Source organism: Winogradskyella alexanderae, from assembly GCF_020166335.1.
Classification (GTDB): domain Bacteria; phylum Bacteroidota; class Bacteroidia; order Flavobacteriales; family Flavobacteriaceae; genus Winogradskyella; species Winogradskyella alexanderae.
This window is the reverse complement of record NZ_JAIUJR010000002.1, coordinates 115,343-230,685: the sequence shown is the minus strand read 5'-3', so window position 1 is coordinate 230,685 and position 115,343 is coordinate 115,343. Positions and strand designations below refer to the sequence as shown.

The following is a 115,343-nucleotide window of genomic DNA, read 5'->3' as shown; positions in this document are numbered from 1 at the left end:
GTGTCTTAATGCGCTATGGTTTTGATGGTATGCGAAAGGGCCATTGGAAGGCAAAAGAATTAGAAGCAGAATTGACCAAAGCATTTCAAATTAAGCATGTCCAACTTGTATCTTCAGGAACAGCTGCTGTTTCGGTTGCATTAGCATCAGCAGGAGTAGGTGCGGGTGATGAGGTAATTATGCCAACCTTCACATTTGTAGCAAGTTTTGAAGCTATAATGATGTTGGGTGCAATACCAGTCTTGGTAGATATAGATGATACACTAACCTTGGACCCTCAAGCAGTCGAAAATGCAATCACCTCCAAGACTAAAGCGGTAATGGTTGTTCAGATGTGCGGTAGTATGGGTGATATGGATAGTTTAAAAGCTATTTGTGACAAACATGATTTAATATTTGTTGAAGATGCCTGCCAAGCTATTGGAGGAAAGTACAAGGGTAAACCACTTGGAAGTATTGCAGATGTTGGATGTTTTTCATTTGACTTTGTAAAGACAATTACCTGTGGCGAAGGTGGAGCAGTGGTTACAAATAATTCTGAGTATTACAAACATGCAGATCATTACAGTGATCATGGTCATGATCATTCTGGAAACGATAGAGGCGCGGAGACACACCCTTTTCTTGGCTATAATTTTCGAATTTCAGAATTAAATGCAGCCGTAGGACTGGCTCAAGTAAGACGTTTACAAGAGTTTATTGCTATCCAAAAAAAGAATTACACCATAATAAGAAATGAACTGGCAAAGTTACCTAACATTACCTTTAGAAGAGTACCAGAGGGTGGCGAAGAAAGTTATGCATTTTTAAATTTTTATTTGCCAAATCTTGAAGATGCTAGAAAGGTTTCAGAGGCATTTAAGCAAAATGGTATAGACGCCTGTTTTCACTATTTTGATAATAATTGGCACTATATAAGAAAGTGGGACCATTTGAAGGAGTTAAAATCATTGTTTCCTATCTCAAAAGAAGTTAGAGAAGGGCTTAAATATCTTGAATCAAAAGTATTTGAACAATCAGATGCATATATAGCACGAAATATATCTTGCTTGATTAAGCTATCTTGGTCTGAAAAGGAGGTAATTGAAAGAGCAAATAAAATGGGAGCTATCATTAAATCAGTATTTGCGTAGACTCCTCGTAAAGTATAGTTTATCAAATCAACTTTGCGTTTTGTTTTTAATAAATTAGACCAAAATTAGACTATGAATTACATTTTAAGAATTGCAGTATCTTTTTTTGGTTTTTTTATGTTCTCTTATGGGCAACAAACGCCAATTAATTTTTCCGACAGCCAAGATGCCTTTACAACATTTGCTGGTAGCAGTTTTGCTTTTAATGTAGATCCTACAAATGCTAATAATGATGTTGGTCAGTTTAATAATGACGGGAGCGATCCCTGGCAAGGCTTTTTTATAGATTTATCCCAACCTATTAATTTAAGCGAAAACCAACTGCTTACACTATCATTTTATCAATACGATACCAATTCACATAATATCTTAATGAAATTAGAAAATGGTACAGGTCCTGATGTTGAGGTCTGGCAATCTTCTGCTGGTTCAGGTTGGGACTACGATATTGAGTTTGATTTTTCTAATGCCACTGTTAGTGGTGTTGGTACACCAGTTAATGCTGTTGGGACTTATTCTAGATTAGTTATTTTTATTGATGGAAGTGCAAATATTTCTGGTACTTATTTAATAGATGATGTAAACAATGGAGCTGAAGAGTCAAATCCACATGAGCTTGATGTTATATACAGTGATTTGGTATGGTCTGATGAATTCGATAGCACTTCACTAGAAGCAATAGATAATACAAAATGGTATCACCAAACCGTAGGACCAAATGGTGGTCGTTGGTTTAACGACGAGGAGCAACATTATACGGATAGATTAGATAATTCCTTTATTGAAGACGGGCATTTAAACATTGTTGCTAAAGCAGAGAGCTATAACCAAGATGGCATAACACTTAATTATACGTCGGCACGGCTAAATTCTAAATTTGCTTTTACTTACGGTAGAGTAGATGTAAGGGCTAAATTACCTGAAGGTGATGGTACTTGGCCAGCCATATGGACACTTGGCAAGAACATTAATGAGTCTGGCGCTTATTGGCAAACCCAAGGTTTTGGAACTACATCATGGCCAGCTTGTGGCGAATTAGATATTATGGAGCATGGCTTAGGTGAAACTAATCATGTAAGTAGTGCTATACACACACCCTCAAGTTTTGGAGCTACCGAGAATTTTCAATCTTATATATTGAATGATGTTGCCAACAATTTTCATGTGTATTCTATGAATTGGTCACCGGATCAAATTACTTTTTTGATTGATGGTGTCGGGTTTTACACTTATAATCCTTCGGTTAAAGATGCCAATACTTGGCCTTTTGACGAGGACCAGTATTTAATCTTAAATATTGCTATGGGTGGAGCATCAGGTGGGATAGCATCAAATTTTGTTGAAAGTAGTATGGTTATTGATTACGTAAGAGTTTATCAAAATATAGGATTAAGTATAGATGAGAATTTTGCCAGTAAGTTTAGTGTTTATCCTAATCCGGCTTCAAATTACATAAGTATAGTATCTGTAGAAAATGTGGATAGTGTATTTCTATATAATACTTTAGGTCAATTGGTCTTAGAGGGCTCTAATGATGTGCGAGGGTTTAGCATAAAATCATTGAATTCCGGAATTTATATTCTTAAACTAAATTCTGGAAACAGAACAGTAACAAAAAAGTTGCTTATTCATTAGTAATTGACGTAATCCACAATTTCTAATCCATAACCGATCATACCTACACGTTTGGTTTGTAAGCTATTTGAGATAAGCTTAAGCTTACTAATTTTTAAGTCGTGTAGAATTTGAGCTCCTATACCAAAGTCTTTGCTGTCCATACCAATACTCGGAGCTTTCACTAATTTACCTTCAATTTGACTTTCTTTTAGAATTGAAAGTCGCGTTAATAGATTCATAGATTCAGCTTGCTGATTTATGAAGATTATTGCTCCCTTGCCTTCATTGTTTATAACATTAAACATGTCGTCTAATTTCTTATCGGCATTATTCGTGAGGGTTCCTAAAATGTCATTATTAACTAAGGTTGCATTAACACGCGTTAATACCGGCTCATTAGATTTCCAATTACCTTTTGTTAGAGCAATATGTATTTGGTTGTTCGTGGTTTGCAGATATGCGCGTAATCTGAATTTTCCGAATCGAGTTTCAATATCAAAATCTTCTCTTTTTTCAATCAAAGAATCGTATTCCATACGGTAAGCGACTAAATCTTCGATTGAAACGATTTTTAAATCAAATTTCTGAGCAACTTCCATGAGTTGAGGAAGACGCGCCATAGAACCATCTTCATTCATTATTTCTACAATGACACCTGCAGGCGAGAAACCGGCCAATCTAGCAAAATCTATAGCAGCTTCTGTATGTCCTGTTCGTCTTAAAACGCCACCTTCTTTTGCTACCAACGGAAAAATATGTCCAGGCCTTGCTAATTCAAAGGATTTTGTCTCTTTATTTACTAATGCTTTTATTGTTTTAGCTCTGTCGTTGGCAGAAATACCAGTACTTACACCATTACCACGCAGATCTACTGAAACTGTAAATGCAGTTTCCATAGGGTCTGTATTGTTTCTAACCATCATATTTAGCTGTAATTCCTCACATCTATGTTCTGTTAATGGTGCACATATTAGACCTCTACCATGCATCGCCATGAAATTTATCATCTCTGGCGTAACCATATCTGCTGCGGCCAAAAAATCCCCTTCATTCTCACGATTTTCGTCATCTACAACTATTATTATTTTACCTTGACGAATATCTTCAATAGCCTCCTCAATAGTATTGAGCTTAGTTTTAGTGTTGGCGATGTTGGTACTCATGACAATTTTTTTTCCCTGCAAAGATACGCTTATTTTATGTTTCGCATGCAGCTGAGATAGAAGTGTTGTTCAATTCTGTTTTTTAAGAAGATGTACTTTAATGGATAGACTGGAAGGGTAACAAAAAACCAAATAGGATTTATCCGTTTTTTTTCCTCACTAATGGTTTTGTAAAATTTTGAATAGATAACTGCTGAGACGACCGAATAAATCAATAAGAAAACAAATGCTATTATGCTTAGGCTTATTGAAGCTTCAGCTAGTTCAGGTAATTTATTATTTTTAAACACAAAATGTAAGATCAATAAAATGCCACCTATAGAATATCCAACAATACTCGTTTTTGAGTAGTCTTTAAAATCTTTTAGTATAGATTTGGCAGTTATTAAAGCGTCTGATATTTCAAGTTGGTAAGATCTTAAATCTTCCAGAGAAATTTTTCTGTTCAATAGATTGTGAAGTGCAATTTCTTTCGGCTTTTTATCTAGATCAAATTCACCTTGTTTTTTAATAACAGCTACCAGTTCCTGAACCGAATACTTTTTGAAATAATTGTATTGTTTTGTTTCGCTTTCAGATAATTGAATTGGGCTTTTTGATGTAAACATGCGCTTAATAGGAACAATTACAGCATCAAACTGGAATACTCCTTTATCGTTGGTGGCTCTACTTGTCAAGTAAATACTCAATGGTAACATAACTGCTGTAGATAGCCAAGAGCCAAGAACTGGATTTAAGCTTCCTTTTTCTGCACTATTAATAGAAAAAATTCCAAAAAAGTGATAGGTCAAAAATAGAACGATTGCAATAACCATCGGTAATCCCAATCCTCCTTTTCTGATTAATGCACCTAGTGGTGCTCCCACAAAAAACAAAATCACACAGGCAACAGCTAATACAAACTTATCATGAAGTGCCGTGATATGCTTGTTATACCAAATTTTATTGGTTGCAAAACTACGTTCGTTAGACTCAATGATTTGGGTTGTGCTATTTGCAGAATTCGTAGCCAAATTAATAATTTGTAGCTGATTACGTATATCGAAAAGGTCTAATATGTCACCAACATAAAGCGAGTCTTTTTTGCCCTCTGCCAAATTTAGATTTAGTGCGGAATAGGTGGTCCTATTGTACAGGGTGTTTGATAGCGCTTTTAAGTCATTTTTACGTTGTTGATCTAAGGTATCAATTTGTCTGGTGAGTTGGCTTATGTCTAACATTGTAGCACGGTCACTTTGGCTTTTTTCATCGAGATCCTCAGTATTTAAAATTTCTAGGTCAACATTAAATAGATAGTTTTCAAAGTAACTTCTGGCATGAGGTTTATTTACATTTTTACGACTGTCTTTATTCACTATTTCTTCATAATAGTTGCCATTAATTAACTCTAACTGCAATATGTTTGAATCTGGACTACTTTTTAATTCTCCTTTTTCAGAAACAATAACCTTGTAATTGCCCTGTCTTGTAGTGCTTTTTTCGTGAATAATAACCCCTTCTAAATATTGCCCACGTTCACCTGTTTTTTTATCAACCTTAATATTAATATTACCTATTTCATTGAATTGGCCTTCGGCTATAGCAAGGGCAGGTTTAACTTTTGCAATGTTCTTTCTAAGATTATAGAAGTGATACTCGCCCCATGGAATAACATTATTCGCAAAAAAGAAACATGCAACGCCTAAAATGACAATAAAAACACTTAGACTACGCATGGCACGTTGGAGTGAAATCCCGGTAGATTTCATCGCGGCAAACTCGTAGTTCTCTGCAAAATTTCCAAATACCATTATAGAAGTAAGAAGTACTGTAAGCGGTACAACCAATGGTATAAGTTTAGGCATGTAGTAAATAATAAACTTTGCCGTTACGGTAATATCCAAGTCTTTTCCTGCTAACTCTGATATATACAACCAGACACCTTGTAGAACAAAGATGAACATAAATATGACAAAGACACTAAAAAATGTCTTAAGAAAAGTGATAAGTATGTACCTATCTAATATTTTCACAAATTAATTTTTAACCTTAATCTATTTTGTTGATGAAGTAATCACTGTATTTACTCTCATCAAATGTAAATAAGGTTTTTGAGATAGGCTCGTCCGTTTTAAAAGAATTAACGGTTAGGGTAGTTTTTGTACCGTTTTTCCCGTTCTCAATTAAGTTGTAAATGTGTTTAGTGGTGGCATCAATTCCTAAAAGAATGTGTTTTATTTCAGAATTCGTGTCTATTGGACTAAGTTTTACATATTGTATTTTTCTTCCCTTTACATTTTGAATGATATCCATTTTGAAAATATAACCTTCTTCGTAAAAGGAAAGCATTTTGCTAGGCGTTACGGTGCCCTCTTCTTCAGTATTCTCGGATGAAATGGTTACCTCCTCATCTTCAGGGCTAATTGTATATAAGGTCTCACCATCATAAATACGGGTAATACCTAAAATATTCAATTTGTATTTGTCACCTTCTATAACAACATCACCACGTGTTTCTTGATTAATATTTTCACTTAGGTTATTAAGCTCATATTTAAAATCTAAACTTATGTTTTTATAAGTTTTTATTTTGTTGCTAACTTCGTTAAGTAATGCCTCTGCTTTGGCGTCATTCTGCGCTAATCCGGCAAATCCAATTACTAAACTAACTACAAAAACTAACTTTCTCATTTTTTTATTTATGTCTACGTTTTTATTGATTTTCATTTTCTAATAGTTGGTCTAAAGCTACTAAATCTGGCACTAAAACTTGCCTTGCCTTGCTTCCTTCAAAAGGTCCTACAATTCCCGCAGCTTCTAACTGATCAATGATTCTTCCAGCCCTGTTATAACCCAGTTTTAATTTACGTTGAAGCAATGAAGCCGATCCTTGTTGTGCTGTAACAATAACTTCTGCTGCCTCTCGAAAAAGCTTATCTCTATCTTCAATATCTATATCAAGATTTGTGCCACCTTCTTCACCGACATATTCAGGTAAAAGATGCGCATCAGGATATGCTTTTTGTGAACCAATAAATTCTGTTATCCGTTCAACTTCGGGAGTGTCAACAAAGGCACATTGCAATCTAATTAAATCATTTCCTTGCGTATAAAGCATATCCCCTCTGCCTATTAATTGATCCGCACCAGAACCGTCTAATATAGTTCTGGAATCAATTTTACTAGTGACTCTAAAGGCAATACGAGCAGGAAAATTAGCCTTAATAATACCTGTAATAACATTTACGGATGGTCTTTGTGTGGCTATTATTAAATGAATACCAATAGCTCTTGCAAGTTGTGCAAGTCGCGCAATCGGTGTTTCAACTTCTTTACCAGCAGTCATTATCAAATCTGCAAACTCATCTACAACCAAAACGATATAAGGTAAAAATTGGTGCCCATCATTTGGATTCAATTTTCTGGCTTTGAATTTAGCATTGTATTCTGCAATGTTTCTACAAAATGCATTTTTAAGCAATTCGTAGCGGTTATCCATTTCTATACAAAGTGAGTTAAGCGTATTAATTACTTTGGTATTATCGGTAATTATTGCTTCTTCACTATCTGGAAGTTTTGCTAGGTAATGACGTTCAATTTTATTAAAAAGCGTTAATTCAACTTTTTTAGGATCGACCAATACAAATTTTACTTCTGCGGGATGTTTTTTATAAAGCAATGAGGTTAGTACAGCATTTAGACCTACAGATTTACCTTGACCTGTGGCACCTGCCATCAATAGGTGAGGCATTTTAGCTAAATCTACCACAAAAGTCTCATTACTTATAGTTTTACCAAAAGCGATAGGTAACTGCATTTTTGATTGTTGAAACTTTTGTGAGGCTATTACGCTTCGCATTGATACGATAGTAGCCTTTTTGTTGGGTACTTCAATTCCGATGGTTCCTTTACCTGGAATTGGGGCAATAATCCTTATTCCAAGGGCCGATAGAGAAAGTGCAATATCATCTTCCAAATTCTTGATTTTAGAAATTCTGATTCCTGCATCCGGTACAATTTCGTACAAGGTAACGGTTGGCCCAATTGTAGCCTTTATGCTACTAATACCTATTTTGTAGTTATTTAAGGTTTCTACAATTCTATTTTTATTTTCCTCTAATTCCTCTTGATCTATAGAGATACCTTCATTATCGTATTTCTTTAAAAGATCTAAGGGTGGAAATTGATACTTACCCAATTCTAAAGTCGGGTCAAACAGCCCAAAATCTTCAACCAGTTTATCCGAAAGATTATCAGTTTCTGACTTTTCCTCGGCAATGTGCTCTACCTCCACTTTAAGTTCGGAGGTCTCTGCTTCTTTTTCTTTTGTTGATTCGACTTCAATTTTAACTTCTTCAGAACTGGATTTAGGACTGGAATGTTTAGAAATTGTTGGTTCTGATTGCTCCAAATTGATTTCAAAGGCAGATTTTATGGACTCAGCTTCTTCAGTTAGACTGTTATCTACCGCTACAGTAACTGTTTCATTATCTAGGGTAAGGTCTTCATTAATATTTCGTTTTGCACTTCTAAATAGGCTAACAATAGACTCGCCCGTAACTTTGAAACGTATGGCTAAGTAGGATATAAGGCCAAACAGCAATAATAGAATTGTTCCAATTTTACCAATATAATCTTGAAGAAATTGATTGATCTCAAAACCAATTGTACCGCCTAGAAAATCATATTTATGTGTAAAAAAGCCGAATAAGATTGAAAGCCAAATTGCAATTAATGTTCCCCAAATCCAATGTTTCGTTAAGCGACTTTTTTTAAGATTGAGGGTAACATATACACCAGACAAAAAAACCAATCCAGAAAAGATAAATGAAGGAATACCGAATCCCCTTGAAATAAAAAGTTCACTAACCCATGCACCCAGTTGGCTTGCCCAATTCTTATATGCTTCAGTTCGTTCAGGGAAATTAGATAAGACACTCTGGTCCTCCTTGCCTGTGAAAATGAAAGACAAAAAAGAGATAAAAAGCAAAACACCTATTATTATAAGCAAGCTACCATAAACAAGCTTTTGCTGATTTGAAAGTTTCAAAGATGGTTTTTTTAGGGTTACCTTTGATTTTGTTTTTGAAGTATTTTTTTTAGATATTTTTTTAGCCATATAGTTTCCGAACGGTTCAAAGCCTTATTCACTTTTATAACCCTTTACTTTTTTTGATAAACCATTTACATAGTTATGTATCATCTTCATTTCTGACGCCAGTGTATCTCCTTTAAATCCTCTAATATCTGAGTATTCAATATTTTTATTGTAAAAATCTAAATATTTACTTGCTAAAGGCAGGAAGGACCAATGCCATTTTTCTAGATTATAGCCTGTTCTGCCTATTGATTTTTCAGTATAAACTTGATAAAATCCAAAATTATTTGCATTAGCCTTTAACCACTCATACTCACTTTTGCCTTTTCCGCCGTTAAAATACGAATTATTAAGACTATTTAAATCCAAATCTGTTCCCCAATGGTGCCTAGAGGTGGATGGCATAGAACTGTATTCCAATATCTTTTCTGCTCGTTCTTTTGGCTCAAGATAGGTGTATTTTACCCATTTGCGTTCCCATATTGCTTTTTGTTCACTAAAATTTCGAGTACCTGAAATAATTTTAAGACTAATACCGTCTTTCTCAGCATGGTCATACATTTCAATGAAGGCTTCATATACTTCCATGTTAAGATAAATCTCTTTAGATGAGTATTTTGGATCTACTTTGATAAAATTAGTATCGGTCTTGTAATTAAATTTCCCTAAAACAAATGCTTTATCAATCTGAATTAATGCTTCATTTAAAGAGTGATCCTTTTTTTCAGGACTTAAAGTTGAAAAAACAAAGAATAACCATATTATAAAATGTTTGATTTGCAAGGCAATAACTATGTTGAAATAAGGGTAAATCAAAAATACAAATAAGTAACGCTTATCCTAGCGGTTTTGGTATCAAAGAAATTTAGGAAGATATATAAAACCACCTACAATCACTGCAATTATAGATGCAATGAAAACGGCACCAGCAGCAATATCCTTAATTAAACCAATTTTTTCATGATGTTGCGGATGTACAAAATCGGCCAAGTATTCAATTGCGGTATTGATGCCTTCGATACTCATTACGAGACCGATCATGCCAATTTGTATCATCCATTCTGTTTTAGAAATTCCAAAAACAAAACCTGCAACCGTAACAATTATTGCAATAAAAACCTGGATTTTAATACTAGACTCGGTTTTAATAAGTATGAGCATGCCCTTAAAGGCATAGCCTACACTTTTTAGTCTGTTAACAATAAAGGATTCTTTGTTTTGCATTATTTAGCGGCAGAACTAGCTTAATGCATTTAAGGCTGCCTCATAATTTGGTTCGTCTGCAATTTCGCCAACCTGCTCTGTATGTAATATAGTACCATCTGTGTCGATAACTACGATACACCTAGAAAGTAAAGTTTCCAAAGCACTATTAGCAATAGTTAGGCCATATGACTTTCCAAAATCACCTGTTTTGTAATCAGATAAGTTTGTAACATTATCAAGACCTTCAGCACCGCAAAAACGGGCCATTGCAAAAGGTAAATCTTTTGAGATGCACAAAACTTTGGTATTCTCTAATGCACTTGCTTTTTCGTTAAATGTTCTAACTGATTGTGCGCAAGTGCCGGTGTCTATGCTTGGAAAAATATTTAAAACCAATCTTGACCCTTCAAAATCAGATAAACTTTTATCCGATAAATCTGTAGCTGTTAATTTAAAATCTGGAGCTTTTGTTCCCGCTTGAGGTAAATTACCTACTGTTTGAATTGGATTTCCACCTAATGTAATATTTGCCATTTCTTTGAATATTAGTTAAAGTGTAAATTTAACAAATATTCAGGTGGCAATTATTAAATAAAAATTAATGTTTAAAGCATTCAAAAAAAACAACGCTCATGACTAAAGCCAGTTTCAGGAATTGTTATCTTAATGTTTCCATCTACCTTAATTCTGCACCTAATTTAGTCTCAAAATTAGATTGAAGCTTCGACATTATTTTATCAATCTGCTTATCAGTGAGTGTTTTGTTTTCATCCTGAAGGATAAAGCTAACCGCATAACTCTTTTTACCTTTTGGTAAATTTTTACCTTCGTAAACATCAAAAAGGGTTATATTCTTTAGCAACTGTTTTTCGGTTTGTTTTGCTAGAGTATAAATGTCTTCAAAGGAAACATTACTGTCTAATAATAACGCAAAATCTCTTCTAACTTCTGGATACTTTGGTATAGCTTTAAAAGTGATACTGCCGTGTTTAGCCATTTCTAAAACGTTATCCCAATTAAAGTCTGCAAAAAGAATATGTTGCGTAATACCAAAGCTCTTCAATACTGATTTTTTAACCACTCCAAATTCCACCATTTTTTTCTTACCAAAAGAGAATGATAAACCTTCGCTTAAAAGATCAGATTTAGCAGGGGAAGATTTTAGGCGCGTTAATCCAAGACGTTCCAAAATAGCTTCAACAATACCTTTTAAATAGAAAAAATCACTTGGATTTGATGCAGAATTCCAGAGTTCTATCACTTTATTACCTGTTACATAAAGTGATAGGTGTTTGTATTCTTCTCTATCTTCTGAATACTGATGATACGTTTTACCAAATTCAAATAATTTAAGGTCACCTCGTTTTCTGTTTATATTGTGCGCTACAGCCTCAAGTCCTGAAAACAATAGAGATTGACGCATTACTCCTAGGTCGTTGCTTAGTGGATTGAGTATTTCTACATTGTGCTCTTTTTTTAGGGACTCACTAAAATTCACATATTTTGGTGTAGTGAGTGAGTTGGTCATAATTTCAAAGAAACCTCGAGATACCAGTTGATTGCCAATTATATTCTGGAGTTTGTAATCTTCAAAACGTGTTGAATTAGAAATTGAAGCATTTAGTTTTTCTGTAGTACCAACATTATTATAACCGTATACTCTTAGAATTTCCTCTATAACATCGGCTTCACGTTGCACATCGTTGCGGTAAGCAGGTACAGTCAATCCCAAACCTGTTTCGGTGACATTGTTTACTTTTATATCCAACGATGTTAAAATACTTTTAATGGTTTCCCTCGGAATTTCTTCACCTATTAACTTCCTGGCATTATCGAAACTTAACCTTACCTCAAAATCTTTGATTTTTACTGGATACGAATCCGATATGTCACTAGAAATTTCTCCTCCAGCTATATCTGTTATTAATAAAGCAGCCCGTTTAAGAGCGTATTCTGTAATATTAGGATCTATACCACGTTCAAAGCGAAATGAGGCATCAGTATTTAATCCGTGACGCTTTGCGGTTTTACGAATGCTAACAGGATTGAAATAAGCACTTTCCAAAAAGATATCCTTTGTGTTTTCTGTTACTCCTGAATCTATACCACCAAATACACCAGCAATACACATTGGTTTTTCAGCATCGCAAATCATTAAATCTTCTTCATGTAATTCCCTAACATTTTCGTCTAATGTGGTAAATTTTGTGCCCGCTTTACAGGTTTTAACTTCAACTTTGTTACCTGCAATTTTTTGTGCGTCAAAGGCATGCAAAGGTTGACCTAGTTCATGTAGCACATAATTAGTTATATCAACAATGTTGTTGATTGGAGAGAGGCCTATGGATTTTAATTTATGCTGTAGCCAACTTGGAGAAGGTTCTACTTTCACACCAGAAATAGTGACACCACAATAACGGGGACATTTCTCTTTATCTTTTACTTCGACATCAATTTTAAGCGAACGCGCATCAACATGATATGAACTAACTGATGGTGTAATCAATTCTAAAGTAACCTCTTTTTGTAGCAATCCAGCTTTTAAATCTCTTGCTACACCGTAATGGCTCATTGCATCAGCTCGGTTAGGTGTTAGGCCAATTTCAAAAACCTGGTCGTTTTCTACTTTGAAAACTTCTGATGCTTTTGTGCCAACCTTTAAAAGTTTGTCTAAAACCATGATACCATCATGGGATTCACCCAATCCTAATTCATCTTCAGCACAAATCATTCCGTGACTTTCCTCACCACGGATTTTGCCCTTTTTTATTTTCCAAGCTTCCCCTTCAGCAGTATAAAGAGTAGTGCCAATAGTAGCAACTGGAACTTTTTGTCCTTTTGCAACGTTTGGTGCACCACATACAATTTGCAAAGGTGTTTCACCACCGATATCTACAGTTGTGATTTTTAGACGATCGGCATTAGGATGTTGCTTGCAAGTTAACACCTCTCCAACAACAATTCCTTCTAGGCCTCCCTTAATAGACTCGTATGTTTCTATACCTTCAATTTCTAATCCAAGGTCAGTGAGAAGCTCACCTGTTTTTTCGGCATGCCAATCTATCTTTATAAACTGTTTTAACCAGTTGTATGATATCTTCATGTGGTTTAATTAATCAAGCCACAAAGATAAAAATAGTTGCATGGTATTAAAAGTTAGAGGCCGAAATTTAAAACAGCTCGACTTATCCTTTTTTATGTTAGGTAATTGTTGTTATTTCGAACTTTCTAAAAAAGATTTTTAAATGCAAAAAGTATTAGGTTTATTCATGGCCTTACTTATAGTGTCATGTCAGAGCGAAACAAAGTACCAAAGATTACAGACGGGCATATATCGAGCAGTGATAGAAGTTCAGGATAATGAGGCGTTACCGTTTATTTTCGAGGTTACTTCGGATAGTACGTTAACAATAAGTAATGCTGAAGAGCGCATAGAGGTAGATGAAATCACCTATGTTAACGACTCAATATATATTAAAACTCCTGTATTTAATAGTTATATCGCTGCTGTATTTGACGGTGCTAATTTAAGAGGTCAATTAATAAATAAAACACGTAAACGTGTTGCGCCTTTTAAGGCAGAGTTTAATAATGATACCCGTTTTAATACCATTAATAAGCCTAGTGAAGATGTCACCGGTATATGGGAAACAGTCTTTAGCAAGGGGACAAAAGGGGAATATATTGCCAAGGGTAGTTTTAAACAGCAGGGGAATAAGGTACAAGGAACATTTAGAACCACCACTGGTGACTACAGATATTTAGAGGGCATAGTAGATGGTGATAGTCTTAGGTTATCAACTTTTGATGGTGCACACGCCTTTTTATTTATAGCAAAAGTTACCGACTCTACTTTAAATGGTCAGTTTTATTCTGGTAAACACTGGAAAGAACCTTTTGTTGCAAAACGAAATGCTATGTACGAGTTGCCAAAGGTTGAAGACCTCACTTTTTTAAATGACGGTTACGATCAATTAGAGTTTTCATTTCCTGATGAAAATCAAAATATAGTATCTCTAGAGGATGAACGTTTTAAAAATAAAGTAGTCTTAGTGCAAATAATGGGGACTTGGTGTCCTAATTGTTTAGATAGCAGTAAGTATTACACCGAGTTTCATAAGGCCAATAAAGATAGAGGTTTTGAGGTTGTAGCTTTGGCTGTGGAATTTGTTAAAACACCAGAAAAAGCCTTTGCCAACATCGCCCGTTTGCGTGAACGTATTGGAATGGAATACCCAATTATTTTAGCACAATACGGCACAGGTAGTAAAGCAAAGTTACAAGAGAAATTGCCAATGCTAAATCATGTGATGTCCTATCCAACATCAATTTTTGTTGATAAGAAAGGGAAGGTACGCAAAATACAAACTGGTTTTAATGGGCCAGGTACTGGTGATAAGTATATTGAGTTTAAAAAAGATTTTGAAAATTTCATAGCAGAACTTCTAGCTGAATAAGTTCATAAAATACCCTGTTTATTTATTCAAATACCACCTATACCCAATATTAAACAAAGCGCGTGATTCAAAGAAAATAAATGAATCACTGCCCACAGGATTATATTCTACCGACATAATCCAATAGCCCTTATTTCCGCTCATGAGACTGGCTTGAAAGTATAGGTTAAATGGATATGGCCTTAAACCCACTATAACATGGGTATTGTCGAATTTTTTGCCTATACCAACTTTACCAGTTATAATAGTAGGAAGGGCAAAACCCGCCTCGTATTCAACAATAAAGTTATTTTCATCAACTACTGTTTTACCCCAGAGATAGGAGACGCCAGGAAAAACATCATACTCAGAAGTTAATTGGGCAATACCAACATTCAGTTCCGAGAAAGACGTGATTGTTTTTCCATTAGAATTTTCTTGTGCGTTTAAATAAACGAACATGAAAATTGAAAGTACCGAAACTATAATTAACCTTTTCATTGCCAAGAAATTTTGAACCATTTCCTTAAACTTGTTGGAATGTAAAAAACGCAAGTGACAAAGTAAATGATGTCTGTCAGTTATACGAACTTAATTAAGATATGGAGATTGGGCCTCTGGTGCAATTTTACAACGGCATGTAGGTTACCAATAAGGATTGAATAATGAATAAAATTAAAAATGGAATAAATAAGTACCCTACAACATCGCGCGCTTGTATTTTAATGCCTTTACCCATAACGGGAAATACCATAAGCAAAAAGAAGGGTTGTAATAAATTGCTAAGGCTCTCGCCATATGCAACGGACATTGAGGCTCTGGCTACCATGGCATTTACCTCAGTTTGTGCAAATCCAACGCCAAGATCTTTGACCATATTGATAATACTGGGTCCAATCACCGCAAATTCTCCACCAGCGGATGGTATGGCAAAATTTACAACACCTCCTGTGAGATAAGAGATAAAGGCATAAGAATTCGGTGTAGCAATTGAGGCCAATACATCACTAATTTTAGTACCTAATCCTGAAGCCATCATAATTCCCATAATCCCTGCATAAAAGGGATACTGAAATAAAATTCCTGAAATATTGCTACTTGCTCGCTTCATGGCAATACTATAGCGCATTGGTGTAATATGAAGAAACAAACCTAACACCAAAAATATAAAAATCATGATGTTGAAATTGAGGTCAAATCCTTTAGTCGAAAAATGATAAACAATATAGATTAAACCCAGTAGTGCCACACTGAGCTGTAACCATCCTGCATTGTTAAGCGCGTCTGAGACTGCCTTGAAAGGTAATTTATAAGATAATGCTTCATCTTTAACAGACGAGGTTTCATCAATAGATTCTGTTTTTAAGTCAGACAGTTCTTTACCTATTGAATCTTTAGGTATTAAAAGCCAAATAATTAAGGGTGCAATTACAACAAATAAAAAAATCATGAATAAATTAAGTTTCGAGCCAAGGCTAAAAGTTGTTGATATGGTTGTGTCTAATATTCCATCCTTGATTAAAAAGTTATTTTCAGTATTAAGCAATAAGGCAATTGAACTTGACAGACCACAAACCCAACCGTTAAATGAAAAGTAAACACAAGCTATTAAAAAAGGGTAGTGGATGCCTTTAATGCGTAGTGCCAGTTCACGTCCTAAAATGGCGGTGACAACGACCATTCCAAAACTTATCAAGGAAAGTAATGCTCCTAAGGCTATGACAATAAAATAAACTTGTGTTGGAGTTTTAACCAAAGTGGCCAGTTTGTCTATAGAATTCTTTACAGGAGAGGATTCAGCAATGCAGTATGCTGTAATTATGATTAATACAATCTGCATACCGAAGGACAAGAGTTTCCAGAAGCCTTCGTACCAACCTTCTAAAACGACTATAGGCTTACTTTCTGTAAATGTTAGTGCTAGTAGACCGGTTAAAAGTGTAAGTATTAATGCAAACACATATGCACTAGGCATATATTTGGTAAAGGTATCAGTGAATTTCTGACCTAATCTAGTGAGCATTTTTGTTGGTTAACTTAGGCTAAGTTAATTATTTTAAAATTCTGTTGCCTCATATTTGTGAAGGATTAGGTTAAGAGATGTAACGATTTAACAATACCTCTAAATAATTAACATGTCACTAACACTATTGAATTAGTTATCAAAGTAAATTAGGATCTCGTTAAAAAACTAATATAGAATGAGTTAAAAACTCACAATTCTCTTAGATAGTATTGCAACAATTAATACTAATTTTCTATTTGCTTGTGGGAACTTCAAAAATATTCATCAACAAAACACGATTATTTATGTTTTGGGAGGCCTGGTTTTAGTTGGTGCTAGGCCTTTTTTTATCAATTATCTTAAACTTATTTTTTTTGGTGGGGATTTTAGCCAATCCTAATTTAGCTTATGTAATTCCAAATATTTCTATACTTTGCCATCTGACGATAGGTATTGAGAATGGCTCTATTTTCTGGTAATGCTAAGCTTAGATCTATTTTTAGGGTGTTTTTTGCCATAAACCTTGCCTGGTCTAGAATAGCCTTATCTTTTACAAGATCTGCAATTCTGAGATTTAAAATACCGCTTTGCTGGGTGCCCATAATATCTCCAGGTCCTCGAAGTTTCAAGTCAACCTCAGCAATTTCAAACCCGTCATTCGATCTAACCATGGTTTCGAGCCTTGTTTTACTGTCATTACTAAGTTTATGACTTGTCATAAGAATACAATAACTCTGCTCTCCGCCACGACCAACACGACCACGAAGCTGATGCAGTTGTGATAATCCAAAACGTTCTGCACTTTCAATAACCATTACTGAAGCATTGGGTACGTTAACGCCAACCTCTATAACCGTAGTTGCGACCATTATATTGGTTTCGCCTTTTGCAAAGCGTTGCATTTCGTAATCCTTGTCACTAGCTTTCATTTTTCCATGCACTATGGAAATTTGATACTGAGGAAGGGGAAATTCGCGCGAAATACTTTCGTAGCCATCCATTAAGTCTTTGTAATCCATTTTTTCGCTCTCCTGAATTAAAGGATAAACCACATAAACTTGTCTTCCTTTTGCAATTTCATCCTTCATGAACTTAAATACGTTCAGTCTGTTTTTATCATATCGATGGACTGTTTTAATCGGTTTTCGTCCTGCTGGTAATTCATCAATTACAGAAATATCTAAATCACCATAAACAGACATAGCCAAGGTTCTCGGAATTGGAGTTGCTGTCATCACCATAATATGCGGAGGCGAGTCATTTTTCTTCCATAGTTTGCTTCTTTGAGCTACTCCAAAACGATGTTGTTCGTCTATAATTGCTAGCCCTAAATTTTTAAATTTTACCTTTTCCTCTAATAGGGCATGAGTCCCAACAAGAATCTGTAAACTACCATTTTCAAGATTTTCGTGAATTAGTTTTCTATCTGAAGTTTTACTTGATCCTGTTAATAATGAAATACTGATATTCAATTTGTTACATAATTCACTTAATCCACTATAGTGTTGGACTGACAAAATTTCAGTCGGCGCCATTAAACAACATTGAAAACCGTTGTCAAGCCCTATGAGCATTGACATAAAAGCTACTATGGTCTTCCCTGAACCTACATCACCCTGTAAAAGTCGGTTCATTTGGGCATTGCTGCCAAAATCTGCTCTAATTTCTTTTAATACACGTTTCTGTGCATTGGTTAATTCAAAGGGTAAATGGTCTGTGTAGAAGGTGTTAAAATAGTGCCCTACTTTTTCAAATTTGAAGCCTTTAATTTTTGATTTGTGAATCAAATTTTTTAAAATTAATTGCAACTGGATGTAAAACAGTTCCTCAAATTTCAATCTAAATTGTGCTCTCGTTAGGTGCGTTTGTGATTTTGGAAAATGAATATTAAATAGCGCATCAGATTTTGAAACGAGTTTTAATTCACCTAAAATAGAGCTAGACAATGTTTCAGAAAATTTGCCATTTGTTTCAAGGAAAAGTTGTTGCATTATTTTGGTGATGACGCGATTTGTTATACCCTTGTTTGTGAGCTTTTCCGTTGATGGGTAGATGGCTTGCATAGCAGAACGAAGATTCTTTTCATGTTCAGATTGCAATTCCAGTTCTGGATGTGGCATACTAAATTTACCATTGTACCAATTTACTCTTCCAAAGGCTACATAAGGTTTGCCCGTCTTTAGGCTTTCACGGATCCATTTTTGCCCTCTAAACCAAACAAGTTCCATTGTACCAGTATCATCCTTAAAATCTGCAACTAACCGTTTCCCTCGCTTCTGTGCGACTTCTCTGAAGCCAATAATCGTTCCAACAATCTGTACCTCAGCACTGTTATGCTGAAGTTCATTGATTTTATAATATTTGGTTCTGTCAATGTATCGATTAGGGAAGAGGTTGATTAAATCCTGGTAGGTGTGTATTCCTAATTCTGAACGTAATAAATCCGCTCTATTAGGGCCAACGCCCTTAAGGTAATCTATTGGTGTTTGCAGATTGACACTCATAACACGAAATTACTCAATTTGACAATAAAAAGGAATCTCAATTTTGAAGGAAAATGACTAAAATTCGTACTTTGGCGTTATCCTTGTTTAAATACAAATCATGAAGCACACAATCAAATACTTTATTTTGGTTTTTTATGTTGCATGCTTTGCACAACAATCTAAATATGTCGATTTTACAACAGGTTCTGCTATATTGAAAGTTGTGCCCGACTCTAGTGAAATTGCTGGCGCAATATCCTACAAATTTGATGTGGTTAAGCCGGTTGATTCTGTTTTTATTGATGCGAAACATCTAAAGGTCGATTCCGTTTTGTTAAACAAGAAACCTGTTTTGTATAGTTATAATAACAAAATTTTAGTAGTCCGTCAGGATTTTAAACCATCTCAGGGCAACAAAATTAGTATCTCTTATTCGGCTAGACCTAAAAAAGCATTGTATTTCTTAACGCGAAATGAAGACTGGAATATCTGGACGCAAGGGCAGGGAAAATATACCAGCAACTGGTTGCCCAGTTTTGATGACGTTAACGAGAAAGTGGTCTTTGAATTTAATTTCGAGGTACCCGAAGGATATCAGGTTATTTCTAATGGCAGTCTTTTAGGAAGTCCGTCGTTTAGCAATGGATCTGCGAATTGGAAATTTAGCATGAACAAACCCATGTCAAGCTATCTTGTAGCGCTTGCAATAGGTAAGTACCGCAAAAAAAAAGAAACTGCAGAAAGTGGAATACCATTAGAGTTATATTATTATCCTGAGGATTCTCTAAAAGTAGGGTCAACATATCGCTATAGTAAGCGCATGTTTGACTTTCTGGAAAAAGAAATTGGTTACCCTTATCCTTGGCTGAACTACAAGCAGGTACCTGTTCACGATTTTCTGTATGCTGGCATGGAAAATACTGGTGCTACGATTTTTTCTGATGCATTTGTAGTTGATGAAATCGGTTTTAATGATAAGAACTACATAAATGCAAATGCTCACGAATTGGCGCATCAATGGTTTGGTAACTTGGTTACGGCTACATCTGGCGAACATCATTGGTTGCAGGAAGGTTTCGCAACTTATTATGCTTTACTTGCTGAGCGGGAAATTTTTGGAGATGATTATTATCATTTTAAGTTGTATGAGTCTGCAGTAGATTTGGGTCGACAAGATATCGCTGGGCAAGGAACGTCGTTATTAAACCCAAAAGCTAGTAGTCTGACGTTTTATCAGCGCGGTGCTTGGGTTTTAGTTGCTTTGCGTTCTATAATCGGTGATCAGATATTTAAAAAAGCAGTGCAAAATTACCTTAACAATTATGCGTTTGGTAGTGTTAAATCATCAGATTTTATTACTGAAGTAGAAACATTATATGACAAGAATTTGGATTCATTTGTAAATACTTGGATTACAAATGAAAAATTCCCTGCTTATAGCGCTATTGACCTACTAAAAGAGCGCTCTACATTTATTCAAGAGTACCTTATGGTAGATTGTGAAGTTAAATCCTCAAAGTGCGAGGAATATCTTAAATATGGTGTTTCGGATGAAGCTAAAATCAAAGTAATTTCCCAAGCACCTGAATTGGTGACTAAAGACACATTTAAAAGTAGTTTAAAGGTGAGGCAAGCCATCGCGCAGTACCTGACTAAAATACCTGTGGATTTGAAGGATGAATACGAATCCTTATTAGATGATGCTTCCTATTTAACAGTAGAAAGTGCACTTTATAATTTATGGAATAATTTTCCTTTAGATCGAGCAAAATATTTATCCAAAACGCGTAATATCCACGGTTTTAATGATAAGAATATAAGACTGCTGTGGATTGTTTTGAATTTGAATACACCTTATTACAATGCTGAAAGCAACCAGGAACTATACGCGGAACTTACAGAATATACCAGCGCGAAATACAATGCAGATTTGCGTATAAATGCGTTTCAGTATTTGAAATTAATAGGCGGTTGCAATGAATTGTGTAAGCAAAATCTTGATAATGCAAAATCACATCATAATTGGCGAATGATTAAGTTTGCCAAGGATTTTGATCTTAAACTAGAAGAAAAAAAGAACTAATGCGAGCACTAGTTATATCAGGAGGAGGGAGTAAAGGCGCATTCGCTGGCGGTGTAGCACAATACCTTATGCAAGAAGAAGGGCGCAACTATGATATGTTTTTGGGGACTTCAACAGGGAGTCTTCTGGTACCTCACCTTGCGGTCGGCAAAATAGATAAGCTCTATTCTATTTTTACCAACGTTCAACAACAAGACATTTTTAGCATTAGTCCTTTTGTGCAAAGGAAAAAGGGTGATAGGGAATACGTTTCTATTGATTTCATTAATTCGCTATGGCAATTTATAAGGTTGAAACGAACCTTTGGTGAAAGTAAGGCCCTAAAACGAAATATTCGAAAAAACTTTACCGAAGCAGAGTACAATCATATAAAGAGCATTCGGCATGAGGTTGTAGTTACCGTTTCAAATTTGTCTATGAATAGGGTGGAGTATAAGTCAATTAACGACTGCTCTTACGAAGAGTTTTGTAATTGGATATGGATTTCCTGTAATTATATTCCGTTTATGTCTTTGGCCGTTGTTAATGGCCATGAGTATGCAGATGGTGGTCTCGGAAGTGTTATTCCTATTAGGGAAGCTATATTGAGAGGTGCAACAGAGGTTGATGCCATCGTTTTAGAGGCTGAATCTTTAAATAGGCAAAAGGTGCTTGGGAAAAATCCCTTCTCACTAATGATTAGCCTTTTTGGGCATCTATTAAATCAAGTAGAAAGAAACGATATTGTTATAGGTAAATTGGCAGCAAAGAACAGAGGTGTAAAGCTCAATTTATATTATACGCCAACAACCTTAACAGAAAACTCCCTGATATTTAGTAAGCGACTTATGGAAAATTGGTGGAAACAAGGATTCGATTATGCAGCCCAGAAACACTCTAGTTTATCAAATGTTGAGTAATGCAGTTACCACATCTCACCAACCTCTTCTTTAATAAACGCTAATGCGGTACTACTTGGAGCTTGTTTGTCCATAAGATCGGTTAAAGCTATTTCTCGTAGCTTATTTGCAGTATCTGTTTTTTCGTTCATTGTGGCTTTTCTGATAAGTTGAATTGTAGCATTTTTAGCGCCTCTAATCACATTCCAACATTCGTCACTAACATAGATTTGTTGCGATAAATTATGCTCAAATTCTTGTTCAATAGTAGCTATAAGTAAAGCTTCATAATCTCCTTTATTTGAGCTATTTGGATGTACTCTAGTAAGTAATTTTGAAGGTGAGATACGCTCAAGAAAAAGTGCCATGCGTTCATAAGCTTGTAGCCTCAGTGGGAACGCCTCTCTCTGCATACTTTTTTGAAGCATATAGCGTCTTCTGTTATTTTCATTTTCAATATGTTTCTTAAAAAAATAATAGGCAATAGCACCAACGAGTATTGCCGGAAGAAGATTGAGGGTAATTTCAGTTATTGTATCTATATCCATTTAAAAAAATGTTTTTAGTTGTTGAATTAATTAATAGTAAGACACTGACATTCTTTTACATTTTTCATTTCTCTGAAATTTTTAAAAACGCTTTTTTTAATTGTTATTTAAATAGTCTAAAGTAATTTGAGTAAACGCCTTTACGCCAAGAAGCAAACCACTGTCGTCGATTTTAAAATCGGGCGTGTGATGTGGAAATGCTTCAGTTTCGCCTGGAGTCATACCACCTAAAAAGAAATAAACACCAGGTACTACTTCTTGAAAGTATGAAAAATCTTCACCTCCAGTTGTTGCCTTCATCAATTGTACATTTTCCTCACCTGCAACCTGATACAACGAGGGTAAAATTTGAGTTGTTAAACCAGGATCATTGTAGGTTACAACAGTGTTATTTTGCCAATCTATAACTGCCTCGCCACCATAAGCCGTGGCAATGTCGTGAGCCATTTCATCCATACGTTTAATAATAAGCTCACGCATGTCAGCATCTAAGGTTCTTACAGTGCCGATTAATTCAACAGATTCTGGGATAATATTAAATCGTGTGCCGGCGGTTATTTTACCAACAGTGATTACAGCAGGTGCTTTAGTCAGATTTGACTCTCTTGAAATTATGGTTTGAAAACCATCAATGATTTTCGCTGAAATTAATACAGGATCTACACCAGACCAGGGTTGGGAGCCATGGGTTTGTTTACCTTTCACATTAACTACAAAACGTTCAACTGCGGCCATTATACCACCTGTTTTATATTTTATGGTCCCAACAGGAGTTTCTGAATTTATATGTAATCCAAATATCGCATCGACCTTAGGGTTCTCAAGAACACCTTCTTTAATCATTAATTTGGCGCCACCTTCTTCGCCAGGAGGGGGCCCTTCCTCTGCCGGTTGAAATATAAACTTTATGGTGCCATTTATTTTGTCTTTATGTTTTGACAATACTTCTGCTGTGGCCATTAGTATCGCAATATGAGTATCGTGCCCACAAGCATGCATCACTCCAGTCTCCGTATTTAAAAATGTGGTTCTAACTTCAGACTTAAATGCTAAGTCATTTCGTTCGGTCACTGGTAATGCATCAATATCAGCTCTCAGTGCGACAACCTTACCAGGGTTATCACCTTTTAATATGCCTACAACACCTGTTTTTGCAATACCTGTTTGGACTTCTAGGCCAAGTGATTCTAAATGCTTTGCAATTTTTTCTGCAGTTTTAAATTCGCGATTCGACAATTCTGGATATTGATGAAAATCGTGACGCCATTCAATTAATTTTTCTTCGATTTCAGTAATGTCTAGTGCAATTGAATTTTGTGCTTGGGCAACAAAAAGAAGTGATAAAATAAAGCCGAATACAATTTTCATAGATAATAATTTTGCCTAAAGATATTGAAATTTACTTATAAAATCTTTTCAAATATTGTTTATAATTAATAGGTAAATCATGCGGAATTACTTAATACAATATGTATTTTCACAAATCGAAAAAATCGGCATTTGGAAAAGTATTTAGACCAATTAAATGAAGCTCAATTAGCGCCTACTTTGCAAAAGGAAGGACCTATGATTGTTATTGCTGGAGCTGGTTCTGGGAAAACAAGGGTATTGACCTACCGGATTGCTTATTTAATGAGTCAAGGTGTTGACGCATTCAATATTTTGGCGCTTACTTTTACAAATAAGGCCGCAAGAGAAATGAAAGGTAGAATTGCCGAGATTGTCGGTGAAAGTGAGGCTAAGAATCTCTGGATGGGAACATTCCATTCTGTATTTGCCAAGATATTAAGATTTGAAGGACACCATTTAGGGTTTCCAAGTAATTTTACCATTTACGATACACAAGATTCGCAAAAACTTTTGGCGTCGATCATAAAGGAAATGGGTCTTGATAAGGATATCTATAAAACCAAACAGGTTTACAGTAGAATTTCGTCTTATAAAAATAGTCTTATCACTGTTAAAGCTTACTTCAATAATCCTGAGCTTATGGAGGCCGATGCAATGGCACGCAGGCCGAGGATGGGTGATATTTATGCAGCGTATGTAGACCGTTGCTTTAAAGCAGGGGCCATGGATTTTGATGATTTGCTCTTACGTACTAATGAGCTTTTAACACGATTTCCTAATGTCTTGGCACAGTATCAGAATAAATTCCGGTATATTTTGGTAGATGAGTATCAAGACACCAATCATTCACAATACCTTATCGTAAGAGCTCTTTCAGATCGTTTCCAGAATATCTGTGTAGTAGGAGACGATGCTCAGAGTATCTATGCTTTCCGAGGTGCTAACATTAATAACATCCTTAATTTTCAGAAGGACTATGATGATGTCTGTGTTTACAGATTAGAGCAAAATTACCGTTCTACTAAAATGATAGTTGGAGCTGCAAACTCGGTAATAGAGCACAACAAGACCAAATTGGATAAGGTAGTCTGGACGGCAAATGAACAAGGAGACAAGGTTATTGTGCATAGATCCATGACTGACGGAGATGAAGGACGCTATGTTGCTAGTACCATCTGGGAAACCAAAATGAATCAGCAATTACCAAATAGTGATTTTGCGGTGCTTTACAGAACAAATGCGCAGTCGCGTGCAATTGAGGATGCATTACGAAAACGCGATATTCCTTATCGTATTTACGGAGGATTGTCTTTCTATCAACGAAAAGAAATAAAGGATGTTATAGCTTATTTAAGGCTTATACTAAACGATGCTGATGAGGAAGCGCTTAAACGAATTATTAATTATCCTTCGAGGGGAATTGGCCAAACTACATTAGATCGGTTGGTTGTTGCTGCCAATGCTAGTGGTAAGACGATTTATGATATCATGAAGGATATCGACAATGTATCAATCAATTTAAATAGGGGTACTAAGAATAAACTCAAGGATTTTGTAATACTTATTGAAAGTTACAAGGTGATGAACCAAAGTGCAAATGCCTTTGATCTTGCCGAACATGTTGCAAAAACAAGCGGATTAATCAAAGAACTTAATAAGGACGGTACGCCGGAAGGCGTTACCCGAATGGAGAACGTACAAGAATTGTTGAATGGTATTCGTGATTTTGTTGAGGGTCAGGTTGAATTGGCCGATGCTGGTGATTCCTTAGCTGAATTTTTAGAAGATGTTGCCTTGGCTACCGATTTAGATGGCGATAAAGGCGATCCCAACCACGTAGCCTTAATGACAATTCATTTGGCCAAGGGGCTTGAGTTTCCTCATGTTTTTATTGTTGGCATGGAAGAAGATTTGTTTCCAAGTGCTATGAGTATGAATACACGTAGCGAACTTGAAGAAGAAAGACGCTTGTTTTATGTAGCCTTAACACGGGCAGAAAAACAGGCCTATTTAACGTATACACTATCACGATACCGTTGGGGAAAATTAATTGATGCAGAACCAAGTCGTTTTATTGAAGAAATAGATGACAAGTTTATCAATATTACCACACCGCTCAAAGAACAGCGCTTTAACCCAATGCTTGATGCTTCAATATTTGGAGATATTGAACCTAACAAGGTTCGTTTTGCAAAACCGAAATCACCAAAATTTCAGAAGCGTGAACAAAAGAAAAAACCTGAGCGGTTTGAGATTAGCACACCAAAAAAATTAAAGCCATTGAGCAAATCAAATGGTGCCAGTAATCTTTTTGACACAAAACTTACTGTTGGTAATATCGTAAATCATCAACGTTTTGGTAAGGGAGAGGTTATTAAAATAGAAGGAGCTGGGGGAGATATCAAGGCCGAAATTAAATTTGAAAATGGCGGTTCTAAAAAGTTACTATTACGTTTTGCTAAGCTTGAAATTATAGGATAATCCTTATCTTTATTAGATGTTATTTGCTTAATTATGAAAACGCTCATTTATATTGTTCTATTTTTTCAATTTGCATTAATTAATGCACAGCGCCCTGGTAATATGAGACGCGCTAATTTTGGTCAAGACCAAAACACAGGTATGCGCGAAATCCCAAAGTTTGAATCACTCAAGTTAGCAGGAATATTTGAATATGACACCAAGAAAGCGCTCAAGAAACTGAAACTTAAAAAATCGGATACCGTATCACTTAGTGTTATTTCGAAAATCGAAAATTATAACCAAAAGATCAATCAGATAAACTCAGACAACAAAGATTTATTTGAGGGGTTGGATATTGTTGTGAATCAAAATATGGAAACGGCTAGGGCAAGCCAAAATAGAGAACTAATAAGAGAGACAATGACCATGGTTAGGGACAAGTTAAGTCCTGTTATAGAGCAGGTTAGGGGCCATGAGCAAAATCTTAATAATCAGATAAAGAAACTGCTAAGCGAAGAGCAGAATGAGCGATGGATTAAATATCAAAAAGCTGAAAAGGAAAAGATTATGCCTAGAAGACGTGGTAGCAATGATGCTCGGAATAGACCAGATAATTACAATCAAAATAGACAACGAAGAGGTTAGTTCTTAAGTTTATGGCCCAATTCATAAAAATATATCCCGATAATCCGAATCCTAAAGCAATCCAAAAGGTAGTTGATGTGCTCAAAAAAGGCGGATTGGTCATTTACCCTACCGACACGGTTTATGGATTAGGGTGTGATATTACCAACATTAAAGCCCTTGAGCGTATTGCCCAAATTAAAGGCATAAAGCTAGAGAAGTCTAACCTGTCATTTATTTGTGAAGATTTAAGCAACCTCAGTGATTATGTTAAGCAAATAGATAATACCACCTTCAAAATTTTAAAGCGCGCACTCCCAGGACCATATACTTTTATTCTACCTGGATCAAAAAACTTACCAAACCCCTTTAAAAAGCGAAAAACAGTTGGAATAAGGGTGCCTGATAATTCAATAACTCAAGCTATAGTTAATGGATTGGGAAACCCGTTAGTGTCTACTTCAATAAGGGATGATGATGATATTGTAGAATATACAACTGATCCTGAATTGATTTTAGAAAAATGGGATAAACGTGTAGATTTAGTAATTGATGCAGGCTATGGTGGCAATGAAGCTTCAACTATAATTGATCTTTCAGAGGATCCTCCCCTTATTATTAGAGAAGGTAAAGGAAGTCTTGAGATTTTCTAGCTAGCCTTTAGCAATTTTGAAACCCAATTACTATTGGCATAAAATATCAGAAGCGAAATTGTACCACAGACCAGAAAACCTACAAAAAGGGGTTGGACAGAATCTTTTACGTAACTTCCAATATGATTAGCAATTGGCACTGCCATTACTGTTGAAATAAACCCGTTCAAAGCAGAGCCAATCCCTGCGATATGCCCCATGGGTTCCATTGCAAGTGCTCTGAGATTACCAAATAAGAATCCTATTGTAAAGAATTGTATAGCAAAGAATCCAATCAACACTTCTATTCTGGGATTATTGTCACCTGAGAACATAAGTAAAAAAACAAGGGATGTTAGTACAAAGCTAACCATAGCAATGTGTACAATTGTTCTCATACCATACCTTACAACGACCTGACTGTTCATAAACGTCGCTAGTCCAACCGAAATTGCAAGGCTGGCAAATATTAGCGGAAACTCCTCGGCGAGATTATATTGTTTTTCGAAGATCTGTTGTGATGTGCTCAGGTAGACCATAAACGATCCCGTAATAAAACCTGAAAGTAAAGTGTAAACAACTGCAGATTTAATACTAAAAAACTGTGCTGTACCAGTAGTAAAAATGGTTAATCTATAAGGAATTCGATATTTTTCCTTTAGGGTTTCAGGCTGTCGCAACCAAAACCATAGCATTACCAGTGCACCAAATAATAGCGTGAAAGTAAAAATAAATTGCCAGCTAAAACGATTCATCAAAAACTGGCCAAGTGTAGGTGCTATTACCGGAACTAAAATAAATACCATTACAACTATAGATAATATTTTGGCCATATAATCACCTTCATACGAGTCTCGTACCATAGCAATACACATGGTTCGTGGTGATGCCAAACCGACACCCTGTAATACACGACCAAAAAGCATCATTTCAAAGTTCTTGGTAGTAATACAGACTATTGATGCCACCAAAAACAAAATGAAACCTGCATAAACAATCGGTTTTCTTCCAAAACTATCAGATAGAGGCCCAAAGATTAATTGACCAATGCCTAGGCCTAAAAATATTGATGTTATTAGTTTAGGATTGTCAAGAGGACTTGTAGCATTTAGATACTCTCCAATTAGAGGAAGAGCCGGTAATACTGCATCAATAGACAGTGCAACTATTGACATTAAAGCAGCCATAAGTACTACAAATTCAAATTGTGAGCGTTGTTGGTTTTGCATTGTGCAAAAGTAAGCTAATTATGAGGTGTAGGTCACAGGTTTATAATAATCATAACAAAAAAGGCCTTTTAGACTTTCGTATCTAAAAAGGCCTTAAATAATAGTTGTTAATTAATTAGAGCGGGATATTTCCGTGCTTACGTTTAGGCTTGTTAACCTCTTTGTTTTCTAGCATACTAAAAGCTTTGATTAGCTTGCGTCTTGTATTTTTAGGTAATATAACCTCATCAATATAGCCACGTTCTGCAGCACTGTATGGATTTGCAAAAAGCTCAGCATATTCGGCTTCTTTTTCTTTCCACTTTGTCTCAGGATCTTCAGCACTTGTAATTTCACGTTTGAAAATAATTTCGGCAGCACCTTTTGCACCCATTACGGCAATTTCAGCGTTTGGCCATGCAAAGTTCATATCTGCCCCAATATGCTTAGAATTCATCACGTCATATGCACCACCATACGCCTTTCTTGTAATTACAGTAACCCTTGGTACGGTGGCTTCACTGAATGCATAGAGTAGTTTAGCACCATTCACGATAATACCATTCCATTCTTGATCTGTTCCTGGTAAGAAACCAGGTACATCTTCTAAAACTAATAAAGGAATATTGAAACAATCACAGAATCGTACAAATCGCGCACCTTTTTTAGAACTATCAACACCAAGAACTCCTGCCAAAAACATGGGTTGATTTGCTACAATACCAATAGATTTACCACCTAATCTTGCAAATCCTACAATAATATTTTCTGCATAGTCCTTATGTATTTCGTAGAAAGAGTCTTTATCAATTATGCCTTCTATGACCTGATGCATATCATAAGGTTTATTTGGGTTGTCCGGAACAATATCAGATAGAACTTCTCTAACTTCTTCTTTTATGTCGTAGTTTAAATCTTGCGGTTTTTCGCGATTGCTTTGAGGTAAATAGCTCAATAATTTTTTTACATCCTCTAAACATTCTACATCATTTGATGAGGTCTTATGTGCTACACCGGATTTTGTAGAATGCACGCTTGCACCACCTAATTCCTCGCTTGTAACTTCTTCATTTGTTACGGTTTTAACAACATTTGGTCCGGTTACAAACATGTAACTGGTATCTTGTACCATAATAGTAAAATCCGTCATAGCTGGTGAATATACCGCACCGCCTGCGCAAGGTCCCATAATAGCAGAAATCTGTGGGATAACACCTGAGGCTTGTACATTTCTGTAAAAAATATCTGCATAGCCACCGAGTGAACGTACGCCTTCTTGAATACGTGCACCACCGGAGTCGTTTAAACCAATAATAGGAGCTCCAACATTAACGGCCATATCCATTATTTTACAGATTTTCTCTGCATGTGTTTCAGAAAGTGACCCACCAAAAACCGTAAAATCCTGCGCAAAGACATAAACCAATCTGCTATTAACTGTGCCATACCCAGTTACTACACCATCGCCATAAAATTTTTGGTCTTCCATACCAAAATCTTTTGTTCTGTGTGTTACCAATGCGCCAATTTCTTCAAAGGAACCTTCATCTAAGAGATAAGAAATACGCTCTCTAGCGGTTAATTTTTTCTTTTGGTGTTGCTTGTCTATTCTACTCTGACCGCCACCTAATTTAGATAGGGCAATTTTCTCGTTTAACGTTTTTATTTTAGAATCCATAGTAGCTTAGTTAGGTAGTCTTAATAATTTTTGATCTTTTAAATATTGCTTCAATGCAAGTTTTGCTGCTATTTCGGCTTCTATTTTGGCCGACTCTTCTACAATACTAGGTGAGTAATAATTCTTAACGAAATGCGTATCAAAATTACCACTTCTAAAGGCTTCATGTTTACAAACAAATCTACCAAATGGTAGGGTAGTTTGTACACCTTTTACTTTATAGTTATCGATTGCATAAATCATCCATTCAATAGCCTCGCTTCTTGTTTTGCCATAAGTGATTAATTTTGACAACATAGGATCATAGTAAATTGGGATATTCATCCCTTCTTCAAAACCGTTATCAACACGGACATTATCACCTTCAGGTAATTTATATTCTTCTAGTTTTCCGACGCTTGGTAAAAAGTCGTTCATAGGATCTTCTGCATATACACGAAGCTCTAAGGCATGACCATTTATTTTGAGGTTTTTTTGTTTGATGGTTAACTCTTCACCGCGAGCCACCTTTATTTGTAATTCTACTAAATCAACTCCTGAAATCCACTCCGTGACAGGATGTTCTACTTGCAGACGTGTGTTCATTTCGAGAAAATAGAAGTTATGGTCTGCATCCATGAGGAACTCTACAGTACCAGCGCCTACATAGTCGCAAGATCGTGCAACATTTATGGCTGCCTGTCCCATTTTATCTCTTAGTTGCGGTGTTAAAATAGCGGAAGGTGCCTCTTCCACAACTTTCTGGTGTCGCCTTTGTATCGAACATTCTCGCTCAAAAAAATGCAAGTAATTACCATGCATATCTGCCATGATCTGAATTTCGATGTGTCGTGGAGAAGTCACATATTTTTCTACAAAGACAGAACCATCCCCAAAAGCCGATTTAGCTTCACTAATAGCTCTTTTCATTTGGCTTTCTACATCTTTTTCTTTCTCAACTATACGCATTCCTTTTCCACCACCACCTGCAGCGGCCTTAATAAGAATAGGGAAACCAATATGCTTTGCAACTTCAACGGCTTCTTTTGGATCTTCTATCGCATGATCTACGCCAGGAACCATAGGTATGTTATAGTCTTTAACTGCTTCTTTGGCAGCTAATTTATCACCCATCATTTTTATGGCTTTAGAACGTGGTCCTATAAATGTGATACCATTAGCCTCGCACAATTCTGCAAAATCTGCATTTTCACTTAAGAATCCATAACCTGGATGTATTCCATCGACATTTAATGCTTTGGCAACTTCAATAATTTTGTCACCTCGCAAGTAAGACTGACTTGATGGGGCAGGACCTATGCATACGGCCTCACCTGCATACTTTACATGTGGTGCATGTCTATCTACTTCAGAATATACAGCAACTGTTTTTATACCCATTTGTTTTGCAGTGCGCATCACACGAATGGCAATTTCGCCACGATTGGCTACTAGAATTTTTTTCATGTTATTCGAATTCGATTAAAAGTGAATCTTTATCCACGGTTTCCCCTTGTTTAACTTTTATGGATTTTATGATGCCCTCGCGTGGTGAGTTGATGACATTTTCCATTTTCATGGCTTCTAAGATCAATAAAGGATCATCTTCTTTAACTTCATTACCTTCTGATACACTGATTTCTAAAATTAAACCAGGCATTGGTGCTTTTATATTGTTGACTTTTTTTGATGTACCAATAGCAAATCCCAAAGCGTCAATTTGCTGGTCTAAGACATCCTTGATGGCAACATCATATGTATTGTTATTTATTTTAATCAGATACTTTTTATTGTTGAAGTTGCTATCTAAAATTTTCGCTTTTATGGACGCATTATCATGAAGGATGTGATATTGATTTGTTGAAGTTTCAACAGCATCAAGTTGTTCTGCTGCCTCCTCGTTCACATCGAAATCGTAGGACGCATTAACCTTTGCTTTGTACATAATTATGTTTTTAGAGGTGCTAAATTATTCATTAAAGGTTGACCAAAACATGAAATAAATCATATTTTGAAAGGCACATATTTTAGGCTTTAAATTTAGAATTATCCTGATGTTTCTCAATGGCTTTTTTTGATAGTATAATTGCTATGATTAGTGATATAAAAGCACCAATTGAGATTCCTGGAATAAAATTAATAAATAGAAAAAAATCATACAAACCATGAAACAATACCGCCAAAAATAATCCCGTAATATTGAGACGCACACGATTTTTAGAAAACTTGGCTTTACCGATATAATAACCCATCAATATTCCAAATGTTGCATGTGCTGGGACCGCTGTAAACGCTCTTAAAATAGCTGTAAGATAACCACCTTCTAAAACATACAAGACATTCTCGGTGCAGGCAAATCCCATTGAAACCATAACGGTATAAATAATGCCATCAAATGGTTCGTTAAATGCCTTACGAGGTTGGGCAAAATACTTTACAATAACATATTTGCTAAACTCTTCAGAAAGTGCCACCACTAAAAAGGCCTGGATAAACTGTTCCCAAATGCTATATTTATCTGTAATAGGAATAAAATGCCCTGTAAAAAGGTAAATCACCGTAACAATAATAATGCTAACAACAGCACCTAATAGAAAGTTTAATAACAGTAATCTAATAGGTTCTTTTTCATACTTGTCTTGATAATAAATGAATGTGAGGATTATAAAAACAGGCGCAACAGCGAACATTATTAAATTCATAAACTCAATGTTGCTTTGATGGCATTAATAACAAATTTATAATAGGGTTTGTTCGTTGATACGAAATGGCTGTTTTCCTCACTTCTAGAGAGCAATTCCTCAAATTCATTAAAGTTTACCAATTTAAGCGCCTCAACTTCATCCTCTTGAGGCTTTAACTCTTCGATATCCGTGGTTAGTTGCGCAATATATACCTGGTGAAATTCGTAATCCAATACCTCACCATTATTGTAAGATGATTTATGCAATTTTACGCCAATTTTATTTAGGTGACTTGGAATTAATTCTAAACCGATTTCTTCTTTTGCTTCCCTAATTGCAGCTTCAATAAAGGATTCTCCGGCATCAATATGACCAGCGACAGAAACATCCCAAAGCAAGGGGTAAATTAGCTTTTTATGAGAACGTTGTTGCAACAGAATTTGACCATTTAGCGTATAAAGCCAAAGGTGAATCGTATTATGGTACCAGCCATTTTTGTGGGCTTCGGATTTTAAAGCTACTTTTCCGGTTGGATCTCCTGTTTTTGAAACAATATCTATAAATTCATCCATAAAAAAATAGTCTCATATACATGAGGCCTATCGTTTATTCAAAATAACTAAATGTTTCTCCAGTTTTTATTTTTATGAGGGTCTCATAGATGAGTCTAATAACGTTTTCGACGTCTTCTTTATGTACCATCTCTACTGTAGTATGCATATATCTTAACGGTAATGATATCAAAGCAGAAGCTACACCACCATTACTATAAGCAAATGCGTCGGTATCTGTTCCGGTTGCCCTCGATAAAGCTGCTCTTTGAAATGGAATCTTCTTTTCTTCTGCAATATCTGTGATAAGATCTCTAAGTTTTTGCTGTACAGCAGGAGCATAAGCTATAACTGGGCCTTTTCCTATTTCTGCATAACCCTGCTTTTTCTGGTCGATCATTGGTGTTGTAGTATCGTGGGTTACATCTGTCACAATGGCTACATTTGGCTTAATTGTTTGAGTAATCATTTCAGCACCACGTAATCCTATTTCTTCTTGAACGGAATTGGTAATATATAATCCAAACGGTAATTTCTTTTTATTCTGATGAAGTAAACGTGCTACTTCAGCAATCATAAAACCGCCCATTCTATTATCTAATGCACGACATACAAATTTGTCTCCGTTAAGAATGTGGAATTCGTCCGGGTAGGTAATCACGCAACCAACGTGGACACCCATTTTTTCAACTTCAGCTTTGTCTTTGGCGCCAATGTCTATACAGATATTATCTGGTTTTGGCGGTTCCTCTTTTGCTCTATTTCTAGTGTGTATGGCAGGCCAACCGAAAACACCCTTTACAATGCCTTTTTTGGTATGAATATTAACAATTTTACTTGGGGCAATCTGGTGGTCGCTTCCTCCATTTCTTATTACATATAAAAGTCCGTTGTCTGAAATATAGTTTACATACCAAGAAATTTCATCCGCATGACCTTCTATGACTACTTTGTATTTGGCCTTTGGATTTATGACCGCAACAGCTGTTCCGTAAGTATCTGTAATAAAGTCATCGACGTATGGTTTTAGGTAATCCATCCATATTTTTTGCCCATCCCATTCGTAACCTGTAGGAGATGCATTATTGAGATACTTTTCCAAAAAATCCATAGATTTTTTTGTCAATAATTGCTTTTTTGCCATGTGTAAAAAATTTTCCCTAAAAATAATAATATTAATACGAAATTAGGGTTTATGGTAGTATTAATTCTTAATTTTGAAGGCACCCAAATATGTCATTCAAAATGGTCGTGGCAGGCGTTTTTTTATGAAATATATCTTATCCATTTTTTTATTTTCATCTTTTATTTTGCAGTCGCAAGTAGATCCCGTAAAACAGGACACAACCGTTGTAGAGTATATAATTATCGAAGGCGATTCAATTCCAAGAACAGCAATTGACTTGGATGAGGTTTTGGTGTTGCCAGAATTAAATTTTAAAAATAGAGATGAACGCATTAGATATTTAGTCTTAAGACGAAAAACATTAAAAGTATATCCTTATGCTAAACTGGCTTCGGACCGTTTGGAATCTTTGCAGGACCGTCTTTCTAAATTGAAGCGAAAGCGTGATAAAAAACGCTATGCTAAGGTAATCCAGAGGTATATAGAAGATGAGTTTTCTGAAGAACTTAAAAAACTTACAAAAACAGAAGGGCAGATATTAATTAAACTGATTCATCGTCAAACAGGTACGACTGCATTTGATTTGATTAAAGAATTACGGAGTGGTTGGCGTGCCTTTTGGTTTAATAACACAGCCAAAATCTTTGATATATCATTGAAGAAAGAATTTAATCCACTAAAGGAAAAAGAAGATTATCTAATTGAAGATATTTTACAACGCGCTTTTCAAAACCAGCAACTGGATCGCCAACGACCAGCTTTTGAAATTGACTTTTATGCTTGCGTAAATAAATGGGGAAAGCCGAAATCCGAGAAATAAATGCGTGCTCAAACTAAATTTGAAGAATTGCTCAATGCCTGGTCTCATGCAATTGGTGCAGCCTTTGGAGTTATTGGACTATTGCTTTTAATATGGGATGTCGATAAAGAGAAACCATTCCACCTGTTTAGTGTTGTTGTTTATGGTCTATCCATAGTTATACTTTTTTTAGCCTCAACACTTTATCACGCAGTCAGGGGAGAGAAACGAAAACATTATTTTAGAATTGTAGATCACATAAGTATTTATCTTCTCATTGCAGGTACATACACTCCTGTTTTGCTCATTTTATTAACTAGCTCATTGGGTTGGACTTTATTTTGGATAGTATGGGGTATTGCACTTTTTGGTGTTGTTTTAAAATTATTTTTTACCGGAAAGTTCGAAGTGTTTTCAACCTCACTTTACCTTGTTATGGGATGGCTAATTGTTTTTGATTTTACTAATTTATCAGATGCTTTAGGTCCAAACGGATTATTGTGGTTGTTCTCTGGCGGTCTATTTTACACAGTAGGTATTGTATTCTACGCACTTGAGAGGTTACCATTTAATCATGTTATTTGGCACTTTTTTGTTTTGGCAGGTGCTATATGCCATTTTCTCATGGTATATTTCCATGTTATTTAGCTCAAACTAGCCTTTCACAAAAATCATACAGTGTTGCCAAGGTAAATTATCTAGATTCTTTTCTAATTTAAACCCTGAAGCTTTTAGTTCTTTTACTGCTTGTTTTTCCGTCATTTTGTGAAGTCTTTTAATAGGAACAGTGTTGTCTTCGCCTCGATATTCAATTAAAAATAATTTACCATTTGGTTTAAGTGCCTTTTTTATTGATAACAGCATCTCATATGGAAAGCTGAATTCATGATATACATCAACCATAAGTACTTTATCCAAAGTATTTTCTGGCAGATTAACAGATTTTTCAGAACCTAAAACAGTTTCTACATTGCCTTGTTCGGTGTAATTTCTGTTTGCCTTAATTGCATTTATCATTTCCTGTTGTATATCAACTGCATACACTTTACCGTTTTTAGCTAATGGTGCCATTTTAAAAACATGATATCCAGAACCAGCCCCAATATCAGCAATAACATCGCTTGGCTGGATGTTCATGTTTTTGAGCAATTTTGATGTTTCTTCTTCTTTTTCGCGTTCAGGTCGTTCTAACCAGCCTATACCTTGATAACCCATGACATAAGCAATTTCTCTACCCATATACCATTTGCCAATACCATTATAATCTCCTTTTTTAAAAGTATACTGATTTGTTGGACTATCTACTTGAGCCAATAGAGTAGTACAACAAACAATTAAGAATAAAAAAACTAAAAGTGTACTTTTTTGTACCATATATTATTTTTTCTTTGAATTGTTTATAGGAGAAATCATGATATGAGCTCTATGCGTTCCTGGATTCATAATCCAAGGATGATTGGATGCTATAGGAGCTTCTGGCAGACCGGTTGACTCTGAAGTGGCAAACGGTAGATAAACCACATAACGATAAATTGCATTTTCAACCTGTGTGGTTTTTGGGTCGTAACGTTCACTATCACCATAGTAAATGTGTAGTGTTGCACCAGGTTCTCCCATACTTAGCTTTCCAGATTTAACTTCTTCCTCTCTTATGTCAAAAATTTCAGCTCCTGATTTTCCTTCTGATTTGAGTTCACGTCCTCTCGCCATAAAAGGTTCAAGACTTTTATGATAACATGCTGCATTGAATCCGGACTTCTTGGGATCATCGGTTAAAACAATAAATTCATTTGTCCCCTCTCTGTAGGTAACAAATTCTCCAGCCATATTGTAACCTATAACTTTGCAATTTGCTCTATTAGCTTCGGGAGCAGCCAATAATGCTGTAGCCATTAGTGCCTCGTCATTGTCAATAGAAACGTAATTCTGCTCAGAAGTGTTATTAATAGTTTCTTCATTAGTATTCGTCAATTTTGATTCGGATTCGACATTATTCTCTTCATTTGTATTGCATGACGCAAAAATTGCCATAATTAAAATAGCGGACCATAGATTATTCATGAGTTTAATTTTTTATTTGATATTAAAAAGTGGATTGAATGTGCCTTATAAAAATACTGATTTTTACTGGCATCGAAGTTTTGTTTAGACATTTTTAGGTATGCCTATCCTTTAATGATATCCCTGTATTCTTCAAAAAATGCTTCAAACAGAGTCATATTTTGGTTAAAAAACCCCATAACCTCATGCCAGGTATTTTTATTATGAATAGACACCTTTTTTTCCAGAGGTAAATAAATTCTAGAGATTTCTTTGCCGTTATCCAAAAAGTATTCTTCTTCATAAATAGCATCCGGCAAATAATCACTTTTTAGGATACTTTTTAAAGCAACAAGTTTTTCCCAACAGTTTATTCTGTTTTCTAAATTATCCTCTAAGTCGAGTGCAATAAGTGCTTTTTTTGTGTCAAAATGAAATTTGAAAGAAAGCCCCTTAATTTTGGTATTATACAAGATCCATTTTCTTGGAAAGGATTTACCAAAACTTGTCCAGAACTCTTGTCGTAATAATCTACTTTCTTCCTTTGTAAACATTAAATAAAATAGGCAATGAGAACACCAAGTAAGATAGCAAGGAGTTTAGATAGATTAAACTTATGACCTTCACCAGTTTCAAATAAAATAGTGGTGGAGATATGAAGGAAAATACCAATTGCAATCGCATTAATTATACTTAAATAGTCATGTGGTATTGATGATGTATTTGAAATTACTGTTCCCAACGGTGTCATTATACTGAAAATGAATAGAAAAGTTACAATTTGCAATTTACTGAACTTGGATTGCAACAAAAACGCTGTGATTAGAGCTGCTATTGGAATTTTATGGATAAACACACCATAAACCATATCGTTATGTTGGTGAATTGGAAAGCCTTCAATTAAGCTGTGTAAGCACAAACTTATAAATAGTAACCATGGAAAATTAGTTTGGTTTTTGTGAATATGAATATGGCCATGCTCAGCACCTTTAGAAAAAAATTCTAAAATAACCTGTAGCAAGATACCACACATAATGAAAAGCCCAGTTTCCTTTGCGTCCAAATGATCATAAACCTCAGGTAATAAATCAAAAAGTGTAAGCGCCAAAAGAAATGCACCACTAAAGGATAAAAGTAATTTCGTACCAGTAGTCTTTTGCTTTTTGGTCAACAAAGCAATTGCCACACCAATTATTATCGCATAAACAGGAAAGAGATACTTGTTCATAAAGGAATTTTACTTAAATATCATGATAAGGCGCTCTGATAAATCTGCACGATACTTATTTAAATTATAATCTCCAAAAACATCTAGTAAATGTACATTGGCCTCATCAAATAATTCTTGAAAATCTTCAAGCCTGAATGCCTTTACACGTTCCTGAAATTTGTAGTCCTCATTATTGTAGTTAAAGTTAATATCCTTTATTATGTAACCATCTTCTAAAAAACGTTTTTGATGAAATTCAATTCCTTCCATAGATTTTGTGTCGTGTGGCACAAGATTTTCAACTACATAATTTACATTCATGAAATCAATAACACCAAATCCGTCAGAGTTTAATTCTTGCTTAATAGATTTAATTGTATCTAGATTACAAGATTCGTCCTCAAAGTAACCAAAACTGGTAAAGAGATTAAAAACAGCGTCAAACGTGTCAAGGTATGGCTTGCTCATGTCATGAACTTTAAACCTTAGTGTTTCGTTTTCAAATTGTTTGGCATAATTTATACTTTTCTCAGAAAGGTCTATACCTGTGACATTAAATCCAATTTTATTAAGATACACCGAATGTCTTCCTTTGCCGCAGGCCAAATCAAGGATTTTTCCATTTTCAGGTATATTTAAATAACTAGTAAGATTGTCCATAAAAATCTGAGCTTCTTCATAATCTCTGTCTTTATAAAGAATGTGATAAAATGGTGTGTCAAACCACGAAGCATACCATTGTTTGGTGGAATTATTCATATCGTTTAATGTCGTACAAAAATACTGTATTTTTGCTTTCTGAAAATTCTCTTGCGAGAATAGGTTTTCATTTGTAAATAAATTATCATCAACATTACATAAAATTTAAAAAAGATAATTTGCATTATCAATTAGCCTATGGACAGCAATTTTAAAATGGTGGCTAAGACCTTGTTTGGTTTTGAAGATATTCTTGCCAAAGAACTAACCCAATTGGGAGCTATGCATGTAGAAAAGGGTGTGCGTAATGTTAGTTTTGTTGGTGACAAGGGCTTTATGTATAAGGCTAATATAGGTCTCAGAACGGCTATTAAGATCTTAAAACCTATTGAATCCTTTCGTGTTGTAAAAGAACAAGACTTGTATAATTATGTAAAGCGAATTAAATGGGAGGACTATTTAAAACCAGATGGTACGCTTGCTGTAGATGCTACTATACACCATAGTGTATTTACGCATTCAAAATATACTGCTCTTAAAACCAAAGATGCTATTGTAGATCGGTTTCGAGAAATTAGCGGAACGAGACCGAATATTGATTTGCGTTTTCCAGATTTAAAAATCAATGTGCATATCGATAGGCAACGGTGTACAATTTCTCTTGATACTTCGGGAGAATCATTGCACAGACGAGGTTATAAAACGGCCACCAACATAGCGCCAATAAATGAAGTACTTGCTGCAGGATTGATAGTGATGAGTGGTTGGGATGGTCAATCTGATTTTATGGATCCAATGTGTGGTAGTGGGACCATTTTAGCAGAAGCAGCGATGATAGCTTGTAATATTCCACCTAATCTTATGCGGAAGGAATTTGCATTTGAGCGTTGGCAAGATTGGGATGTTGACTTGTTTGAAAAAATTGAAGAATCCTTACTCAAGAAAACCAGAGACTTTCACTATAGAATTATTGGTTTTGATAAGTCTCCATCAGCTGTCAGGAAAGCAAAGGATAATATTAAAAACGCTCATTTAGATGAATTTGTCACCATCAAGCATGAAGATTTTTTTAAAACTCAAAAAGCTGGTGACGAAAAGTTGCACATGGTTTTTAATCCACCTTACGGCGAACGATTAGAGAACCTTAATGTAGAAGAATTTTATGCTAATATTGGTTCAACCCTAAAACATGGTTATCCAAATACAAATGCTTGGTTGATTACTTCTAATATTGAAGCGCTTAAATTTATTGGATTGAGACCTTCTCGCAAAATAAAGGTATTCAACGCAAAATTAGAATCGCGCTTTGTTAAATATGAAATGTACGAAGGAAGTAGAAAAGCCAAAAAACAGTCGTAAAATTAGAAAACTTCATATTCTTTTGCTTCATCTGGATTAGGCGCAACTAAGGTTTTGGGATATGTTTCATAAAGTTCCTTAACCAAGCCATTAACATAGGATTTAAGTTTTTTCTTTGGTTGGTTTAAATCGCAAATTATTGAGGCATGCCACAAAACTTTCTTAGATTCAAAATCTGCAACATAAACCACTAGTGTTTCCTCCTCAAACGTTTGTGTGTGTATGGTACAATTCTCCCAATATTCTAGTTCCTCAGAATGTTCACAATCTGTAAATTCTGCAGTTTCTTCGCTTATAAGCAATCTGAATCCGGCCTGTAATTCTGGATTTAAGACATTTGTACGATGACCTTTGTTTTCAATTTCTATAGCCACAGCGTCTCCAATTAGACGTCTAATTTCTTCATTGTCCATTTGAGGATGGTTCGTATGCTCTACAAAAAAATCGTCCATACAAAGTACATAGGTTTCAAATTGATTAAAATCAACCTCAAGGTTGTAATCGTAAACGACTTCGCTCGTAGATGCACAGGCAAAGATTAAGAATAAAGTTAAGATTGAAAAAAGGTTGCGCGTTTTCATTATACCAATATTTTGAATCAAAACTAAAGTTCTTAATATTTATGAAGAATAACTATGACAAATGTCAAGTTTAGTAGGAATGTCTATTTAAGATGTTCAATATCTTCTAGTTGTACCGTGTAATCGTATTGTAAATCTGCATGAAGTGCTTTGATTTTTTTCTGGATTGCAAGAATTTGTCTTTGATACAAATTGCTCAGCATACGGTTTCTATGTATGGAGGGGCTAATGCCATTTAGACGTTCGCAGAAATAGAGGAGAAGCTCAATTTCCGTAGTTTTTTTATTTGAATAGCGACTGTATGTTCTTATTTGACGCAAAATTTTACGTATGGTCTTTTTCATGTAGAAATAGCTGTCCGTATTCATAGATTCAAATAACGCATCCAAGGTTTTTTTAACGCTTAAAACATAGCCGTCTTCATCATGTGCTTCAAATAATAAATAGGTGAGTAGGGCCTTATTTTCCTTTTTAAACCTGCCTAGGCGCAAACATAATGCGAGTAAATCCTCTTTGGATGAGTGTTGTAATTCTTTCTTAATAGTAACAATAGATTCAATCTTCATGTTACAAATTTAATGCATTTAAAACGGTTTGTTTATAGGTCTGGCCTACCGGAATAATATGACTTTCAATGGTGATTTGGTTGCCAGAAAGGTGTGTCATTTTATTTAGATTAATACTAAAAGACTTGTGTACCCTTAAGAAATATTCAGGAAGGCTATCAAGTAAATTAGAAAAAGTGCTATGTGTTACAATTGTTGCGGTTTTAGTGTGAACTTTTACATAATCACCAAAAGCCTCCAGGTAAAGTATGTCTTCAAAAAGAACTTTGTGAAGGGCCTTGTTTTCTTTTAGAATAATAAAATCTTTTTTTTCTTCATCAAGATAAAGAAGATTAATCGTTTTATTGATTGCTGTTAGAAACCGCTCAAAAGAAAATGGTTTTAATAAATAGTCAATTGCATTAACTTCAAATCCATCAACTGCATATTGCGGGTATGCAGTGGTGAAAATTACTTTTGGTGGATTTGTCAATCCTTTATAAAATTCGATGCCAGATTGTTTGGGCATGTTAATATCCAAAAATATCAAATCAACCTGCTCATTTAACTGAAGGAATTTAAATGCTTCAGATGCATTATTACAAGTAGCCTTAAGCGTCAATCTATTGACTTCACTTATGAAATGTTGCAATACCTTTTGAGAAGATATTTCATCATCTACAATTATACATGAAATAGTGTTTTTAGATTTCATCAGTTAAGGTTAAAGTAACTTTAAAAATATCCGATTGATCTTCGATTATCAATTTATGATGGTTGGGATATACCAAATTTAAATTATTCTTTAGATTAACTAGGCCCACACCAGAATGTTTATCTTCAATTGTATTTTTTGAAGAAATATTAGCATTAGAAATAGCGAAAATAAAATTATGGTTCTTTTGATTAAGGCTAATTTTAATTGGTGTTTCAGTTTCTCCAGACACAATTCCATGTTTGTAACTATTCTCCAGTAATGGCAGTAATAGCATTGGGTATATCTTGAAATCTTCATTTTCGATTTCAATAGTTAATTCTGTTGCATTTGGAGTTTTTACCCTATAATTTTGAAATTCAATATAGTTTTTGAGTAGGATTATTTCGTCCTTGAGGCTTACCTTTTCAGAATCCGAATCATATATAACATACCTTAAAATATCCGATAACTGAACTATAGCTTTAGAGATATCCTCTTTTTTTTCTAGAGCTAGGGCGTATATTACATTAAGTGAATTGAATAAAAAATGAGGATTAATTTGCGATCTCAAGGCAGTTAACTGGGTTTCGAATAGAAGACTTTTATTCCTCAGAATTTTATTTTGGTTGCTATTAAAGTAAAACCAATCTTCGCCTAATTTTAATAGTGTAGCGCTAATTAGGAAAATAGCAATAACTATAACCAAATTATTATCGGTTAAATAAGAAATAAAAAAGTATGATGGAAATAATAAATCTAGAATATGGAGAAAAAATTTGTAAATAACGTAACCGAATATAACACCTGTGAGTGTATGAGAAATCGCATATAATGCGTACTTTTCTTTTCTTAGAAATCTGGGTATTAACAAATAAAAGTTGATGCAAACAGGCACTGCTATCATCAATAAAAATCCAATTGTATAAATAAGGTCTATTATAACTGGTTGTTTGCCTTTTGAAAAAACAAAAATCAGAATAAGAAATGCCAATGTCCACAGCACACTATGAAAAACTAATGGCCTGTGGACATTTTTTGATTTTAATATCTGATAAAAATTAAGGCTTGGCATTTGCTGGAATTAAAGTTTTAATAACGTCTTTATCCCATTTTTTTTCAATGTCTGAGGCCATGAATTTTTTTAAGAATTTATAGAGTTCTTCACTACTTGCAGTCAGGATAAAATCCTCATCAATTCCTGTTTTTTCATGTTTTATTTTAATCTTTTTCTGGTCTATAAGGTTTTTTAATACAGATTCATCTAACCATTTGAATTTTATGGAGCCATCCTCTTGAAAATCAACAAATGCTGCAGAATGGGTTTTCAATAGGTGCTGAGCAGCCAAGCCATTGATACCGCTATCCTCAAAGTCGAAAGGCGTGAAATCAAGAAAAAGATGCTCATCTACCATGAATGGCATAGCGAGGAAAAGTGCTTCCTTTTCAGAACTTGTGTAATTTATTATATAGGCTTCTTTATATGATTCAAAAGCTTCTTTATCTTCTTCCTTTAAGATAAGATTACCTTCATTATCTTTTTCCCATGACTCTTTAAAGGATGTAATTTGCCAAGTACTATTTTTTCCTGTGGTCCAATTCCCTATTAGTTTTTCATTAAATTTTACATGTTCCTTGAGATAGAACGGTCGTATTGACTTAACAATGCATGAACTAAGCATAAACAATAGACCAATGACTACTATGGATCTTAATTTTCTCATGTCTTTTAGATTTTAAGTTTAATCAAATTTCCAATTGTTCTTTTGGTAAAACAACAAATTTCGACAAACACGCATCTCCTAATGCTAAACACTTTTGAACCTTAAACTTTTAGCTTAATGACTAAAGTTCGTAATGTTTTCTGATTTTTCGTTTAACCCTTAAGAGTCTGTAAATTCCTATGGCAAGAATAATGGCAGAAACAATCACTAAAATAACACCAAATGACTCCAGATCGGAAAACATCTCTAGTTTAATAATTGTTACACCTGTTCCTAAGAGAACTAGAAATGTTCTAAAATAAGCTAAGAAAGTGCGTTCGTTTGCTAGCTTTGTCCGTTCAATTGCGAGCCAGTCTCTTTTAATAAGATGGTCTTTTTTATTGTTGCTCATTAATTCTTTCCTTTTAAGAGGTTAATACTCACGGTTGCTAGTTCGTTGTCAGGAAAACGTGCAAAGTGGTTATCATCTGGTTCTAGCCCAGCTTTTTTTGCCATCTTTCTAAACACATCAACTTCGAGAATATATTGATCGCTGAAACCATGAGTGGCATCATAAGCAGTTGCAGGAGTCATTCCGATATTATTGGCAGTAAACTTCGGATTTATAGTATGTAATTCAATAATGAGCAATCCAAACTTTTCCACATAAGGTTTCCATTTAGCTAAATGCTCTAACAAAGATGACTCAACAGCATTATTAGATAGTCGTTTGCCAATAGATGCAAAAGCACCAGTTGAAGTGCTCAATAAATCATAAGAATTCTTGGGTGGGTTCCAAATCCTATTATGATCCAGAAACGTTCTAACATTTAATAAATCCCTAAGTTCAATATTATAGTCTTCCTTTAAATCGGATGCCAATATTTCTGGTCTTCCTATATCTCCCCAAATAACCTTTGCCCAAATATCAGCTTTTATGAGATTAGCGCGCGTTACTTTCAGCGCTTCTTTATTGAAATCAGCACCCACCAAAAGTAACGGATACTCGTCTAACATGGTGCCTCTATGTGTCTGTTGATCAATAACACTAAAAATATGTTCTATGAAAGCACCATTGCCACAGCCCATGTCTAATATGCCCTTAGGTTGTTCTTCTATTGGACGATTAAATAAATCGATAATGACTTTATCTATCACTTTAAAATAGGTTGCGTGTGCACCACCACTTCCCCAAACATTCATTTCTCGATGCACGTGCTTTTCGGGTTCATTTGCTGAAGTTCTTTGCAATACATTGGGATTACCAAAAATGAGTTCGTCTAGTTGCAGAAATGTTGGAATATAGGATACGGTTACACCATAGGCACTTGCGCGTTTCGCAAAAAATAGACCCTTATCTGTAAATTGATAGGTGCTTCTTTTTTTATTAAACCAACCTAGATGCGAAAAGAAATCGAGTATTTTTCTGAAACTTTCCGGATCACTGTGGTACTCTTCAGCTGTGAATGAAGCCTCCATAAAATATTTATGGAACAGACCGTTAACCCCAAGCAGTACAATAATTGGGCCTGCTATTGCACCTTCAATGTGCTTTAATACTTGGAATTCTATTGATGACTCGTCCGTGTCATCTAAACCAAATTTAACTTCAATTTTTTTAAATATGCGTTCTAATGCTATAAACGCATCAACACTAATCATTTTATCCTCAGCAAAGCGATCGGAATACTTTAACAGCTGGACAGCATCTTCATATAATGGCGCTAGCGAAAATGCTTTAGAACTATTCTTGTTGATCTTATAGGTTACACTATTCGCCTTATTATCCAATTCTTGTTTTAGCCAACCTTGTGAACACAATACTCTTAAGGCAACATTTAAATAACCTTCATTGGCATTAAATTCTTTGGTCAGGTCAGTTAGGTTAACAACTTTTTTATCTACCAGATAATCTAATACCTTGTGTTTGTGAAGTGTGTAGGTCGTTGTGGCTGTAGCGATTCCATCTAAGTGTCTAAATATGGTACTTCTTAGCCTTGATTTATCTGATTTTGTTAGCATTGATTTAGTTTGAATTAAAGATATAAAAAAAGCACTTATGACTATAAGTGCATGTGTTTGGTTAAGTCTAAAATCATTAAGTTATATCCATTTTGCCTTTATAAGATGGCGGATTTGGCCTTATCTTCAATTGCCTTTTGATGATTTCAAAATTGAGGATAAACGACATGATTGCTAAAGATAAGTATCAATTTCTTCTTATTCTGTTTATAGAAGTAAATTTCAGACTATTAAAGTATTTAATAGAGCAAGCACAAACCTTTTTATAGTATTTAAAATTGCTTATTCTTCTTGCATTAAGGTCTTAAATGGTTTTGGTTTAATACGCTCAGTATCCTTAACCTCGTAAGGTATTTCTTTAAGTATGTATTCAAAGGCTCTAATTCTGGCATTTGTCTTCCTATTAGCTTTTATAACTTTCCATGGCGCTGCCACTTGTGTTTTTTCGAACATAGCCTCTTTGTATCTCGTATATTCATCCCAAAGCGAAAGTGCGCGTCTATCAACTTCACTATACTTCCATTTTTTATGAGGTGAATTTAATATGTCTTTAAAGCGTCTTTCTTGTTCGGTTTTTGTAATTGAGAAATAAAGTTTTAGCAAGATTATTCCAGAATCTTGCAGCATCTTTTCAAACTCGTTAACCTGGCCCATGAAAATATCGTACTCCTTTTGTGTACAGAATCCGTTAACGGGTTCTACTACAGCTCTGTTATACCAGCTTCTGTCAAAAAATACAATTTCTCCATTATTTGGCAATCGGTTTATATAACGTTGAAAATACCACTGACCCAATTCTGTTTGGTTTGGTTTAGGCAAGGCAACAACTCTGATAGCACGAGGCGGTAAATGTTGTATTATTCTTCTTATTGCTCCTCCTTTTCCGGCTGCGTCACGACCTTCAAATAAGATAATAACCTTCTTGTCATTTCTAGCAACCCATTGTTGTAGAATAAGCATTTCTTCTTGAAGTTTTTCAAGTCGTTTTTCATATTTCACGTTTTTAACGGATTTTTGAGGGTCTAATCCCTTTTGCCTTAAAAGTGCCTCAACACCTTTTCTTGTGCTGAGTATACTTATGTCCTTTTCTGAAATTGCATCTATTTTGTTCATTACTGATCTAGTTGAATGGTGTTTCTAAAATAACGTTGTACAATGTTTGGGTCGGGTAACAGTGTTTTACAAATACTTCCTTTATTTTCATAATCAAAAAGGCTAAGTACGTACTTTATACTCTCTAATCGAGCAAGTTTCTTGTCATTAGATTTAATGATGACCCAAGGACTAAAATGGTTATGTGTTCTACTAAACATCTGGTTTTTATAAACCGTAAATTCATCCCAGAGTTCTTGTCCCTTTTCATCTACAGGACTGAATTTCCATTTTTTTAATGGATTGTTAAGTCTTTTTTCAAATCGTCTTTGTTGCTCATCTTTTGAAACTGAAAACCAAAATTTTATAATATAAGTACCAGATTCAAAAAGCATATGTTCAAATTCAGGAACTTGAATAATGAATCGATTATATTGGGTTTTGTCACAGAAACCCATTACAGGCTCTACTACTGCGCGGTTGTACCAACTACGGTCAAAGAATACAATTTCACCAGCATTTGGTAATTCTTTGATGTAACGATTAAAATACCATTGATTTTTTTCAACTTCGGTCGGTTTATTTAAAGCAACAACGCGCATTGCCCTTGGATTTAGGTGCTCTTTAAAGCGTTTTATCGTACCGCCTTTACCAGATGCGTCCCTTCCTTCAAAAATGATGGCAATTTTTTTATTTTCTTTTTGAACCCAACGTTGAAACTGGACTAGCTCTGCTTGTAAAGGCAAAAGCTCTTGTTCATAGGCATATTTATCCAGTGCTTTTTGGTAGATTAGGTTTGTGGCTTTGTTGGCCTCTAAATAATTGACTAAATCTGATTTGCGCTTGAATGAATTCAATAGCTCTCTTGTAAGCATAGATTAGTATTGTTTTGTCAGTTAAACTCAAATCTATTCAATAAGGGTAACAAATATTATGACATATGTCATGCAAAAAAATAAAGCCTTCATTATTGAAGGCTTTAATCTGCTATTTATCAATCAAGATTATCTTAAAGATGGATAATCTGTAGGATTCGTTTCATTCATTATTTCATATACGGCTTCAAAAATATCTTCTGCCGATGGTTTAGAAAAATAATCACCATCCGTACCGTAGGCTGGTCTGTGTGGTTTAGCTGCGAGTGTTTTTGGCTGACTATCTAAATATTGAAATGCATTTTGGTTATTTAAGACTTCATTTAAAATATAAGCTGAAGCGCCTCCTTCAACATCTTCATCTATAATTAGAACTCGGTTTGTTTTTGCTATACTTTTTGAAATGTCCTGATTAATATCTAATGGCAATAAGGATTGCACATCGATTACCTCAGCGTCAATACCAACTTCTTGCAGTTCTTGTGCTGCTTGCATCACTAGCCGTAATGTAGAGCCGTATGAAACCAGTGTAATATCTTCTCCTTCTTTTAGGGTCTCAACAACACCAATCGGTGTTTTAAATTCACCAATATTATTCGGTAATTTCTCTTTTAGCCTGTAACCATTTAGACACTCCACAATTAAGGCAGGTTCGTCACTCTCTAAGAGTGTATTATAAAATCCTGCTGCTTTGGTCATGTCACGAGGGACCAAAACATGTATGCCACGTATTAAATTTAAAATACCACCCATCTGAGAACCAGAATGCCAAATGCCTTCCAACCTGTGACCACGTGTTCTAACAATTAACGGTGCCTTTTGACGGCCTTTAGTACGATATTGCAGTGTTGCTAAATCATCACTCATTATTTGTAGTGCATACATGAGATAATCTAAATATTGAATCTCTGCAATTGGTCTTAAACCTCGCATTGCCATTCCAATACCTTGGCCTACTATAGTCGCTTCTCTTATTCCCGTATCTGCAACCCTTAAGTCACCATACTTTTCTTGTAGCCCTTCCAAACCTTGATTAACATCGCCAATATAACCGGAATCCTCACCAAAAATCAATGCTTGAGGATATTTATTAAAAATTGCATCAAAATTTTCCCTTAACACAATTCTTCCGTCTACAAGTTCTGCATTATTGTTATAAGTTGGTTCTACAGCTTTTTGGTTCAGTGCATTAAAATTAGATTGACTATGCAAATGCGAACTGTACTTAGGCTGGTTTTCGTCAAAATAGTTTTTTATCCAATTTTGAAGTGCTCGTTTCTCATCTGTTTCTTCAAGTAGAACATAGCGCAATGCCTTGCGCGCTATGGATAAGACGTCTCTTCTTAATGGTTCACTTATATCATTTAACTCCTGCTTAAGTTTATTTATAAATACTGCATTTGGACTTGAAGAAGCCAATTTATCTAAAACGGAAACCGCTTCATTTCTATCTTCCAATATAGGCTGAAGAAAGGCATTCCAAGCCGCTTTTTTACCGTCTCTTACGGCCTTTTTGACCTCTTTTTCCAGGGCAGTAAGTTCTTCTTCTGTGGCGATATTATTTTCAATCATCCACTTTCGCATCTGAGCATTACAATCATACTCAACTTCCCAAGATAATCGGTCATTATCTTTGTAGCGCTCATGGGAACCAGAAGTAGAATGTCCCTGAGGTTGTGTCAATTCTTGAACGTGGATTAAAACAGGTACATGTTCATTTCTTGCGATCTTGGCAGCACGTTGATAAACATCAATAAGTTCTGGATAATTCCAACCTTTTACTCTGAAAATTTCGTAACCATCTTCTTCTTCCGTACGCTGAAACCCTTTAAGGATTTCTGAAATATTCTCTTTAGTTGTCTGGTGCTTTGCATGAACAGAAATTCCATAATCATCGTCCCAAACACTAACAACCATTGGTACTTGTAAGACACCTGCTGCGTTTATTGTTTCAAAAAACAAACCTTCACTTGTACTAGCATTACCTATTGTTCCCCATGCTACTTCATTTCCGTTTTCCGAGAAGTTCGTAGTATCAATACCTTGAACTTTTCTATATATTTTTGAAGCTTGTGCAAGACCAAGCAGTCGTGGCATTTGACCAGCTGTTGGAGAAATATCTGAACTTGAATTCTTCTGTTTTGTAAGATCTTTCCATTGTCCTTTTTCATCTAAACTATGAGTCGTAAAATGCCCACCCATTTGTCTTCCCGCAGACATTGGTTCCTGCTGTAAATCTGTATTGGCATATAAACCGGCAAAAAACTGTTCAACAGTTAGTTCGCCGATTGCCATCATAAACGTCTGATCTCTGTAATATCCTGATCTAAAATCGCCATTGGCAAATGCTTTTGCCCAGGCAATTTGGGGTATTTCTTTTCCCCCACCGAAAATTCCAAATTTCGCTTTTCCTGTTAAGACTTCCCTGCGTCCTAGTAAACTACATTCACGACTTGTAACAGCTAACTTGTAATCATTGATTACTTCAGCCTTAAAATCCTCAAATGTAATTTCTGTTTTAATGTCAGGGTTTGTCTTCATTTATTTCGAATAATTAAAGATGCAAAGTTATGTAAAACAAAGATTTTACGCAACAGTCAAAACTGTTATAAATTTGAAATATTCTCAGTTTATAGCATTAAACCTTTCATATTTTTGAATAAAATCTAAAATATTAACATTTTGATAAGAATTTGCTAATACCATTTACGCCTAAATAAGCCGAGTAATACTTGGGGATCTACTGTTATGATAAATCGTATACGTTCAGCATAATTGGGTTGCGCAATCTCCCAGCCAAGATTTGAATATATAGGAAAGTAGAGTTCAAAATAATCTTCAACAAGATTTAGGCGTATTCCGGAGTCGTATACAAATTTTGGATTGGTAAATCTATTTTTGACTAAGCCTACATCACCATAGGCTTGAATATAGCGCCATATTGAAGTGCTAATGTTGGCTGTCGTCATCCATTGGTTAGCAAAAGGCGTGTCTAGCATAGATTTAAAACCGCCTTCGGCGATTATAATTTGCTGACTGAACAGGCCTGCTGCTTCAGAACGGCCTAAATAATTTAAATCAAATAAATAATCTGTTGGTCTATCCAGAGCAAAACTAAAAAAGTCTGAATTTGGGTCTGAATTGTTGCTAAGAAAAACACCTCCAAAAAGCCTTATGTTAATATTTCTATTTCCTTTTGTTAGACGTCTAAACTCATAAGTAACAGATAATTTACTAAACTGATCTGCCAACTGAAAGTCTGCGTTGAAACTTGAAAAATTAATTATTCCAGGATTCGCACGTGTATATCTTAAGTTAAAAACACCATAATCGGGTTCGTTTACAACAACAGTTGCATCTTCACCCAGATTACGTTTAATACTTACATACCTTGCCGTAATTAGGTCTCTTCTATCGGCTCTAAAGTCATTATTGTCTCTGAAGATTAATGAAATACTTGGCGTTAGATTTGTAAAAAAAGCATCTTGGGCAAAAGATTGATATGCTGCGCGAATACCATATGTTATGTCAAACAAGTTTTGATTTTCTAAATTATGTGTATAATAAACAGATGCAGAACCAGTAAGCGATTTTGATCTTAATGCATACTGTGGTGAAAATCTATAGTTAAGACGTTTTCTCAGTATGGTTTTGTTGTATACTTTCATGCCCAGAGTTAAACCGTCATAGATATTTTTGAATTCAATTAAAGGCATAAAAAAGACTTGATTATAGTCTGGATCTTCAATATCCTTAAAAAGTCTAAATTGAAACGGTTTATTGTAAAGAAATAAACCATTTACTGCTTTGTAATTATCTCTTTGATTAAACTCTGGTATCACATTATTATAGTCCAGTACAAATTTGTCAGTACTGTCTTTTGGTATACTAATGGTTTTAGTGCCATTAATGTGCTCAACCCATGATTTGCCTATCACCGTATCATTCTTCAATTTAAAAAGTGACACTGGCATGTCATTGTTTCTTTTATTTTTTATTGTGATTTTAATAGAATCTGCTGTTGTGACAACATCCTTTATTTTAAAATCGATTTTCTTACGGGTTTTAACGTAATCTTCAAAGAACCAATTGATGTCCTTTTTTGTTTCATTTTTTAAGAAGTTTTCAAACTCATGTGCGCTTGTGCTTTTTGTTTTTACCGTGTTTAAAAACGCCTTGATACTGGCCTTGAGTTTAATGTCATCGGTAAATTCGTCTAGATAGTTTAGTCCAACACCAGCCTTGTATTTGTTTGCAATATTGGCATTAAATTTTATGAGGGAATCCTTAGAAGTTGCTAATGGTTGGTCTCTATTTTTTCTCGCAATTTCCATGGAATAAAGAAAGTACTGAAAATTGAAATCAAGATCGGCAGCATGAAAGGCTCTAATACCCCAAATATCAGCTAACGTTCCTAATAACTTCATATCTGGGTAAAACTCTTCTACATATTTAATCAAAAAATAAATTTGGAGACCATCACTAAGCCAGTATTCTTTTCTAGGATTTATTAAAAGCGTATTGTCTAAATATTTTTTGAGTGCGGTTTTAAGCAACTTTAATTCATATTGGAACTCTTTGGGAAAAGGCCTAAGAAAAGAGGGTAATTGGTTTAGACCATAAAGAGGATCTTTATTGTATTCAATTTCAGAAACAACCAACTTTTGGTGAGGGTATTCACCAAGGTTTTCTACTAAGTATCGGGTTATTTTATCCGTTAATATTGCTTTATCTGCTGGTGCTAATCCTTTTTCATTTATGTTAGAAAGCACCACAAAATCGTCTGTTTGAACAAAACTATACCTGGGGAATCTATTAATGGATAAGTAGGTGTCAACTCTATCAGCACCCTTTAGATGGGTAACCTGATATTGTTTGTCTTCTGTAAGCCCAATTTGTCCTAAATCTAATTCAGATGTTACTTTATAATTCTTGGGATGTGTGATTTTAAGTTCAATATCTGCTTTAGGAACAAAAAGATCATTTAGATCTTTGTTACTGTAGTAGTGCCATTTGCCGTCGTAAACAGTTGGTGTTAGGTACCAATATTTTAGCTCAAAATTTTTGTTTCTAGTAAATCCGTAATCTGTAAAGGTGGCATCGGGTAGAACCAGATTGTACATTAAATGAAGTTGATAAGATTCGCCAGGATTCAAAACTGATTTCAAAGATACTTTAACAACATCAGGATGCTCAACCAAATTGGTAAAGGCTAAATCATTTCCGTTCTGGTCCTTCAAAGATGTTATGGTCGTAAATCCTCTTTGCTCACTGTTAGCTAAATGAAATTTGGTGCTAAACTCTTCTTCAAAACGTTTAGCTAAAGGTGTGGTTTTTGTAGAATAGCTATTATTCCAATCGTTAAGGTATATTTCCTGTAATGTATCTTTTGTTTTATTCTTATAAATAATGGTTTGTTTAATAGCTAATGATTTGGTTTCAACATCAACAAATGCATCTACTGTAATTTTATTTTGTCCAATTACAGTGCAGGCAAAACAAAATAGAAGGATTGATATGATATATTTTTTTATCAATGCGAAACAATGAATTTAATTGGACTCACCAGTTGATTTTGTAATTGTAAAAAATATAATCCATTGGCTAATTCCGAGCAATCAATACTAATGGATTCTTGAGTTTTTAATCTAACACGTTTTACTACTTTACCAAAACAGTCATAAATGACAAGATTTTGGTTGAATAGTTCTGGTGAAATATTCATAAATCTGAGGTAATTATCAACCAATGATTTTTCTGGTTTAAAGGACATATTTAATACAACCTCATCCATACTTAATAAGCTGCTCTCGATTGCTAAATCTAATGTAACAGGCAGGTGGTCACTAAAATTATGTAACGCATCCCTTACGGCAAAAGAATATTGAGAACCTTCTATTGCACAAGCAGTTGAATTGATGGCGCTGTTGTAACATGCAGATAAACCATTGTTACCATATACTTGATAGCTGTCTACAACGTAATTAATATTTGTTGATCCTAACATGTTTTCAGACGTCAGGATAAAATCGAATCGGTCGTCAAAACCACCAGTAGTGCCACCAAGGCCGTTTTGTGTTCTTGTAGATTGGGTAAATACATCTACAAAATTTGGATTGTTGCTCCAACTTCCCACACGATTTGCGGGATCGGTAAAGGTGATATTATTTGTGTCTTGTAGCAATTGTTGAAATGCAGGCTCAGAAGCAGTATACAAATTTAAGTCACCTCCTAAGAGGACATTAGTCTCAGGCGGAAGAGTACTAAGATAATTGTCCAACTCCACAACCATATTAAAGCGTCGCAATTGGTTTTCAACACCATTAGAGGCTTTTAAATGACAAACTATGACATACAATTCAATTGGGTTTGTATCTTGATCCACAGTATTGACTTTAAGTTTATAAATATTAAAGTCTCTTAAATCCGTTGGTACAATAATTTCGTCTTCCAAGATAAATTTTGCGCTATCGTAATATAGTTGATTCTGTAAATCATTTTGGTCTCCAGTTGTATCATCAGAAGTATTAGAGGTATAGGTTGCCATCTCATAAGTTGACACGATTGAGGATTTAGTGATATTAAGGATGCTGTTGGCACCTGTAGCATTGTTCAATTCACATACCAAGAATAAATCAGGTTGATAGTCCGATAGTATAAATTCTAAATCTTCCTCTCTATTGGGGACGGCTTCTTCTAGAGGATAGTTAAGCAGATTATAAAACATTACTTTGAAGGTCTCCTGCGCAGATACGTCTGTCCACAATAGACAAAACAAAACAAAACATCCTATTATATTCTTTTTCATAGCGTTGAAATTAATAAAGGAGTAGTTTAAAAATTAGGGCTTAATCTGTATTCTTTATAGAAATTATTTAATATTTCAATGACTTCATCTGCGTCGTCAACCACATGAAAAAGATCTAAATCTTTTGGGCTAATATTTCCAGCTTCCAGAAGTGTATTCTTGATCCATTCTACCAAACCACCCCAAAATTCTTTTCCGACCAAAATAATCGGGAAAGTCTCTATTTTTAGCGTTTGTATAAGGGTCATTGCCTCAAACAATTCATCTAAAGTGCCAAATCCGCCAGGCATTACCACAAAACCTTGAGAGTATTTAACAAACATAACTTTGCGTACAAAGAAATAATCAAAGTCTAGGCTCTTGTCTCCATCAATATAGGGATTGTCATGTTGTTCAAAAGGGAGTTCTATATTTAAGCCAACAGATGTACCTCCAGCTATATAAGCACCTTTGTTGCCTGCTTCCATAATACCAGGACCACCTCCAGTAATAACGCCGTAACCATGTTCTACAATCTTACTGGCAACCCTTTCTGCGAGTTTGTAATATTTATGGTCTGGTTTAGTTCTGGCCGAGCCAAAAACCGAAATGCATGGCCCAATTTTGCTGAGTTTTTCATAACCAGTTACAAATTCCCCCATTATTTTAAATATGGCCCAAGAATCGTTGGTTTTGATTTCGTTCCAGCCCTTGTGTTTGTGTTCTTTCCTCATGTATTTAATACTAAATTATGCTTAGAAAACTGTTTAAATATAGCTTTTATTATGGTTATGGAGAATTGAAAAATTGTAAATTAAACTTAATTTTGGTGAAGCTCTTTCTTTAGAAATTTGGCAGTATAGCTTTTCTTATCCTTGATAATTTGTTCTGGTGTACCTTTCGCGACAACTTCACCACCACCTTTTCCACCCTCATAGCCAATGTCAATAATATAATCTACGGTTTTAATAACATCTAAATTATGTTCTATGATTAGTACCGTATTTCCTTTGTCAACAAGTTTATTTAGCACTTTCATCAAAACTCTAATATCTTCAAAATGAAGACCAGTTGTAGGCTCATCCAATATATAAAATGTATTTCCAGTATCACGTTTACTTAGTTCTGTAGCGAGCTTAATGCGTTGGGCCTCACCGCCAGATAGTGTGGTACTTTGTTGACCTAGGGTGATGTAGCCTAGGCCAACATCTTCTATTGTTTTTAGCTTACGGTGAATCTTTGGAATGTGTTCAAAAAATGAAACTGCCTCTTCAATGGTCATGTTCAAAACATCGCTAATTGATTTTCCCTTGTACCTGATTTCTAATGTTTCTCTATTAAAGCGTTTGCCTTGACAGGTTTCACATTCAACATAGACATCTGGTAAAAAGTTCATTTCAATAACTCTCACACCACCGCCTTGACAGGTCTCACATCGTCCGCCAGCAACATTAAAGCTAAATCTTCCAGGTTTGTAGCCTCTAATCATGGCTTCCGGAATTTGGGCAAATAATTTCCTTATTTCGTCAAATGTTTTTGTGTATGTAGCTGGATTACTTCTTGGTGTTCGGCCAATCGGCGATTGATTAATATCTATAACCTTGTCAATGTGTTCCAAGCCTTTAATTGATTTAAAAGGCATTGGCTTTTTAACGGCATTGAAGAAATGTGCATTTAAAATAGGGTAGAGGGTTTCGTTAATCAAGGTAGATTTCCCACTACCAGAAACACCTGTTACACCTATCATTTTTCCGAGAGGAAATTCTACATCAATGTTTTTAAGATTGTTGCCACTGCAACCTTTGATTATAATCTTTTTTCCATTACCCTTTCTGCGATTTTTGGGTACTTCAATTTCTTTTTCGCCGTTTAAATAAGAGGCTGTTAGGGTATGATAGTCTAGCAACTCTTTTGGTGTGCCTTCACTAATAATTTCGCCACCATGTTTGCCTGCAAACGGTCCTATATCAATGACATGATCTGCACGCTCTATCATATCCTTGTCGTGTTCTACCACGATAACGGAATTACCAACATCTCTTAATGAGGCAAGGGAATTAATCAATTTCTCGTTATCCCTTTGGTGTAAGCCAATACTTGGTTCGTCCAAAATATATAGCACACCAACAAGTTGAGAGCCTATTTGAGTGGCTAGTCTAATGCGTTGTGCTTCGCCTCCAGATAAGGATTTTGAACTTCTATTTAATGACAAATATGTTAAACCAACATCCAATAGAAATTGAACTCTATTTTTGATTTCCTTGAGTATTTCAGATGCTATTTTTTGCTGTTTTTCTGTTAACCTTTCATCTAGACTTGCCAACCAATCATAGAGTTCAATGATGTCCATATTTACGAGATCTGCAATACTTTTACCATCCACCTTAAAATTTAGGGACTCTTTCCTAAGTCGAGAACCCTCGCAAGTTGGGCATTGTATCTTGTCCATGTACTCTTTGGCCCAGCGTACTAAGGACGAAGAGTTAGATTGAAATTGGTTTTCAAGAAAATTGGCCACACCTTCAAAGTCAATATTGTAATCTCTTGTTACGCCAAGTAATTTACTCTCTACTGTAAATTTGTCTTTGCCACCATAAAGAATCATTTGCTTAGCTTCTTCTGGAACAGTCCTCCATGGGTCACTTAACGAAAAATTAAACCTTTGGGCAATAGTATCAAATTGTTTAAAGATCCAACTTTTTTTCTGTGGACCATGAGGTGCAATTGCACCATTCTTTATAGACAATGAATCGTCTGGTATAATTTTCTTTTCGTTAACAACGTATTTTTCTCCAATTCCGTTACAATCAGGACAGGCTCCCTTTGGTGAATTAAAAGAGAAATTATTAGGTTCTGGGTTTGGATAGGAGATACCGGATGAAGGGCACATTAAATTTCTACTAAAATACCTCGGCTCATTGGTATCTTGATCAATTACCATTAACACATCGTCTCCATGGTACATTGCTGTGTTAATCGATTCCATAAGACGTTTTTCATTGTCCTTGGAGTCATCTATTTTTAATCGATCAATCACAATTTCAATATCATGTGTAACGTAGCGGTCAAGCTTCATGCCTTTTTCTAGGTCAACTATATTCCCGTCTGTTCGTACTTTAACAAACCCCTGTTTTGCAATCTGTTCAAAAAGTTCTCGGTAATGGCCTTTTCTAGAACGAATTACTGGAGATAAAATATTTATTTTTTTATCCTTGTAGGCCTCGAGGATCAAATCTTTAATTTGTTCATCATTGTAGCTCACCATTTTTTCTCCAGTCTCATAACTGTAGGCATCCGCAGCTCTCGCATATAAGAGTCTTAAAAAGTCATATATTTCTGTAATTGTTCCTACAGTAGAGCGAGGTGATTTGCTAGTTGTTTTCTGTTCAATAGCAATAACAGGAGATAATCCGTCGATCTTATCAACATCGGGACGTTCCAAACTGCCAAGAAACTGCCGAGCATATGCTGAAAATGTTTCAATATACCTTCTTTGGCCTTCAGCATAAATAGTGTCAAAAGCTAATGACGATTTACCACTTCCGGACAATCCCGTGATTACCACCAATTTTTCTCGAGGTATGGTTACATCTATGTTTTTAAGATTGTGAACACGAGCACCTTTAACTTCGATTGAATCGTCTGTTGTTATCATATTTTTATGAGCAGAAATGAGTGATTTTGCAAAGTTGCAAAGGTACAACAATAAGTTGTTAATTTAATGTGAAGGCATTGTCCATAACCATAAAAGCAAGCAACAATTTTCCATAATAGATACTTATACTTAAAGGTTTAAATTTTTATATTTTTGACTATAGTTTAAAAGATTTTAAAGAAATGAAATTATTAGGGATAGGCTCGCGTATTAATCATTCTGAATTTGGTAAAGGTGTCGTGACAAATGTCACCTCAAAACATTACTGGGTTACATTCATTGAAAAAGGATTAGAAACACTAGAGATTGACGATGATTTTGAAGTTATTGAGGCTACTGAGGACGATGTAGACACGATAAGTTTTTATGAAGTAGAAAAGAGTCTACGGGATATTTTGAAAAAATGGTCTGATGTCTCGGAGGTTGTAACTATAGCGGATAAATGGAAGGGAGGTAAGTTAATCCTTGAACCTGGCGATACGAATCTTCAAGGAAAAGAAATGCCAATTGATACCTTTTTTCATAAAATAATTATGGTTAGAGATCGCTTACGTGTCATGGAACAAAAAATCAATTCAAGTAAAAACCTTGACGAACAAGAAAAAATTGATTTGCAGCAATATATCACACGTAGTTATGGCAGTCTAACTAGTTTTAATGTATTGTTTAAGCTGAAGAGTCAACAATTTGTTGGTCAAAGAGGAAAGTAGTTATTGAGTTATCTTTTACTTAATCTTTATTAAATTAAGATGTTTTAATTTTCATTAACTACTCCTTTTACGCCTTCAAGCGTTATACTAAAAAACAATAGTTTATGCAATGTTGGTAACTGTGCTCCACTATCTGTTGTAATCCAATTTTCCCAAGTTGCTGGCAATCCTTTAATTGGTAGAATATCTACCCACATTTGATAACTTTTTGGTTTACCAGAATCATCAAAGTGCCATAAATAAGAGTCGCCAGGTGTTGTGCCTCCTGTTGTATAAGTAACTAGAAGTGATTGTTTGCCGGTTTCATCTGTAACAAGTCGTCTTTCAACACCATCATCAAAAGCCTTATACGGTGCAACCAACCAAAACGAATCGTTATTAAATATAGCTTCTGCCTTACCTATAAGCTTTAGTCTATCTTCGCCATTATAAATTTGCTCCGCAACAAAAACTTTAGAGCTATCAGTATTTTTAAGATTTAGATCAACTTTAAAATCACTCCAATAAACTTCACATCTTTCTTTTGTTTTATACCATTTAAAGGAATGTCTTCCAGAAAATATCCACTCCAGGTAATCGGTAGTATTATAGGCCTCATAATCTAGTGTTTCAAGCATTCTAGAAGCTAGTGCATCTGCTTCTTTTCCTTGTATTCCGTTTGGCAAATCTTCATTGTATTTTATATATAGAAAACCAAAAAACAATAAACTTGGTAGCGTAAAAAAAATAATGAGGCCACCGATGATTTTTAAAACTTTCTTTAAGCGAGACGATTTTTTTTTCATGGATGTAATATACCATTAATAGCATTAGCAAGATAATTTGCCGCATTGGGATTTTTTCTAAACCATAGTTCTGGTTCGATCAATTCTAATTCCCCTAATGCCAGTTCATTATTATTGTCGTAAAAAATATCAACCCTAGCATAAATAGGTAGTTCAGGGCAACCAGTCAAAGCATGTTGTGCAAAAAATATTTCTTCCTCAGTGGGATTATAGTCATGTACCGATCCTCCAAAATCATCTTGTACCCTAAAGTCCCCTGCTTTTGCTTTTTTGAGAATAGCATGCGTAAATTGTCCATTAAATACCATCATTGAAATTTCACCTTTTGATACGATATTATGCTGAAACGATTGTAACATCATGGCTTCCTCTTGAATTAATTTCTCAAATAGTTGCTCATATTTAGATAAATTTTCAGGGTTTAACTTGTAGGTATGTCTTGCTGCTCCAGCAATACAAGGTTTAAGGACTGTTTCATTCCAGCCTAATTTGGCATGTAATTCTTTTAGGGTAATCTCTGTTTTTGGCTCTATAAATTCAGTTGAAGGAATATGGATACCTTTTTGTTTTAAATCTTGAAGATAATGCTTGTCGATATTCCATCGGATCAATTGCTCTGAATTCACCAATTGAGCTGTTTGACTTACTTGACTAAGCCAATTGGAAAATTCATCAAAACGGTCAAAATAGTCCCATGTGGTCCTGAACAATAAAATTTTACTCGTTGCCCAATCGAAATTTGCATCGTCCCATGCTTTACGAGTAACTCTTAATCCAAGCGCTTTAAGACTTTCAACAACTAGTTTGTCCTCATAAAAAACATTGTGTTTATATGGATCCTTGCTATCTTTTAAGTATCTACTATCTGTTAATACGGTGACGTCGTAAATCATTTAAAATGTTTTAATGCCTCTTTCTGGCTAAGTGGTTTCAATTCACTTGTCTTAACAACATTTATAACAGCATCACTGTTGTACTTTGCGTATTCTCGTAATGCCCAGCCAATGGCTTTTTGAATAAAGAACTCGTCAGAATGTTTATGGGCATTACAAACCTGAAATAGAAGCTTGGCATCGGTTTTTTCTTTATAACCCAGTTGAAACAATATGGATGCGCGGTTAAGCCACATGTTTTGACTTTGGGAAAGCTTACTAATCGTTTCTTCTCGCATGTAGGGATGTTCTAATAAGAATTGACCCAAGATATGTTTAGCTATAAAATCAACAGAATCCCAATGAGAATTGGTGGTTATTAAATAAGTTATGAATTCTATGTCAGCTTTTAAATAATTCCTTTTTTTGAAACGTGCAAAAGTTTCCATTGCACAATAGTGAAATTCCCTTTCATGCATGCTATATAGTACTTTTGCTATTTCAGAAATGTTAGAGGTCACTTCTTCTTTATTTGAATGTATTGCCTCTTTTAAAATAGTTTTACGTTGAACTGATTTAATGCCAAAGAATACAAACTTATTTTTCATGTAAGCTTGCATTGCTTTGGCATCAATTTCATTCCTGTTATTAATGAAATGTCTTCTTAATTCTGGAACAAAGTGCATTTATAATCATAAAAAAAAGAGAAAGAATCAATTATCATTTTTCCATCCATCAGGACGTTTCCAACGAATTGGAGGCGCTGGTTCAGGTTTCAATTTAAACTCATTTCCTTTTAATGAATTCAATGCCTCTTGTACGGCACGTTCAAGTTGTGGATCGTTACCTTTGCTAGTTTCCTTTGGGTGCTGTATAACCTCAATATCTGGTGCGACACCTTCACCTTCCACAGCCCATTTGCCATTAACATCATAAAAACCACCTCGTGGTGCTACCATACGACCACCATCAATAAATCTTGGTGTATCCCAGGTTCCAACTAAGCCTCCCCAAGTTCTTGTTCCAATAAGTGGCCCTAAGTTTTTCATTTTAAACATATATGGTAATAAGTCACCGCCAGAACCTGCACGCTCGTTAATAATCATCACTTTTGGCCCCCATATACCTGCAATTGGAGTTGTCCAAGGTCTGTTATCATTGGCCTTACTATTAAAATATCCAAATAATTCGCGAGACATAATATCTATCATATAATCTGCAGCAGAACCACCACCATTATTCCTCTCATCTATTATGACACCCTTTTTGTCTTGCTGTGAAAAATAATATCTGTTAAAGGAGGTAAAACCACCACCACCAGTATTTGGGACATAGACATACGCCAACTTTCCATCGGACATTTTACTTACTTTTCTGCGGTTTTCTTCAACCCATTCAATTGTTCTCAAACCTCTTTCACTACCTACAGGCTTAATCAATAAGGTTCTTGGGTTGCTTCCGTTTGAAGTGCTGCTAACAGTTATATTAATTTCGCGACCAGCCGTTTGTTCTAGATGTTGGTAAATGTTGTCGTTACCATTTAAAGTCTTTCCATTAATAGAAAGGATGTAATCTCCTTCATTAGCATCAATCCCAGGTTGCGCGAGTGGCGATTTTGTGCCTGGATTCCAGCGTTCTCCATCATAAATTTTAGAAATTTGATATTTACCATTTTTTACTACAAAATCGCATCCAAGTAATCCAACTGGTACAAAATCTAAATCAGGAAAATCTCCTCCTGAAACGTAGGAATGCCCTACAGCGACCTCACCACTCATTATATCAACAACATAATTAAGATCAGTTCTATGTCTTACATGCTCTATCCAAGGTGAATACCATTGGTACACCTCATCCCATGGGGCACCATGGACATTGTCTACATAAAGAAAATCTCTCATGTAGCGCCAACCTTCTTTGAATATTTGATGCGCTTCCGCTTTAGGGTCTAGCTTAATTTTCATGTTGGTGTTAAGTTTGTCTTCACCTGGCTTTGGTTTACCATTTGTACTAGCTAAAACCCAACTGCCATTTTGCGCAAGTAGAATTGATTTTCTATCCTCTGATGCAACCATTTGCGAAACCCCTTTTGCAAAATCTGAAGCTTTTTCCTTTTCTACATCGTAAGAATGAACTTTAAGACCTCTTTCATTCGGAATGGCTTCAGCAATAAAGACCTTATGTTTTGGTCCTTTAAGAAGTGCCACATAGTTTCTTGCAGGTAATTCTAGTGCTACGGCTCTATCAAAAATCCCGTTTTCAGTAATAACTATGTCAGCTTTGCCATTCTTTTTATTTTCCTTTTTGTTGTTTTCACTTTTATCCTCTTTTTTTTCTTTTTCTTCTTCTAGATCATTTTTAGGAAGATTAGGTGCTTTGTCTTCAGCGTTAAGTACTAGAGCATATAAATTTCTGGTTAAGTTAGCTGAAGGGTCATAATTGCTCATGTCCAGCCAACCCGATTGCAATCCATAGTTTGTGCTTGCAAGAGTATATATGTATTTACCACTCTCGTCCCAAACTGGTGTTATGGCATCTGCAATAGGATCTGTTATTTGGATGGTCTTACCGGAATCCACATTATGCACAAATATGGATTTAAAATGACTTTCTAGTTGTTTGGCATAAGCTATCCATTTGCTATCTGGAGACCACACAGGATTCATTGTTCTATTAGGATGTGCATATCTATCGGTATCAACTTTTTTAGTTTTTTTTGTTTCAACGTTTAATATCCAAATATTGTAATGTGTATCTGTGTAGGCAATATGTTTACCATCTGGTGACCAATCTGGTTGAAAATAAAATGTTGGGTTTGGTAACGCTATACTTTCGGGATTTTGACCATTTTGTTCTGCGATGACCAGACTATATTCTCCTCCTTTATCGGAAAACCATGCTACCTTGTCACCATTGGGAGACCAAATTGGGTTACGGTCTGCAACTCCTGGAGAATTTGTTAGGTTCATCCATGTACCATTTTCTTTTGGTACGCTGAATATTTCGCCTCTATATTCAAAAATTGCACGTTTCCCTTTTGGAGACAGATTCGGATTAATCAAATTTCTCCCGGAAACATCATCCCATTTAGTACGATAAAAATTTAAATCGGCTTTAACTTCTATATTCAATTGATTTGTGCTGCCTGATTTTGGATCATAAACATGTAAATAACCACCTTGTTCGTAGATTAATTTATCTCTACTAGCGTCAAGGCTTTTTACATCGAACTTTTTATGAAATGTTACTTGCTTTTCTTCTTTTGTCAATGGATTAAATGACCAAATATTCATAGTGTAATCACGTTCCGACATAAAATAAACATTACCATTAAGCCAAACAGGATCTAGATGGCGTTCTTGTGTTGGTTGAGAAGTCCTTATAAGATCTTTGGTTTTGAGATTTACAATCCAAATGGGCATGGCCTGTCCACCACGATAATTGCGCCACTCGGCATCCCAACCGGTAATTGGCGTATAAGCAATATGCTTGCCATCTCTTGATATCTCACCATAAGCTGCTCGAGGAATATCTAAAGGTTCTGGTAAACCACCATTGGTTGAAACTGTATAAAACTTATTGGTCATTGTAGGTTGACTTTCTCTTCCAGATCTAAACAAGACTTTGCCATCTGGTGTCCACCCTTGTACAAAATCACCACCTGGATGATGTGTTAAACGTTTTGGTTCACCACCTTCAGCCGGTATAACATAAACATCTACATTGCCATCATACTGTGCTGTAAACGCAATTAGCTTACCATCATTTGAGTAATGTGGATTAGATTCATAGCCTTCGTCACTTGTGAGCCTTATGGCTGTACCACCGGGAATAGATGCTTTCCAGAGGTCATTAGCATATACAAATACTACATCATTACCATGTAGTGTTGGTTGTCTTAAAAGTTGGGTGCCTTGAGAAAAACTGGAAAGGAAAAGGCAACATGTAATAATACTTGTTAGGAGTTTCATGTTTAGTTGATTTTTTTTTTTGTAAAGTAAATAGCGATTGGTCTCTCTAAAGATACGATTTAAGCAAAGTGTAAAGTGCAAAAAGATGTTAAAACTAAAAGCCTACAGCAGTATCGTCACCACGACGGTCGGCGCCACCTTCTAATCTTCCATCCTCTAATACTAAAATGCCGTCTACTTTGCCTATTACAGGTGACCGCGTTTGATTGATTTTATATCCTTTTGCCTCTAAATGCATAATTAATTGCTCATTGAATGAATTGGGCTCCATACGTATTTCGTCTGGACGCCACTGATGATGGAATCTTGGGGCATCTACAGCTTGTTGCATTGTAAATCCAAATTCATGTACATTTAAAATAGCTTGAAGTACAGAGGTGATAATTGTAGAGCCTCCAGGTGTGCCAACAGACATATAAAAATCACCATCTTTTTCAATAATAGTTGGTGTCATCGAGCTAAGCATTCTTTTTTCAGGTGCGATGCTATTTGCTTCTGCTCCGATTAAACCGTAGGAATTAGGTTCACCTGGCTTGCTGCTAAAATCGTCCATTTCGTTATTTAGGAAGAAGCCAAGTTCCTCTAGATAAAGTTTAGAACCATAGCCACCATTAAGTGTTGTGGTAACAGCGATAGCATTACCAAATGGGTCTACAATAGAATAGTGGGTAGTTTCTTCACTTTCATAACCCAGTATTTGTCCATGCGATAATGAATCTACATGTGTTGCCCTATCGAATGAAAAATCGCTAATTCTATTTTCTAAATAGACATTACTTGTAAGTGTTTCTATAGGTATATCAATAAAATCAGGATCACCTAAATAATAACTGCGATCGGCATAGGCACGCTTTTCAGCTTCAACTAAAACCTGAATAAACTTTAGGGAATTATGGTCATAACCTGAAAGGTCAAAGGGTTCTACCATGGTCATGATTTGATTGAGACAAATGCCACCTGATGAAGGAGGTGACATAGAGGTAATGGTTAAATCGTCATATTGAAAAGTTATGGGTTGTCTCCAAACGGCTTCGTATTTGGCTAAATCTTCTAGAGTAATTATACTGCCATGGTCCTGCAGAAAATTAACTAATTTTTTACCGGTTTCACCTTTGTAGAATTCATCTCTACCAGCATTGGCAATGCGTTCAAGGGTATTGGCTAATGCAATGTTGTTTATAGTATCACCTTTTTTTATCGATTTATTAAAGGGTATTTCTTTTTCATTGACAACTTTAAAAATGCTATCGTAATTTTTAAAACGAGATGCCTGTTGTTCGGTAACCACAAATCCTTTATTTGCCAATTCCATCACAGGTTGCAAAATGGTTTTTACATCCAATAAACCAAAGCGTTCGTGTGCTTTAAAAATTCCGGCAATAGTCCCAGGTACTCCGACCGCTAAACTTCCAACTGTGCTTTTACCTTTTATAACATTGCCATTTTCATCTAAATACATTTCCTTGCTTGCAGCTATTGGTGCTTTCTCTCGGTAATCTAATGCACCTTTTGAGCCGTCTGCCAACCTGTAAACCAAGAACCCACCACCACCTAAATTACCTGCATATGGATAAGTGACCGCTAAGGCCATTTCTGTTGCCATCATAGCATCGAAAGCATTACCTCCTTTTTTTAATATCTCAACACCTACTTTTGAGGCTTCTTCACGAGCACTAACTACCATAGCAGTTTTGGTGATTAAACCTCTATTGGATATTTGAAGTTTCTCTGATTTTCTTTCGTTCTTGCATCCTGCAAGAAATACAATGGTAAGCAGTAGCGAGCGAAGAAGAATTCTCATAAATTATATCTATTTTTTAATATAGTAAGTTGTTCGTTGCTAAAACTATTTAATTCTGTGAAGAACTCTTTGAAATCAGCTTCAAAGTCAGCATAATAAAGTTGCAACTCCTTAGTAGCCAAATTCATTTTTGATTGGTGCTTCGTTCTCCTGTTCATGCCATTTAACACTGATTGAATTCCTTCTATCTTAGAATAGTTTAAAAGCCAATTGTCTCTAATCATATAGGGTGTCAGGTTCTTAAATTTTGGCGGTAGCAATTCAAAATTTGCATTGAGGCTCTTATAAAAGTTAGAGACAAAAGTTTCTAACATTATATCACAATAGTCCGACCAGTTTTTAGCCAAAAAATGGTCATAGAAAATATCAACTATTACGCCGCTGTAGTGCCGATAGGGTTTGTGAAGTTTTTTGGTACTGCGTCTAAAGACCGGATGTGCATCGGTAAAGGTATCTATTGCGCGGTGAAGCAGTATACCAATTTGAATTTCATCTGGGTAATTCTCATATCTTTTACCTCTAATTCCATCAGCAACAAAGTTTCCTATTGCTATCAGTTCGTTGTTACCTGACAGGTAAATATGAGCTAAAAAATTCATCTGTCGAATTTACAAATTCATAATAAATTAATTGTATATAGATATTATATTTGCTGAAAATCAATTCTGTATGACCTTAATTAAATCAATATCCGGTATTCGTGGCACCATTGGTGGAGAAGTTGAAGAAAATTTAACGCCAGTTGATGCGGTTAAATTTGCAGCAGCTTATGGCACATGGGTTAAGCAACAACGTAACAAAGAAAATTATAAAGTTGTAGTTGGAAGAGACGCTAGAATATCTGGAGAAATGATACAGAATTTAGTCATGAATACTTTAGTAGGCATGGGAATTCACGTTGTGGATTTAGGTTTGTCTACAACGCCAACGGTTGAAGTAGCCGTGCCAATGGAACATGCGGATGGTGGTATAATCTTGACTGCAAGTCATAACCCAAAACAATGGAATGCATTAAAACTTCTGAATGCAAACGGCGAATTTCTTAATGGTGCAGAGGGAAAAAAAATATTGGATATTGCCTCTTCTAACGATATGATATTTGCCGAAGTGGATGCATTAGGAAAGATAACAAAGAATGAAGCCTATATCGATTTACATATTGATGAAGTTTTAGATTTACCACTTGTAAACAAGAAAGCCATCGAAGAAGCTAATTTTAAAGTAGTTGTAGATGGTGTTAACTCAACAGGAGGAATCGCAATTCCTTTATTATTGGACCGCTTAGGCGTTCATGCTGTTAAACTTTACTGCGATCCAACTGGCCATTTTCCTCATAATCCAGAACCATTGAAAGAACACCTTGGCGATTTAGCCAAGGCTGTGGTAGAAGAACGAGCCGATTTTGGAATTGTAGTTGATCCAGATGTTGATAGGCTTGCCTTTATGGACGAAACTGGTGAAATGTTTGGTGAAGAATACACTTTGGTTGCTTGTGCAGATTATGTTCTAAGTAAAAAGCCTGGAAATACGGTCAGTAATATGAGTTCAACCCGAGCTCTGAGAGATATTACAGAGAAGCATGGAGGCTCTTACGAAGCAAGTGCTGTTGGTGAGGTTAACGTGGTAGCATTAATGAAGAAAAACAATGTCGTAATTGGAGGAGAAGGTAATGGAGGTATCATTTATCCAGAATTACATTACGGAAGAGACGCACTTGTTGGCGTAGCCTTGTTTTTAAGTTTGCTTGCAGAAAAGAAAATGAAGGTCAGTGAACTCAGAGCAACGTATCCAAACTACTACATGAGTAAGAAGAAAATTCAACTAACACCTAAACTTGATGTTGATGGTATTCTTAAAACCATGGAGCGCAATTACAGTCATGAAAAAATAACAACTATTGATGGTGTTAAGATTGATTTTTCAGATAGCTGGGTGCATTTAAGAAAAAGTAATACCGAACCAATAATTAGAATTTATACTGAAGCACCATCACAAGATAAAGCAGATAGTCTTGCAGACCGCTTCATTGGCGAAATAAAGGCGATTGCTAATATTTAGTATCTTTAACGCGCCAATAATTTTGTTACCATTATGATAACAGATACAAAATCTACTGATTTTTCTAAACTAGAAGCTTATTTCAAGAAGTTTAGGGCACACATTATTGGCCAGGACCAGACTTTTATATCTCCATACGGGGAACAAAAAATTATTTATACGGATTGGACAGCTTCTGGTCGTTTATACAGACCAATAGAAGAAAAACTACTCAATGATTTTGGCCCGTTTGTAGCTAATACCCACACTGAAACAACAGTTTCTGGGACTGCCATGACAATGGCTTATCATAAAGCAAAAAACATCATAAAGGGTCATGTAAACGCTAGCGAAGATGATGTTTTAATTGTTTCTGGAAATGGTATGACAGGTGTGGTGAACAAATTTCAGAGAATTTTAGGTTTAAAAGTGCCTGAAAATCTAAGAAAGTTTACGGAGATTCCTGATGAAATTCGCCCAGTGGTATTTATTTCCCACATGGAGCACCATTCTAATCAAACATCATGGTTAGAAACAATGGCGAAGGTTGAAGTTGTGCCTCCAAATGAAAATGGATTATTCAGCCTAGAAAATTTAGAGGCGCTACTGGTAGAATATAAAGATAGAACCCTTAAGATTGCTTCCGTTATTGGAGGTTCTAATGTAACAGGGATTCAGACACCATATCATGATATAGCCAAATTAATGCACAAGCATGGTGGTGTTTGTTTTGTGGATTTTGCATGTTCTGCACCATATGTTCACATTAACATGCATCCTAAGGATAAGGATGCGTACTTAGATGCTATTTTCTTCTCGCCGCATAAATTCTTAGGTGGTCCAGGCACATCTGGTGTATTGGTCTTTAGTAAGAAACTTTATAAAAATATGATTCCTGATTGTCCGGGAGGTGGAACGGTAAGTTGGACCAATCCATGGGGTGAGCATAAGTATATTGATGATATTGAAGACCGCGAGGATGGTGGTACTCCAGGTTTTTTACAAACCATAAAAGCGGCACTCGCTATAAAATTAAAGGAACAAATGGGAGTGGATAACATGTTGCAGCGCGAACATGAACTTAATGAAATTATTTTCAGAAAATTAGATCCCATTCCAAACATAATTATTCTAGCCGGACAGCACAAAGATAGATTAGGTGTCATTTCCTTTTATATCGACGACCTACATTATAACCTTGGTGTGAAAATTTTGAACGATAAATTTGGAATACAAACACGTGGTGGCTGCAGTTGCGCAGGCACCTACGGTCATTATTTGCTTCATGTAGATCAGCAAACCTCGAAAGAATTGACCGATGAAATTTCTATTGGCGATTTGGTTAGAAAACCAGGTTGGATTAGAATGTCAATTCACCCAACAACTACCAATAACGAGATAGAATTTGTTTGTGACAGCATTATTCAGCTTGCTGACAATCATAAATTGTGGTCTAAAGATTATGAGTATTCACGCAGTAATAATGAGTTTATTCACAAATCCCAGTTAAGCAAAACCTCTGATTTGTCAGATTTAGACAGCTGGTTTGAAATAGATTAGATTCTACTATTTAAAAGCATTAGGGACCTTGTTGCGGTGTTTCCAGCGTTTATGGGTCCATAAGTAATACTCTGGTGCATTCTGTATTTGTTCTTCAACCAGTTTAAAAAATATATCTGTTATCTCGTAGTCTTTATAATCTCTTGGATTTTCAGTGATAGTTCTGAAAGTCGTTTCGTAGTAACCTCGTTTTAATCGTTTTACACTAAAAAAGACTACTGCCATGTCTAGCCTTTTAGCTAAAGTTTCCGCACCTGTGTACATTGGTACTTTAATGCCCATAAAGTTATTCCAGTGATAAGCCTTATTAGCCTTTGGTGATTGGTCTGAGGCAAACCCATTGATGGTAAGCTCACCTTTTTTCTTACTTTCATTTAGTATATCAAAGGTTTCCTTTGTAGTAATGAGATAGGAGTTATGTCTCGCTCTTATGCGCTTTACTAAACCGTCAAAGTATTTATTTCTTAGTCTTTTATATATAGCGTAACCTTTGTGGTCTATGTACTTTTGAAGAATAAATATCCATTCCCAACTACCATAATGAGCACACATTAAAACTATACTTCTTTTCTTATTGCCAAAATCATTGATCAGGCCTACGTTAGTGAATTTATAACGTTTTTTTAATTCTGCTTCAGAAATGGTCATGGATTTAATCGACTCTAGCATCATATCACAGAGATGGTGATAAAACTTGCTGGTAATTCTTGATATTTCTTTTTCAGATTTATTTGGAAATACTAACTCTAAGTTTTCTTTCACAGTAGATTTTCTATATCCAAAAACTCTGTAAATAAAAAAGTATATAATATCCGATAACCCATAGAGTAACCTAAATGGTAAAATGGAGATAAGCCATAAAAATGGATAAACTAAGATGTAAGCAATAAGTTGCATTAATTCCTGTTAGTTCTAAAGGGCAAATATATGTTATATTTGACGTTTTATTTCTGAGTTTATGTACAATTTAGGATTAGTTACCATTGTAATTATTGCGACAAATGTTATAATGTCTTTTAAAGGTTTTGGGGATCGTTTATTCTTTGAAAAGTATAAGTTCAACGTTGGTAGTATAAGGCGAGGTGAACAAATACGAATGGTAAGTTCTGGTTTTTTGCATGCAGATACAACACATTTGTTGATGAATATGATAACGTTGTATTTTTTTGCTGGTTCTGTTATAAGCCGTTTAGGGAATTTTAATTTTATACTAATCTATTTCGCTAGTTTGGTATTTGGAAATCTACTATCCCTTTATTTACATAAGGAAGAATTTTGGTATAGTGCAATTGGGGCAAGTGGTGCGGTTACTGGAGTACTCTATGCTGCGATATTATTGGATCCGAAAATGAGCTTATACATGTTTTTTATTCCTATACCTATACCTGGCTATATTTTTGGTATTGGTTATTTGTTATATTCAATTTACGGAATGAAAAATAGAGTAGGTAATATAGGTCATGATGCCCATTTTGGTGGCGCAATTGGAGGCTATGCGGTAACTTTAATGCTCACGCCAAGTTTATTTAAGACAGATTTAGGGCATGTTGGCCTGTTGGCAATACCAATTGTAATTTTGTTTGTTATGTATAAAACCGGTAAACTTCGCTGAAAGTCTATTGCTCTAGTAATTCTTTTACTGTCATTTCCAATCGCCTTCCCCTGAGGTTTTTAGCAATAATTTTGCCTTCATTATCCAGTACGTAAGTTGCTGGAATGGCATTGATGTTATATAGTCTTGCAACAGGGTCATTAAAATATTTTAAGTGAGATACCTGTGTCCATTTTAATCCGTCTTTTTCTATAGCATCTAGCCATGCTTTTTTTGGATCATTCTGTCTTGTATTGCCGTCTAGTGAAACACCAATAATCTCTAAACCGTCTTTATGATATTGCTCATATAACTTTACCACATTTGGGTTTTCTCTACGACATGGCCCACACCAAGCTGCCCAGAAATCTATTACTGTTACCTTACCACGTAAATCTTTTAAAGAAACAATGTTACCTTCTGGTGTTGGGGCTTCAAAATTAGGAGCAATTTTACCAACCTCAAGATATGCTGTTTTCTCATATTCTGTATTAATACTATCTAGTTTGCGTTTTACTCTTTCTCCCATTGGGGTTTTCTTCAACTCTGGCACTAAATTTTCATAAGATTCTAAAAAAGCTTTTATGTCGAATTTTTGTTTGTTTGCCTCAAGCCCTATAAGATTTAATGTAAAATAGCTGTTATTATTTTCTTTGGTGAATTTGGCTGGAAATTTCAGAAATCGTTGACCATGGTCCTCTAACAAAAATTTTAATGAATCTTCCTTTATGCTGTCCTTGGCTTTTTTAGCTTTTAGAAATGCATCTACCAACTCTCTATTTTCTTGTTGCAATGCTTTTATTCCATTTTGGTATTTAACAAGGTCTTCATGTGTTTTAGATCCAGTGGCTTTTGAGTCAAGCATCAATTGTTTATTAATTTCAATATCTATTTCGCTGTTTTCAAGCATAAAAAGAAATTCGCCTGGAACACCCTGAATCTCCATAAATCTTACCTTTGGCTCATCTACCTTACCTGTGAAGGTGAATTTTTCGTTCATTACAATTGCCGTATCCGAGTAAACTTCTCTTCCTAGGTTACTCACATCTTTTAGGTAAACTCTAGAGCCGTTGTATACTTCTTTTGCTGTTCCATTTATAACAAAACCATCTCGAGGTTCATTCTGGCAACTTAGGGCAAGTATAGAAATGAAAATTAGTGTAATTAGCTTTTTCATATTTTTTCTCTTAATAAACCACCTTCCAAGGGTACGTTTAATCTTTAAATTTTGCCTTGCAAATATAACAACTCCAACTAAAAGCAATTAAAATTCCATGTGAATTATATCTTAAAATAGCATTGGTGAGATTGGCAGAATCTTTTTATTTACAATACTTTTGCAATAAAGTAGTTTGATATGCATAACGATACAATTGTAGCTTTGGCAACACCATCCGGAAGCGGTGCAATTGCAATAATTAGATTGTCTGGTAATGATGCTATTACCATTGCGGATAAGCATTTCAAATCAATTAAAACCAACAAAACTTTAGCCCAAGAAGCTTCACATACTATTCATTTGGGTCATATTGTAGACGGAGCGAGAATTATTGATGAGGTCTTGATTTCAATTTTTAAGAACCCAAATTCTTATACTGGTGAAAACGTTGTAGAAGTATCTTGTCATGGGTCATCATATATACAACAGGAAATCATTCAGTTATTTTTAAGAAATGGTTGTAGAATGGCTACAGCTGGCGAGTTTACCTTGCGAGCATTTTTAAATGGAAAGTTGGATTTGAGTCAAGCGGAGGCGGTCGCGGATTTAATATCTAGCGATAATAAAGCGTCACATAAAATAGCCATGCAACAGATGCGAGGAGGCTTTTCCTCGGAAATAGCTAAGCTTAGAGAAGAGTTATTAAATTTTGCCTCTCTCATTGAATTAGAACTCGATTTTGCAGAAGAAGATGTTGAGTTTGCAGATAGAACTCAATTTAAAGAACTTATAGATCGTATTATTTTAGTTTTGAAGCGATTGATTGATTCGTTTGCTGTAGGAAATGTGATAAAAAATGGAATTCCTGTAGCCATTGTAGGAGAACCAAATGTTGGGAAATCTACCTTGCTAAACGCTTTGCTCAATGAAGATCGAGCAATCGTCTCTGAAATTGCTGGAACAACAAGAGATACCATAGAAGATGAAATTTCTATAGGTGGAATAGGCTTCAGATTTATTGATACTGCTGGTATCCGCGATACTGAAGATGTTGTTGAAAGTATTGGAATTAAAAAAACATTCGAAAAAATTGAACAGTCTCAAGTAACCATCTATTTGTTTGATGCGCAAAAAAACGTCACCAGTCTTGAAGATGTTCGTGTCGAGATAGCTAAAATAAGGAATAAGCACCCTCAAAAGCCTTTACTTGTTATTGCCAATAAGATTGACACGTTAGATGATATCCAACTTGCAGAGATTAATAAAACCATACCTGATGTATTGTTATTATCTGCAAAAACCGGTTTTGGTGTAGAGCAATTAACGAATTCACTACTAAACCTTATCAATACTGGTGCGTTGAGAAATAATGAGACCATTGTAACAAACTCACGCCATTATGATGCTTTGTTAAAAGCTTTTGAAGAAATTCGAAAAGTAAAATATGGTTTGGAAACAGGACTCTCTGGAGATTTATTGGCAATTGATATAAGACAGGCACTTTATCACTTTGGCGAGATAACGGGAGAGATTACTACCGATGATCTCTTGGGAAATATTTTCGCTAATTTCTGTATCGGAAAGTAACTTACACAAACTACATCAAACTACATCAATATAAATAACTGAAATACAGTATATTAAAATTTAGTTATTAAATTAAGCTTTTGTCTGTTTGTTTCAATTTAGCTATTTTTGTCCCGTATTTGTACCTTTTTTAGTTCGCGGTACAAAACGGTACAAAATTTTGTCACATGAATGTATCCATTAGAACACGAAAGAAAAAGGACGGTCAGGAAAGTTTATATTTAGATTATTATCTGCCAAAGGCTAAACAAAAAAGAAAGAAGGAATCGCTCAATTTGTACTTATATAGTTCGCCAAGTACTTCTAAAGAAAGAGCTCACAACAAAAAGACTTCTTTGTTAGCGGAAAGCATCCGTTCAAAGAGGTTTTTGGAGATGCAACAAGATGCTCATGGATTTTCGAATATTGCCAAAGAGAATCTTAATAAAAACTTCATTACTTATTTTTCTGAAAAAACAGATGAGCGCTATAACCAGTCTACTGGGAACTATGGAAATTGGGATAGCGTTTTAAAGCATTTGAAAAAATTCAGGGGTGACTTTGTGCCATTCAAAGATGTTGATGTGAAATGGTTGGAGGATTTTAAATACTATCTAAAGCATACGGCAAGAACTAAAAGTAATCAGCCGTTATCTCAAAATTCATGTTATTCTTATTTTAATAAAGTTAAAGCATGCCTGAGAGAGGCAACGAGAGAACACATCATTTCTAATAATCCAGCTGATAATGTCAAAGGGTTTAAACAAGGTGAATCAGAACGAGAGTTCTTAACCTTAGATGAGTTGAAGAAGGTAGCTAATACGGATTGTGAAATTCCAATCTTAAAACAAGCTTTTCTTTTTAGTGCACTTACAGGACTTAGATGGTCTGATGTCCATAAGTTGATATGGAGGGAAGTTCAATATTCTGAAGAACAAGGTCATTATATCCGCTTTAAGCAAAAGAAGACCAATGGCTATCAAACACATCCTATACCTGAGCAGGCCTTTAACTTGCTTAATGATAGACAAGGTGATGAGGAACGCGTATTTAAAGGTTTGAGATATAGCGCATGGAACAACTTAAAACTGCAACAGTGGGTTATGAAAGCGGGAATAAGTAAAACTATTACGTTTCACTGTGCACGACATACCTATGCAACCTTACAGCTCACATTTGGCACGGATATATACACCGTTTCAAAATTACTAGGCCATAAGGAGTTAAAAACCACACAGGTTTATGCCAAAATCATCAATCAGAAGAAGGTGGAGGCGGCGAATGCAATACCTGACATTAATTCTTAATTATGAACGATAAACTTTATGACATTAATATTGGTGATATTTGGAATTTTGAACAAACATTATTTCAAGAAAATCAAATCTCTGAAAATCATGTGAGAGAATTATTTCAGCGTATTGAAGATATTATAATTCATAAAGGTCAACCATTTTTGTCTACTGAAGATTATGACAATGGAGGAGAAGAATACAGAAGGAATTTTCGTGTCTATGTTACCGAATTTAGAGATAGCTTAGGAGATTTTAAGACCAGGTATACACTTAATTATTTTTTCACAAATGAATACGCTTATTATTATAATCAAGTCATTCTAATCGATAAGGAGTTTAATGATTTTGATTTTTGGTTTACTTGTAAGTTGAGACAATTCGACTCCAAATTAACCAACCTGAATAAGTTTTTAGATTTTCAATTAAAACTTAATTTCGGTAAGAATATTTCTAATTATGTCGATTTTTTAAAAGCTATTATGATCCAATATGAAAACGAGTTATTAAATAAGAGGTTGATTGAATCATTAAATTACTGGATTGAAAGCAATAAGAACGGTGGTTATTTTGAAGGTCGCCGAAAACTAAAAGGTAAGTATAGTTCACTTAGATTAAGAGAACTTAACTCAAACCCAGACTATCTCAAAAAGAATAGTCACATTTTGAACACTGTATTGAAGCAACTCAAGGCTAATAACTTTATTCATGAAGAGACTTTGTTTACGGATTTCAATAGAATTTTTGAAGGTAACGTCATTCCAGAAAATAAAAGAATTGTATGGACTGGAACCAATAAAGACCTAAAGTGGTTTATGGATTACTTGTGTGAGGGTTCAAATAAAATCGAATATCATAAACATGATAAATGGATTTTGGCAAATATGTGTTTCGTTAATAAAGAAAATCAGGAATTTGCTAAAGATGTTCTTCGAAAAGCCAGTGGTGGTAATGAAGTACGAAAAAAATTGCTAGAATCTATACTTACAAAAATTTAGCACTCGACACTTCGGAAAATTTTTTTGTTAGAAGCTGTTTAAATACAGAGGTCCTCTTTATGCTTCTAGAAATTTGCGTTCGACACTCACTCGACACTTGACTATTTACTTTTTTTTTACTTCGTTTTAATGTGTTGTTTTAAGACATGAAATTTCAATAATGCATTGCGCAATGCTCATTATTAATTAAAAATTTAAATACGATGAGCGATTTATCAAAACCCCTTTATTCCCTCACTGTTGGGGAATATATAGACCTAAGTAAGGAGGCTTTTGCTCAAGAAGCAAAAAAGCTACTTAACAGTACTGATGGTACATCTGGCCATTTAAAGTCAAATAGTGATATCATCTTTGTCGACGATGTCCAGCAACTCACAGGTTACAAAAAATCAACGATTTATTCCAAAGTTTGTCGGTTTGAAATGCCAGTCATTTCTAAACGACGACCCTTGACATTTTCAAGAACAGACATTATGAATTGGCTAAAAGATGGCAAGCCTTCTATCATAGATATTGAGGCTAATGATTACTTAAGTAAAACCTAACTAGAACCTAAATAAGCATGTTAATTTAAAATTTATATGGATTTCAGTTCGCTGAACATATGATCAGATACATTAACCTAAATCGGTATAAGTCCAAATACATCCTAATTACATTGAATCACATAAGATATAAGAGATATGAAAGAAGAAATAATGAAAACGGCCATTGATCCCTTAACGGGAGAGGAGTTTGTGCCTAAACGAAGCAACCAAAAGTTTGCAAGCAGAAAAAACCAAATTAGGTACAATAACCTTAAGGCAGCAGAAGAAAGACAAGCTAAGGCAAAGACCAGGAAGATTTTAGATTCTAACAGAAAGGTATTGCAATGGGTTACAGGTCCCAATGATGAAGTTGAAAGGTCTATGGATTTTCTGAAAGGAGCAGGTTTAAACTTTCAGTATTTTACACACAAAATAAAGATACAAGGAGTCACATGGACATGCATAGACGACTACGCATTTGCATTAATTAATAAGAACACTTTTAAGATTATAAAACTAAACCAATAAATTATGGACTACGAAATAATAAACTGTTATGAGCTGGATGTTCGGCAAGATATACCTACTGAGATGGAAGTTTTAAAAATTACCAACAGAAAGTTAGAATCAAAGAATAGGGTTTTTGTCTATCTAATAGCGTCCATTGGATTTGGAGTTATCGTTTGGTCAATTGTGCAGAGTTTGAAAAAGGAAAAAATTGAAAAAGATGACAGTTAAGTGCTTAAGCTGGTATTTAATATCGTTACGTTTATTTAGCTCACTTTACCTTTTGTAATAGATTGATTTTCTGTTAATAACTGTTTATATCTTTTAAGCTTCCATTGTAAAGTTTTCCTTTCATTTTTTTAAAATTGTTAAAGGCATTAATTAGAAATCATTATGGAAATCCTCATTAAATAGTAAGGAAAAATTAAGAACTTAACCAACAAAAAACAGTAGCTTTAAATGGCACTATTTCAAACATCAGTATTAAAAACATATCTGGCGCAACAAGATACTGCTATAGTAGAGCGAGCCTATAAAAAATACACCAAGTATTTTCACAATGCTACCATTCAGGAGAATATCAAAAACTCTAAAGAAGAACAATACCAGGCAAAGTTTCTGGACGAGCTGTTTGTTAACGTCTTGGATTATACCCTAAATCCAAAACCTGATTTCAACATTACCACCGAGTTTAAAAACCAAAAAGGAGCCGGTAAGGCAGATGGAGCTATTTTAAAGGAAACCAAAGCTATTGGCGTAATTGAACTGAAGGGAACCAATACCAAAGATTTAGAAAGCATCCGCAAACAGGCATTCGATTATAAAGCCAATCAAAAGGGCTGTGTGTATGTCATTACGTCCAATTTTGAGAAGTTACGGTTTTACATTAATGATGCTACCGAATTTTTGGAGTTCAACCTGTTTCAGCTGGCACCTGAAGAATTTGCTTTAATGTACTTATGCTTACAGAAAGACAACATTCTTAACAATCTGCCTTTAACCATTAAAGAAGCCTCTTTGGTTGAGGAAGACAAAATAACTAAACAGTTTTACAATGACTATTCCGTTTTTAAGCGTGAACTCTTTAGAGACCTCGTAAAACGCAATGCCAAACGTCTAAAAGCAGAAGTTGTCACATCGAGCGCAGTCGAGATATCTCGAGAAGCAAACGAACTAAAAGCACTCGAAAAAAACGTAAAACTATCCCTGTTCAAAAAATCACAGAAGCTCATAGACCGTTTTCTGTTCATTTTCTTTGCCGAAGATAGAGACCTCTTACCACCAAACTCAACCATCCAAATTCTTGATAAGTGGAAAGCCGATATCGATTTTGGAGACGAACGTCCATTATACGGATTGTTTAAACAATATTTTCACTTTCTCGACCAAGGCAGGAAAGGCACAACCTCAAGAGCCGAAATCTATGCTTACAATGGTGGACTATTTAAACCAGATGCCATTCTAGATAATTTGGATATAGACGATGACTTATTATACAAACACACCTATAAACTTGCCAAATACGATTTTAGCAGTCAAGTAGATGTCAATATTTTGGGGCACATCTTTGAAAACTCACTTAACGAGATTGAAAGCGTCAATGCCGAAATTGAAGGTGGCGAGTTCGATAAGCAAAAGAGTAAGCGTAAAAAAGATGGCGTTTTCTACACACCTAAATACATTACCAAATACATTGTAGAAAATACGGTAGGCAAATTGTGCCAAGAGAAAAAAGAAGCATTAGGCTTTAAAGAAGAAGCCTATTTCGAGATAAAAAAAGGGACACACCAAAACACCAAAAAGCAACTATTAGAGGTTTTAGATAATTACAGAGAGTGGTTACTACAAATAACCATTTGCGACCCTGCTTGTGGTTCTGGAGCATTCTTAAACCAAGCGTTAGATTTTTTAATTAAAGAACACCGTTACATTGATGAGCTAAAGGCTAAAGTATTGGGTGGAGGCTTCATATTAAGCGATATAGAAAACACCATTTTAGAAAATAATATTTACGGTGTGGACCTTAACGAAGAATCGGTAGAAATAGCCAAACTATCCCTGTGGTTACGTACCGCACAACCAAGACGAAAGCTCAACGATTTAAGCAGCAACATTAAATGTGGTAATTCATTGATAGATAGCAAAACCGTAGCAGGCGATAAAGCCTTTAACTGGCAAGAACAATTTCCTCAGATATTTGATAAAGGCGGTTTTGATGTTGTGATTGGAAACCCACCTTATGTTAGAGCAGAGCTGCTAACTAACTATTTAGGCTACTTTGAAAAGAATTATTTAGTTTACCATTCAGCAAGTGATTTGTTTGCCTATTTCTATGAATTAGGCTCAAAACTCATTAATGAAAATGGTTTAATGGGTTTCATCTCAAATACTTTTGATAAAACAACAGCAGGAAAAATATTAAGAGAATATCTTACCAACAAAACAAGTCTTAAAGAATATATTGACTTTACAGAAGTTCAAATATTTGAAGGAGCTACCACATATCCTGTTATTATAATCCTTGAAAGAGGAGTAGGAAAGATTAGTAAATTTAAATACATTAAAATTCCCAAAATCGCTCAAAGTAGAGTTATTGATATAGATAATGAAAATGAAATACAAGTTTTACAATCTTCTTTAAATTCAAATGCTTGGTCATTTTTATCTGTTGGCAAGGCTAATATTTTTAATAAAATTTCCGAATATCCTACCTTAAGAGAAGTATATGGAAAATGTTATAGAGGATTAATTACTGGTTTGAATGATGCTTTTATAATAAATAACGAGTGGTCATATTCAGAACATATAAAACCAATTTTAGAAGGCAAGGAAATAAAAAAATGGAATGTTGAAAGAGCAGAACAAAAGCTAATTTTATTTAAAAGTAAATGGACTAATGAAGTTTATGCCAATAAACTCTCGAAAGATGAAAAACTTGAAAGTTTAATAAGGGATTTCCCTAATATTTTTAATCATCTATTACCCTTTAAAGAAAGGGCAATGAAAAGATATGATAAAGGAGACTACTGGTGGGAGTTAAGAAACTGTGCTTATTACGATTTATTTGATAAGCCAAAAATCATTTTTCCTAATTTACAGAATACTAATAAATTTTGTTTTGATTCATCGGGTGTATATATCAATGCACCAGCAGTTTTTCTTCCTGTAGACAGTAAAGCATTATTATGTATTCTAAACTCTAAAATAGTTTGGGAGTTCCTTAAATCTATTTGTGTTGTTAGAAGTGGTGGTTACATAGAGGTAAAACCTCAATACTTCGAACAAATTCCAATTCCAGAAATTAAAAATGAATCTGAATTTGAGATTAAGGCTAATATAATTATTGAATTTGTAAATAACTTTCAAAATTTAGATTCAAGGTTTCAGAATTACATAGTATCACAATTTCAAATAGAAAAACTATCACGCAAACTCGAAAACTGGCATGAGTTAGACTTTGCTGACTTTGTAAAAGAACTCAACAAAGCTATTAAAAAAGCAGGCGGCGCACCACTCACCAAAAAAGACGAATTTGAGTGGCTGGAACTCTTTGAGGACAACAAGAAAAAAGCCCAAGAGCTACAAGCCCAAATTACCCAAACAGAAAAAGAAATCGATACTATGGTGTATGAGTTGTATGGGTTAACAGAAGAAGAACGAGAAATTGTTGAAAACAGTTAAATATGGGAAAGTCAAAAAAGGAAATAGAAGAGTGGAAAGAATATCGTAAATCGGTATTGGAGGAAAAAAGAAAAAGTGACGATGACTTTGAAAAGTATATAACTTTTATTGCATCAGGTGCACTTGGATTAACAATCACGTTTATTGATAAAATAAGTCCTTTAAGAGAGTCTATTGTTATTTGGGTAATAGCATTAGGCTGGGCGTTATTGGCATTTACACTATTTATAAACTTACTATCTCATTTTTTGTCAAGTAAATACAATGAACAAACAATTCAAGATATTGATGATGAAATAGGGTATACCAAGTTAATATGCAGAATTGACAAAAGAAATAGAATCATATCTAGATTAAATTTATCATCCATAATCCTTTTAGGTTTAGGTATCATTTCAATATTAATTTATACAATCGTTAACGCATATCAATAATGGCTAAACAAAACAATCCAAGACCGAAACCAAGTCAAAATCCATCTGAACGTGGGCACGGTGGTAATAAAGGTCGTACAACCCCAAAACCACCAGTAAGACCAAAACAATCACCTTCTAAATAATAGAATAATGGCAAATCAAAACAATTCAAGCAAAACCAAAACAGTGAAAATTGATTTAGGAAGAACTACTTCTAAACCGTCTAATTCTCTAAAACCAAAAGATAACACAACAAAAAAATAACTCTTGTGAAGTCTTTAACACGTTATAAGAAAGTAATTAAGTGGGTATTTTGGATAACGATTTCATTAATAGTTTTTCTTACGTTCCAAGCCATATATGAAACTGAAGATTGGAAGTTTTTTGATGTAGATTTTAACTCGCGAGATCATATAATATCTGCTTATGGTTCATTAATTGGAGGTATATTAGCATTTCTTTCGATTCTTTTTGTGCTTTATCAAGTTTATGAGCAGAGAGAGCAAATAATGGTCGAAAAACAAGATGCTGCAAAAGATAAACTTCAAGATTTAAAAGACCGTCTTTTATTGCTAACCAATTATTTGAAAACATTAGAAAAAGATATCCTAAGACATGGAGAAAGGATGGAATCATTTTTCAAAGCAGAAAAGGAATATCCTTCAAAAATGAATACTATGTATTTTAATACAAATAAGAATTTTGAAAGAGTAATAGAAATGGATATTCTGTCCAATTTTAAAGCGTTTCAAGCATTTTTTAAAGAGGATGAAGAAGATTGGCAAAAGCAATTTGTTAACCTATATGAAATATCAGATTTTTATAATGAGGCATTTAAAGATTTAAAGAAAAAATACACATTTCATATTGAAGATAAAGTTGCTAAACAAAAACAAATAGCAGCTGATATGATGGAGTTATTAAATGCTAATTCCAGATTAGTTGACGATTACAGAATCAAATATGGAGTAGAAGACTATTTAACAAAGCCTTGGTCAAATTTAATTAATCAATATACTCCCACACATTACGCTTATTTACAAGAGGTCCAAGATGCTGGAGAAGTACCTGATTTTAGGTATATTTCCGATAAGCTATTATTTCCATTTATTCGGGCTGCCATGGATATAAGAAGGGATTCAGGATATGACGATTTAGGTAGTCGTAATATCATTGAATTGGCTTCAACTATAAGAAAAAAAATATGGGAAGTGGAGATATACAGTGTTCAATATGCAGAGGATATTGAAAAACAATTCAATAATTATTTTATTCAAGATAATCAAATGATAACCCAATTAAATGGTATTAAATCAAAAATTCAGGATAAAATTTAATTAAGTGAGTCTTAAAGGTATGGTATTAAATAATTGTCCCATATCTGTACCATTTTTCTTAAAACGCCTATAAATAGGGAAGGAGTACTTTAGGTATCCGAACTTAACTAAGTTTAAGGTTTTACTATATTTGTGAAATACTTGATTTTACTTTATTGTCCATTCTAAATAAATCCATAGCAGTACTGCCTTTCGTCAATATGAGTAACAATATTGAAAACGAATATTTCTGCGATGGATTAACAGAAGAAATCATTAATGCATTAGCAAAAATCAAACAACTTTCTGTTACTTCTCGTACATCTTCATTTTACTTTAAAAACAAAACAGTAACTGCTCAAGAAATAAGAGAAAAATTAAATGTGGCTACCTTTATAGAAGGTAGCGTAAGAACTTCCAAGAAGAAAATGCGTATTACAGTGCAAATGATTGATACTGTAGATGATTTTCATTTCTGGTCCGAAACATTTGATAGGATCCCAGAAAACATTTTTGAAATTCAAGATGAAATTAGTCTGTTTATTGCTGAAAAACTACGTGAACACATTGGTCATCTTGAAATAGAAGATAAGTTAGTAGCACCCATTGATGTTCCAGTAGCTATTTACAGAGAATACCTCAAAGGGAGGTATTACATCATGAAGTTAGATTATAAAAACTCTACAAAGGGTATCGACATCTTAAAAAAAGTCATACATAAATCACCCAACTTTGCAAGTCCCTATCTAGATATTAACCTTGCCTACATGAATATGGGAACTATGGGGCTTTTACCTGCATTCGAGGCTTACCAGAAAGCACAACCTTATTTATCGAAGGCAATAGAGTTGGATCCAAACTCATCAAGATCTCAATTGAATTTAGCTTGGATAGAGTGCTGGCAAAACTGGGACCTTAAAAAGGCTTACGAACATGCACATAAGGCATTAGAGTTACAGCAAGCAGACGACATATATTTAACCATTTCTAATTTCTTGACAGTGGAAGGGAAATTAGATGCGGCAAGTAATTATCTTGACAAAGCGTTGCAGTTAGATCCTTATGCTGCCATAAATCATCATTATAATGGTTTTTTATACTATTTGAAAGAAGAATACACTACTGCAATACCTTTCTTTAAAAAGGCATTGGAGCTAGATCCAAAATTACCCTTTCCACCAATTTATATTGGTATTTGTTTATTAATGTCAGGCAAACCAAATGAAGCTTTGAAATATTTTGGTTCCCTTGAAGGCATTTCTGTGAAAGACCTCACCAAATTGGGAGGAGAAACCATGTGTTATGCAAAACTCAATGATACTGAAAAGTGCAATCAGGGATTAAAGGAATTAGAATCCTATTTAACAACGGCACTTGTAGATAAGGCATTTACATTTATGATATTAGTTAATGCCTTATTAGGTAATAATGAAAAGGTAATTGATTTAGTAGAGCAAGCATATAATAACCGTTTACCATTAGTTTTGCTATTAAATCCATCACCAATTCTTAAGCCTGTAAAACATCACAAAAGGTTTAAAGACATCATGCTTAAAGCAATTCCTGATAATGTAAATTACGAACAGAAAAAAAAGTACAAGCAGGCATTGCTAGATAGTGATGAAATTAAGAAGTATAGCAAAGAACTAGAACAAATTATGATAGACTATAAACTTTACTTAAACCCAGACCTATCATTAAAAGATTTGGCGTCTTATTTAGAATTGCCAGCTAATTATGTTTCTCAATTATTAAACCAAGGCTTCGATAAGAACTTCTCTGAATATGTTAATACTTTTAGGCTAAATGAATTTAAACAACGTATTCTTCTCGAAGAAAACAAAAGTTTGACAATTATGGCTGTGGCATACGACAGTGGTTTTAACTCTAAAACAGTGTTTAACACTTTCTTTAAAAAAATGGAAGGTACCACACCTAATTCTTACTTAAAAAACAACAGTTAGTTCTGATTTTATAATTAGAATGATTTAAACGTAGTATGCTATTTCTATAATAGCATTTAAACCTCATATTTGACGTTCCTGTACTTTTCCTTTCACTATTTAAAAGTATTTTGTTGCTTTGTTTAGGAATGGATATCAATAAAAAAACAAATAATAGTAATACAAGACTATCTCTTTATTGGAAATGTCAATTAATAGGTTGGAGTATTGTTTCTATTTATTGGGCATATACAGTATACACAAGAGATAATTATGGTATTTTTTATACACTGTTAAATTATGTATTAGATATTTCCATAGGAATATTTTTAACACACATTTACAGACGATTTGCCTTAAAAGCAAAATGGAGTAGTTTACCTATAAAAAAATTACTAATCCGTTTAGTGCCTACCATACTTTTATTAGCTGTTTTATATGTGTTATTGAATAATTTGAAATGGTATGCATACTGGACTTTCATAGCAGGCGAGAATAAAAATTTATTACAGGCAATTATTTATTGGGATCCAATATTACTTACAGGACTTCGATTAATGTCTATTTGGGTTTTGGCATATCACTTGTATCATTATTATCAGAAGGAAGTTGTTACCGCTAAAGAAAATGCTCAATTATCTTTAATAGCAAAACAAGCTCAATTAGATAATTTATCAGCTCAATTAAATCCACATTTCTTATTCAATTCCTTAAACTCAATTAAATCGTTGGTAATCGAAAATCCTAACGTTGCAAGAAGAGCAATTGATTTATTATCAGATTTATTGCGGTCATCGTTATACGAAAAAGATAACCATTTAATATCTATTAAAAACGAGCTGGCTCTAGTTTATGATTATATTGAGTTAGAAAAAATGCGTTTTGAAGAACGACTGCAACTAAAAACTAATATTGACAATGAGCTTATTAATTATAAGATTCCCACGTTAAGTATTCAGTTGTTAGTTGAAAATGCCATTAAACATGGCATTGACCTAAAAGTTGGCGGAGGTGTTGTTTTCTTGAAAATTAATAAACAGGATGCGAATATTCATATTACGGTTGAGAATCCTGGAGTAATTAACAAAAATAAAAGTATTGGATTAGGTATAAAAAACTTAAATAAACGTCTAGAAATCCAATATAAAGGTAAGGCCAGTTTTAATTTAATAGCGAAAGAAAATGACTGTGTAGTTGCAGAAATAGCAATTCCAATGCATATAAACGATGAAAAGATTTAAAACCATAATCATTGATGACGAGCGTTTAGCGAGAGAAGAAGTAAAACGTGCATTAGAAAAACATCAAGAGTTTGAAATTATTGGTGAAGCAAGTCATGTGGATGAGGCCATAACTCTCATTGAAGACTTACAACCAGACTTATTGTTTTTAGATATTCACATGCCAGGTAAATCTGGTTTTGACTTATTGGAAGAGTTAACCAATGTACCTGACGTTGTTTTTACAACGGCCTATGATCAATATGCTGTAAAAGCGTTTGAGATGAATGCTTTAGACTATTTAGTAAAGCCTTTAAGAGAAGAGCGTTTTTCTAAAACTATTGAAAAGGTGAAGGAAGAACTGTCCAATAGGGTGAAATTAGAACCTACCACCTTACCAATGCATCAAAAGATATTTATAAAAGATGGTGAAAAATGTCATTTTATTCCGCTCACACAGATTCATTTTATTGAATCGTTAGAAAATTATGCACGGCTGTATTTTGGTTCAGATAAAGCCATGATTAAGCGTTCTTTAAACTTATTAGCAAAGAAATTAGACCCTAAAGTCTTTTTTAGAGTTAATCGAAGTCAAATGATTAACATACACTACATCAAAGAGATTCATCCCTACTTCAATAATAAATTACAAATTATATTAACTACTGGTGAAAAAGTAGAAGTATCTAGTAGGCAATCCGTTAAGTTCAAAAACTGGAATAGTTTATAACGGAGAAAATCGCTAAGTTTTCTAACGTTCATTGACTTTTATTTACGCTCATGTACTTTTCCTTTTTTGATAGAAACAGATGCCTTTATTTTGTTCTATAATTAATTTAAAAGTCTTATTATGAAGTATTTAAGAGTGGCATTCGGAATGGTAAAAATCGTGAATCTAGTGCTAATTTCATTGTTGATATCTTGTAATGAAAACACTGTTTCATTAGCAGAACAACCAACCTTAGCCGATTATAAAGTTGGAGAACAATGGACTTGGAAATATAAAGGTGTAACCACTGAAGGCGAAGTACGTTCAGAAGGAGAAGACACACGAGAAATTGTTAGTAAAAATGGCGTATTAGGTATGACAATCGGAAAAGATACAATTCCACTAGCAGACATTACAAAGCCAGAAGAAAACAAAACACCAAAATACAAGTGGCCTTTAAAAGTTGGTGAGACATGGAAATATGAAAAAAACTGGACCAGTCAAGATGGTACTACAGGAACTCAAAGTCAAGATGCAAAAGTAGTATCTTATAAACAAGAAACTGTAGACGCAGGAACATTTATGGCGTACACAATTGAATACAAGGGAACTGTTTCAAATTCCAGAGGATACAATGCACAAACTGATGAAGTTTGGTTGTATGCACCAGAGATTAAAAACTTTATTAAAATGACGCAAACTCAAGACGGTTTTTTGTACAATGAAGAGTTAATCAAGTATATAAACCCAAATGAGAAATAGTAAAAGATACTATCAGCTTTTAATCGCAAAACAATGAAAAAATCATTCCTGATACTACTTTTATTCACAATTAGCGTTACTTCTTTTGCACAAGAATTACCATTTCAAAAGGCGGAACTATCAGATTCAGTAGCACTTGCAAATCAAATGCAGCAATTGGCAACACAATGTGACACTCAAAATTTATCAACATTAGACCAATTTAAGTTCCAGTTAATAAGAGGTGAATATAAAGACGCCTTAACTTCAATAAAAAAAAGCGTAGCGGAAATACCAATAGATCAAAGGCAGTATTTAGATGTATACTTGCATTATGCAGAAGCAAAGCTTTCTACGAACTTTAAAAATGCGTTTAAAAACTCTTACAGCAAATACGTAAAAAAATCTGATGATATACAAGTTATTAATTTAGATAAAGCGTTGATATTAAGAGATCCTACAGATTATTATGTTAGTGATTTCAACAATACGTACAGTAATATTAAATCAGGAAAAATAACACAGGAAATAGCTAAAGATTTAGTAAAAAAATACTTTTTAAGTACTGTGTTTTCATCTACCGGAGGTATTTATTTTGAGGAAATAAAGCAAGACCATAAACGCAGGTATGTTGTAAATGATAGTATTGTAATACCTATGAAAGATGGTGCTGAAGTTTCAGTGGTATTAGTTCAGCGAAAAGAAAGTTCAACTACTAAAAAATCTGCAATATTAGTGTCTTCTATCTATACAGGTACAAATGTAGCTTCCGCAATGTTAGCAGCATCTAAAGGCTATGTTGGAGTCATTGCTAATACAAGAGGGAAAAGATTGAGTAAAAGCGATATAAAGCCTCTTGAATATGAACATACAGATGTTTATGAGGTCATTGATTGGATTTGTAAACAATCATGGTCTAATCAAAAAGTAGCCATGTTTGGTGGTAGTTACAACGGTTTTACGCAATGGGCTTCTATGAAACACAAAGTGCATCCTGCATTAAAAACAATTGTTCCGATGGTAGCCATTGCGCCTGGAATTGATTATCCGATGGAAAATAATGTACTGCACAATTATTCATACTCTTGGAATTTTTATGTCACCAACAACAAGTTTTTAGACTTTGAAGCTTCAAATGATTTTAATCGTTGGAATACCTTAAAAAACACATGGTACAAAACCGGAGTTGCATATAACAAATTAGATAGTTTAGATGGTCAAGTAAACAAATTATGGAACACCTATATGCAGCATCCAAGTTATGATGATTATTGGAAAAAGATGATTCCATATAAGGAGGAGTTCGCTAAGATTGATATTCCAATTTTAACGATTACGGGTTATTATGATGACTCACAAAGAGGTGCGATTTACTACTATAATCAACATCATAAATACGCAAAAAACCCGAATCATTATTTATTAATTGGCCCTTATGATCATTGGACAGCACAATCGAAGCCACAAGAAAGTTTAAGGAATTACAAATTAGACAAATCCGCATTAATCAATATTGAGGAAGATATTATTTTCCAATGGTTTGATTATGTTTTAAACGGAAAAGAAAAACCCAGTATTTTAAAAGATAAAGTGAATTTTCAAGTGATGGATACAGATACTTGGATGCATAAACCGAGTTTAAGTGCCATGACAAATGATACTTTAACTTATTATTTAAACGCCACAAAAACAGATGATTTTTTTGAGTTAATGTCGGAAGCGAATCCTTCTAAAGTCAATATGATTGTTGACTTTAAAGACAGAGAAAGTATGACTAATACAGATTATTATCCATGGCCTTTAGAAAAAGACAACATCAACTTAAACGATGGTTTAATTTTTAAATCTGAAGCCCTAAAAGAAGATGTCATTATCAATGGTTCTTTTACAGGGAATCTTGAGTTTTCAATCAATAAAAAAGATGTGGACTATTCTGTTATAGTTTATCAATTAACACCAGAAAACAAATACTTTCATTTAAGCTATTACATTGGTAGAGCTAGCTTTGCTAAAGACAGAGAATATAGAAATTTACTTATACCGAATGAAAAGGCGAAAGTGTCTTTTAACAATTCGAAACTAATCAGTAAAAAGATAGTAAAAGGTAGTAGAATAGTTGTAGTTGTTAACGTGAATAAAAACAACAATGCTCAAATAAATTACGGCACAGGTAGAGATGTAAACAGCGAAAGCATTAAAGATGCCGAAATTCCTCTAAAAATAATCTTTACAGGCAATAGTAGTATTTCTTTACCTATTTGGAATTCTGTGAAGGAATGACAAATTCTGATATTTATATCTTATCAAGCATCTATATAATGAAACTAAAAAGACTAAAAAAAAGTACCGATAATTACTTCCATCAAGCGTGGGAACTTTATAATGATGCTTTCCCTCTTGAAGAAAGAAGGACTTTAGATGGCCAAAAACGCGTTTTAAAAAGAAGCAATTATCATTTTGAGTTTCTAATTAATCACAATCAGTTTATTGGGTTTATTCTATGGTGGGATCTTGAAATGTTTAGATATATAGACCACTTTGCAACAAGTAAAAGTATTAGAAATAAAGGTTTTGGGAAACTAATTCTCAATACGTTTATTAATAATGATGACAAGTCTATTCTTTTAGAAGTGGAGTTACCAGCATCAAGTATTGACCAAAGACGAATAAATTTTTACGAGCGATTAGGATTTAAATTAAACTTACACGATTACAAAGTGCCTTCAAGTGTCGATAATCGTAAAATTGATTTATTGGTTATGTCTTATCCAGAAGCTATATCCAAAGAAACTTTAAATCGATTTATTGTTAATAATCACCCAATAATATTCAATTCTTAAACTTAGTTCTGATTCATAAAATAGAACTTTAAACGCTTTCATTCATCCTACTTTAGAAAGTAATATATACAATCAATAAAAAATGAAAACAAAAAAAAGTACAAAAGGAGTCAAGATAGCTGTAGGTGTAATTTTAGGAGTATTAGTTGGTGTCTTAACCTCTAATATAGCATTATGGCTACCAATTGGAATTGCAATTGGTGCAGGTTTAGAATATACAACTCAAAAAAGATGAGCACAACAAATATTAAAATTAGTGAAATACAGAAACAAACTAAAATAGTTGGTTTTACCTATTTAACAACAACCTTAATTGGGTTCATAAATATTTTCTTTGTTAAAATAGGTCTACATAAACCTGAAACACTATTAGCATCAGAATTTCAGTTTAGAATGTCCATAGTTTTAGATATTACAATGTACGCATTAGTAATGTGGATGGCTGTTGCACTGTATATACTAACGAAGTCTATTAATAAAAATAGAGCGACTCTCGGATTTATATTTAGAGTGGCAGAAGTCGTGATGGGTTTCGTAATGCTATTATTATATGCAGCGCCATTAATTATTTTAAGAAAGGAAGAAAAATACCGGTTTACAAATGATACTTTACATTCATTAGCTTCTGTTTTTTTTGACGTATATGGCATGGGATCTAATCTTCATCTCATTCTTATGAGTATAGGTGCATTCATATTTATTAAATTGTTACAATCAGCTTCTTACGTACCTAAATGGTTAAGTTATTGGGGGCTTTTCACCTATACAACAATTTTTATAGGTTTCACTTCACAAATTCTATTTCCAGTCATTTCAAAACAATTAATGGTATTGATGGCACCAGGTGCATTATTTGAGCTGGTATTTGGTATTTGGCTTTTAATTAACGGAGTAAATCTTAAGTGTCTCAAATCCCAAACTACTGTGTAATCCATTTCGTTCGGCTTTATAAAGAAGAACTTTTATAATACATATGTTTACCATTTTTGTCCTAAATAATAACAATTATGAAAAAAGCAATTTATACAACATACGGTTCACCAGAAGTTATTCAAATAATTGATGTTGAAATCCCATCACCAAAACCTAATGAGATTTTAGTAAAAATCAAAGCCGCATCAGTAACAAGAGCAGATACAATGATGCGACAAGGTATACCTAAATTTGGTAGAATATTTTTAGGATTATTCAAACCTAAGAACACAGTTTTAGGAACGGGATTTTCAGGAATCGTAGAGGCTATAGGTTCACAAATCACAAGGTTTAAAATAGGTGATGAAGTTTTCGGAGAAAAATTGTTTGGAAACGGAAGTAACTCCCAATATTTATGTATTGGAGAAAATGAACTTGTAGAAAAAAAACCAAAAAATATTTCTCATTGTGACGCTGCACCAATATGTGACGGTTTTTTAACCTCTTATAATTTCCTAAAAGAACATGCAAAAATTAAAGAAGGTCAACATGTATTTATTAATGGAGCTTCTGGTAGCTTAGGTTCTGCTGCTGTACAGTTAGCAAAAATAATGGGTGCAAAGGTTACTGGTATATGTAGTTCAAAAAATATCGATTTTGTGATAGCATTAGGTGCAGATGAGGTGTTAGATTATACCACAATAAAATTGAACGAACTACAAAGTAGATATGATGTGGTTTACGATACTGTGGGTAAGCTTTCTTATAATAGCTCTAAAAATATTTTAAATGATAATGGAATTTTTATGACACCTGTACTAAGTATTCAAATATTAGGGCAAATGATATTGCACCCCCAAAAAGTTAAGTTTGAAGCTACTGGCATAAAAAAGAAAGAAGAATTAAAAAGTTTGCTAAAGGACTTAATAAGTCTCTTTAAACAGAATCAACTGCAAACTCATATTGACAAAACATATAATTTAGAGGATTTAAAATACGCTCATCAATATATTGAAACTGGTGGTAAGGTAGGAAATATTGTTGTTGTTAATCTATAACACATGACCAAATTAATTTTCTTCTTTAAAAGTCGTAATATTCTTAAAAATCTTTAAAAATTTCTAAATGCAATAAATTTTAAGAAAATTGAAATTGCGATATGAAATAAAAATAAATAAGTAAGATGAAAAAAAAAGAAATCACAAACTTTCCTGAACCAACAATGATCCCAATAAATAATATTGTTTTAGAAGTTTTTGAAGCAGGTATTGAAAATAGAGGTAACCCAATTGTATTATGTCACGGATTTCCTGAACATGCATTTTCTTGGCGTTTTCAAATTCAAGCATTGGCAGAAGTAGGGTATCATGTGATAGTACCAAATCAGAGAGGTTATGGTAATTCATCAAATCCAAAAGAAGTGTCAGCTTATGATATCATAAATTTGACGGACGATTTGGTGGCCTTATTGGATTATTACAATTATAAAGATGCAACGTTTATAGGTCATGATTGGGGAGCTAATGTAATATGGCATCTTACCTTGCTGCACCCGAATCGTGTTAATAAAGTAATTAATCTAGCATTGCCTTATCAAGAACGCGGAGACAAGCCATGGTTAGAAATGATGGAAGCATTTTTTGGTGAAGATTTTTATTTTGTGCATTTCAACAAAAAACCTGGTGTTGCAGATGAGATAATGCAAAATAATGTAGAAAACTTTTTCCAAAATTTATTTCGAAAGAATGTTCCACTTTTACCTCCAGAACCTGGTATGTTAATGATGAATTTAGCAAAAGCAGAAAACCCTTTAGGCGAACCAATCATGAATATAGAAGATTTATCTGTTTTTATAAAGTCATTTAAGAAATCTGGGTTTACAGGCGCAATCAGTTGGTATAGAAATTTGGATAGAAATTGGCATCTTATGGCAAATATAAAACCAAGAATTGAGCAGCCAACTTTAATGATTTATGGAGAAAAAGATATAATTCCTCAATCAGCAACATTAAAAGATTTTGCACCAAATTTAGACGTGGCAAGTTTAGACTGTGGGCATCACATACAGCAAGAGTGTCCGGAAGAAACGAATCAAGTAATTATTCAATGGTTAAAAACTTTAAAACGAGATTAATGGTTTTAATAAACAAAAACTCACTATTACTAGTGGCATTTGGATCGTTCTGCAGACCTAACCATTATAGCTGTAGCTTACGATAGTGGCTTTAATTCTAAAACTGTATTCAATACCTTTTTCAAAAAAACGGAAGGCGTAACACCGAATACTTACCTTAAAAGCAAGAGTTAGTTCTGATTATATAAATAGAACTTTGCTTTTAAAGTTTACAATTAATTTTACTTCATAAAATTGAATTATCAACACCAAATTAATTTTCTTATTATATTTTTATTTAATAATAACTTATTGATTATCAATTAAGTATATATTTTATTAAAAATAAAAACATATTTTTTTGTGATTTTTTGAATATTTAAAACACTAATACAGTGTAATTAATCTTTACATGCATACAAAAGAGGAATTTATTGAACAAATAAAAGAGAACCAAGGCATTATATATAAAGTTGCAAGGCTTTATACCAATAGTGCCGAAGATCAAAAAGATGTGTACCAAGAAATCGTGTATCAACTTTGGAAATCTTACCCCTCTTTTAAAGAGAATTCAAAATTTAGTACTTGGATGTATCGTATTGCACTAAATACGGCTATCAGCAATTTAAACAAAGAAAAGAGAAAGGGAACACAAGTATCCATAGACAATTTTCTTTTGAACAAAATGGATCAAGTCGATACAGTGATGGAAGAGCGAATTACAATTTTATATGCGCATATAAAAAGACTTAGTATTGTGGAAAAAGGAATCATATTACTTCATTTAGAAGGTAAAAACTATGATGAAATAGCCGCAATTACTGGATTTACAAAAACCAATATTGGGACACGTTTAGGAAGAATTAAACAAAAATTAAAATCTCAAATTAAGAAATAACCAAATTATGGAACTTGAAGAAATGAAATCCCTGTGGGAAGATATGAGTCAAAAAGTAGACCAACAAAAAATATTAACAGATGAGTTAATTCTAGACTTGACAAAAGAACGTTTTGAAAACAGAATGCGAAGCATTTCTGTACCAGAAACTCTAAGTGCTTTTATATGTTTTGCAGCTGTTATTTACCTGATAAGTAATTTTAACTTACTAGATGTTTGGTATTTACAGCTTACTGGAGTACTTACAATGATTGCGTGTATAGTATTACCGATACTTACATTAAAATCAATAAAGAGAATAAAAGCTATAGATATTTCGAAGAGCACTTATAAAGAGTCGTTAATTAATTATGCAAAAGACAAAGCAAGGTTTATGAAATTGCAAAAAACAAGCTTTTATACCAGCTTTATAGTATTAATACTTGCTGTGATTTCCTTTGGTAAAATAATGAAGGGTATAGATGTTTTTACAATGACAGAAAAACTGAACTGGTTGGTGCCGTCAGGGATAGGTATTTTATATGTTTTCTCTCAATGGGTACTAAAAAAATATAGAAGGGCTACAGACTCAGCTCACAATATTCTCAAGGAACTAAAAGAATAACCACAACAAGATTTAACATCAATCAAATTACTAATTTTTAATAGTCGAATTGTATTCGACAGGAAAAACACATTCAAAAATGAAAACAATTATTTCAATTACATTACTAATTATATTTTCAATAACCAGTGCATTTTCTCAAAATATATCTGGTGATTGGAGCGGAAAAGCTAAAAGAGGTGATAAGGAAATCACATTTGTATTTAATATCAAAAAAGAAGGGACTACGTATTCATCTGTAATGAACGTACCTACCTTTAGAATTTCTGGTATGAAACCAGCAGTAACAACCTTTACAAACGGAAAGTTAACAATTGATGGTTCAAATTTAGGGATGTCTTACATAGCAACCTTTAATAGTGAATTGCAACAATTTGAAGGTTCTTACAAAGAAGGTGGTATTGAGATGGCTTTAAATTTAAAAAAAGGAGCTGTAAAAATAGCAGACCAACCTAGACCCCAAGAACCTATAAAACCTTACCCGTACTACGAAGAAGAAGTTGTATTTCCCAATAAGGAAGCAAACATAAACTTAGCAGGAACCTTAACCTTACCCAATAAAAATGGCACATTTCCAGTAGTTATCTTAATTAGTGGAAGTGGCCCTCAAGATCGTGATGAAAGTTTTATGGGGCACAAACCCTTTTTAGTATTAGCAGACTATCTTACAAAGCAAGGCATTGGTGTGTTGCGTTTTGATGATCGTGGGCAAGGGGAATCTACAGGAGATTTTGGTAGTGCCACCACAGAAGATTTTTCTAAAGATGTTTTGAGTGCTATCACTTATTTAAAAACAAGAAAAGATGTCGATGTCAAAAATATTGGTTTAATTGGGCATAGTGAAGGTGGAATTATTGCACCATTGGCTGCAAATAACACAAACGATGTTGCTTTTATCGTGTTATTAGCTTCTACTGGAATTTCTGGAGCAGAATTATCGGTAATCCAGTCAAAAACATTACGCCAGTTTCCTGTAAAGGATGAAAAAGCCTATGAGGAAAATTCAAGAAAAGCCATAGCCATTGTAACCTCTAATAAAAGTGAGTCTGAAATTGAAGCAGAATTGACAGCGCACTACAATGATTTTTTAAGACCAATTTTAAGTGATTTAAATGTGCCAGAAAAGAATATCAATACGTTTATTACCAGTCAGGTAAACACAAGTATAAAACCATGGTCTCGTTATTTTTTACAGTATAACCCAGCTGATGAAATCGAGAAATTGCAAATCCCTGTGTTGTCCTTAAACGGTAGTAAAGACACACAAGTGAATGCTAAGATTAATCAAAATGGAATTCGACAAGCTTTGATTAAAGGAGGTAATCAAGATTATAAAATCATAGAATTAGAAAACTTAAACCACTTTTTTCAAGAGTGTGAAACTGGAAGGATGGATGAATATCGAAAAATTGAACAGACATTTTCACCAATAGCCTTAAAAGAAATTTCAAGTTGGGTTTTAGGACATATCAATTAAGATGTTCCGATTTATAATGTAGAACGATTACGATCAGGTTTTAAAATACATTTGAGTCAAAATTTGTAAAAATTAATCAGAAGGACATTATATGAAATTTAAACTTACAGCAATTTTGTTTACCTGTATCATAGGTCTAATTAATCAAAGCTTTAAGCAAGAAGATGGCACCAACGAGACTAATACTCCTTTAGATAGTTTGGTTGTCAATTATCTTAAAAAATACGATACGCCAGGCTTATCAATAAAGGTATTTAAAGAGGAGAACTTGTATTGGTCCCACAATTATGGGTATTTGGATTTAGAGAAGCAATTACCCATGCATTCTGATGCTGTTATGAACACTGCTTCTGTTTCTAAAACAATAACGACTACGGCAGTTTTACAATTATCGGAAAAAGGACTTTTAGATCTTAGTAAAGATGTTAATAGCTATTTGGATTTTTCAGTGAGAAACCCAAATTTTCCTGATAAACCAATAACAATTTTTCAATTGCTAACGCATACATCTTCTATTAAAGATAATAAGGCTTATGCCATGAGTTATCAATGTGGAGACCCTAAAGTAGAATTGGAATATTGGATTGAAAATTATTTTAGACCAACAGGTGCCTATTATCGTAAAGAAGAAAACTTTCATACTTGGGAACCCAATACTGATTATAAATATTCCAATGTTGCTTTTGGGCTGTTGGGCTTGGTGGTGGAGAAAGTCAGTCAGCAGTCTCTTGAATCCTATACAAAAACACATATCACTGAAATATTGGGCATGCATCGGTCCTCTTGGTTTATTAAAAATACGGGTACTGCTAATCGAATTAAACCCTATGTTATGGCAACCGAAGAAATAAAACAAGATGCCATGGCTTCCAAATTACTGGAAAAAAAGGTAGGTAAGTATTATCAGATCTGTAATTACAGTTTTTACAATTATCCTGATGGGTTGTTCAAGACTACTTTAAACGAGTTGTCACACTTTATGATGGCCATCATGAACGGTTCCTACAGGGGAAAACGAATACTAAATGAGAAGACCATTATCAAAATGCTCACCACTCAGATAGAAGGTAACAATGTCCAAGGAATAGGATGGAAGCGTATAGAATATGAAGGCAATGTGTTTTGGGGCCATAGCGGTAGAGACCCTGGAGTGCGTACACACCTCTATTTTCATCCAGAAACACAAACAGGAATTGTATTGTTTCAAAACAACGATGAAGGTTATACCATTAAGTTAGTAGCAGATATTTTAACTGAAGTCGTAAAAGGGTCAAAATGATTATAGATTCAGTAACCGTTAAAAAAAGGAACTTTTACTTCTTTGTATAAAGTCAGTATTGCCCTGTATTAATAAAAAACAATCTTGAAAAAAAAGTTAATATACTTCATTAAAGTTGTAGTTGTAATAATTCTATTAGCAATTATCACAATTACTGGCGCATATTTGTGGCCAATTTCCAAATTACAACCACCAAAATCTTTTGGTAAAACAATCATTGAAAATGTAAATATTATTGATGTTAAAACAGGAACAGTGGCGAAGCATCAGTTTGTTTTGATAGAACATACTCGTATTACAAAAATTGATAGTACAAAAATCACACCTTCTGATGATAATTTAATAATCGATGGCACCGATAAATACCTAATGCCTGGATTATGGGACATGCACACGCATTCCAATCAACATTCAGAGTGGTTGCATCATCCACTCTATATTGCGAATGGCGTTACAGGTGTAAGAGATATGTCTGGTCAATTAAATAAAAAAGACAGCTATTGGGTAGGTAGCAAAGAACGTTTGCAATGGAATAAAGATGTAGGCAATAACAAAAGAGTTACACCCAGATATGTATTGCAAAGCAGTTATCAAATGGATGGCGAAAAAGCCATTCCTGAAGAGTCTCCCAACTTTTTCAAATTGCAAAATCCATCACAGGTAGATTCGTTGTTACAGTTTTACAAAAATGAACAGGTTGATTTTATAAAGGTATATCAACAATTACCAAAAGACACCTACAAAGTATTGGCTAAAAAAGCACCAGAGTATGGGTTGCATTTGGCAGGGCATAAACCGATGTTTTTAAGCTTAGAAGAAGCGGTTAATCTAGGACAAAAAAGTTTTGAACATGGACGCATATTTATGTATGAGTGTTTCCCAGAAGCCGATAGCTTAAAAAATCCAACAAATTGGAAAGCATATTTCTCGAAATCAAAAGCAAAGATTGTTCAACAGTTTGATTCAGTCCAAGCAAAAGAGTTAATGTATTTAATGCATCAAAAAAGCACCTATTGGACTCCAACCTTACAGACTTTGAAATTTGAAGCCAATGCGCATATAGAGAATTTTACAAACAATGAAAATTTAAAGTATGTCACTTCAGTCAGGAAGAAGTTATGGTGGAAATTTGATACAGACTATAACAAAGAGAAAAATATTGAACGTGAGGGTATTAGTGTAAGTGAACAATTTTTTGAAGCTTCAAAACAGCAAGTAGCGATGGCCAATAAAATGGGTGTACCCATTATGGCAGGAACCGATGTTACAGACTCTTATGTGTTTGCGGGTTTTAGTTTACATGATGAATTATACGAATTAACAAGAAGTGGACTTTCTAATTTAGAGGCCTTACAATCTGCAACTATAACACCAGCAAAATTTTCCAATATAGAAGAGGATTACGGCTTTATAGGAATAGGAAAAAAGGCAGACCTAGTAGTATTAAATAAAAATCCACTAGAGGATATTAGAAACACAAAGGAAATACATGGTGTATTGTTAAATGGTGTGTATTACAATAAAGAAAAACTCACGGAACTCAAAAACTTCACTGAAACAGCAGCCAGCAGCTTTCATATGAATGTAAAAGCATTAATAAGCTTGGTGAACAGCCCCTTGATTCGTGTACAGTTTGCCGATTAACAAAATTAGTTCTGTTTTATAATCTAGAACGTTTTAGAGTTTAAGCAATGCTAACTTTGAAAACAAATTAAGATTACAAACAATGGAAAAAATGAAAACTAAAAAATACAGAAAGGGAGTAAAATTAGGAATAGGAATTATACTAGGAACTGTAGTGGGGTATCTAACCTCAAATATACAATTGTGGTTTGTTTTAGGGATTGCCATTGGCGCAGCTTTAGAATACGGTACAGCAAAAAAGCAATCATAAAATGAAATCATTATTTACGACACTATTTTTTATAGGTATTACACTTTCAACGGTTAGTGTTGTATCTCAAAACAAGAACCAAGGACTTGTTAATAAAATTGATTCTTATCTGAAGGCAAGTGAAATAAATGGATTTTCTGGTGTGGTTTTAGTAGCAAAAAATGGAGAAATTCTTTTATCCAAAGGATACGGTTGGGCAGATCGAAAAAATAAAACTCCCAACTCACCTGAAACCGTTTTTAATATTGGTTCAGTAACCAAACAATTTACAGCATCTGCTATCTTAAAATTGGTAGAGCAAAGAAAAATGAAAACTTCGGATAAACTGAGTTTATATTTTCCTCAAATTCCACTTGATAAGACGGACATTACAATTCATCAACTATTGACACATACTTCAGGTATTTCCAGTAAAACAGGTGGTTTTAGATATCATGAAGCCAGCAAAAAACAGTTCTTAAAAGAGTTTTTTGAGGCAACACTACATGCTGAACCTGGCACATCCTACCAATATGCAAATGCCAACTACATACTGTTAACGGTGATACTAGAAATGGTTTCAGAACAAACCTACGACACTTTTCTACAGAAAAATCTATTTGGGCCTGCTCAAATGAAAAGTACAGGTTATAAAAGTGTTAATTTTGATAACGAACGACTGGCACATGGTTATTACTACAATAGAGATGATGAACAATGGGCAGATTGGGGAACAACTCAACAACATCTACCAGATAATAATAATCATTGGTATAGTATAGGTAAAGGGGATGTTCATTCTACCACTGAAGATTTATATAAATGGCATAATGCTTTAAAAAATAATATCGTTTTAACATCAAAAATTAGAGAAAGTCAAGAAACCCCTTTTGTAGCGGAAAATGATAACAATACATCCTATTATGGATATGGTTGGGCCATTTCTAAAAGTGATAGAGACACCAAAATCGTTGCTCATAATGGTAGCAACGGATTATACTTTGCAGATTTTGTAAGATTTGTAGAGGATGATGTAGTTGTCATATACATCACAAATAAGTTTTTAGGACCAGAATCTGAAAACGTGGCAAGAGAAATTGGTAAAATGATATTTGATGCGAATTATAAGGCGTCTCCAATTCCCAGAAATATTTACGAATTGATTCATGAATTTATTAGAACTAATCCACCTTCTAATGTAGATAAGTTAACTGTTTTTATAGAGAATGGAATAAAGAAAGATTTTAGAAAACCAGTCACTTTAAATCGATTAGGGTATAGCAAGTTAAAAAAAGAGAATCAACCAGGTTGGGCATTAGCATTGTTTAAACTGAATGTAAAATTATTTCCTAAAGATGGTAATTTATGGGATTCTTTAGGTGAGGCTTATTTAAAATACAATCAAAAGGAAAAGGCCATAGAATGTTATACAAAGGCAGTTGAATTAGGGAATGAAAGCTCGAGGAAAGCTTTAAACAAATTATTAAAAGATGACAAATAATGCATTTGACATGGTAAATATTAATAATCAAATTAAAAAATTACACTCCTATTATTCACCAAAAATAATAGCCAAAGTCAACAATGAATATGTGAAAATCGCCAAAATTAACGGCGATAAAGTCCCTTGGCATTCCCATGAAAATGAAGATGAGTTGTTCTATATTTTGGAAGGTTCGTTGGTTATGGAATTAGAACATCAAGAACCTTTTATCATGCAAGAAGGAGATGTGTTTGTGGTGCCTAAAAGTGTAAATCATAAAGTGTCATCAAAAAATGAATGTGCCATTCTATTAATCGAAAGTAAAACAACCTTGCATACCGGAAATGTAATCTCTGAGATTACAAAATCGATCAACAATCAAAAAAAATGAAATCAAATCAATCAATCAAAAAACAAGGAAATTTAATATTAGAAATACTTCTCGTTCTTGGTATTATGGCAGGTGTTAAAGCCATTGCAGACTATTTTGGTCTCATAGCATCAGGTACAATAGGAATTTGGTCAGCAATATGTGTAGCAACGTTTTTGCTTAAAAAAAGAAGCATAAGCTGGAAAGATCTAGGTGCTGTCTTACCAAAAGGACGCCAGCAATGGGTAAAACAAATAGGACTAGGTATTTTAGCTATTGCATCAATATTTCTGATAACCATGCTTGTGCTTTATGTGTTAAAGCCTGCCTTTGGTTTGGAGAAAGCAGCAGATGCCGCAGATAAGTTTCGGTTTTTTATAGATAAACCAATCGTTCTTATAATTTACATAATCATTGGTATTTGGTTTGGAGCAGGATTAGGCGAAGAATTATTAATTCGTGGATTTTTATTAAATCACATTCAAAAAGTCATTGGAAATGGAAAAGCTAGTTGGGTAGTTGCTTTAGTAACTCAAGCCGTAATTTTTGGTTTTATGCATAGTTACCAGGGTACCATGGGAATTGTAATAACAGGTTTAATAGCCTTTTCTTTTGGTTCTTTTTATTTGTTGGCAAAACGTAAGCTATTTCCTGTAGTTTTTGCACATGCAGTTTTTGATACACTTACCATGGTAGGTTTGTATTTGGCCGAAAGTGGAGTCCAGTAATAAGGCCTATTTAGTAAAATCTTTAAAATAAAATATGAAATTAACACATTACACATTACTCTTTTTTTTAGCATTAGCTATTAATGCCTGTGTTAATAAAGGACATAAATTAAATGTTGATAAGGAAGCAAGTTTAGAGGAAATTTATCTCGGTCAAAAACCACCAGGTTTAGAACCTGTGCTATTTGCACCAGAGATTATCAAAACAGAATACAGAGAAGCAGAAGCGGCTTTTTCACCCGATTTAAAGGCCTTTTATTTCCGAAGAAGAGGAGGTGAATATGCAAATAATGCTTTAGTTGTTGTAGAGCTCAAAGAGGGTAACTGGGTTGAATCGGATATTGCACCAAAATCAGGCGAGCCATTCATTGCACCAGATGGAAATACCATGCATTTAGGAAGAAACTATAGAACAAAAGATTCCATAGGCTGGTCTGCTGTAAAACGGCTTGGAGCTCCTTTTGATAATTTTCCGATTATGCGCCTTACTGCTGCATCAAATGGAACCTGTTATTTTGATGAAGCAAGTAAAGATGGCCCATTACGCTATTCGCGTTTAGTTGATGGGAAATTTGAAGAACCAAAAACATTAAACGTTGATGTTGGTTTGTGGAATGCGCATCCTTTTATTGCACCAGATGAGTCTTACATCATATGGGATGATCAGAGAGAAATTGGATATGGTGATTCCGACTTGTATATTTCCTTTCGTCAACAAGATAATTCTTGGGGTCCTGCAATTAATTTAGGTGATAAGATAAATACAAAATTTGAAGATGCTTTCGGAAGCATCTCACCAGACGGAAAGTATTTTTTCTTTCATAGATCTTATGGTGGTAACAAAGCAGATATCTTTTGGGTAGATGCAAAAATTATCTTTTCACTTAAAAATAATCCTTAAAACAGTAAATCAACACATTAAAAATAGAAATCATTAATCAAAGCAATCAAAAAACGAACAATTATGACATCAATTAAAATGAAAACAATCAAAAAACAAATTTTATTAAGACTGGCTTGTGTGGCCTTTGCATTAGTATCTAGTACAGCCTATGCACAAAACACAAATTCAGATACAATTACAAAAAGAGAGGGATTTATCTTCGAATTTGTAGTAGGTGGTGGCCTTATAAGTATAGAAGATAGTGCAGGTATTCAAACCTTTGACAAATCTCAAGGAACCTTCGTTTTTCCAGATCTAAAGTTTGGCTATATGTTAAACGACAGATTTGCTATTACGGCCTCTTTACCAGGTAACATATATGAATTTCAGGATAATGACCGAAATTTTGGAGGTTTTATCCCATCTGTGCAATATTGGGTAAAAGATCGATGGTGGATTCATGCCGGAATAGGTTTAGCAATAGATTCGCCAGCACTATACGATATTAAAGACAATGTAAATGACGATTGGAACTTTGGTTGTGCTGTAATGGCTAGTACAGGATATGAGATTTACAAAAAGAAAAATTTCGCGCTAAATGTCCAGTCTAAATTAGTGCTTGGTCGTTCGTCTTTAGAAGGGGATGCACACCGAGATGCAGTAATCTTCAATATAGGATTAGGATTTAGCTGGTTATAGATTTAAAAGGAATAGTGATTTTTCCCCTTATTCACTATTCCTATTAAAAAACTCTTCACATATATGAATAAAAAAAAATTGCAAAAGCTGGGTGGATTCTGTTCGGTTTCACTTGGATTAATCTACATTATAGCATTTATAGTTTATGGTGGAATATTAGATTATCCGAAAGGAGACGCAACGGAAATTGAAAGAATAAATTTCTTAATCGACAACTATGTGATTCTGTCAATATTAAACTTGATAAGCTATGTCTTATTTGGAATTTTACTTGCTGTATTAGTTGTTTCATTGCACCAAAAAATAAAGGATCATTTGCCCAATCTTTCGATACTGGCCTCTGTTTTTGGAATCATCTGGGTTGGCTTAGTTTTAGCCAGTGGCATGATTACAAATATTGGACTCAGTTCCGTTATTGAAATTGGAATTGAGGACCCGCAAAAGGCTATGGCAATCTGGACAAGTGTTGTTATTGTTTCAGAAGGACTTGGTGGAGGAAATGAAATTGTTGGAGCAATTTGGGTATTACTTTTAAGTATAGCACCTTTAAAATATTCGTTTTTCTCAAAACCATTGAACCTTTTAGGCCTAATTGTTGCACTTGCAGGGATTCTAACCATTTTACCTTTCGAGGTATTCAAAGTAATTTTTGGAGTTAGTCAGATTGTTTGGTTTGCATTGATTGGAACATCAATGATTCGTAAACCACATATATCGTTTGCTCACAAAGAACTAAGGTAATAAATCAAATAATAATCCCTTAAAAAATGAAACATACATTACTATTCTGTTTACTTATAGCAATAAGTTGCTCTGATAATAACAAGTCAAAAGAAATAAAGAAAACTGTGGAGAAACAAGAAAACCTAATTGCCGTTTTGGATACCATCTGGAAAACTGAACAGCTCCCAATTAGATCGAGAGACTCATTAATTGAGCTGTATGGAGTTAATCATGATTTGGTGAAAGAACAAAATTTAATTATTGATAAAAATCATGCAATTAACGAAGAAAAAGTAAAAACTATTCTCGAAAAATATGGTTGGCCAACAAAGGAAATGATAGGTGAACAGGGAAATTGGACAATATGTAACGTTATTCAACATTCAGAGAACAAAGTTCGATTACAATATCTCCCCTTAATGAGACAAGCTGTAAATGATAAAAAATTAGAACCACGCTTTTTGGTCAGAGCAGAAGACAGAATTGCAACCGAACGAGGTGATTTGCAGATTTATGGCGGACAGATGAAATACTATCCAGAAACAAAAAGTTTTAACCTATGGCCAATTTTTGAACCAGAAAATATAGATAAAAGGCGAACTGCAATTGGGCTAGATTCAATTGCTATATTCCTTAAAAATAGATTTGATTTTGAATGGAATCTTGAAGAACAGATAAAAAGATCTGAAGAATTTATTTTGGCTAAGGAAAAAGCAAACAAATATTATAAATGAAAAACAAAAGTTTTGAAATTGCTAAAAAGCAAAGCAAATTGTGGGAATATGATTTGTCTCAGAATCCTAATAAATACCGAGTATTAACTGGAGATAGACCTACAGGTAATCTTCATCTTGGACACTATTTTGGTTCGATTGTCAACCGTTTAAAATTACAAAGTTTAGGAATTGAAACTTATATTTTAATTGCTGATTATCAAGTTTTAACGGATAGGGATATTTTTAATGATAATTCGAATTATGTATATGAATTAGCCCTAGACTATTTAGCTTGTGGTTTAGACCCAGGAAATTATAAAACACATATTTTTCCTCACAGCCATATTCCTGAACTAAATCAACTCACTATTCCTTTTCTAACATTGGTGTCTAGTTCAGAATTGAACAAAAACCCTACGGTTAAAGAAGAAATTACTGCTTCAGGAATGAATACTATTAATGCAGGAATGTATATCTATCCAGTTCACCAAGCTGCTGACATTTTGTTTTGTAAAAGTAATGTGGTTCCTGTTGGAAAAGATCAATTACCTCATATAGAATTAACCCGTAAAATTGCAAAACGATTTAATAAGAAATTTAATAGTAACATCTTTCCAGAGCCTGTCGCTCTTTTTACCAATTCACCACTTATTCTTGGATTAGATGGTGTTCAAAAAATGAGTAAAAGTCGTAACAATTCAATTAGGATTAAGGCGACAGCTGACGAAACAGTTAAACTGATAAAATCTGCCAAGACGGATTCAAACCGCCGCATATCTTATGACCCTGTAAACAGACCAGAAGTTTCCAACTTACTTAAATTAGCTTCCTTATGTTCAGATAAAAACCCAATTGATATTGCTGATGAAGTTGGCGACCAAGGATCAGGTAAGCTTAAGCAAATAACAGCTGAAGCTATAAACACATATTTTGAGCCCATAAGAGATAAAAGAAAAGAGTTGGAAAAAAACAAGGACTATGTTAGGGATATTTTGCATAAAGGTATAAGTAAGGCAAGAAAAACAGCAATTGAAACGCTTAGCGAAGTCACTGAAGTAATGAATATGAAAATATAATAGCACCATTATAAAACTACTCATCATGATAAAATCTATAGAAAATAAAAAACAAACCTGGAAAACAATACTCTTATTTCTGGGTCTTGTAATTGCTCTTACGTCACCATTTCATTATGCAATAGTCAATTTATATCCATCAAGAATTTATGTTGGCGCTATCATGTGGTGTCCAGCAATAGCTGCATTTATTACCCTAAAAATAAAAGGACGTAAAATTTCATCACTAAACTGGAATTGGGGTAAATGGAGATATATTCGATGGTCTTATTTTATTCCTGCCTTTTATGGTGTAATCACTTATTTATTAATCTGGATTTTTGGATTCGGAAACCTAGCAAATGAAGAAGCCATAACTGAATGGGGAAAAGAACTGGGTCTGTTTGGTATTGGAACTTTAAATCCAACGTCAATAGCCATCATAGCCATTAGTTTATTAGGCACTGTTGAAGTTATAAGAGCCTCTGCAACAACCCTAGGTGAAGAAATTGGATGGCGAGGATTTTTCATCTATGAGTTGAGAAAAGTGCTGTCATTTACAGGAGTATCCATTTTTAGTGGATTAATTTGGTCTTTTTGGCATTGGCCATTGCTAGTTTACTATAGTAACAATGTACTATTAGAATTTACAACGTTCACTATCGTAATTGTTTCTATGTCATTTATTATGACATATTACACGTTTAAATCTAAAAGCCTATGGCCAGCAGTAATTTTTCACGCCGTAAGCAACGTGTATATTCAAAAAATTATGCCTTCGCTAACCATAAAAGTTGAAGGAAGTGAACATTGGCTTGGTGAAAACGGAATTATGTTTGCTATAGTAACGCTTATTTTCGGATTATATTTTTGGAGAAAAGCAGTAAAACAAAACTTATAGTCCACACTAATTTTCGATGTAATTGGTTCCAATTTCCAAATACGAACTTTTTAGTTACAAAATTGATTCAAATTTGCAGTAAATCTTTAACAATAATGAAATCAATTATATTAAAAACTTTTTCAACTCTAATAATGTTTCTAACGTTATTGGCTTGTAACAATGAAAAATTATTAACGGAATTTCCTGATAGCATACCGTTAAACAGTGAATTTTCAGTAGAAAAGAAAATTGATAAGGATGAAGAAAACAGTTATTCAATTTTTTTAAAAAATGGTGAAGCCATATTGGCAAATATTAACCAGCTTTCAATAGATGTTGTTATTGATATATATGATTCAGATCATCAGTTATTAAAATCAATAGATGGAGCTGGATATATAGAACATATTGACTTTTCAGCAAAAAGAAGTGACAATTATTTTTTTAAAGTATATCCTTTTGATAAAGAGGCTTTTGGAGGGGTATACTTATTTGAGGTTAAAGAAATAATGATATTAGAAGAAAATGTAAAACGTATTGCAAAAAAAGAAATACCTTCAAAAACGCTATATAATTTATGGGTTAAGTCTCTAAAGGAAAAAAATGTGATTGATGAGTTCTTAAACTCTCACAAAACCAAACACATTATTGAACCTATACAAGGAAATTCAATAGAGTCAAGAGTGACTTATTTTTATGTGCCATCAAAGGATGCAGAATATGTAATGCAAAGTGGAGGTCCAGATTTTATGGGTCTACGATTTAAGCAGTTGGGAAACACAAAATTATTTTTCACCTCCCATGTTGTTCCAAACGATGCATTATTTAATTATGGTTTTAATGAATTCAAGCTTTACGCATTGGGACCAGAAGAAGAGTATTCATATAGGGATATGGAGCATGTCTATGATGATTTTGTACAAATGCCCGGTGTTATAAGAAATCCATATTCAATAGAAAATAGTGAAGTTAAAAAGGGTGTTTTAAATGAGTTTACCATACCGAGTAGTTATTTAAATGAAGACCGAAAAATTACTGTTTATTTACCCAATAGCTATGATTCAAACAAAGAGCATAAATTATTAATCCTATTCGATGGTGAAGAGTATGGAGCAATTTTAAACAGAAGGGCAGAAGTACCGACCCCTATAATTTTAGATAACTTGCTTGCAAATAATAAGATTGAGCCTACAATTGCAGTGATGGTATGGAGTTTAGGAAAAAGAAACAAGGATTTGATAAGTGCTAGCTTTGGAAGTTTTATTGCAAGAGAATTAGTAAGCTGGGCCAGAGAGAGCTTTACTATCGGCTTAAAACCTAATGATATTTGTGTTGCAGGTTCTAGTCGTGGAGGCTATGCTGCAAGTTTTATAGCATCTCAGCATTCTGATATAATTGGTAATGTTATATCACAATCAGGTTCTTTTTGGATAACTAATAATGATAAGAATAATCATTGGATGTATCCTACAAAACAAGGACAGTTAATACAGTTTTTTAAAAATTCAAAAAAGTTACCAATTCGTTTTTATCTAGATATTGGGTTATATGATCAAGGAGCTTCAATGTTAGGAATGAATAGAGAGTTCAGGTCTATAATAGAGTCAAAAGGCTATGATTTTGTATATGAAGAGTTTAAAGGTGGGCATAGTTATTTAAATTGGAAAGAGACACTACCTAATGGTGTTATTTCAATTTTTGGAAAATAATTGTACTAACTAAATAAGTTTCAATTATTAGATGCGAATTTTTAGTTATAACAATCCAATCAATTTTACTTTAGAAATAAAAAGATGAAAGCAATAAAGTGTCTAAAATATGGCGATGTAGAAAACTTGGTGCTAAGTAATGTGAAAAAACCATCACCAAAAAATAATGAAGTGCTAATAAAAATATGGGCTACTTCAGTAACTACAAGTGATGTTTTAATTCGTAAAATGAATGAACCTCTGATCCCCAGATTTGTACTGCAACTTATATTTGGTTTTGGACGCCCAAGAAATCCTATTTTAGGTATGGTAACCTCTGGAATTGTAGTGCGTAAGGGTAAAAATGTGACATTGTTTGAAGTCGGGGATGAGGTATTTGCCTATGGTTCGATCTCACCAACCAAACTTCGTTTTGGTTCTTATGCAGAATATATTTGTTTACCAGAAAACTGGAATCTTGCGTTAAAACCAACAAATCTTAGTTTTGAAGAAGCTGCAGCAATCCCTTATGGAGGTTTTCTTGCTTCTCATTTATTAAAAAAGACGAGTATAAATAAGGGGGATAAAGTTTTAATCTATGGAGCTTCAGGAAGTATAGGGTCAATGGCCATTCAATTAGCGAAGCTTATGGGAGCTCATATTACTAGTGTCTGCAGTGCAAGAAACTTCGAGTTAGTAAAGATTTTAGGTAGTGATAAGATGATTGACTACACCTTAGAAAATGCAGAGAAACAATTGGAAAGGTATAAATATGTAATCGACGCAGTTGGTAATTCGAAATCATCGAAACTAAAAGAAATGAGTAAAAAAGCATTGACTCCTAATGGCAATTACATATCTATAGATCATGGTACACCATTAACACCAAAAGAAGCTTTTTTTAATTTAAAAAGGTTGGTTGAACAAAGGAAAATTATCCCAGTTATCGATAGAATATATCCTTTAGAAAAAATGGCTGAAGCACATAAATATGTGGAGCTAGGGCATAAAAGAGGAAATGTAATTATTACGATCTAGTGGTACGAATTGAATTTATATAAATACAGATGAAAATACTAAAATCACTTTTAAAATTTATCGTTGCGCTGATAGGAGTTGTTTTACTCATAGGCATTATTATTCTTTGGGTGGATGCATCAAGCACAAATTATTTGGATATCAATAAGAATGTATCAGCATCTGACAATTCGTATCTGATTAAGAATGTTAATGTGATTCCAATGTACCAAGACACAGTGTTAGTTGATAAAATGGTATATATAAAAGACGGAATTATTGAAAAGATAGCAGATACAATTGAGGTCAATAATGTTGAAATTTTTGACGGAGAGCATAAATATCTTACTCCGGGTCTAATCGATATGCATGTACATGTTTGGGATAGATACGAACTCGGACTTTATCTATCTAATGGAGTAACTGCGGTTAGAAATCTTTGGGGTATGCCTATGCATTTAAGAATTAAAGAAGATGTATTTGAAGAAAATATTTTCTCACCATCGTTTTTTACAACAGGACCAAAATTAACAGGCTCAGAATTTATTGGTGATGATAATTTGAATCTAACAAATCCTAAAGAGTCACAAGAAGCTGTAATTTCATATAAAGAAAGAGGGTATGATTTTATTAAAACCTATTATGGACTAAATAAACCGATTTTTGATGCGGTGATTAAACAAGCCAAGATTTCTGAAATGGATATTGTGGCTCATCCTTCTCAAAAAGTACCATTTTTATATCATTTAAACACTCAAATCAAATCCATTGAACATGTTGAAGAAATTGTGCAGCAACCTTTACAGTTTGATTTAGATACTCTTAAACTACAACCTATAATCGATTCTATTTCACAGTCAAATCACACGAGTTATTGTCCTACAATTACGGTTTTTAATAATATCTATCAAATGATGATGAATGATAATATTTTAGATTCAGAAATATTGAAATATATGAATCCACTCATTAAAATGGACGATAGCAAAAGACAATTTGAGCGTTGGTATAATGCTAAGCAAGAAGATCCTTCTACTGTTGATCGGATAAAAAAACAGCACGATTTTCATTTAATAATTGTTAAAAAATTACACGAAGCAGGTGTGCCAATAGTTTGTGGAACTGATGGCGGTATTGGTGTTACGCTTCCGGGTTTTTCAATTCATAAAGAATTAGCATTTTACAAAAAAGCTGGTCTATCTAATTACGAAGTTTTGAAAACAGCTACCGTAAATGCTTCTCAAACACATGCAAAGATGAACCAATTGGGTACTATTGAAAAAGGAAAACTTGCCAATTTATTAATAGTAAATGAAAACCCACTTACAAATTTAGCCACTATTGAAAATCCAATCTATGTGTTTATAAAGGGTCGAAAATTAAGTAGAGAGACGCTAGATTTTTTTAATGAAAAGGCAAAGAATAGAAAAAACTTAATCGCCACAGGACTTAAATATTTGGAAAACTTAATCATTGAAAAATAGTCTATTGCTTCATTTCAAATCAATATATAAATAATCAATCAAAAAACGAATAAAGAATGTTTTTCAAATCAAAAGAAGGAAAAGATAAAATCTTAACCCTTTACAATCAAAAGTTAAAAGAGCTGAATATTGAATATTCAGAAAAATTAGTTGAAACAAAATTTGGAGTCACAAATGTCATTAGTACTGGCAATACAAATAAACCTCCATTAGTATTAGTTCATGGTACAGGAGGTTGCGCACCTCAAATTTTAGATTCTTTCCCAAATTTAGTCTCAAAATATTGTGTCTATGCAGTAGATGTGTTAGCACAACCCAATAAAAGCGCTGAGAATAGATTAGATATGAAATCTTTAGATTATGGAAAATGGTTGATTGAAGTTATCATAAAACTAAGACTAAAAAATGTAACCTTAGTTGGTTTTTCTTTTGGTGGTTTCGTTAGCTTAAAATCGCTAGAGTTTAATGAATCACCAATTAGACATGTTTTCTTAATTGCCCCAGTCTACATAGTAAATGGTAATCCTCTTGTAGGGGTATTCAAAATGTTCCTGCCATTAAAAAAGTTTATCAAGACAAATAATCAAAAGCACATAAAAAAAGTAATGGAAGCACTCTTTTCCGAATACGATGATTTTGCCTTAGACTTTATGTCTCAAACTTTTCAGAACTGTAATATGGATTTTTCACCTTTACCAATAATAAGTAAGGATAAGGCTAAAAACATAAAAACACCTATCACCATTTTCGCTGCTGAAAAAGACATCATGTTTCCAGGTAAAAAAATGATAAAACGTGCTAAGAAAATATTTCCTTCTTTAGAAGAAACCATATTATTAGAAGACTCTAAACACGTACCAAATGCAAAGAATTTTGAAAAAACAGAAGAATTAATTCTTAATAAAAGAGAATCGTTTTTTTAAAATGTACAAAAGAATCTAATAGAATTATTTTAAGGTGATTAACAACGAAAAAAGATTTTTGTAATATTATTTTAATCAATTTTTTAATGCGAATGGTAAAAGTTATTTGATTTTAATTGTACCGATTTTGTACCTAGAGCTATTTCTAGAAGTGGTAATTGGTAAAAGTACTTTCTGTATCGGTAAATAAAAATAAATAATAGCCTTATATGTCCATTTTTTAAAGTCAATTAAATGGTTTAGATGTACATAATATGTGCGAGATTTTCTTTTTCTTTCTTAATTAAAAATTAACACGTTTAAACCAAACATTTCGAGTACGTCCATTTGACATGGTTAACCCCAACACGTTATCGTTTTTGTCTTTTTTCATTTCTATAATGCCAATTGGGCCACTGGTAGAAAAAATAGTATTATAAAGTTGTTTTAGTTTCATTTTACCATGTCTGGCGTGTTCTATATACATAGCATCACCTTCATTAAAGATTGAATAGGTTGTTTTTAATTCAGGACTGTAATAATTTCCAACAAACATTTTAAAATCATTCGTATTTTTATGTATATTACTTTGAAGAAAAGTAAAAACCCCAGGTATGTTATCTCCAATTTTTATGGTCATTTGATGCGCATTACTATCAAATGAAACTACTGGTTTAATTGAAGGATGCATCATGATAAATGTATGCTCATCTGTAGGTACTAAAGGCCATGAATTTTTTTCGGAGTTTGAATATCGTAGTGTATCATTTTTTACATAAATTTTACGACCTGATTTTTCAGAATCACTCCAGTATACACCTTCAAACTTTTTTATCTTATCCGCAGGTAACTTTACAAATTCAGGAGTTATAGAATTTTGTTTTGTTGTTGCCTTTGGAGTACCTTGACTTTTACTCAATAAGACATCTGAGATCATATTTACCTTAGGACCAATGCCACCTCCCGAATAATTTGATAAAATAACAATATGCAGTTGCTCTTCAGGAAACACCCTTGCTATAGCTCTAAATCCACCTACAGAACCTCCATGCTGAATCACTTGTTTTCCTTCGTAATCTTCAATACGAACCCCAAAACCAAAAGGGGTTTCAAAACCATTATTTAAGGGAGTTCTTGTAAGCAATGTATTGAAAGCAGAGGTCCATTCTTTTTGAGGAGTACTAAAATTTTGTAACCAGATATTCAAATCTTCTACTGTTGAATACATATTTCCTGCACCAAAGTACCCCCAATATTCTATAGCACGTTTAAAATCATTTCTTAGGTAATAAGATGTGGCGTTATGAGCAACTATTCTGTCATGCTCAATTTCTACAAAAGTGTTTTTCATTCCAAGAGGATTAAAAATATTTTGCTTCATCCATTTCTCAAAAGTCAATCCACTTATGTTCTCAATAATTTTTGCTAAAAATATATATCCTGTATTACTATAGGATGATTCGTCACCAGGGTTAAAATTAAGATCCTTTTGGTCCTTAAAAATACGATATACATGTTCGTTAGTTTCTAAATCTGCTGGTCTCCATCCTGCTAGCCCGAGCAGACCATGAAGGTCTCTTATTCCACTGGTATGATGCAAAAGATGACGTATAGTGATGGTTTTATCATAAGGGGCTAATTCTGGAATATATTTACGTATATCATCATCAAAGGAGAGTTTGTTTTGCTCTTCTAGTAATACAATTCCCATAGCAGTAAACTGCTTAGATAGAGAACCAATGTTAAACCGTGTATTAAGATTGTTTGGTACATTATATTCCAAACTTGCTAAACCATAGGCTTTAGAAAAAATTGTTTCACCTTTTAGAGAAATCAAAACAGTACCTCCAGGATGATTTTCGATATTCCAAGAGGTAAAAAGGTTATCTATTTGTTCAATTTGTGCTGTATAAACCTGGCCAAAGCTATTCAAGGTTAGTATTAAAACAGCCAAAAGTAGTATGTGATGAGTTCTTGTTTTAATTTGTTTCATTGTGTATAAAATTGAATTTGTATAGTGTTTTTTTCTAAAAATGCATTTTCATTCCTTCATGGCTGGCTTTAAATCCGAGAGATTTATAAAACCGAATGGCATCTGGTCGCTTTTTGTCGGTAGTCAATTGTAATAAGTGAGCATTCCGTTCCTTTGCTCTTTGAATAGCCCATTCAAATATGGCTTTTCCAAGACCAAGTCTTCGATGTTTCTTTTGCACACGAACGCCTTCAATTTGTGCCCGAATTCCTCCTTGATAGGTCAAGTATTGAATGAACGATAGCTGCAGGGTTCCAATGACTTCTAATTTTTCATTTTCTACAACTATGAGTT

General features: G+C 34.2%; 104 protein-coding genes (2 of these 104 running past the window's edge). 55 read left to right on the top strand and 49 right to left on the bottom strand.

Going from position 1 to position 115,343, the window contains the following annotated elements; translation table 11 throughout:
- Both LBU54_RS04455 and LBU54_RS04450 read left to right on the top strand, forming a co-directional pair.
- Positions 1 to 1,133, top strand: partial view of a DegT/DnrJ/EryC1/StrS family aminotransferase gene (locus LBU54_RS04455; RefSeq protein WP_224526439.1) — the 3' portion only. 64 nt of this gene lie to the left of the window's left edge; the window shows 1,133 of its 1,197 coding nt (coding positions 65-1,197); the start codon falls outside the window, past its left edge; the stop codon is at positions 1,131 to 1,133.
- 72 nt (positions 1,134 to 1,205) lie between these two features.
- Positions 1,206 to 2,768, top strand: a complete 1,563-nt coding sequence (locus tag LBU54_RS04450; protein ID WP_224526436.1) for a family 16 glycosylhydrolase — start codon at positions 1,206 to 1,208, stop codon at positions 2,766 to 2,768.
- Here the strand turns inward: LBU54_RS04450 and ribB are convergent.
- From ribB to pheT, 8 genes are all read right to left on the bottom strand, one after another.
- Positions 2,765 to 3,913, bottom strand: coding sequence for a 3,4-dihydroxy-2-butanone-4-phosphate synthase (ribB, locus tag LBU54_RS04445; RefSeq protein ID WP_224526434.1), 1,149 nt, complete (start codon positions 3,911 to 3,913; stop codon positions 2,765 to 2,767). The genes LBU54_RS04450 and ribB overlap by 4 nt on opposite strands.
- A gap of 29 nt (positions 3,914 to 3,942) precedes the next feature.
- Complete coding sequence (locus LBU54_RS04440; protein WP_224526431.1) at positions 3,943 to 5,925, bottom strand: LptF/LptG family permease; 1,983 nt, start codon at positions 5,923 to 5,925, stop codon at positions 3,943 to 3,945.
- A 16-nt stretch (positions 5,926 to 5,941) separates the two neighbouring features.
- Positions 5,942 to 6,583, bottom strand: coding sequence for a LolA family protein (locus LBU54_RS04435; RefSeq protein WP_224526428.1), 642 nt, complete (start codon positions 6,581 to 6,583; stop codon positions 5,942 to 5,944).
- A 22-nt stretch (positions 6,584 to 6,605) separates the two neighbouring features.
- Complete coding sequence (locus tag LBU54_RS04430; protein WP_224526424.1) at positions 6,606 to 9,011, bottom strand: FtsK/SpoIIIE family DNA translocase; 2,406 nt, start codon at positions 9,009 to 9,011, stop codon at positions 6,606 to 6,608.
- Between the two features lie 24 nt (positions 9,012 to 9,035).
- Positions 9,036 to 9,773, bottom strand: coding sequence for a M15 family metallopeptidase (locus LBU54_RS04425; RefSeq protein WP_224526421.1), 738 nt, complete (start codon positions 9,771 to 9,773; stop codon positions 9,036 to 9,038).
- 72 nt (positions 9,774 to 9,845) lie between these two features.
- Complete coding sequence (locus tag LBU54_RS04420; RefSeq protein ID WP_224526418.1) at positions 9,846 to 10,214, bottom strand: diacylglycerol kinase; 369 nt, start codon at positions 10,212 to 10,214, stop codon at positions 9,846 to 9,848.
- Between the two features lie 15 nt (positions 10,215 to 10,229).
- Positions 10,230 to 10,730, bottom strand: coding sequence for a thiol peroxidase (gene tpx, locus LBU54_RS04415; RefSeq protein WP_224526415.1), 501 nt, complete (start codon positions 10,728 to 10,730; stop codon positions 10,230 to 10,232).
- A gap of 142 nt (positions 10,731 to 10,872) precedes the next feature.
- Positions 10,873 to 13,299, bottom strand: coding sequence for a phenylalanine--tRNA ligase subunit beta (gene pheT, locus LBU54_RS04410; protein WP_224526411.1), 2,427 nt, complete (start codon positions 13,297 to 13,299; stop codon positions 10,873 to 10,875).
- A gap of 142 nt (positions 13,300 to 13,441) precedes the next feature.
- Here pheT and LBU54_RS04405 point away from each other — a divergent pair, with 142 nt between their 5' ends.
- Positions 13,442 to 14,653: a peroxiredoxin family protein gene (locus LBU54_RS04405; RefSeq protein ID WP_224526408.1), complete on the top strand. Its 1,212-nt coding sequence runs from the start codon at positions 13,442 to 13,444 to the stop codon at positions 14,651 to 14,653.
- Between the two features lie 18 nt (positions 14,654 to 14,671).
- Here LBU54_RS04405 and LBU54_RS04400 read toward each other — a convergent pair whose 3' ends face one another.
- From LBU54_RS04400 to recG, 3 genes are all read right to left on the bottom strand, one after another.
- A complete protein-coding gene (locus LBU54_RS04400) occupies positions 14,672 to 15,133 on the bottom strand; it encodes a hypothetical protein (RefSeq protein WP_224526405.1) in 462 nt (153 codons plus the stop codon).
- 127 nt (positions 15,134 to 15,260) lie between these two features.
- The gene (locus LBU54_RS04395; protein ID WP_224526402.1) at positions 15,261 to 16,655 is read right to left on the bottom strand and encodes a short-chain fatty acid transporter; all 1,395 of its coding nucleotides are present in this window, start codon (positions 16,653 to 16,655) and stop codon (positions 15,261 to 15,263) included.
- A gap of 383 nt (positions 16,656 to 17,038) precedes the next feature.
- Entirely contained in the window at positions 17,039 to 19,141 is a 2,103-nt protein-coding gene (gene recG, locus LBU54_RS04390) for an ATP-dependent DNA helicase RecG (protein WP_224526399.1), read from the bottom strand.
- A 100-nt stretch (positions 19,142 to 19,241) separates the two neighbouring features.
- Here recG and LBU54_RS04385 point away from each other — a divergent pair, with 100 nt between their 5' ends.
- Both LBU54_RS04385 and LBU54_RS04380 read left to right on the top strand, forming a co-directional pair.
- Complete coding sequence (locus tag LBU54_RS04385) at positions 19,242 to 21,206, top strand: M1 family metallopeptidase (protein WP_224526396.1); 1,965 nt, start codon at positions 19,242 to 19,244, stop codon at positions 21,204 to 21,206.
- On the top strand, positions 21,206 to 22,105 hold the full coding sequence (locus tag LBU54_RS04380; protein ID WP_224526393.1) for a patatin-like phospholipase family protein: 900 nt from the start codon (positions 21,206 to 21,208) through the stop codon (positions 22,103 to 22,105). The genes LBU54_RS04385 and LBU54_RS04380 overlap by 1 nt, the downstream gene beginning before the upstream one ends.
- Before the next feature lie 5 nt (positions 22,106 to 22,110).
- On the opposite strand, the gene LBU54_RS04375 is transcribed toward LBU54_RS04380, so the two are convergent.
- Positions 22,111 to 22,632 carry a DUF7935 family protein gene (locus LBU54_RS04375; protein ID WP_224526391.1) on the bottom strand — a complete coding sequence of 174 codons (522 nt, stop codon included), beginning with the start codon at positions 22,630 to 22,632 and terminating at the stop codon, positions 22,111 to 22,113.
- A gap of 96 nt (positions 22,633 to 22,728) precedes the next feature.
- On the bottom strand, positions 22,729 to 24,000 hold the full coding sequence (locus LBU54_RS04370; RefSeq protein ID WP_224526389.1) for an amidohydrolase: 1,272 nt from the start codon (positions 23,998 to 24,000) through the stop codon (positions 22,729 to 22,731).
- 132 nt (positions 24,001 to 24,132) lie between these two features.
- Here LBU54_RS04370 and LBU54_RS04365 point away from each other — a divergent pair, with 132 nt between their 5' ends.
- Genes LBU54_RS04365 through LBU54_RS04355 form a run of 3 tightly spaced genes read left to right on the top strand, consistent with a single transcriptional unit; the run spans position 24,133 to position 27,722 of the window.
- A complete protein-coding gene (locus LBU54_RS04365; protein ID WP_224526387.1) occupies positions 24,133 to 26,463 on the top strand; it encodes an ATP-dependent helicase in 2,331 nt (776 codons plus the stop codon).
- Between the two features lie 33 nt (positions 26,464 to 26,496).
- Positions 26,497 to 27,090, top strand: coding sequence for a hypothetical protein (locus LBU54_RS04360; RefSeq protein ID WP_224526385.1), 594 nt, complete (start codon positions 26,497 to 26,499; stop codon positions 27,088 to 27,090).
- 11 nt (positions 27,091 to 27,101) lie between these two features.
- A complete protein-coding gene (locus tag LBU54_RS04355; RefSeq protein ID WP_224526383.1) occupies positions 27,102 to 27,722 on the top strand; it encodes an L-threonylcarbamoyladenylate synthase in 621 nt (206 codons plus the stop codon).
- Here LBU54_RS04355 and LBU54_RS04350 read toward each other — a convergent pair.
- From LBU54_RS04350 to LBU54_RS04320, 7 genes are all read right to left on the bottom strand, one after another.
- On the bottom strand, positions 27,719 to 28,930 hold the full coding sequence (locus LBU54_RS04350; protein ID WP_224526381.1) for a multidrug effflux MFS transporter: 1,212 nt from the start codon (positions 28,928 to 28,930) through the stop codon (positions 27,719 to 27,721). The genes LBU54_RS04355 and LBU54_RS04350 overlap by 4 nt on opposite strands.
- A gap of 115 nt (positions 28,931 to 29,045) precedes the next feature.
- Positions 29,046 to 30,587 (bottom strand): acyl-CoA carboxylase subunit beta, encoded by a 1,542-nt coding sequence (locus LBU54_RS04345; protein WP_224526379.1) that lies wholly within the window; start codon positions 30,585 to 30,587, stop codon positions 29,046 to 29,048.
- Between the two features lie 6 nt (positions 30,588 to 30,593).
- A complete protein-coding gene (gene accC, locus LBU54_RS04340) occupies positions 30,594 to 32,033 on the bottom strand; it encodes an acetyl-CoA carboxylase biotin carboxylase subunit (protein ID WP_224526377.1) in 1,440 nt (479 codons plus the stop codon).
- A gap of 1 nt (position 32,034) precedes the next feature.
- Positions 32,035 to 32,511: an acetyl-CoA carboxylase biotin carboxyl carrier protein subunit gene (locus LBU54_RS04335; RefSeq protein ID WP_224526374.1), complete on the bottom strand. Its 477-nt coding sequence runs from the start codon at positions 32,509 to 32,511 to the stop codon at positions 32,035 to 32,037.
- An 82-nt stretch (positions 32,512 to 32,593) separates the two neighbouring features.
- Positions 32,594 to 33,268 carry a PrsW family intramembrane metalloprotease gene (locus LBU54_RS04330; protein WP_224526371.1) on the bottom strand — a complete coding sequence of 225 codons (675 nt, stop codon included), beginning with the start codon at positions 33,266 to 33,268 and terminating at the stop codon, positions 32,594 to 32,596.
- The gene (locus LBU54_RS04325) at positions 33,265 to 33,822 is read right to left on the bottom strand and encodes an NUDIX hydrolase (protein ID WP_224526370.1); all 558 of its coding nucleotides are present in this window, start codon (positions 33,820 to 33,822) and stop codon (positions 33,265 to 33,267) included. The genes LBU54_RS04330 and LBU54_RS04325 overlap by 4 nt, the downstream gene beginning before the upstream one ends.
- A gap of 34 nt (positions 33,823 to 33,856) precedes the next feature.
- Positions 33,857 to 34,945, bottom strand: coding sequence for a M42 family metallopeptidase (locus LBU54_RS04320; protein ID WP_224526368.1), 1,089 nt, complete (start codon positions 34,943 to 34,945; stop codon positions 33,857 to 33,859).
- A gap of 124 nt (positions 34,946 to 35,069) precedes the next feature.
- Here LBU54_RS04320 and LBU54_RS04315 point away from each other — a divergent pair, with 124 nt between their 5' ends.
- Positions 35,070 to 35,747 (top strand): DUF4294 domain-containing protein, encoded by a 678-nt coding sequence (locus tag LBU54_RS04315; RefSeq protein WP_224527060.1) that lies wholly within the window; start codon positions 35,070 to 35,072, stop codon positions 35,745 to 35,747.
- Positions 35,748 to 36,374 (top strand): PAQR family membrane homeostasis protein TrhA, encoded by a 627-nt coding sequence (gene trhA / locus LBU54_RS04310; RefSeq protein ID WP_224526365.1) that lies wholly within the window; start codon positions 35,748 to 35,750, stop codon positions 36,372 to 36,374. It begins immediately after the preceding gene.
- Between the two features lie 6 nt (positions 36,375 to 36,380).
- Here trhA and LBU54_RS04305 read toward each other — a convergent pair whose 3' ends face one another.
- From LBU54_RS04305 to LBU54_RS04285, 5 genes are all read right to left on the bottom strand, one after another.
- Positions 36,381 to 37,100, bottom strand: coding sequence for a class I SAM-dependent methyltransferase (locus LBU54_RS04305; protein ID WP_224526363.1), 720 nt, complete (start codon positions 37,098 to 37,100; stop codon positions 36,381 to 36,383).
- Between the two features lie 3 nt (positions 37,101 to 37,103).
- The gene (locus tag LBU54_RS04300; RefSeq protein ID WP_224526361.1) at positions 37,104 to 37,787 is read right to left on the bottom strand and encodes a hypothetical protein; all 684 of its coding nucleotides are present in this window, start codon (positions 37,785 to 37,787) and stop codon (positions 37,104 to 37,106) included.
- 104 nt (positions 37,788 to 37,891) lie between these two features.
- Positions 37,892 to 38,320 carry a DUF4268 domain-containing protein gene (locus LBU54_RS04295; RefSeq protein ID WP_224526359.1) on the bottom strand — a complete coding sequence of 143 codons (429 nt, stop codon included), beginning with the start codon at positions 38,318 to 38,320 and terminating at the stop codon, positions 37,892 to 37,894.
- Complete coding sequence (locus LBU54_RS04290; protein WP_224526356.1) at positions 38,320 to 38,994, bottom strand: ZIP family metal transporter; 675 nt, start codon at positions 38,992 to 38,994, stop codon at positions 38,320 to 38,322. Before LBU54_RS04290 ends, LBU54_RS04295 begins: the two co-directional genes overlap by 1 nt.
- Positions 38,995 to 39,003: 9 nt before the next feature.
- A complete protein-coding gene (locus LBU54_RS04285; RefSeq protein ID WP_224526353.1) occupies positions 39,004 to 39,735 on the bottom strand; it encodes a class I SAM-dependent methyltransferase in 732 nt (243 codons plus the stop codon).
- Positions 39,736 to 39,873: 138 nt separating this feature from the next.
- On the opposite strand from LBU54_RS04285, the gene LBU54_RS04280 reads away from it, so the two are divergent.
- Entirely contained in the window at positions 39,874 to 41,034 is a 1,161-nt protein-coding gene (locus LBU54_RS04280) for a THUMP domain-containing class I SAM-dependent RNA methyltransferase (RefSeq protein ID WP_224526350.1), read from the top strand.
- Between the two features lie 2 nt (positions 41,035 to 41,036).
- Here the strand turns inward: LBU54_RS04280 and LBU54_RS04275 are convergent, their stop codons facing one another.
- From LBU54_RS04275 to uvrA, 14 genes are all read right to left on the bottom strand, one after another.
- On the bottom strand, positions 41,037 to 41,615 hold the full coding sequence (locus LBU54_RS04275; protein WP_224526348.1) for a DUF4136 domain-containing protein: 579 nt from the start codon (positions 41,613 to 41,615) through the stop codon (positions 41,037 to 41,039).
- 83 nt (positions 41,616 to 41,698) lie between these two features.
- Positions 41,699 to 42,181 (bottom strand): hypothetical protein, encoded by a 483-nt coding sequence (locus tag LBU54_RS04270; RefSeq protein WP_224526346.1) that lies wholly within the window; start codon positions 42,179 to 42,181, stop codon positions 41,699 to 41,701.
- 1 nt (position 42,182) lies between these two features.
- On the bottom strand, positions 42,183 to 42,875 hold the full coding sequence (locus LBU54_RS04265; RefSeq protein WP_224526344.1) for a LytR/AlgR family response regulator transcription factor: 693 nt from the start codon (positions 42,873 to 42,875) through the stop codon (positions 42,183 to 42,185).
- Complete coding sequence (locus tag LBU54_RS04260) at positions 42,865 to 43,929, bottom strand: sensor histidine kinase (protein ID WP_224526342.1); 1,065 nt, start codon at positions 43,927 to 43,929, stop codon at positions 42,865 to 42,867. The genes LBU54_RS04265 and LBU54_RS04260 overlap by 11 nt, the downstream gene beginning before the upstream one ends.
- Positions 43,916 to 44,578 (bottom strand): hypothetical protein, encoded by a 663-nt coding sequence (locus LBU54_RS04255; RefSeq protein ID WP_224526340.1) that lies wholly within the window; start codon positions 44,576 to 44,578, stop codon positions 43,916 to 43,918. The genes LBU54_RS04260 and LBU54_RS04255 overlap by 14 nt, the downstream gene beginning before the upstream one ends.
- 121 nt (positions 44,579 to 44,699) lie before the next feature.
- Positions 44,700 to 44,969, bottom strand: a complete 270-nt coding sequence (locus tag LBU54_RS04250; protein ID WP_224526338.1) for a YidH family protein — start codon at positions 44,967 to 44,969, stop codon at positions 44,700 to 44,702.
- Positions 44,969 to 46,579, bottom strand: coding sequence for a class I SAM-dependent methyltransferase (locus LBU54_RS04245; protein ID WP_224526336.1), 1,611 nt, complete (start codon positions 46,577 to 46,579; stop codon positions 44,969 to 44,971). Before LBU54_RS04245 ends, LBU54_RS04250 begins: the two co-directional genes overlap by 1 nt.
- A gap of 282 nt (positions 46,580 to 46,861) precedes the next feature.
- On the bottom strand, positions 46,862 to 47,692 hold the full coding sequence (gene ppk2, locus LBU54_RS04240; protein WP_224526334.1) for a polyphosphate kinase 2: 831 nt from the start codon (positions 47,690 to 47,692) through the stop codon (positions 46,862 to 46,864).
- The gene (gene ppk2 / locus LBU54_RS04235; RefSeq protein WP_224526332.1) at positions 47,692 to 48,546 is read right to left on the bottom strand and encodes a polyphosphate kinase 2; all 855 of its coding nucleotides are present in this window, start codon (positions 48,544 to 48,546) and stop codon (positions 47,692 to 47,694) included. The genes ppk2 (LBU54_RS04240) and ppk2 (LBU54_RS04235) overlap by 1 nt, the downstream gene beginning before the upstream one ends.
- A 129-nt stretch (positions 48,547 to 48,675) precedes the next feature.
- The gene (locus LBU54_RS04230; RefSeq protein ID WP_224526330.1) at positions 48,676 to 51,087 is read right to left on the bottom strand and encodes an alpha-ketoacid dehydrogenase subunit alpha/beta; all 2,412 of its coding nucleotides are present in this window, start codon (positions 51,085 to 51,087) and stop codon (positions 48,676 to 48,678) included.
- Positions 51,088 to 51,242: 155 nt separating this feature from the next.
- On the bottom strand, positions 51,243 to 54,083 hold the full coding sequence (locus tag LBU54_RS04225; RefSeq protein WP_224526328.1) for a gluzincin family metallopeptidase: 2,841 nt from the start codon (positions 54,081 to 54,083) through the stop codon (positions 51,243 to 51,245).
- On the bottom strand, positions 54,080 to 55,354 hold the full coding sequence (locus tag LBU54_RS04220; protein WP_224526326.1) for a T9SS type A sorting domain-containing protein: 1,275 nt from the start codon (positions 55,352 to 55,354) through the stop codon (positions 54,080 to 54,082). The genes LBU54_RS04225 and LBU54_RS04220 overlap by 4 nt, the downstream gene beginning before the upstream one ends.
- Positions 55,355 to 55,380: 26 nt before the next feature.
- Positions 55,381 to 56,067: an LOG family protein gene (locus LBU54_RS04215; RefSeq protein WP_224526324.1), complete on the bottom strand. Its 687-nt coding sequence runs from the start codon at positions 56,065 to 56,067 to the stop codon at positions 55,381 to 55,383.
- An 86-nt stretch (positions 56,068 to 56,153) separates the two neighbouring features.
- Positions 56,154 to 58,988, bottom strand: coding sequence for an excinuclease ABC subunit UvrA (gene uvrA, locus LBU54_RS04210; RefSeq protein WP_224526322.1), 2,835 nt, complete (start codon positions 58,986 to 58,988; stop codon positions 56,154 to 56,156).
- A 182-nt stretch (positions 58,989 to 59,170) separates the two neighbouring features.
- On the opposite strand from uvrA, the gene LBU54_RS04205 reads away from it, so the two are divergent.
- Positions 59,171 to 59,698, top strand: a complete 528-nt coding sequence (locus tag LBU54_RS04205; protein ID WP_224526320.1) for a hypothetical protein — start codon at positions 59,171 to 59,173, stop codon at positions 59,696 to 59,698.
- 44 nt (positions 59,699 to 59,742) lie between these two features.
- Here the strand turns inward: LBU54_RS04205 and LBU54_RS04200 are convergent, their stop codons facing one another.
- The 6 genes from LBU54_RS04200 to LBU54_RS04175 all read right to left on the bottom strand — a co-directional run bounded on the left by LBU54_RS04200 (position 59,743) and on the right by LBU54_RS04175 (position 67,726).
- Positions 59,743 to 60,483, bottom strand: coding sequence for a hypothetical protein (locus LBU54_RS04200; RefSeq protein ID WP_224526318.1), 741 nt, complete (start codon positions 60,481 to 60,483; stop codon positions 59,743 to 59,745).
- Positions 60,480 to 61,376, bottom strand: a complete 897-nt coding sequence (locus tag LBU54_RS04195; protein ID WP_224526317.1) for an ATP-grasp domain-containing protein — start codon at positions 61,374 to 61,376, stop codon at positions 60,480 to 60,482. The genes LBU54_RS04200 and LBU54_RS04195 overlap by 4 nt, the downstream gene beginning before the upstream one ends.
- Positions 61,373 to 62,041 carry a DNA alkylation repair protein gene (locus LBU54_RS04190; RefSeq protein ID WP_224526315.1) on the bottom strand — a complete coding sequence of 223 codons (669 nt, stop codon included), beginning with the start codon at positions 62,039 to 62,041 and terminating at the stop codon, positions 61,373 to 61,375. The genes LBU54_RS04195 and LBU54_RS04190 overlap by 4 nt, the downstream gene beginning before the upstream one ends.
- A 27-nt stretch (positions 62,042 to 62,068) precedes the next feature.
- Positions 62,069 to 65,326 (bottom strand): S41 family peptidase, encoded by a 3,258-nt coding sequence (locus LBU54_RS04185; protein WP_224526313.1) that lies wholly within the window; start codon positions 65,324 to 65,326, stop codon positions 62,069 to 62,071.
- 94 nt (positions 65,327 to 65,420) lie between these two features.
- Entirely contained in the window at positions 65,421 to 67,127 is a 1,707-nt protein-coding gene (gene ggt, locus LBU54_RS04180) for a gamma-glutamyltransferase (RefSeq protein WP_224526310.1), read from the bottom strand.
- On the bottom strand, positions 67,124 to 67,726 hold the full coding sequence (locus LBU54_RS04175; protein ID WP_224526307.1) for an acyl carrier protein phosphodiesterase: 603 nt from the start codon (positions 67,724 to 67,726) through the stop codon (positions 67,124 to 67,126). Before LBU54_RS04175 ends, ggt begins: the two co-directional genes overlap by 4 nt.
- A gap of 70 nt (positions 67,727 to 67,796) precedes the next feature.
- Between LBU54_RS04175 and glmM the strand changes: the two genes are divergently transcribed.
- A complete protein-coding gene (gene glmM / locus LBU54_RS04170) occupies positions 67,797 to 69,185 on the top strand; it encodes a phosphoglucosamine mutase (protein WP_224526305.1) in 1,389 nt (462 codons plus the stop codon).
- 33 nt (positions 69,186 to 69,218) lie between these two features.
- Entirely contained in the window at positions 69,219 to 70,724 is a 1,506-nt protein-coding gene (locus tag LBU54_RS04165) for an aminotransferase class V-fold PLP-dependent enzyme (RefSeq protein ID WP_224526303.1), read from the top strand.
- Between the two features lie 6 nt (positions 70,725 to 70,730).
- Here LBU54_RS04165 and LBU54_RS04160 read toward each other — a convergent pair whose 3' ends face one another.
- Positions 70,731 to 71,621, bottom strand: coding sequence for a lysophospholipid acyltransferase family protein (locus tag LBU54_RS04160; RefSeq protein ID WP_224526301.1), 891 nt, complete (start codon positions 71,619 to 71,621; stop codon positions 70,731 to 70,733).
- Between the two features lie 61 nt (positions 71,622 to 71,682).
- On the opposite strand from LBU54_RS04160, the gene LBU54_RS04155 reads away from it, so the two are divergent.
- A complete protein-coding gene (locus tag LBU54_RS04155) occupies positions 71,683 to 72,336 on the top strand; it encodes a rhomboid family intramembrane serine protease (protein ID WP_224526299.1) in 654 nt (217 codons plus the stop codon).
- Between the two features lie 4 nt (positions 72,337 to 72,340).
- Here LBU54_RS04155 and LBU54_RS04150 read toward each other — a convergent pair whose 3' ends face one another.
- Positions 72,341 to 73,492: a redoxin domain-containing protein gene (locus tag LBU54_RS04150; protein WP_224526297.1), complete on the bottom strand. Its 1,152-nt coding sequence runs from the start codon at positions 73,490 to 73,492 to the stop codon at positions 72,341 to 72,343.
- Between the two features lie 180 nt (positions 73,493 to 73,672).
- On the opposite strand from LBU54_RS04150, the gene mnmE reads away from it, so the two are divergent.
- The 40 genes from mnmE (at position 73,673) to LBU54_RS03955 (ending at position 113,038) form a co-directional block, all read left to right on the top strand.
- The gene (gene mnmE / locus LBU54_RS04145) at positions 73,673 to 75,061 is read left to right on the top strand and encodes a tRNA uridine-5-carboxymethylaminomethyl(34) synthesis GTPase MnmE (protein WP_224526295.1); all 1,389 of its coding nucleotides are present in this window, start codon (positions 73,673 to 73,675) and stop codon (positions 75,059 to 75,061) included.
- Between the two features lie 167 nt (positions 75,062 to 75,228).
- Complete coding sequence (locus LBU54_RS04140; RefSeq protein ID WP_224526294.1) at positions 75,229 to 76,347, top strand: site-specific integrase; 1,119 nt, start codon at positions 75,229 to 75,231, stop codon at positions 76,345 to 76,347.
- Between the two features lie 2 nt (positions 76,348 to 76,349).
- A complete protein-coding gene (locus LBU54_RS04135; protein WP_224526292.1) occupies positions 76,350 to 77,330 on the top strand; it encodes a hypothetical protein in 981 nt (326 codons plus the stop codon).
- A 203-nt stretch (positions 77,331 to 77,533) separates the two neighbouring features.
- Complete coding sequence (locus LBU54_RS04130; protein WP_224526289.1) at positions 77,534 to 77,875, top strand: helix-turn-helix transcriptional regulator; 342 nt, start codon at positions 77,534 to 77,536, stop codon at positions 77,873 to 77,875.
- Between the two features lie 138 nt (positions 77,876 to 78,013).
- Complete coding sequence (locus LBU54_RS04125) at positions 78,014 to 78,385, top strand: hypothetical protein (RefSeq protein WP_224526285.1); 372 nt, start codon at positions 78,014 to 78,016, stop codon at positions 78,383 to 78,385.
- A gap of 3 nt (positions 78,386 to 78,388) precedes the next feature.
- Positions 78,389 to 78,595: a hypothetical protein gene (locus tag LBU54_RS04120; protein ID WP_224526282.1), complete on the top strand. Its 207-nt coding sequence runs from the start codon at positions 78,389 to 78,391 to the stop codon at positions 78,593 to 78,595.
- Positions 78,596 to 78,823: 228 nt separating this feature from the next.
- Positions 78,824 to 82,045 carry an Eco57I restriction-modification methylase domain-containing protein gene (locus LBU54_RS04115; protein ID WP_224526280.1) on the top strand — a complete coding sequence of 1,074 codons (3,222 nt, stop codon included), beginning with the start codon at positions 78,824 to 78,826 and terminating at the stop codon, positions 82,043 to 82,045.
- Between the two features lie 2 nt (positions 82,046 to 82,047).
- A complete protein-coding gene (locus LBU54_RS04110; RefSeq protein ID WP_224526277.1) occupies positions 82,048 to 82,479 on the top strand; it encodes a hypothetical protein in 432 nt (143 codons plus the stop codon).
- Positions 82,479 to 82,604 (top strand): hypothetical protein, encoded by a 126-nt coding sequence (locus tag LBU54_RS15370; protein WP_262899723.1) that lies wholly within the window; start codon positions 82,479 to 82,481, stop codon positions 82,602 to 82,604. The genes LBU54_RS04110 and LBU54_RS15370 overlap by 1 nt, the downstream gene beginning before the upstream one ends.
- Positions 82,605 to 82,730: 126 nt before the next feature.
- The gene (locus LBU54_RS04105) at positions 82,731 to 83,798 is read left to right on the top strand and encodes a hypothetical protein (protein ID WP_224526274.1); all 1,068 of its coding nucleotides are present in this window, start codon (positions 82,731 to 82,733) and stop codon (positions 83,796 to 83,798) included.
- Positions 83,799 to 83,998: 200 nt separating this feature from the next.
- A complete protein-coding gene (locus LBU54_RS04100) occupies positions 83,999 to 85,741 on the top strand; it encodes a helix-turn-helix domain-containing protein (protein WP_224526272.1) in 1,743 nt (580 codons plus the stop codon).
- A gap of 128 nt (positions 85,742 to 85,869) precedes the next feature.
- The gene (locus LBU54_RS04095; RefSeq protein WP_224526268.1) at positions 85,870 to 86,961 is read left to right on the top strand and encodes a sensor histidine kinase; all 1,092 of its coding nucleotides are present in this window, start codon (positions 85,870 to 85,872) and stop codon (positions 86,959 to 86,961) included.
- Positions 86,948 to 87,670, top strand: a complete 723-nt coding sequence (locus LBU54_RS04090) for a LytR/AlgR family response regulator transcription factor (protein ID WP_224526266.1) — start codon at positions 86,948 to 86,950, stop codon at positions 87,668 to 87,670. Before LBU54_RS04095 ends, LBU54_RS04090 begins: the two co-directional genes overlap by 14 nt.
- Before the next feature lie 120 nt (positions 87,671 to 87,790).
- Positions 87,791 to 88,411, top strand: a complete 621-nt coding sequence (locus LBU54_RS04085; RefSeq protein WP_224526264.1) for a hypothetical protein — start codon at positions 87,791 to 87,793, stop codon at positions 88,409 to 88,411.
- A gap of 33 nt (positions 88,412 to 88,444) precedes the next feature.
- Entirely contained in the window at positions 88,445 to 90,670 is a 2,226-nt protein-coding gene (locus LBU54_RS04080) for a CocE/NonD family hydrolase (RefSeq protein ID WP_224526262.1), read from the top strand.
- A gap of 38 nt (positions 90,671 to 90,708) precedes the next feature.
- The gene (locus tag LBU54_RS04075; protein WP_224526260.1) at positions 90,709 to 91,230 is read left to right on the top strand and encodes a GNAT family N-acetyltransferase; all 522 of its coding nucleotides are present in this window, start codon (positions 90,709 to 90,711) and stop codon (positions 91,228 to 91,230) included.
- 82 nt (positions 91,231 to 91,312) lie between these two features.
- Positions 91,313 to 91,465 (top strand): hypothetical protein, encoded by a 153-nt coding sequence (locus tag LBU54_RS04070; protein ID WP_224526258.1) that lies wholly within the window; start codon positions 91,313 to 91,315, stop codon positions 91,463 to 91,465.
- On the top strand, positions 91,462 to 92,160 hold the full coding sequence (locus tag LBU54_RS04065) for a DUF4386 domain-containing protein (protein ID WP_224526256.1): 699 nt from the start codon (positions 91,462 to 91,464) through the stop codon (positions 92,158 to 92,160). Before LBU54_RS04070 ends, LBU54_RS04065 begins: the two co-directional genes overlap by 4 nt.
- A gap of 77 nt (positions 92,161 to 92,237) precedes the next feature.
- A complete protein-coding gene (locus LBU54_RS04060; protein ID WP_224526254.1) occupies positions 92,238 to 93,200 on the top strand; it encodes an NAD(P)-dependent alcohol dehydrogenase in 963 nt (320 codons plus the stop codon).
- 125 nt (positions 93,201 to 93,325) lie between these two features.
- The gene (locus tag LBU54_RS04055) at positions 93,326 to 94,276 is read left to right on the top strand and encodes an alpha/beta fold hydrolase (RefSeq protein ID WP_224526251.1); all 951 of its coding nucleotides are present in this window, start codon (positions 93,326 to 93,328) and stop codon (positions 94,274 to 94,276) included.
- 39 nt (positions 94,277 to 94,315) lie between these two features.
- Positions 94,316 to 94,450 carry a helix-turn-helix domain-containing protein gene (locus LBU54_RS15440; RefSeq protein ID WP_224526248.1) on the top strand — a complete coding sequence of 45 codons (135 nt, stop codon included), beginning with the start codon at positions 94,316 to 94,318 and terminating at the stop codon, positions 94,448 to 94,450.
- Positions 94,451 to 94,667: 217 nt separating this feature from the next.
- Positions 94,668 to 95,153 (top strand): RNA polymerase sigma factor, encoded by a 486-nt coding sequence (locus tag LBU54_RS04045; RefSeq protein WP_224526246.1) that lies wholly within the window; start codon positions 94,668 to 94,670, stop codon positions 95,151 to 95,153.
- A gap of 7 nt (positions 95,154 to 95,160) precedes the next feature.
- Positions 95,161 to 95,757 (top strand): hypothetical protein, encoded by a 597-nt coding sequence (locus tag LBU54_RS04040; protein ID WP_224526243.1) that lies wholly within the window; start codon positions 95,161 to 95,163, stop codon positions 95,755 to 95,757.
- Positions 95,758 to 95,836: 79 nt separating this feature from the next.
- Positions 95,837 to 97,234, top strand: a complete 1,398-nt coding sequence (locus LBU54_RS04035) for an alpha/beta hydrolase family protein (RefSeq protein ID WP_224526241.1) — start codon at positions 95,837 to 95,839, stop codon at positions 97,232 to 97,234.
- A gap of 91 nt (positions 97,235 to 97,325) precedes the next feature.
- Positions 97,326 to 98,513: a serine hydrolase domain-containing protein gene (locus tag LBU54_RS04030; protein ID WP_224526239.1), complete on the top strand. Its 1,188-nt coding sequence runs from the start codon at positions 97,326 to 97,328 to the stop codon at positions 98,511 to 98,513.
- A gap of 84 nt (positions 98,514 to 98,597) precedes the next feature.
- Complete coding sequence (locus LBU54_RS04025) at positions 98,598 to 100,157, top strand: amidohydrolase family protein (RefSeq protein WP_224526236.1); 1,560 nt, start codon at positions 98,598 to 98,600, stop codon at positions 100,155 to 100,157.
- Positions 100,158 to 100,248: 91 nt separating this feature from the next.
- Positions 100,249 to 100,407 (top strand): hypothetical protein, encoded by a 159-nt coding sequence (locus tag LBU54_RS04020; RefSeq protein WP_224526233.1) that lies wholly within the window; start codon positions 100,249 to 100,251, stop codon positions 100,405 to 100,407.
- A 1-nt stretch (position 100,408) separates the two neighbouring features.
- On the top strand, positions 100,409 to 101,887 hold the full coding sequence (locus LBU54_RS04015; protein ID WP_224526230.1) for a serine hydrolase: 1,479 nt from the start codon (positions 100,409 to 100,411) through the stop codon (positions 101,885 to 101,887).
- Positions 101,877 to 102,260 (top strand): cupin domain-containing protein, encoded by a 384-nt coding sequence (locus tag LBU54_RS04010; RefSeq protein ID WP_224526227.1) that lies wholly within the window; start codon positions 101,877 to 101,879, stop codon positions 102,258 to 102,260. Before LBU54_RS04015 ends, LBU54_RS04010 begins: the two co-directional genes overlap by 11 nt.
- Positions 102,257 to 102,967 carry a CPBP family intramembrane glutamic endopeptidase gene (locus tag LBU54_RS04005; RefSeq protein WP_224526223.1) on the top strand — a complete coding sequence of 237 codons (711 nt, stop codon included), beginning with the start codon at positions 102,257 to 102,259 and terminating at the stop codon, positions 102,965 to 102,967. Before LBU54_RS04010 ends, LBU54_RS04005 begins: the two co-directional genes overlap by 4 nt.
- A gap of 34 nt (positions 102,968 to 103,001) precedes the next feature.
- Positions 103,002 to 103,868, top strand: coding sequence for a TolB-like translocation protein (locus LBU54_RS04000; RefSeq protein WP_224526222.1), 867 nt, complete (start codon positions 103,002 to 103,004; stop codon positions 103,866 to 103,868).
- 63 nt (positions 103,869 to 103,931) lie between these two features.
- On the top strand, positions 103,932 to 104,549 hold the full coding sequence (locus LBU54_RS03995) for a hypothetical protein (RefSeq protein WP_224526219.1): 618 nt from the start codon (positions 103,932 to 103,934) through the stop codon (positions 104,547 to 104,549).
- Between the two features lie 63 nt (positions 104,550 to 104,612).
- Positions 104,613 to 105,290, top strand: a complete 678-nt coding sequence (locus LBU54_RS03990) for a hypothetical protein (RefSeq protein ID WP_224526217.1) — start codon at positions 104,613 to 104,615, stop codon at positions 105,288 to 105,290.
- Positions 105,291 to 105,316: 26 nt separating this feature from the next.
- Positions 105,317 to 106,006: a DUF6624 domain-containing protein gene (locus LBU54_RS03985; protein WP_224526214.1), complete on the top strand. Its 690-nt coding sequence runs from the start codon at positions 105,317 to 105,319 to the stop codon at positions 106,004 to 106,006.
- Positions 106,003 to 107,064: a tryptophan--tRNA ligase gene (trpS, locus tag LBU54_RS03980; protein ID WP_224526211.1), complete on the top strand. Its 1,062-nt coding sequence runs from the start codon at positions 106,003 to 106,005 to the stop codon at positions 107,062 to 107,064. The genes LBU54_RS03985 and trpS overlap by 4 nt, the downstream gene beginning before the upstream one ends.
- 25 nt (positions 107,065 to 107,089) lie before the next feature.
- Entirely contained in the window at positions 107,090 to 107,944 is an 855-nt protein-coding gene (locus LBU54_RS03975; protein WP_224526209.1) for a CPBP family intramembrane glutamic endopeptidase, read from the top strand.
- 95 nt (positions 107,945 to 108,039) lie between these two features.
- Complete coding sequence (locus LBU54_RS03970; protein WP_224526206.1) at positions 108,040 to 109,635, top strand: alpha/beta hydrolase; 1,596 nt, start codon at positions 108,040 to 108,042, stop codon at positions 109,633 to 109,635.
- 84 nt (positions 109,636 to 109,719) lie between these two features.
- Positions 109,720 to 110,652 (top strand): NAD(P)-dependent alcohol dehydrogenase, encoded by a 933-nt coding sequence (locus tag LBU54_RS03965; RefSeq protein WP_224526203.1) that lies wholly within the window; start codon positions 109,720 to 109,722, stop codon positions 110,650 to 110,652.
- A 29-nt stretch (positions 110,653 to 110,681) separates the two neighbouring features.
- Positions 110,682 to 112,115, top strand: a complete 1,434-nt coding sequence (locus LBU54_RS03960; protein ID WP_224526200.1) for an amidohydrolase family protein — start codon at positions 110,682 to 110,684, stop codon at positions 112,113 to 112,115.
- 56 nt (positions 112,116 to 112,171) lie between these two features.
- On the top strand, positions 112,172 to 113,038 hold the full coding sequence (locus LBU54_RS03955; protein WP_224526198.1) for an alpha/beta fold hydrolase: 867 nt from the start codon (positions 112,172 to 112,174) through the stop codon (positions 113,036 to 113,038).
- 283 nt (positions 113,039 to 113,321) lie between these two features.
- Here the strand turns inward: LBU54_RS03955 and LBU54_RS03950 are convergent, their stop codons facing one another.
- Positions 113,322 to 115,010 (bottom strand): serine hydrolase domain-containing protein, encoded by a 1,689-nt coding sequence (locus LBU54_RS03950; RefSeq protein WP_224526196.1) that lies wholly within the window; start codon positions 115,008 to 115,010, stop codon positions 113,322 to 113,324.
- 34 nt (positions 115,011 to 115,044) lie between these two features.
- A protein-coding gene (locus LBU54_RS03945) for a GNAT family N-acetyltransferase (RefSeq protein WP_224526193.1) crosses the window boundary here: on the bottom strand, positions 115,045 to 115,343 show its 3' portion. The gene runs 154 nt beyond the window's last position; only the last 299 of its 453 coding nucleotides appear in the window; its start codon lies beyond the right edge, outside the window; its stop codon occupies positions 115,045 to 115,047.

Bases quoted from the DNA above. Each gene is read 5' to 3' on its own strand.
- LBU54_RS04450 (WP_224526436.1), top strand. From the start codon at position 1,206: ATGAATTACATTTTAAGAATTGCAGTATCTTTTTTTGGTTTTTTTATG.
- ribB (WP_224526434.1), bottom strand. From the start codon at position 3,913: ATGAGTACCAACATCGCCAACACTAAAACTAAGCTCAATACTATTGAG.
- LBU54_RS04435 (WP_224526428.1), bottom strand. From the start codon at position 6,583: ATGAGAAAGTTAGTTTTTGTAGTTAGTTTAGTAATTGGATTTGCCGGA.
- LBU54_RS04430 (WP_224526424.1), bottom strand. From the start codon at position 9,011: ATGGCTAAAAAAATATCTAAAAAAAATACTTCAAAAACAAAATCAAAG.
- LBU54_RS04420 (WP_224526418.1), bottom strand. From the start codon at position 10,214: ATGCAAAACAAAGAATCCTTTATTGTTAACAGACTAAAAAGTGTAGGC.
- tpx (WP_224526415.1), bottom strand. From the start codon at position 10,730: ATGGCAAATATTACATTAGGTGGAAATCCAATTCAAACAGTAGGTAAT.
- pheT (WP_224526411.1), bottom strand. From the start codon at position 13,299: ATGAAGATATCATACAACTGGTTAAAACAGTTTATAAAGATAGATTGG.
- LBU54_RS04405 (WP_224526408.1), top strand. From the start codon at position 13,442: ATGCAAAAAGTATTAGGTTTATTCATGGCCTTACTTATAGTGTCATGT.
- LBU54_RS04400 (WP_224526405.1), bottom strand. From the start codon at position 15,133: ATGAAAAGGTTAATTATAGTTTCGGTACTTTCAATTTTCATGTTCGTT.
- LBU54_RS04395 (WP_224526402.1), bottom strand. From the start codon at position 16,655: ATGCTCACTAGATTAGGTCAGAAATTCACTGATACCTTTACCAAATAT.
- recG (WP_224526399.1), bottom strand. From the start codon at position 19,141: ATGAGTGTCAATCTGCAAACACCAATAGATTACCTTAAGGGCGTTGGC.
- LBU54_RS04385 (WP_224526396.1), top strand. From the start codon at position 19,242: ATGAAGCACACAATCAAATACTTTATTTTGGTTTTTTATGTTGCATGC.
- LBU54_RS04380 (WP_224526393.1), top strand. From the start codon at position 21,206: ATGCGAGCACTAGTTATATCAGGAGGAGGGAGTAAAGGCGCATTCGCT.
- LBU54_RS04375 (WP_224526391.1), bottom strand. From the start codon at position 22,632: ATGGATATAGATACAATAACTGAAATTACCCTCAATCTTCTTCCGGCA.
- LBU54_RS04370 (WP_224526389.1), bottom strand. From the start codon at position 24,000: ATGAAAATTGTATTCGGCTTTATTTTATCACTTCTTTTTGTTGCCCAA.
- LBU54_RS04360 (WP_224526385.1), top strand. From the start codon at position 26,497: ATGAAAACGCTCATTTATATTGTTCTATTTTTTCAATTTGCATTAATT.
- LBU54_RS04355 (WP_224526383.1), top strand. From the start codon at position 27,102: ATGGCCCAATTCATAAAAATATATCCCGATAATCCGAATCCTAAAGCA.
- LBU54_RS04350 (WP_224526381.1), bottom strand. From the start codon at position 28,930: ATGCAAAACCAACAACGCTCACAATTTGAATTTGTAGTACTTATGGCT.
- LBU54_RS04345 (WP_224526379.1), bottom strand. From the start codon at position 30,587: ATGGATTCTAAAATAAAAACGTTAAACGAGAAAATTGCCCTATCTAAA.
- accC (WP_224526377.1), bottom strand. From the start codon at position 32,033: ATGAAAAAAATTCTAGTAGCCAATCGTGGCGAAATTGCCATTCGTGTG.
- LBU54_RS04335 (WP_224526374.1), bottom strand. From the start codon at position 32,511: ATGTACAAAGCAAAGGTTAATGCGTCCTACGATTTCGATGTGAACGAG.
- LBU54_RS04330 (WP_224526371.1), bottom strand. From the start codon at position 33,268: ATGAATTTAATAATGTTCGCTGTTGCGCCTGTTTTTATAATCCTCACA.
- LBU54_RS04325 (WP_224526370.1), bottom strand. From the start codon at position 33,822: ATGGATGAATTTATAGATATTGTTTCAAAAACAGGAGATCCAACCGGA.
- LBU54_RS04320 (WP_224526368.1), bottom strand. From the start codon at position 34,945: ATGGCAAAAAAGCAATTATTGACAAAAAAATCTATGGATTTTTTGGAA.
- LBU54_RS04315 (WP_224527060.1), top strand. From the start codon at position 35,070: ATGAAATATATCTTATCCATTTTTTTATTTTCATCTTTTATTTTGCAG.
- trhA (WP_224526365.1), top strand. From the start codon at position 35,748: ATGCGTGCTCAAACTAAATTTGAAGAATTGCTCAATGCCTGGTCTCAT.
- LBU54_RS04305 (WP_224526363.1), bottom strand. From the start codon at position 37,100: ATGGTACAAAAAAGTACACTTTTAGTTTTTTTATTCTTAATTGTTTGT.
- LBU54_RS04300 (WP_224526361.1), bottom strand. From the start codon at position 37,787: ATGAATAATCTATGGTCCGCTATTTTAATTATGGCAATTTTTGCGTCA.
- LBU54_RS04295 (WP_224526359.1), bottom strand. From the start codon at position 38,320: ATGTTTACAAAGGAAGAAAGTAGATTATTACGACAAGAGTTCTGGACA.
- LBU54_RS04290 (WP_224526356.1), bottom strand. From the start codon at position 38,994: ATGAACAAGTATCTCTTTCCTGTTTATGCGATAATAATTGGTGTGGCA.
- LBU54_RS04285 (WP_224526353.1), bottom strand. From the start codon at position 39,735: ATGAATAATTCCACCAAACAATGGTATGCTTCGTGGTTTGACACACCA.
- LBU54_RS04280 (WP_224526350.1), top strand. From the start codon at position 39,874: ATGGACAGCAATTTTAAAATGGTGGCTAAGACCTTGTTTGGTTTTGAA.
- LBU54_RS04275 (WP_224526348.1), bottom strand. From the start codon at position 41,615: ATGAAAACGCGCAACCTTTTTTCAATCTTAACTTTATTCTTAATCTTT.
- LBU54_RS04270 (WP_224526346.1), bottom strand. From the start codon at position 42,181: ATGAAGATTGAATCTATTGTTACTATTAAGAAAGAATTACAACACTCA.
- LBU54_RS04265 (WP_224526344.1), bottom strand. From the start codon at position 42,875: ATGAAATCTAAAAACACTATTTCATGTATAATTGTAGATGATGAAATA.
- LBU54_RS04260 (WP_224526342.1), bottom strand. From the start codon at position 43,929: ATGCCAAGCCTTAATTTTTATCAGATATTAAAATCAAAAAATGTCCAC.
- LBU54_RS04255 (WP_224526340.1), bottom strand. From the start codon at position 44,578: ATGAGAAAATTAAGATCCATAGTAGTCATTGGTCTATTGTTTATGCTT.
- LBU54_RS04250 (WP_224526338.1), bottom strand. From the start codon at position 44,969: ATGAGCAACAATAAAAAAGACCATCTTATTAAAAGAGACTGGCTCGCA.
- LBU54_RS04245 (WP_224526336.1), bottom strand. From the start codon at position 46,579: ATGCTAACAAAATCAGATAAATCAAGGCTAAGAAGTACCATATTTAGA.
- ppk2 (WP_224526334.1), bottom strand. From the start codon at position 47,692: ATGAACAAAATAGATGCAATTTCAGAAAAGGACATAAGTATACTCAGC.
- ppk2 (WP_224526332.1), bottom strand. From the start codon at position 48,546: ATGCTTACAAGAGAGCTATTGAATTCATTCAAGCGCAAATCAGATTTA.
- LBU54_RS04230 (WP_224526330.1), bottom strand. From the start codon at position 51,087: ATGAAGACAAACCCTGACATTAAAACAGAAATTACATTTGAGGATTTT.
- LBU54_RS04220 (WP_224526326.1), bottom strand. From the start codon at position 55,354: ATGAAAAAGAATATAATAGGATGTTTTGTTTTGTTTTGTCTATTGTGG.
- LBU54_RS04215 (WP_224526324.1), bottom strand. From the start codon at position 56,067: ATGAGGAAAGAACACAAACACAAGGGCTGGAACGAAATCAAAACCAAC.
- uvrA (WP_224526322.1), bottom strand. From the start codon at position 58,988: ATGATAACAACAGACGATTCAATCGAAGTTAAAGGTGCTCGTGTTCAC.
- LBU54_RS04205 (WP_224526320.1), top strand. From the start codon at position 59,171: ATGAAATTATTAGGGATAGGCTCGCGTATTAATCATTCTGAATTTGGT.
- LBU54_RS04200 (WP_224526318.1), bottom strand. From the start codon at position 60,483: ATGAAAAAAAAATCGTCTCGCTTAAAGAAAGTTTTAAAAATCATCGGT.
- LBU54_RS04195 (WP_224526317.1), bottom strand. From the start codon at position 61,376: ATGATTTACGACGTCACCGTATTAACAGATAGTAGATACTTAAAAGAT.
- LBU54_RS04190 (WP_224526315.1), bottom strand. From the start codon at position 62,041: ATGCACTTTGTTCCAGAATTAAGAAGACATTTCATTAATAACAGGAAT.
- LBU54_RS04185 (WP_224526313.1), bottom strand. From the start codon at position 65,326: ATGAAACTCCTAACAAGTATTATTACATGTTGCCTTTTCCTTTCCAGT.
- ggt (WP_224526310.1), bottom strand. From the start codon at position 67,127: ATGAGAATTCTTCTTCGCTCGCTACTGCTTACCATTGTATTTCTTGCA.
- LBU54_RS04175 (WP_224526307.1), bottom strand. From the start codon at position 67,726: ATGAATTTTTTAGCTCATATTTACCTGTCAGGTAACAACGAACTGATA.
- glmM (WP_224526305.1), top strand. From the start codon at position 67,797: ATGACCTTAATTAAATCAATATCCGGTATTCGTGGCACCATTGGTGGA.
- LBU54_RS04165 (WP_224526303.1), top strand. From the start codon at position 69,219: ATGATAACAGATACAAAATCTACTGATTTTTCTAAACTAGAAGCTTAT.
- LBU54_RS04160 (WP_224526301.1), bottom strand. From the start codon at position 71,621: ATGCAACTTATTGCTTACATCTTAGTTTATCCATTTTTATGGCTTATC.
- LBU54_RS04155 (WP_224526299.1), top strand. From the start codon at position 71,683: ATGTACAATTTAGGATTAGTTACCATTGTAATTATTGCGACAAATGTT.
- LBU54_RS04150 (WP_224526297.1), bottom strand. From the start codon at position 73,492: ATGAAAAAGCTAATTACACTAATTTTCATTTCTATACTTGCCCTAAGT.
- mnmE (WP_224526295.1), top strand. From the start codon at position 73,673: ATGCATAACGATACAATTGTAGCTTTGGCAACACCATCCGGAAGCGGT.
- LBU54_RS04140 (WP_224526294.1), top strand. From the start codon at position 75,229: ATGAATGTATCCATTAGAACACGAAAGAAAAAGGACGGTCAGGAAAGT.
- LBU54_RS04135 (WP_224526292.1), top strand. From the start codon at position 76,350: ATGAACGATAAACTTTATGACATTAATATTGGTGATATTTGGAATTTT.
- LBU54_RS04130 (WP_224526289.1), top strand. From the start codon at position 77,534: ATGAGCGATTTATCAAAACCCCTTTATTCCCTCACTGTTGGGGAATAT.
- LBU54_RS04125 (WP_224526285.1), top strand. From the start codon at position 78,014: ATGAAAGAAGAAATAATGAAAACGGCCATTGATCCCTTAACGGGAGAG.
- LBU54_RS04120 (WP_224526282.1), top strand. From the start codon at position 78,389: ATGGACTACGAAATAATAAACTGTTATGAGCTGGATGTTCGGCAAGAT.
- LBU54_RS04115 (WP_224526280.1), top strand. From the start codon at position 78,824: ATGGCACTATTTCAAACATCAGTATTAAAAACATATCTGGCGCAACAA.
- LBU54_RS04110 (WP_224526277.1), top strand. From the start codon at position 82,048: ATGGGAAAGTCAAAAAAGGAAATAGAAGAGTGGAAAGAATATCGTAAA.
- LBU54_RS15370 (WP_262899723.1), top strand. From the start codon at position 82,479: ATGGCTAAACAAAACAATCCAAGACCGAAACCAAGTCAAAATCCATCT.
- LBU54_RS04100 (WP_224526272.1), top strand. From the start codon at position 83,999: ATGAGTAACAATATTGAAAACGAATATTTCTGCGATGGATTAACAGAA.
- LBU54_RS04095 (WP_224526268.1), top strand. From the start codon at position 85,870: ATGGATATCAATAAAAAAACAAATAATAGTAATACAAGACTATCTCTT.
- LBU54_RS04090 (WP_224526266.1), top strand. From the start codon at position 86,948: ATGAAAAGATTTAAAACCATAATCATTGATGACGAGCGTTTAGCGAGA.
- LBU54_RS04085 (WP_224526264.1), top strand. From the start codon at position 87,791: ATGAAGTATTTAAGAGTGGCATTCGGAATGGTAAAAATCGTGAATCTA.
- LBU54_RS04080 (WP_224526262.1), top strand. From the start codon at position 88,445: ATGAAAAAATCATTCCTGATACTACTTTTATTCACAATTAGCGTTACT.
- LBU54_RS04075 (WP_224526260.1), top strand. From the start codon at position 90,709: ATGAAACTAAAAAGACTAAAAAAAAGTACCGATAATTACTTCCATCAA.
- LBU54_RS04070 (WP_224526258.1), top strand. From the start codon at position 91,313: ATGAAAACAAAAAAAAGTACAAAAGGAGTCAAGATAGCTGTAGGTGTA.
- LBU54_RS04065 (WP_224526256.1), top strand. From the start codon at position 91,462: ATGAGCACAACAAATATTAAAATTAGTGAAATACAGAAACAAACTAAA.
- LBU54_RS04060 (WP_224526254.1), top strand. From the start codon at position 92,238: ATGAAAAAAGCAATTTATACAACATACGGTTCACCAGAAGTTATTCAA.
- LBU54_RS04055 (WP_224526251.1), top strand. From the start codon at position 93,326: ATGAAAAAAAAAGAAATCACAAACTTTCCTGAACCAACAATGATCCCA.
- LBU54_RS04045 (WP_224526246.1), top strand. From the start codon at position 94,668: ATGCATACAAAAGAGGAATTTATTGAACAAATAAAAGAGAACCAAGGC.
- LBU54_RS04040 (WP_224526243.1), top strand. From the start codon at position 95,161: ATGGAACTTGAAGAAATGAAATCCCTGTGGGAAGATATGAGTCAAAAA.
- LBU54_RS04035 (WP_224526241.1), top strand. From the start codon at position 95,837: ATGAAAACAATTATTTCAATTACATTACTAATTATATTTTCAATAACC.
- LBU54_RS04030 (WP_224526239.1), top strand. From the start codon at position 97,326: ATGAAATTTAAACTTACAGCAATTTTGTTTACCTGTATCATAGGTCTA.
- LBU54_RS04020 (WP_224526233.1), top strand. From the start codon at position 100,249: ATGAAAACTAAAAAATACAGAAAGGGAGTAAAATTAGGAATAGGAATT.
- LBU54_RS04015 (WP_224526230.1), top strand. From the start codon at position 100,409: ATGAAATCATTATTTACGACACTATTTTTTATAGGTATTACACTTTCA.
- LBU54_RS04010 (WP_224526227.1), top strand. From the start codon at position 101,877: ATGACAAATAATGCATTTGACATGGTAAATATTAATAATCAAATTAAA.
- LBU54_RS04005 (WP_224526223.1), top strand. From the start codon at position 102,257: ATGAAATCAAATCAATCAATCAAAAAACAAGGAAATTTAATATTAGAA.
- LBU54_RS04000 (WP_224526222.1), top strand. From the start codon at position 103,002: ATGAAATTAACACATTACACATTACTCTTTTTTTTAGCATTAGCTATT.
- LBU54_RS03995 (WP_224526219.1), top strand. From the start codon at position 103,932: ATGACATCAATTAAAATGAAAACAATCAAAAAACAAATTTTATTAAGA.
- LBU54_RS03990 (WP_224526217.1), top strand. From the start codon at position 104,613: ATGAATAAAAAAAAATTGCAAAAGCTGGGTGGATTCTGTTCGGTTTCA.
- LBU54_RS03985 (WP_224526214.1), top strand. From the start codon at position 105,317: ATGAAACATACATTACTATTCTGTTTACTTATAGCAATAAGTTGCTCT.
- trpS (WP_224526211.1), top strand. From the start codon at position 106,003: ATGAAAAACAAAAGTTTTGAAATTGCTAAAAAGCAAAGCAAATTGTGG.
- LBU54_RS03975 (WP_224526209.1), top strand. From the start codon at position 107,090: ATGATAAAATCTATAGAAAATAAAAAACAAACCTGGAAAACAATACTC.
- LBU54_RS03970 (WP_224526206.1), top strand. From the start codon at position 108,040: ATGAAATCAATTATATTAAAAACTTTTTCAACTCTAATAATGTTTCTA.
- LBU54_RS03965 (WP_224526203.1), top strand. From the start codon at position 109,720: ATGAAAGCAATAAAGTGTCTAAAATATGGCGATGTAGAAAACTTGGTG.
- LBU54_RS03960 (WP_224526200.1), top strand. From the start codon at position 110,682: ATGAAAATACTAAAATCACTTTTAAAATTTATCGTTGCGCTGATAGGA.
- LBU54_RS03955 (WP_224526198.1), top strand. From the start codon at position 112,172: ATGTTTTTCAAATCAAAAGAAGGAAAAGATAAAATCTTAACCCTTTAC.
- LBU54_RS03950 (WP_224526196.1), bottom strand. From the start codon at position 115,010: ATGAAACAAATTAAAACAAGAACTCATCACATACTACTTTTGGCTGTT.